This is a genomic window from Actinomadura sp. 9N407, from assembly GCF_044326315.1.
In the GTDB taxonomy this organism is placed as follows: domain Bacteria; phylum Actinomycetota; class Actinomycetes; order Streptosporangiales; family Streptosporangiaceae; genus Spirillospora.
The window spans coordinates 394,866-506,858 of sequence record NZ_JBIRAW010000002.1; the positions used below are offsets into that span (position 1 = coordinate 394,866).

At 72.6% G+C, this 111,993-nt stretch carries 110 protein-coding genes, 1 tRNA gene, 1 pseudogene and 3 riboswitches (2 of these 115 running past the window's edge); of the genes and pseudogenes, 34 read left to right on the top strand and 78 right to left on the bottom strand.

Annotation, left to right across the window (positions count from 1 at the left end; translation table 11 throughout):
* On the top strand, window positions 1-307 hold the 3' end of the coding sequence (locus ACH34Q_RS04510) for a DUF6986 family protein (RefSeq protein WP_395981437.1). It extends 920 nt beyond the left edge of the window; only the last 307 of its 1,227 coding nucleotides appear in the window; the start codon falls outside the window, past its left edge; it ends in the stop codon at window positions 305-307.
* A gap of 177 nt (window positions 308-484) precedes the next feature.
* Here ACH34Q_RS04510 and ACH34Q_RS04515 read toward each other — a convergent pair whose 3' ends face one another.
* From ACH34Q_RS04515 to ACH34Q_RS04570, 12 genes are all read right to left on the bottom strand, one after another.
* Window positions 485-655, bottom strand: a complete 171-nt coding sequence (locus ACH34Q_RS04515; RefSeq protein WP_395981438.1) for a hypothetical protein — start codon at window positions 653-655, stop codon at window positions 485-487.
* A gap of 23 nt (window positions 656-678) precedes the next feature.
* A complete protein-coding gene (locus ACH34Q_RS04520; protein WP_395981439.1) occupies window positions 679-1,281 on the bottom strand; it encodes an NTP transferase domain-containing protein in 603 nt (200 codons plus the stop codon).
* Between the two features lie 18 nt (window positions 1,282-1,299).
* The gene (locus ACH34Q_RS04525; protein ID WP_395981440.1) at window positions 1,300-2,430 is read right to left on the bottom strand and encodes an XdhC family protein; all 1,131 of its coding nucleotides are present in this window, start codon (window positions 2,428-2,430) and stop codon (window positions 1,300-1,302) included.
* On the bottom strand, window positions 2,423-3,544 hold the full coding sequence (locus tag ACH34Q_RS04530; protein WP_395981441.1) for a VWA domain-containing protein: 1,122 nt from the start codon (window positions 3,542-3,544) through the stop codon (window positions 2,423-2,425). Before ACH34Q_RS04530 ends, ACH34Q_RS04525 begins: the two co-directional genes overlap by 8 nt.
* Window positions 3,541-4,422 (bottom strand): AAA family ATPase, encoded by an 882-nt coding sequence (locus ACH34Q_RS04535; RefSeq protein ID WP_395981631.1) that lies wholly within the window; start codon window positions 4,420-4,422, stop codon window positions 3,541-3,543. Before ACH34Q_RS04535 ends, ACH34Q_RS04530 begins: the two co-directional genes overlap by 4 nt.
* A gap of 158 nt (window positions 4,423-4,580) precedes the next feature.
* Window positions 4,581-5,210: a Uma2 family endonuclease gene (locus ACH34Q_RS04540; protein WP_395981443.1), complete on the bottom strand. Its 630-nt coding sequence runs from the start codon at window positions 5,208-5,210 to the stop codon at window positions 4,581-4,583.
* Window positions 5,211-5,275: 65 nt separating this feature from the next.
* Entirely contained in the window at window positions 5,276-5,722 is a 447-nt protein-coding gene (locus tag ACH34Q_RS04545; protein ID WP_395981444.1) for a PH domain-containing protein, read from the bottom strand.
* A complete protein-coding gene (hisG, locus tag ACH34Q_RS04550; protein ID WP_395981445.1) occupies window positions 5,715-6,587 on the bottom strand; it encodes an ATP phosphoribosyltransferase in 873 nt (290 codons plus the stop codon). Before hisG ends, ACH34Q_RS04545 begins: the two co-directional genes overlap by 8 nt.
* 273 nt (window positions 6,588-6,860) lie before the next feature.
* Window positions 6,861-7,346 carry a 6,7-dimethyl-8-ribityllumazine synthase gene (ribH, locus tag ACH34Q_RS04555; RefSeq protein WP_395981446.1) on the bottom strand — a complete coding sequence of 162 codons (486 nt, stop codon included), beginning with the start codon at window positions 7,344-7,346 and terminating at the stop codon, window positions 6,861-6,863.
* Window positions 7,343-8,560 (bottom strand): bifunctional 3,4-dihydroxy-2-butanone-4-phosphate synthase/GTP cyclohydrolase II, encoded by a 1,218-nt coding sequence (locus ACH34Q_RS04560; protein WP_395981447.1) that lies wholly within the window; start codon window positions 8,558-8,560, stop codon window positions 7,343-7,345. Before ACH34Q_RS04560 ends, ribH begins: the two co-directional genes overlap by 4 nt.
* 152 nt (window positions 8,561-8,712) lie before the next feature.
* Window positions 8,713-9,360 (bottom strand): nicotinamide riboside transporter PnuC, encoded by a 648-nt coding sequence (pnuC, locus tag ACH34Q_RS04565; protein ID WP_395981448.1) that lies wholly within the window; start codon window positions 9,358-9,360, stop codon window positions 8,713-8,715.
* Window positions 9,357-10,007, bottom strand: coding sequence for a riboflavin synthase (locus ACH34Q_RS04570; RefSeq protein ID WP_395981449.1), 651 nt, complete (start codon window positions 10,005-10,007; stop codon window positions 9,357-9,359). The genes pnuC and ACH34Q_RS04570 overlap by 4 nt, the downstream gene beginning before the upstream one ends.
* Before the next feature lie 114 nt (window positions 10,008-10,121).
* Window positions 10,122-10,252, bottom strand: a riboswitch (FMN riboswitch).
* A 258-nt stretch (window positions 10,253-10,510) separates the two neighbouring features.
* Here ACH34Q_RS04570 and ACH34Q_RS04575 point away from each other — a divergent pair.
* Window positions 10,511-10,918 (top strand): DoxX family protein, encoded by a 408-nt coding sequence (locus ACH34Q_RS04575; RefSeq protein WP_395981450.1) that lies wholly within the window; start codon window positions 10,511-10,513, stop codon window positions 10,916-10,918.
* Window positions 10,919-11,241: 323 nt separating this feature from the next.
* Here ACH34Q_RS04575 and ACH34Q_RS04580 read toward each other — a convergent pair whose 3' ends face one another.
* Window positions 11,242-11,658, bottom strand: coding sequence for a DUF6069 family protein (locus ACH34Q_RS04580; protein WP_395981451.1), 417 nt, complete (start codon window positions 11,656-11,658; stop codon window positions 11,242-11,244).
* Between the two features lie 76 nt (window positions 11,659-11,734).
* On the opposite strand from ACH34Q_RS04580, the gene ACH34Q_RS04585 reads away from it, so the two are divergent.
* The 4 genes from ACH34Q_RS04585 to ACH34Q_RS04600 all read left to right on the top strand — a co-directional run bounded on the left by ACH34Q_RS04585 (window position 11,735) and on the right by ACH34Q_RS04600 (window position 13,707).
* Entirely contained in the window at window positions 11,735-12,148 is a 414-nt protein-coding gene (locus ACH34Q_RS04585) for a MarR family winged helix-turn-helix transcriptional regulator (RefSeq protein WP_395981452.1), read from the top strand.
* 174 nt (window positions 12,149-12,322) lie between these two features.
* Window positions 12,323-12,718, top strand: coding sequence for an ArsR/SmtB family transcription factor (locus ACH34Q_RS04590; protein ID WP_395981453.1), 396 nt, complete (start codon window positions 12,323-12,325; stop codon window positions 12,716-12,718).
* Window positions 12,651-13,133 (top strand): SRPBCC family protein, encoded by a 483-nt coding sequence (locus tag ACH34Q_RS04595; protein WP_395981454.1) that lies wholly within the window; start codon window positions 12,651-12,653, stop codon window positions 13,131-13,133. The genes ACH34Q_RS04590 and ACH34Q_RS04595 overlap by 68 nt, the downstream gene beginning before the upstream one ends.
* Window positions 13,120-13,707, top strand: a complete 588-nt coding sequence (locus ACH34Q_RS04600) for a TIGR03086 family metal-binding protein (RefSeq protein ID WP_395981455.1) — start codon at window positions 13,120-13,122, stop codon at window positions 13,705-13,707. Before ACH34Q_RS04595 ends, ACH34Q_RS04600 begins: the two co-directional genes overlap by 14 nt.
* Before the next feature lie 178 nt (window positions 13,708-13,885).
* On the opposite strand, the gene ACH34Q_RS04605 is transcribed toward ACH34Q_RS04600, so the two are convergent.
* From ACH34Q_RS04605 to ACH34Q_RS04640, 8 genes are all read right to left on the bottom strand, one after another.
* Window positions 13,886-14,539, bottom strand: a complete 654-nt coding sequence (locus tag ACH34Q_RS04605; protein WP_395981456.1) for an HAD-IA family hydrolase — start codon at window positions 14,537-14,539, stop codon at window positions 13,886-13,888.
* Entirely contained in the window at window positions 14,536-15,198 is a 663-nt protein-coding gene (gene rpe / locus ACH34Q_RS04610) for a ribulose-phosphate 3-epimerase (protein ID WP_395981457.1), read from the bottom strand. Before rpe ends, ACH34Q_RS04605 begins: the two co-directional genes overlap by 4 nt.
* 13 nt (window positions 15,199-15,211) lie before the next feature.
* Window positions 15,212-16,159: a phosphatase PAP2 family protein gene (locus ACH34Q_RS04615; protein WP_395981458.1), complete on the bottom strand. Its 948-nt coding sequence runs from the start codon at window positions 16,157-16,159 to the stop codon at window positions 15,212-15,214.
* Window positions 16,160-16,311: 152 nt separating this feature from the next.
* Window positions 16,312-17,739, bottom strand: coding sequence for an RsmB/NOP family class I SAM-dependent RNA methyltransferase (locus ACH34Q_RS04620; protein ID WP_395981459.1), 1,428 nt, complete (start codon window positions 17,737-17,739; stop codon window positions 16,312-16,314).
* A complete protein-coding gene (fmt, locus tag ACH34Q_RS04625; protein ID WP_395981460.1) occupies window positions 17,739-18,668 on the bottom strand; it encodes a methionyl-tRNA formyltransferase in 930 nt (309 codons plus the stop codon). Before fmt ends, ACH34Q_RS04620 begins: the two co-directional genes overlap by 1 nt.
* On the bottom strand, window positions 18,668-19,213 hold the full coding sequence (gene def, locus ACH34Q_RS04630) for a peptide deformylase (RefSeq protein WP_395981461.1): 546 nt from the start codon (window positions 19,211-19,213) through the stop codon (window positions 18,668-18,670). Before def ends, fmt begins: the two co-directional genes overlap by 1 nt.
* 155 nt (window positions 19,214-19,368) lie before the next feature.
* Window positions 19,369-21,204: a hypothetical protein gene (locus ACH34Q_RS04635; protein WP_395981462.1), complete on the bottom strand. Its 1,836-nt coding sequence runs from the start codon at window positions 21,202-21,204 to the stop codon at window positions 19,369-19,371.
* Between the two features lie 114 nt (window positions 21,205-21,318).
* Entirely contained in the window at window positions 21,319-23,421 is a 2,103-nt protein-coding gene (locus ACH34Q_RS04640) for a primosomal protein N' (protein WP_395981463.1), read from the bottom strand.
* Window positions 23,422-23,546: 125 nt separating this feature from the next.
* On the opposite strand from ACH34Q_RS04640, the gene ACH34Q_RS04645 reads away from it, so the two are divergent.
* A tRNA-Trp gene (locus ACH34Q_RS04645) sits at window positions 23,547-23,619 on the top strand.
* A 136-nt stretch (window positions 23,620-23,755) separates the two neighbouring features.
* On the opposite strand, the gene metK is transcribed toward ACH34Q_RS04645, so the two are convergent.
* The 13 genes and pseudogenes from metK to pyrR all read right to left on the bottom strand — a co-directional run bounded on the left by metK (window position 23,756) and on the right by pyrR (window position 38,336).
* Window positions 23,756-24,949: a methionine adenosyltransferase gene (gene metK, locus ACH34Q_RS04650; protein ID WP_395981464.1), complete on the bottom strand. Its 1,194-nt coding sequence runs from the start codon at window positions 24,947-24,949 to the stop codon at window positions 23,756-23,758.
* Between the two features lie 312 nt (window positions 24,950-25,261).
* Window positions 25,262-26,524, bottom strand: a complete 1,263-nt coding sequence (gene coaBC, locus ACH34Q_RS04655; protein WP_395981465.1) for a bifunctional phosphopantothenoylcysteine decarboxylase/phosphopantothenate--cysteine ligase CoaBC — start codon at window positions 26,522-26,524, stop codon at window positions 25,262-25,264.
* A gap of 58 nt (window positions 26,525-26,582) precedes the next feature.
* Entirely contained in the window at window positions 26,583-26,837 is a 255-nt protein-coding gene (gene rpoZ / locus ACH34Q_RS04660; protein ID WP_026405772.1) for a DNA-directed RNA polymerase subunit omega, read from the bottom strand.
* Between the two features lie 106 nt (window positions 26,838-26,943).
* Window positions 26,944-27,494 (bottom strand): annotated as a pseudogene (gmk, locus tag ACH34Q_RS04665) (guanylate kinase).
* A 136-nt stretch (window positions 27,495-27,630) separates the two neighbouring features.
* Window positions 27,631-27,957: an integration host factor, actinobacterial type gene (mihF, locus tag ACH34Q_RS04670; protein ID WP_197011061.1), complete on the bottom strand. Its 327-nt coding sequence runs from the start codon at window positions 27,955-27,957 to the stop codon at window positions 27,631-27,633.
* A 358-nt stretch (window positions 27,958-28,315) separates the two neighbouring features.
* Window positions 28,316-29,026, bottom strand: coding sequence for an orotidine-5'-phosphate decarboxylase (gene pyrF / locus ACH34Q_RS04675; protein ID WP_395981466.1), 711 nt, complete (start codon window positions 29,024-29,026; stop codon window positions 28,316-28,318).
* The gene (locus ACH34Q_RS04680; RefSeq protein ID WP_395981467.1) at window positions 29,023-30,045 is read right to left on the bottom strand and encodes a dihydroorotate dehydrogenase; all 1,023 of its coding nucleotides are present in this window, start codon (window positions 30,043-30,045) and stop codon (window positions 29,023-29,025) included. The genes pyrF and ACH34Q_RS04680 overlap by 4 nt, the downstream gene beginning before the upstream one ends.
* On the bottom strand, window positions 30,042-30,929 hold the full coding sequence (locus ACH34Q_RS04685; protein WP_395981468.1) for a dihydroorotate dehydrogenase electron transfer subunit: 888 nt from the start codon (window positions 30,927-30,929) through the stop codon (window positions 30,042-30,044). Before ACH34Q_RS04685 ends, ACH34Q_RS04680 begins: the two co-directional genes overlap by 4 nt.
* 25 nt (window positions 30,930-30,954) lie before the next feature.
* Entirely contained in the window at window positions 30,955-34,284 is a 3,330-nt protein-coding gene (carB, locus tag ACH34Q_RS04690) for a carbamoyl-phosphate synthase large subunit (RefSeq protein ID WP_395981469.1), read from the bottom strand.
* On the bottom strand, window positions 34,284-35,396 hold the full coding sequence (carA, locus tag ACH34Q_RS04695) for a glutamine-hydrolyzing carbamoyl-phosphate synthase small subunit (protein WP_395981632.1): 1,113 nt from the start codon (window positions 35,394-35,396) through the stop codon (window positions 34,284-34,286). The genes carB and carA overlap by 1 nt, the downstream gene beginning before the upstream one ends.
* Window positions 35,397-35,434: 38 nt before the next feature.
* A complete protein-coding gene (locus ACH34Q_RS04700; protein ID WP_395981633.1) occupies window positions 35,435-36,688 on the bottom strand; it encodes a dihydroorotase in 1,254 nt (417 codons plus the stop codon).
* Window positions 36,689-36,735: 47 nt separating this feature from the next.
* Window positions 36,736-37,677: an aspartate carbamoyltransferase catalytic subunit gene (locus tag ACH34Q_RS04705; protein WP_395981470.1), complete on the bottom strand. Its 942-nt coding sequence runs from the start codon at window positions 37,675-37,677 to the stop codon at window positions 36,736-36,738.
* Window positions 37,674-38,336, bottom strand: coding sequence for a bifunctional pyr operon transcriptional regulator/uracil phosphoribosyltransferase PyrR (pyrR, locus tag ACH34Q_RS04710; protein WP_395981634.1), 663 nt, complete (start codon window positions 38,334-38,336; stop codon window positions 37,674-37,676). The genes ACH34Q_RS04705 and pyrR overlap by 4 nt, the downstream gene beginning before the upstream one ends.
* 403 nt (window positions 38,337-38,739) lie before the next feature.
* Between pyrR and ACH34Q_RS04715 the strand changes: the two genes are divergently transcribed.
* The gene (locus ACH34Q_RS04715; protein WP_395981471.1) at window positions 38,740-39,234 is read left to right on the top strand and encodes a transcriptional regulator; all 495 of its coding nucleotides are present in this window, start codon (window positions 38,740-38,742) and stop codon (window positions 39,232-39,234) included.
* 122 nt (window positions 39,235-39,356) lie between these two features.
* Here the strand turns inward: ACH34Q_RS04715 and ACH34Q_RS04720 are convergent, their stop codons facing one another.
* From ACH34Q_RS04720 to ACH34Q_RS04755, 8 genes are all read right to left on the bottom strand, one after another.
* A complete protein-coding gene (locus ACH34Q_RS04720) occupies window positions 39,357-40,352 on the bottom strand; it encodes an SMP-30/gluconolactonase/LRE family protein (RefSeq protein ID WP_395981472.1) in 996 nt (331 codons plus the stop codon).
* A gap of 381 nt (window positions 40,353-40,733) precedes the next feature.
* Entirely contained in the window at window positions 40,734-42,833 is a 2,100-nt protein-coding gene (locus ACH34Q_RS04725; RefSeq protein WP_395981473.1) for an MMPL family transporter, read from the bottom strand.
* Window positions 42,830-43,141: a hypothetical protein gene (locus ACH34Q_RS04730; protein ID WP_395981474.1), complete on the bottom strand. Its 312-nt coding sequence runs from the start codon at window positions 43,139-43,141 to the stop codon at window positions 42,830-42,832. The genes ACH34Q_RS04725 and ACH34Q_RS04730 overlap by 4 nt, the downstream gene beginning before the upstream one ends.
* Before the next feature lie 121 nt (window positions 43,142-43,262).
* The gene (locus ACH34Q_RS04735; RefSeq protein WP_395981475.1) at window positions 43,263-43,922 is read right to left on the bottom strand and encodes a response regulator; all 660 of its coding nucleotides are present in this window, start codon (window positions 43,920-43,922) and stop codon (window positions 43,263-43,265) included.
* Window positions 43,919-44,974 (bottom strand): sensor histidine kinase, encoded by a 1,056-nt coding sequence (locus ACH34Q_RS04740; RefSeq protein WP_395981476.1) that lies wholly within the window; start codon window positions 44,972-44,974, stop codon window positions 43,919-43,921. The genes ACH34Q_RS04735 and ACH34Q_RS04740 overlap by 4 nt, the downstream gene beginning before the upstream one ends.
* Before the next feature lie 10 nt (window positions 44,975-44,984).
* Window positions 44,985-46,385 carry an MFS transporter gene (locus ACH34Q_RS04745; RefSeq protein WP_395981477.1) on the bottom strand — a complete coding sequence of 467 codons (1,401 nt, stop codon included), beginning with the start codon at window positions 46,383-46,385 and terminating at the stop codon, window positions 44,985-44,987.
* 248 nt (window positions 46,386-46,633) lie between these two features.
* A complete protein-coding gene (locus tag ACH34Q_RS04750; RefSeq protein ID WP_395981478.1) occupies window positions 46,634-47,125 on the bottom strand; it encodes an SAV_6107 family HEPN domain-containing protein in 492 nt (163 codons plus the stop codon).
* A 188-nt stretch (window positions 47,126-47,313) separates the two neighbouring features.
* Window positions 47,314-48,081 carry a peptidoglycan-binding protein gene (locus ACH34Q_RS04755; protein ID WP_395981479.1) on the bottom strand — a complete coding sequence of 256 codons (768 nt, stop codon included), beginning with the start codon at window positions 48,079-48,081 and terminating at the stop codon, window positions 47,314-47,316.
* A 158-nt stretch (window positions 48,082-48,239) separates the two neighbouring features.
* On the opposite strand from ACH34Q_RS04755, the gene ACH34Q_RS04760 reads away from it, so the two are divergent.
* Genes ACH34Q_RS04760 through ACH34Q_RS04785 form a run of 6 tightly spaced genes read left to right on the top strand, consistent with a single transcriptional unit; the run spans window position 48,240 to window position 52,080 of the window.
* Complete coding sequence (locus ACH34Q_RS04760; protein ID WP_395981635.1) at window positions 48,240-49,505, top strand: RNA-guided endonuclease InsQ/TnpB family protein; 1,266 nt, start codon at window positions 48,240-48,242, stop codon at window positions 49,503-49,505.
* Window positions 49,391-49,864, top strand: a complete 474-nt coding sequence (locus ACH34Q_RS04765; protein ID WP_395981480.1) for a YbaK/EbsC family protein — start codon at window positions 49,391-49,393, stop codon at window positions 49,862-49,864. The genes ACH34Q_RS04760 and ACH34Q_RS04765 overlap by 115 nt, the downstream gene beginning before the upstream one ends.
* A 23-nt stretch (window positions 49,865-49,887) precedes the next feature.
* On the top strand, window positions 49,888-50,271 hold the full coding sequence (locus ACH34Q_RS04770; RefSeq protein ID WP_395981481.1) for an ArsC/Spx/MgsR family protein: 384 nt from the start codon (window positions 49,888-49,890) through the stop codon (window positions 50,269-50,271).
* A gap of 23 nt (window positions 50,272-50,294) precedes the next feature.
* Window positions 50,295-51,131, top strand: a complete 837-nt coding sequence (locus ACH34Q_RS04775) for a hypothetical protein (RefSeq protein ID WP_395981482.1) — start codon at window positions 50,295-50,297, stop codon at window positions 51,129-51,131.
* Window positions 51,132-51,134: 3 nt separating this feature from the next.
* Window positions 51,135-51,467, top strand: coding sequence for a hypothetical protein (locus tag ACH34Q_RS04780; protein ID WP_395981483.1), 333 nt, complete (start codon window positions 51,135-51,137; stop codon window positions 51,465-51,467).
* Window positions 51,468-51,477: 10 nt separating this feature from the next.
* Entirely contained in the window at window positions 51,478-52,080 is a 603-nt protein-coding gene (locus ACH34Q_RS04785; protein WP_395981484.1) for a GNAT family N-acetyltransferase, read from the top strand.
* On the opposite strand, the gene metF is transcribed toward ACH34Q_RS04785, so the two are convergent.
* Window positions 52,017-52,952, bottom strand: coding sequence for a methylenetetrahydrofolate reductase [NAD(P)H] (gene metF / locus ACH34Q_RS04790; protein ID WP_395981485.1), 936 nt, complete (start codon window positions 52,950-52,952; stop codon window positions 52,017-52,019). The two genes, ACH34Q_RS04785 and metF, sit on opposite strands and share 64 nt — an antisense overlap.
* A gap of 81 nt (window positions 52,953-53,033) precedes the next feature.
* Between metF and ACH34Q_RS04795 the strand changes: the two genes are divergently transcribed.
* From ACH34Q_RS04795 to ACH34Q_RS04810, 4 genes are all read left to right on the top strand, one after another.
* Window positions 53,034-54,092: a polyprenyl synthetase family protein gene (locus tag ACH34Q_RS04795; protein WP_395981486.1), complete on the top strand. Its 1,059-nt coding sequence runs from the start codon at window positions 53,034-53,036 to the stop codon at window positions 54,090-54,092.
* 174 nt (window positions 54,093-54,266) lie between these two features.
* Window positions 54,267-54,821 (top strand): carboxymuconolactone decarboxylase family protein, encoded by a 555-nt coding sequence (locus ACH34Q_RS04800; RefSeq protein WP_395981487.1) that lies wholly within the window; start codon window positions 54,267-54,269, stop codon window positions 54,819-54,821.
* On the top strand, window positions 54,821-57,004 hold the full coding sequence (locus ACH34Q_RS04805) for a beta-glucosidase (protein ID WP_395981488.1): 2,184 nt from the start codon (window positions 54,821-54,823) through the stop codon (window positions 57,002-57,004). Before ACH34Q_RS04800 ends, ACH34Q_RS04805 begins: the two co-directional genes overlap by 1 nt.
* Window positions 57,005-57,094: 90 nt before the next feature.
* Complete coding sequence (locus ACH34Q_RS04810; protein WP_395981489.1) at window positions 57,095-58,417, top strand: serine/threonine-protein kinase; 1,323 nt, start codon at window positions 57,095-57,097, stop codon at window positions 58,415-58,417.
* Window positions 58,418-58,424: 7 nt separating this feature from the next.
* Here ACH34Q_RS04810 and ACH34Q_RS04815 read toward each other — a convergent pair whose 3' ends face one another.
* From ACH34Q_RS04815 to ACH34Q_RS04830, 4 genes are all read right to left on the bottom strand, one after another.
* Window positions 58,425-58,589 carry a hypothetical protein gene (locus ACH34Q_RS04815; protein ID WP_395981490.1) on the bottom strand — a complete coding sequence of 55 codons (165 nt, stop codon included), beginning with the start codon at window positions 58,587-58,589 and terminating at the stop codon, window positions 58,425-58,427.
* Window positions 58,590-58,648: 59 nt separating this feature from the next.
* On the bottom strand, window positions 58,649-59,323 hold the full coding sequence (gene thiE, locus ACH34Q_RS04820) for a thiamine phosphate synthase (protein ID WP_395981491.1): 675 nt from the start codon (window positions 59,321-59,323) through the stop codon (window positions 58,649-58,651).
* Between the two features lie 179 nt (window positions 59,324-59,502).
* Complete coding sequence (locus tag ACH34Q_RS04825) at window positions 59,503-59,886, bottom strand: Rv2175c family DNA-binding protein (RefSeq protein WP_395981492.1); 384 nt, start codon at window positions 59,884-59,886, stop codon at window positions 59,503-59,505.
* A gap of 38 nt (window positions 59,887-59,924) precedes the next feature.
* Entirely contained in the window at window positions 59,925-61,157 is a 1,233-nt protein-coding gene (locus ACH34Q_RS04830; RefSeq protein WP_395981493.1) for an NAD(P)/FAD-dependent oxidoreductase, read from the bottom strand.
* Between the two features lie 96 nt (window positions 61,158-61,253).
* A riboswitch (TPP riboswitch) is annotated at window positions 61,254-61,367 on the top strand.
* Between ACH34Q_RS04830 and thiO the strand changes: the two genes are divergently transcribed.
* The 6 genes from thiO (at window position 61,357) to ACH34Q_RS04860 (ending at window position 67,687) form a co-directional block, all read left to right on the top strand.
* Window positions 61,357-62,469: a glycine oxidase ThiO gene (gene thiO, locus ACH34Q_RS04835; protein WP_395981494.1), complete on the top strand. Its 1,113-nt coding sequence runs from the start codon at window positions 61,357-61,359 to the stop codon at window positions 62,467-62,469. (Overlaps the previous riboswitch by 11 nt.)
* A 35-nt stretch (window positions 62,470-62,504) precedes the next feature.
* A complete protein-coding gene (gene thiS, locus ACH34Q_RS04840; protein WP_395981495.1) occupies window positions 62,505-62,717 on the top strand; it encodes a sulfur carrier protein ThiS in 213 nt (70 codons plus the stop codon).
* Window positions 62,718-62,755: 38 nt separating this feature from the next.
* Window positions 62,756-63,562, top strand: coding sequence for a thiazole synthase (locus ACH34Q_RS04845; RefSeq protein WP_395981636.1), 807 nt, complete (start codon window positions 62,756-62,758; stop codon window positions 63,560-63,562).
* 119 nt (window positions 63,563-63,681) lie between these two features.
* A complete protein-coding gene (locus ACH34Q_RS04850) occupies window positions 63,682-64,692 on the top strand; it encodes a DMT family transporter (RefSeq protein WP_395981496.1) in 1,011 nt (336 codons plus the stop codon).
* A 105-nt stretch (window positions 64,693-64,797) separates the two neighbouring features.
* The gene (gene pknB, locus ACH34Q_RS04855; protein ID WP_395981497.1) at window positions 64,798-66,711 is read left to right on the top strand and encodes a Stk1 family PASTA domain-containing Ser/Thr kinase; all 1,914 of its coding nucleotides are present in this window, start codon (window positions 64,798-64,800) and stop codon (window positions 66,709-66,711) included.
* A gap of 124 nt (window positions 66,712-66,835) precedes the next feature.
* Complete coding sequence (locus ACH34Q_RS04860) at window positions 66,836-67,687, top strand: deoxyribonuclease IV (protein ID WP_395981498.1); 852 nt, start codon at window positions 66,836-66,838, stop codon at window positions 67,685-67,687.
* Between the two features lie 902 nt (window positions 67,688-68,589).
* Here the strand turns inward: ACH34Q_RS04860 and ACH34Q_RS04865 are convergent.
* On the bottom strand, window positions 68,590-69,393 hold the full coding sequence (locus ACH34Q_RS04865) for a LytR/AlgR family response regulator transcription factor (RefSeq protein WP_395981499.1): 804 nt from the start codon (window positions 69,391-69,393) through the stop codon (window positions 68,590-68,592).
* 82 nt (window positions 69,394-69,475) lie between these two features.
* Complete coding sequence (locus ACH34Q_RS04870; protein WP_395981500.1) at window positions 69,476-70,099, bottom strand: sulfite oxidase-like oxidoreductase; 624 nt, start codon at window positions 70,097-70,099, stop codon at window positions 69,476-69,478.
* Window positions 70,100-70,378: 279 nt separating this feature from the next.
* Here ACH34Q_RS04870 and aroF point away from each other — a divergent pair, with 279 nt between their 5' ends.
* From aroF to ACH34Q_RS04885, 3 genes are all read left to right on the top strand, one after another.
* On the top strand, window positions 70,379-71,419 hold the full coding sequence (gene aroF / locus ACH34Q_RS04875; RefSeq protein WP_395981501.1) for a 3-deoxy-7-phosphoheptulonate synthase: 1,041 nt from the start codon (window positions 70,379-70,381) through the stop codon (window positions 71,417-71,419).
* Between the two features lie 268 nt (window positions 71,420-71,687).
* A complete protein-coding gene (locus ACH34Q_RS04880; protein WP_395981502.1) occupies window positions 71,688-72,671 on the top strand; it encodes an EamA family transporter in 984 nt (327 codons plus the stop codon).
* 140 nt (window positions 72,672-72,811) lie between these two features.
* On the top strand, window positions 72,812-73,711 hold the full coding sequence (locus tag ACH34Q_RS04885; RefSeq protein WP_395981503.1) for a DUF5954 family protein: 900 nt from the start codon (window positions 72,812-72,814) through the stop codon (window positions 73,709-73,711).
* 39 nt (window positions 73,712-73,750) lie between these two features.
* Here the strand turns inward: ACH34Q_RS04885 and thiI are convergent, their stop codons facing one another.
* From thiI to ACH34Q_RS04925, 8 genes are all read right to left on the bottom strand, one after another.
* Window positions 73,751-75,007, bottom strand: a complete 1,257-nt coding sequence (gene thiI / locus ACH34Q_RS04890; protein WP_395981504.1) for a tRNA uracil 4-sulfurtransferase ThiI — start codon at window positions 75,005-75,007, stop codon at window positions 73,751-73,753.
* Between the two features lie 199 nt (window positions 75,008-75,206).
* Window positions 75,207-76,232, bottom strand: coding sequence for a 6-phosphofructokinase (locus ACH34Q_RS04895; protein WP_395981505.1), 1,026 nt, complete (start codon window positions 76,230-76,232; stop codon window positions 75,207-75,209).
* A 114-nt stretch (window positions 76,233-76,346) separates the two neighbouring features.
* Complete coding sequence (locus ACH34Q_RS04900) at window positions 76,347-76,874, bottom strand: hypothetical protein (protein WP_395981506.1); 528 nt, start codon at window positions 76,872-76,874, stop codon at window positions 76,347-76,349.
* Window positions 76,871-77,689, bottom strand: a complete 819-nt coding sequence (locus tag ACH34Q_RS04905) for a DUF692 domain-containing protein (protein WP_395981507.1) — start codon at window positions 77,687-77,689, stop codon at window positions 76,871-76,873. The genes ACH34Q_RS04900 and ACH34Q_RS04905 overlap by 4 nt, the downstream gene beginning before the upstream one ends.
* 1 nt (window position 77,690) lies before the next feature.
* On the bottom strand, window positions 77,691-78,686 hold the full coding sequence (locus ACH34Q_RS04910; protein WP_395981508.1) for a TIGR04222 domain-containing membrane protein: 996 nt from the start codon (window positions 78,684-78,686) through the stop codon (window positions 77,691-77,693).
* 118 nt (window positions 78,687-78,804) lie between these two features.
* Complete coding sequence (locus tag ACH34Q_RS04915; protein WP_395981637.1) at window positions 78,805-79,437, bottom strand: response regulator; 633 nt, start codon at window positions 79,435-79,437, stop codon at window positions 78,805-78,807.
* A 95-nt stretch (window positions 79,438-79,532) separates the two neighbouring features.
* Window positions 79,533-80,774 carry a MacS family sensor histidine kinase gene (gene macS / locus ACH34Q_RS04920; RefSeq protein ID WP_395981509.1) on the bottom strand — a complete coding sequence of 414 codons (1,242 nt, stop codon included), beginning with the start codon at window positions 80,772-80,774 and terminating at the stop codon, window positions 79,533-79,535.
* A 16-nt stretch (window positions 80,775-80,790) separates the two neighbouring features.
* Entirely contained in the window at window positions 80,791-81,507 is a 717-nt protein-coding gene (locus ACH34Q_RS04925) for a lysophospholipid acyltransferase family protein (RefSeq protein ID WP_395981510.1), read from the bottom strand.
* A gap of 379 nt (window positions 81,508-81,886) precedes the next feature.
* Here ACH34Q_RS04925 and ACH34Q_RS04930 point away from each other — a divergent pair, with 379 nt between their 5' ends.
* Window positions 81,887-82,783 carry a hypothetical protein gene (locus tag ACH34Q_RS04930; RefSeq protein WP_395981511.1) on the top strand — a complete coding sequence of 299 codons (897 nt, stop codon included), beginning with the start codon at window positions 81,887-81,889 and terminating at the stop codon, window positions 82,781-82,783.
* 174 nt (window positions 82,784-82,957) lie between these two features.
* Here the strand turns inward: ACH34Q_RS04930 and ACH34Q_RS04935 are convergent, their stop codons facing one another.
* From ACH34Q_RS04935 to ACH34Q_RS04960, 6 genes are all read right to left on the bottom strand, one after another.
* A complete protein-coding gene (locus ACH34Q_RS04935; protein WP_395981512.1) occupies window positions 82,958-83,674 on the bottom strand; it encodes an endonuclease/exonuclease/phosphatase family protein in 717 nt (238 codons plus the stop codon).
* Window positions 83,675-83,677: 3 nt separating this feature from the next.
* A complete protein-coding gene (locus tag ACH34Q_RS04940) occupies window positions 83,678-84,622 on the bottom strand; it encodes an ROK family glucokinase (protein WP_395981513.1) in 945 nt (314 codons plus the stop codon).
* A complete protein-coding gene (locus ACH34Q_RS04945) occupies window positions 84,623-85,021 on the bottom strand; it encodes a hypothetical protein (protein ID WP_395981514.1) in 399 nt (132 codons plus the stop codon).
* A gap of 81 nt (window positions 85,022-85,102) precedes the next feature.
* Window positions 85,103-85,537 (bottom strand): SRPBCC family protein, encoded by a 435-nt coding sequence (locus ACH34Q_RS04950; RefSeq protein ID WP_395981515.1) that lies wholly within the window; start codon window positions 85,535-85,537, stop codon window positions 85,103-85,105.
* Between the two features lie 52 nt (window positions 85,538-85,589).
* Window positions 85,590-86,357 carry a metallophosphoesterase gene (locus tag ACH34Q_RS04955; protein WP_395981516.1) on the bottom strand — a complete coding sequence of 256 codons (768 nt, stop codon included), beginning with the start codon at window positions 86,355-86,357 and terminating at the stop codon, window positions 85,590-85,592.
* Between the two features lie 113 nt (window positions 86,358-86,470).
* Window positions 86,471-87,220, bottom strand: coding sequence for a copper homeostasis protein CutC (locus ACH34Q_RS04960; RefSeq protein ID WP_395981517.1), 750 nt, complete (start codon window positions 87,218-87,220; stop codon window positions 86,471-86,473).
* A 230-nt stretch (window positions 87,221-87,450) separates the two neighbouring features.
* Here ACH34Q_RS04960 and ACH34Q_RS04965 point away from each other — a divergent pair, with 230 nt between their 5' ends.
* Window positions 87,451-89,238, top strand: coding sequence for an AMP-dependent synthetase/ligase (locus ACH34Q_RS04965; protein WP_395981518.1), 1,788 nt, complete (start codon window positions 87,451-87,453; stop codon window positions 89,236-89,238).
* Between the two features lie 28 nt (window positions 89,239-89,266).
* Here the strand turns inward: ACH34Q_RS04965 and ACH34Q_RS04970 are convergent, their stop codons facing one another.
* The 12 genes from ACH34Q_RS04970 to ACH34Q_RS05025 all read right to left on the bottom strand — a co-directional run bounded on the left by ACH34Q_RS04970 (window position 89,267) and on the right by ACH34Q_RS05025 (window position 103,485).
* Window positions 89,267-89,929: an SDR family oxidoreductase gene (locus tag ACH34Q_RS04970; protein ID WP_395981519.1), complete on the bottom strand. Its 663-nt coding sequence runs from the start codon at window positions 89,927-89,929 to the stop codon at window positions 89,267-89,269.
* A 100-nt stretch (window positions 89,930-90,029) separates the two neighbouring features.
* On the bottom strand, window positions 90,030-91,217 hold the full coding sequence (locus tag ACH34Q_RS04975; RefSeq protein WP_395981520.1) for a DUF1996 domain-containing protein: 1,188 nt from the start codon (window positions 91,215-91,217) through the stop codon (window positions 90,030-90,032).
* Between the two features lie 33 nt (window positions 91,218-91,250).
* Entirely contained in the window at window positions 91,251-91,904 is a 654-nt protein-coding gene (locus ACH34Q_RS04980) for a DUF4142 domain-containing protein (RefSeq protein ID WP_395981521.1), read from the bottom strand.
* Window positions 91,905-92,124: 220 nt separating this feature from the next.
* Window positions 92,125-93,675 carry a ferredoxin gene (locus tag ACH34Q_RS04985; RefSeq protein WP_395981522.1) on the bottom strand — a complete coding sequence of 517 codons (1,551 nt, stop codon included), beginning with the start codon at window positions 93,673-93,675 and terminating at the stop codon, window positions 92,125-92,127.
* Entirely contained in the window at window positions 93,672-94,601 is a 930-nt protein-coding gene (locus ACH34Q_RS04990) for a hypothetical protein (RefSeq protein WP_395981523.1), read from the bottom strand. Before ACH34Q_RS04990 ends, ACH34Q_RS04985 begins: the two co-directional genes overlap by 4 nt.
* Window positions 94,585-96,081 (bottom strand): M23 family metallopeptidase, encoded by a 1,497-nt coding sequence (locus ACH34Q_RS04995; protein ID WP_395981524.1) that lies wholly within the window; start codon window positions 96,079-96,081, stop codon window positions 94,585-94,587. Before ACH34Q_RS04995 ends, ACH34Q_RS04990 begins: the two co-directional genes overlap by 17 nt.
* 846 nt (window positions 96,082-96,927) lie before the next feature.
* The gene (locus ACH34Q_RS05000) at window positions 96,928-97,722 is read right to left on the bottom strand and encodes a hypothetical protein (protein WP_395981525.1); all 795 of its coding nucleotides are present in this window, start codon (window positions 97,720-97,722) and stop codon (window positions 96,928-96,930) included.
* Window positions 97,723-97,757: 35 nt separating this feature from the next.
* Entirely contained in the window at window positions 97,758-98,888 is a 1,131-nt protein-coding gene (locus ACH34Q_RS05005; RefSeq protein ID WP_395981526.1) for a glycosyltransferase family 4 protein, read from the bottom strand.
* A gap of 134 nt (window positions 98,889-99,022) precedes the next feature.
* Entirely contained in the window at window positions 99,023-100,681 is a 1,659-nt protein-coding gene (locus ACH34Q_RS05010) for a cytochrome bc complex cytochrome b subunit (protein WP_395981527.1), read from the bottom strand.
* The gene (locus ACH34Q_RS05015) at window positions 100,678-101,784 is read right to left on the bottom strand and encodes a Rieske 2Fe-2S domain-containing protein (RefSeq protein ID WP_395981528.1); all 1,107 of its coding nucleotides are present in this window, start codon (window positions 101,782-101,784) and stop codon (window positions 100,678-100,680) included. The genes ACH34Q_RS05010 and ACH34Q_RS05015 overlap by 4 nt, the downstream gene beginning before the upstream one ends.
* On the bottom strand, window positions 101,781-102,701 hold the full coding sequence (locus tag ACH34Q_RS05020; RefSeq protein ID WP_395981529.1) for a c-type cytochrome: 921 nt from the start codon (window positions 102,699-102,701) through the stop codon (window positions 101,781-101,783). Before ACH34Q_RS05020 ends, ACH34Q_RS05015 begins: the two co-directional genes overlap by 4 nt.
* Before the next feature lie 124 nt (window positions 102,702-102,825).
* Complete coding sequence (locus tag ACH34Q_RS05025) at window positions 102,826-103,485, bottom strand: heme-copper oxidase subunit III (protein ID WP_395981530.1); 660 nt, start codon at window positions 103,483-103,485, stop codon at window positions 102,826-102,828.
* Window positions 103,486-103,831: 346 nt separating this feature from the next.
* On the opposite strand from ACH34Q_RS05025, the gene ACH34Q_RS05030 reads away from it, so the two are divergent.
* Both ACH34Q_RS05030 and trpD read left to right on the top strand, forming a co-directional pair.
* A complete protein-coding gene (locus tag ACH34Q_RS05030; protein ID WP_395981531.1) occupies window positions 103,832-104,254 on the top strand; it encodes a hypothetical protein in 423 nt (140 codons plus the stop codon).
* Complete coding sequence (gene trpD, locus ACH34Q_RS05035) at window positions 104,254-105,318, top strand: anthranilate phosphoribosyltransferase (protein WP_395981532.1); 1,065 nt, start codon at window positions 104,254-104,256, stop codon at window positions 105,316-105,318. The genes ACH34Q_RS05030 and trpD overlap by 1 nt, the downstream gene beginning before the upstream one ends.
* Before the next feature lie 95 nt (window positions 105,319-105,413).
* Here trpD and ACH34Q_RS05040 read toward each other — a convergent pair whose 3' ends face one another.
* From ACH34Q_RS05040 to ACH34Q_RS05050, 3 genes are all read right to left on the bottom strand, one after another.
* On the bottom strand, window positions 105,414-105,701 hold the full coding sequence (locus ACH34Q_RS05040) for an Lrp/AsnC family transcriptional regulator (RefSeq protein WP_395981534.1): 288 nt from the start codon (window positions 105,699-105,701) through the stop codon (window positions 105,414-105,416).
* A gap of 68 nt (window positions 105,702-105,769) precedes the next feature.
* Window positions 105,770-106,516 carry a rhomboid family intramembrane serine protease gene (locus ACH34Q_RS05045; protein WP_395981535.1) on the bottom strand — a complete coding sequence of 249 codons (747 nt, stop codon included), beginning with the start codon at window positions 106,514-106,516 and terminating at the stop codon, window positions 105,770-105,772.
* Window positions 106,517-106,567: 51 nt separating this feature from the next.
* A complete protein-coding gene (locus ACH34Q_RS05050) occupies window positions 106,568-108,346 on the bottom strand; it encodes a DEDD exonuclease domain-containing protein (protein WP_395981536.1) in 1,779 nt (592 codons plus the stop codon).
* 288 nt (window positions 108,347-108,634) lie between these two features.
* On the opposite strand from ACH34Q_RS05050, the gene ACH34Q_RS05055 reads away from it, so the two are divergent.
* From ACH34Q_RS05055 to ACH34Q_RS05065, 3 genes are all read left to right on the top strand, one after another.
* Window positions 108,635-109,897 (top strand): NYN domain-containing protein, encoded by a 1,263-nt coding sequence (locus tag ACH34Q_RS05055; RefSeq protein ID WP_395981537.1) that lies wholly within the window; start codon window positions 108,635-108,637, stop codon window positions 109,895-109,897.
* Between the two features lie 239 nt (window positions 109,898-110,136).
* A complete protein-coding gene (locus tag ACH34Q_RS05060; protein WP_395981538.1) occupies window positions 110,137-111,177 on the top strand; it encodes an NlpC/P60 family protein in 1,041 nt (346 codons plus the stop codon).
* A gap of 474 nt (window positions 111,178-111,651) precedes the next feature.
* A riboswitch (cyclic di-AMP (ydaO/yuaA leader) is annotated at window positions 111,652-111,791 on the top strand.
* 9 nt (window positions 111,792-111,800) lie between these two features.
* Window positions 111,801-111,993, top strand: partial view of a CHAP domain-containing protein gene (locus ACH34Q_RS05065; RefSeq protein WP_395981539.1) — the 5' end (the start) only. 578 nt of this gene lie beyond the right edge of the window; only the first 193 of its 771 coding nucleotides appear in the window; its start codon is at window positions 111,801-111,803; its stop codon lies beyond the right edge, outside the window.

The window sequence follows — 111,993 nt, forward strand, 5'->3', positions numbered from 1 at the left end:
GGTCAACGAGGCCTGGTCGGTGCACGCCGCGCACGTCCGGCACTCCATGGCGCACGGGATCTACCAGGGCTGGGACCTGCACCCGGCGCACCTGCCCAGCCGGTACGCCGCCGTCTACGCCTACCACCTGTCGGGCGTCGACGAGGTGATCGGGCGGGTCCGGGCCTGGCACGAGCAGTCGGCCGGCAAGGGGAGCGGCGTGCTCGACGAGCCCGCGACCATCAAGTCGCTCACCTCCCGGCTCCAGCGCGCCGTCGACTGCGGCGCCCTCGACGCCTCCGCCCTCCCCGTACCGGTCGAGCGGTAGCGGAGGCAGGGGGTTAGGGCCAGAGGGCTAGCAGGTCAGCGGGCTAGCGCGGCTCAGAAGGCGAGCGCGTCGAGCGCGGCGACGAGTTCGGCCTCCTCGTAGAAGAAGTGCGCGTCCAGCTCGGCCGACAGCCGGCCGAGCTCGGCGCGCAGCCGCGCGGGTCGGCGGCCTGAGCCGTCAGGGCATCCTGGAACGCGGCGCGGATCCCGCCGACCGCCGCCGGGCGATCGTCAGCATCGCGCCCGCGCACGAGCCCGCCATCAAGGAGTGGCTGGCCCAGGGCGCGAGCGCGTGGCGCACGGCACTGGAGCCGCTCACCCCCGAGCAGCGCCGGATGTTCATCGACACGCTGCGGGCGTACGAGCAGGCCGTCATCCAGGAGGGCGGTCCCGGAGGCGGGTGAACGCCTCCAGGTCGGCGGGGGTGTCGATGTCGTCGGGCGATGCCACGTCGGCGCACGGGACCGGTGTCACCAGCTCAGGGTGCTCGCGCAGGAACGACCGGGCCCCGGCGTCGCCCTCGGCCGCCTCCGCCACGGCGGCGAAGTGCTCGCGCGCGAACAGCACCGGGTTGCGCGGCTTGCCCAGGTAGGTGGCGACGGCGACGCGCGCACCCAGCTCGTACGCCTCGATCAGGCGCCGTACGGCCTCGGCGGTGACGCGCGGCTGGTCGACCAGCGCCACCACCACCGCAGGGCATGCGGGCGGCAGGGCCGAGAGCCCGGCGCGCAGCGACGATCCCATCCCGGTACGCCAGTCGGCGTTGGGCACGACGACCGCCCCGATGACCTCGACCGGAGCGGCGCCCGCGACCACGATCACGGGGCCGCAGCCGCCGTCGCGCAGCGTCCGCACGCCGCGGTCGACGAGCCGTTCCCCGTCCAGTTCCACCAGGGCCTTGGGCCGGCCGAGCCGGCTGCCCTCCCCCGCGGCCAGCAGCAGGCCGGCCGGATTATCGGCACCGCGCAAGGTCATCCCGCGAGCGTAGCCCGCTCAGCCGTCCGCGCCGTGGATCCGGCCGCCGGTGTCGGTCAGCGGCCGTCCCGACCCGCCCCAGCGCAGCTGGATCAGCTCGGCGGCGATCGACACCGCGGTCTCCTCCGGCGTACGGGCGCCCAGGTCGAGGCCGATCGGGGACCGCAGCCGGGACAGCTCGGCGTCGTTCAGGCCCGCCTCGCGGAGCCGCTCCATCCGGTCGTCGTGAGTACGGCGCGAGCCCATCGCGCCGACGTATCCGGCACGGGTCCGCAGCGCGACCTCCAGCAGCGGGACGTCGAACTTCGGGTCATGGGTCAGGACGCAGATCGCCGTCCGCTCGTCGACGCCCGTACCGTCCACCAGCCCGTCCAGGAACTTGTGCGGCCACTTCACCACGACCTCGTCGGCGTCGGGGAACCGCTTGGGCGTCGCGAACACCGGGCGGGCGTCGCAGACCGTCACGTGGTAGCCGAGGAACTTGCCCACCCGGGCCACCGCCGCGGCGAAGTCGATCGCACCGAACACCAGCAGGCGCGGGGCCGGCGCGAACGAGTGCACGAAGACCGCCAGCTCGTCCAGCCGCCGCTCCCCCTCGCGGCCGTAGTGCCGCTGCCCGGTCAGGCCCTGGGCGAGCATCCCGCGCGCGTCGTCGTCGACGGCCGCGTCCAGGCGTCCCGCGTACGGGGCGCCCGGGGCCAGCGAGCCCGACGCTCGGCCGGGCCAGATGACCCTGCGGGCACCGACCGTCCCGGGGCCGGCCACGACCGAGGCCACGGCGACCGGCTCGCGCGCGGCGATCGAGGCCGCCACCTCGGCGAACTCCGGAAACGTGGCGGGCCCGACCGGCTCGACCAGCACGTCCAGGATGCCGCCGCAGGTCAGGCCCACCGAGAACGCGTCGTCGTCGCTCACCCCGTACCGCTGCACGACCGCCTCACCGGAGGCCAGCACCGACTGCGCCAGGTCGTACACCGCGCCCTCGACGCAACCGCCCGAGACGCTGCCCGTCACCTCGCCCGACGGCGCGACCGCCATCGCCGCGCCGGGCGGGCGCGGCGCGCTCCGGAACGTGTTGACCACGGTCGCCAGGCCGAACGTCTCCCCCGCTGCGTACCAGGCCGCGATGTCGTCGAGCACGTCACGCATGGGGGTCTCCGATCAGCCGGGCGAGGTCCTCGAGGGCACCGAGACTGTGCCCCGAGGTGAAGTCGTCGATGTACGGGAGGGCCGCGGCCATCCCGGCGGTGAGCGGCTCGTACCCGGGCCGCGCCTTGTGCGGGTTGGCCCACACGACCCGGTACGCGAGCCGGTGCAGCCGGGCCATCTGCGCGCCGAGCAGCCCGGCGTCGCCGCGCTCCCAGCCGTCGGAGGCGATGACCACGATCGCGCCGCGCGCCAGCCCGCGCTGCCCGAAGCGGTCCAGGAACTCCTTGAGCTCCTCGCCCAGCCGGGTCCCGCCGCTCCAGTCGGGGATCGCGGCGGACGCGGCCGTCATCGCGGCGTCGGGATCGCGATGCCGCAGCTCGCGCGTGATCCGGGTCAGCCTCGTACCGGCGCTGAAGACCTCGACGGCACGTCCCCCCGACCGGGCGGCCGCGTGGGCGAACCGCAGCAGCGCGTCCGCGTACGGCCCCATCGAGCCGCTGACGTCGACGAGCAGCACCACGCGCCGCGGCCGCGAGCGGTGGGTGCGGTGGCGCAGCAGCGACATCTCGCCACCCCGCCTGAGGGTCTCCCGTACGGTACGTCCCGGATCCAGGCGTCCTCGGGGCGCGGGCTTGAACCGGCGCGAACGGCGCCGTTCGGCGGTGGCGTCCAGGACGGCGATGAGCCGGTTGACCTCGGCCCGTTCCTCCGCGCCGAGCCGTGCCACGTCCCGATTGCGCAGCACCTCGACACCGCTGGCGGTGACGGCCTGGACCTCCTGCGGCTCGTCGCCGTCCGCGTTCCGCGACGGGTCGGCCACCACGACGGGCGTCTGCCGTACGACCACGACGGGCGGGCGCCGCCCGGGCCGCGCGGTCAGGCCGGAGAAGTACGCGGCGAAGCACCGGTCGTAGCGGGGCAGGTCATCGGGGGCGGCGCACAGCGTGAGCCGTCCGGCCCAGTAGACGTCGGCGCCATCCAGTACGTCCAGGTGGTCGAGCGCGCGCAGCATGGCCTGCACCCTTTCGGGATCGGCGGCACCGCCCGCCGCGCGCAGCGTCCGGGCGAAGCCCACGATGGTCTCCGTGACATCCCGGCCCGCGGACACGGTCATCCCCCGTTGAGCAGGGCGCCGAGCCCGTCGGCGAGCACCCGCTGCTGGTCCTCGCGGTACTTCAGGACCGTCCCCAGCGTCACCGCCGCGACCTCGGGATCCAGGTCGCGGACGCCCAGGGCGACCAGCGCCTCCGTCCAGTCGAGGCTCTCTGCGACACCGGGCGGCTTGAGCAGGTCCACCGCGCGCAGCCGCTGCGCGGCCTGGGCCACCTGCCCGGCCAGCCGCTCGGCGGCCCCGGGCAGCCGGCGCCGGATGATCGCCACCTCGCGGTCGAACGTCGGATGCTCCAGCCAGTGGTACAGGCAGCGCCGCTTGAGCGCGTCATGGACCTCGCGGGTGCGGTTGGAGGTCACCACGACCACCGGCGGGCGCTCCGCGCGGATCGTCCCCAGCTCCGGCACCGAGATCGTGAAGTCGCTCAGCACCTCCAGCAGGAACGCCTCGAACTCGTCGTCCGCCCGGTCGATCTCGTCCACGAGCAGCACGCTGGGCGTGGTCTCCAGCGCCTGCAGCAACGGCCGCGCCATCAGGAAGCGCCGGTCGTACAACTCCCCCTCAAGCCGCGCCACATCGGTGATGCCCGCCGCCTCCGCCGCTCTCAGATGCAGCAGCTGGCGGGGAAAGTCCCAGTCGTAGAGGGCCTGCGAGGCATCGAGCCCCTCGTAGCACTGCAACCGGATCAGCGGCGCGCCCAGCACGACCGCGAGGGTCTTGGCCAGCTCGGTCTTCCCGACCCCGGCCTCGCCCTCGAGGAACAGCGGCCGTCCCATCCGCAACGCCAGGAACCCGGCCGTGGCCAGCCCGTCGTCGCACAGGTAGGAGTTCCGTTCGAGCAATGCCGCCAGCTCCGCCGGCGACGCGATCCCTGGAGACACGGCCACGCCCTCAGGCTACTCAGCCGAGCACCGATCCAGACACCCTGTCCACACACCCTGATTCCGGCACCGCGTGATTCCAGCACGGCCTGACCGGTATCAACGCCGGTCTGTCCCCGGCCGGCTCTGGGCCGTCCCGGTCCCGGCTCAGTGCCAGCTCAGTGCCGTCGCTGCCCGACCGCGGTGAGATCGATATCGATGTCGAACGGCACCGTCAGCTTGAGCCTGGCGTGATGGATTCCCGTGAGCGCGTACTCCCGCGTCGCCGGATCACGTTCGTAGACGTAGACGACGATTCTTCCGTCATCTTTCTCAACTCGCCAGAAATGCCGGATTCCGGCGGCCGCGTACTTCGGCGGCTTCGTCTCCCGGTCCCGCTCCTCGGAACTGGGCGACATGGCTTCGACCGCCAGGATGACGTCTTCCGGGAGGTAGTACGTCCTGGAGTCGTCTTCCTCGGCGGCCGCCGAGGTCACGACCAGGACATCGGGTTCCGGAGCCTGCCGCTTCCCGAGTTTGACCACCATCTCCTGGTCGGCGCGCATATCGTCGGGCGCCTGCCGGTCGAGCTCGTCGGTCAGGAACCGGAGGACGCGTGAATGCCACAACTGCTGCGGACTCACGAAGATGAGACTCCCGTCGATCAGTTCCGTGTGCCGAGGGAGGTCGCGCATCTTCAGGAAAACGTCAGCGGTGTATCCGTCCGGCGGGGGGAAGACCCAGTCTGGCAGCGAACCCGCACCCATGTGACTACTTTCCGCAGACGCCTCGACACTCTGAGCGCTCATGAGCCCACTGTCGCACATGTACGCACTCACGGTCCGTGGAACAAGCTTATGACAGCAGGCCCCGGTCAGGAGGGGTCGGGAGCCTCGCCGTGGGTGGCCAGGAGGGCCTTCAGCTCTTCGAGCTGGCGGGCGGAGAGGGCGCGTTCGGCGCCGTTGATGCCCATGGCGCCCAGCGAGGTGCCGTCGGCCAGGTCGAGGGTGGGCCAGGGCTCGCCGACGCTCATGTTCACGTCGACGATCTCGGCCCATTCCAGCCGGCGGGTCCGGAAGGCGTTGACGACCGTGACGCCGGCGGAGTCGGCGGCGACGCGGCAGCGGGCCAGCATGTGCAGGATCCAGGCCAGGAAGAGGCCGAAACCGACCATCATCACCCGGTCGGACGGCTTGAACTGGGGTGCCACCGCGACGGCGAGCGCGAGCAGACCGAAGACGATCACGCCCGCCGTCGTGTAGGCGACCACGCGGGTGGTGCGGGGGCGCCACACCACCGGCAGCGCGGGTACGTCAGTCAACGATCTTGGAGATCGGGATCTCGAGGATGTCGTGCGCGCCGGCCGACTTCAGGGCCGGGATCAGGGTGTTGACGCCGCGCTTGGCCACGACGCTCTCCACCGCGTGGTCGCCGCCCGCCAGCGAGGTGACGGTGGGCGAGGACATCGACGGCATGATGTCCAGCACGCCCTTCAGGTCGCCGGCGGCGACGTTCAGCTTGAGCAGCACGTTGCCGCGGGCCCGGATGGCGCCCTGCAGGAGGAGCGCGATGTCCTCCATGGCCGCGCGCTTGTCGGGGTTCTCGTACGCCGCGCGGTTGGCGACCAGCTCGGTGTAGCTGGTCAGCAGGGTGTCCAGGATGCGCAGGCCGTTCTTGCGCAGCGAGGAGCCGGTCTCGGTCAGGTCGACGATCACGTCCACGATGTCGGGGACCTTGGCCTCGGTGGCACCGTACGAGGGGACGACGTTCGCCTTGACGCCGTGCTCCTCCAGGAAGCGCTTGGTCATGGCCGGGAACTCGGTGGAGATCCGGACGCCCTCGGGCAGGTCCGAGACCCGCTGCCAGGGCGCGTCCTCGGGCACCGCCATGATCACGCGGACCGGGTTGCTGGTGGCCTTGGAGTACTTCAGCTCGCCGAGCGAGACCACGTCGGCGCCGGTCTCGGAGATCCAGTCGCGGCCGGTGATGCCCAGGTCGAACAGGCCCTGCTCGAGGTAGGTCGGGATCTCCTGCGGGCGCAGCACCCGGACCCGGTCGACGCGCGGGTCGTCGATCTGGGCGCGGTAGTCGCGGTCCGACGTCCGCTGGACGGTGAGGTCGGCGGCGTCGAACAGCTGGATGGTCGCCTTTTCGAGCGAACCCTTGGGCAGGACGAGAGACAGCACGGTGAAGCCTTTCAGGTGGGATGCGTACGGGATACCGGGGGCGTGCTCAGGAGCTCGGATGCTCCGCGCCATGCCCGGCGTGACCGTGATGCCGCGGACCTCGCAGGGTCAGTGCCCTGCTCACTGCCAGGTCGAGTGCGGCCACCATCGCCTCCCATCCCGTCGATGCTCTCGCCGCGCCTGTCGGCGCGGGTTCCGCCCGGTTCCTACTTCCGCACAGGTCTCGGTCCTGTACAGATCTTGGGTCCGCACAGATCTTACCCGGTCCCCTGTCTAGGCCCCCGCATGGGCTCGCAGGCGGCGCAGGGTCAGGGCGGTGTCGAGGGCGGCGACCACCGACTCCCAGCCCTTGTCCTCCTTGCTGTCGGGGAACCCGCTCCGCGCCAGCGCCTGCTCCTGTGTCTCGCAGGTGAGCACCCCATTGCCCACGGGCGTCCGCTCGTCCAGCGCGACCCGGGTCATGCCGGCGGTGACCGAGTCGCACACGTACTCGAAGTGAGCGGTCTCACCCCGGATCACGGCGCCCAGGCACACCACGGCGTCCAGCTCGCGGGCCAGCTGCTGGGCGATCACCGGCAGCTCCAGCGCGCCGGCCACCCGGATCACGGCCGGCTCCTGGACGCCGCAGGCCTTGGCCGCGGCCACCGCGCGCTCCAGCAGGCGGTCGGTGATCTGGCCGTGCCAGCGGGTGCAGACGATGCCGAGCGTGAGCCCGCCGGCCTCGACGGTGGTGTCCTCGGGACGCCCCGCGCCGCTCATGAGAGGTCTCCGATCTGGTGTCCGAGACGGTCGCGCTTGACCGTCAGGTAACGGCGGTTGTGCTCGGTGACGATGACGGGCATGCCCTCGCGGCCTTGCACGTCCAGCCCGAAGCCCTCCAGGCCGGTCAGCTTGGCGGGGTTGTTGGTCAGCACCCGGATCGAGCGTACGCCCAGGTCACGCAGCATGTGGGCGGCGTTGGAGTACTCGCGCGCGTCGGCCGGAAGGCCCAGCTCCAGGTTGGCGTCCACGGTGTCGGAGCCGTTGTCCTGCAGCGCGTACGCCCGCAGCTTGGCCAGCAGGCCGATGCCGCGGCCCTCGTGCCCGCGCAGGTACAGGACGACCCCGCGGCCCTCCTCGGCGATCCGTTCCATGGCCGAGTCCAGCTGGGTACCGCAGTCGCAGCGCTCGGAGTGCAGCACGTCGCCGGTCAGGCACTCCGAATGCGCCCGTACGAGCACGTCCGCACCGTCGCCGATGTCGCCGAGCACGAGCGCGAGGTGCTCGCCGCCGTCGATCGCGCTGGCGAAGCCGATCGCGCGCCATGTCCCGTACCGGTTCGGCAGCCGGGTCTCCACGACCCGCTCGACCAGCGCCTCGTTGCGCCGGCGGTACTCCACCAGCTGCTCGATCGAGATCAGCTTGAGCCCGTGCTCCTTGGCGAACACCTGCAGCTCGGGCAGCCGCGCCATGGTGCCGTCCTCGTTGACCACCTCGGCCAGCACGCCGGCGGGCGCCAGCCCGGCCAGCCGGGCCAGGTCGACGGCGGCCTCGGTGTGGCCGCGGCGGCGCAGCACGCCGCCCGGGTGGTAGCGCAGCGGGAAGATGTGGCCCGGCCTGACCAGCTCGTACGGTTCCGTCGCCGAGTCGCACAGCGTACGGATCGTCCGGGCCCGGTCGGCGGCCGAGATGCCGGTGCTGACACCGTCGCGGGCGTCCACGCTGATCGTGTACGCGGTCCGCATCCGCTCGGTGTTCTGCGCCGTCATCAGCGGGATCTGCAGCCGGTCGAGGTCGGCGCCCTCCATCGGGACGCAGATCACCCCGCTGGTGTAGCGGATCGTGAACGTCAGCAGCTCCGGCGTCGCCTTGGCGGCGGCGAAGATGATGTCGCCCTCGTTCTCCCTGTCCTCGTCGTCGACCACCACGACCGGCCGCCCGGCCGCGATGTCCGCGACCGCCGCCTCGATCGAGTCGAAGATCCCCTCACTCACGCCGGGCTCACTCATGCGCCGCTCACTCATCCCGTTCTGCCCGCTCATGCCGCGCTCCCCACTCACCTCCGGGGCGCCGTGATGGCGACGCCTTCCCTCCCCGCTCGTTCCTCGCTCGTCAGTCCAGGCGCCGCCGCGCCCCTCAGGCTCGCTCATACCGTGACCACCTCGGGTCGGGGGTCGCTCGCAATCCGTGCCCGGGACTCCCGGTGCCAGTTGCGGAACCCGATCATCACCATCAGGAAGAAGACGCCGTACACCGCGGCCGAGACGTACAGTCCCGACTTCAGCGCCAGCGGGACACCGACCAGGTCGACCAGCACCCAGACGATCCAGAAGTCGACCAGCGCGCGGCTCTGGGCGAACGTCGCCACCGCGCTGCCGACGAAGATGTAGGCGTTCGCCCACGGCGACCAGGCGATCTCCAGCCAGTCGAGGCGGGTGAACAGCTGCGCGACCAGCGCGGTGCCGAGCACCAGCACCGCCAGCAGGATCACCCGCTCGCGGGCGGTCGCGGACCGTACGACCAGCCCCTCGCCGGAACGCCGGCCGCGCGTCCAGCTCCACCAGCCGAGCCCGGCCAGGCCGATGAACAGCACCTGCTTGAGGGCGTTGCCGGGGACGGCGGCGTGCATCGAGGCCGCCAGCAGCAGCAGCGCGCCGACGAGCTGGACCGGCCAGGTCCAGATGGTCTTGCGCATGGCCAGCCACACGACGGCCAGGGAGAGCACGTTGCCGATGAGATCGGTCCACAGGATGTGCTCGCCGAAAAGGGAGAAGCTCGCGTTCAGCCAGTTCACGCCGGGTCTCCCGCGCGGGCGTCTCCGGCACGGGCGTCTCCGGCACGAGCGTCTCCGGCACGGGCGCCCAGCATGCGCTCGACGTACTTGGCGACCACGTCCGCCTCAAGGTTGACCGGGTCACCGGCGCGCTTGTGGCCGAGGGTCGTCAGGGCGAGCGTGGTGGGGATCAGCGCGATGCTGAAGCGGTCGGTGCCCGCCTCGACCACGGTGAGGCTGATGCCGTCCACGGTGATCGAGCCCTTGTCGACCAGGTAGCGGCTCATGTCCTCGGGCAGGGAGATCGTGACGACCTCCCAGCGCTCCCCGGGCTCGCGGGACAGGATCCGGCCGACGCCGTCGACATGGCCCTGGACCAGATGGCCGCCGAGCCGGTCCTGGAGCCGTACGGGACGTTCCAGATTGACCCTGGAGCCGGCGTCGAGCGCGCCCAGGCTGGACTTGTCGAGGGTCTCCTTGATCACGTCCGCGGTGAACGTGTCGTCCTTGACGTCGACCACGGTGAGACAGACGCCGTTGACGGCGATCGACGCGCCGTGGACGGCATCCTGGGTGACGATCGGGCCGCGGATCGTGACCGCGGCGGAGTCGCCAGCGGACTCGATCGCCACGATCTCGCCGAGCTCTTCGACGATGCCGGTGAACATCTCTCCCGGGCCTCCATGAATCCGTTGGTGCGGAGGCTCCGGGGGGGTATGACGGGTCGAACAACCCGAGTCGAGCAACCCGAGTCGAACAACACCCCTGGTCAAAGGGGTGTACAGCGCGCTGCCTCCCATCCGGACTTTCACCGTCGGTCCCGGAATTCCACCGGATCAACCGGCCGATGGCTTCGGCCGGGTCGCGGACTGTCACCGCCGGTTCGGAATTACACCGACCCCGGAGCACGCGTTTCACTGCTGCCAACCAGTGTGCCATGCCGGGCATTCCCGTTCCGTGTGAGGAAGGCCACGGTCGGCAGCACACAGCCGGACAGCAAACAACCAAGCATTTGTTAGGTTACCTGGTCCGCCTCAGTGGCACGGCCATCCCACCAGCACGATCCGTCTCATTGGTACGGTCCATTTCATTTAATGTTCAACCTCCTCGCCCGCCGGGTAAAGATCGGGACATCGGGGTGACGCGTCGCGGAAACTCCTGGAGGTGGGTCATGGACGTCATCGCACTGATCGCACGCATCGTGTTCTCAGCGATCTTCATCGGGGCCGGCATCGGGCATCTGACCGCCACCCAGGCGATGAGCGGATACGCGGCGAGCAAGAAGCTGCCCCAGCCCACGCTGATGGTGCAGATCTCCGGCGTCTACGTTCTGGTGGCCTCGGCGCTGCTCATCCTGGGCATCTGGCCCGACCTCGCCGCGCTGGCCCTGGTGCCGTTCCTGCTGGTCACAGCGTTCGTGTTCCACGACTTCTGGAAGCAGAGCGACCCGATGGCGAAGCAGAACGAGCAGCAGCAGTTCTCCAAGGACCTCTCACTGGCGGGCGGCGCGCTGGCCCTGTTCGTCCTGTACGCGGCGGACCCGCACCCGGGGCTCAACCTGGTGGGGCCGCTCTTCTGACCGGTGCTCTTCTGACCGGTGCTCTTCTGACCCGTCCCAGGCCTCGGGTGACCGGTAGTGATTCCGGTGGCCTGCCGCCGGTACGGAACGGAGCGCGTCCAGGTGCTCGGTCTCCGGCGGCAGGCCCACTCCATCCAGCACGCCCAGCAGGCCCAGGGCCTCGTCCGGTACGAGATCGCCGTAGAAGTCGTGGTAAGCGGTGAGCAAAGCCCGAAAAACCGCGTCCCACAGAGCGGGATTCGCTGCCGCCGATCGCAGCGCCGTGCCCGTTCCCGCTCGTCGGGGTCAGCCCGGCAAGTGTGGCGCCCAGCCCGATCTACGATCTAGCGCGTACGCCAGAAACCGAATATCAGCGGCACGCCCACCACCAGGTGGAGCAGTGCCAGCGTCGCCTTCGTCGAACCCGCGGCCTCGATCTGGAGGAGCGGGGAGAACGAGAGCACCAGCACGATGGCGGCGATGACCGTCCACACGATCCGAGCCCGCGCGCGGGTGACCAACTCCAGCAGTGCCAGCAGGCCCCAGCCCGCCAGCGACGATCCGGCCGCGAAGACCACCACGGGCCCGAACCCGACCGTCATCGGCTCCCGCTCCGGATAGGTGACGGCCAGTTCCTGGCCGATGACCGGCACCGCGATCAGCCACAGCACCACCGCGGCCAGCACGGCAACCCCGACCGCGATCGCCCGCCCACGCAGCCGCACTCCCGCGCCCGAATTTTCCTGAACCCCGACTACCATCGACTACCTCCATTGTTGAGAACCTCAAGTAATTACCCTAGACCGAATACTTGAGGAACTCAACTAAGCTCGGGGCATGAGCGATGTCCCCACCGACGAGCTGATGGAGCTCACCTTCCGCGTGGCCGGGCGCATCCGTACCGGCCTCGACCGCGCCGCGGCCGAGCTGGACCTGCCCCCCGTCCAGGCCCAGGCCCTCATGCAGCTACGCTCCCCCGCCCCCATGCGGGAGCTGGCGCAGGTCATGGCCTGCGACGCCTCCAACGTGACCGGCATCGTGGACGGCCTGGAACGGCGCGGGCTCGTCACGCGGCAGCCCGATCCCCAGGACCGCCGCGTCAAGCATCTGGTCCTGACCAAGGAGGGCGAGCGCAAGCGCGCCGCCCTGCGAGCCGGTACCGACAAGGTCGCCGCCGAGGTCTTCGACCTCCCCGATGCCGACCGGCGTACGCTCCGCGACCTCTTCCGCCGCCTGGTCGACCACCCCTGACCGCGACGCGCCCGGTCGCACTGTCACCGAGCAGTTCGGCTGACGTACCGCATGCGGCACCTTCAACCACCCATCATGCAGCGCTTTCAACCACAGGGTTGACGCGCGGGCAGCGTGCGGCCTAAGGTTTTTTTAAACCATCTAGTTGAAACTGGGGCCTTGGAACTGGGGAACATGACCACGGACACGCTGTCCCGAGTCTTCGCCGCTCTCGCGGACCCGACCCGGCGCGACATGGTCGCCCGGCTCTCGGAGGGCGACGCGACCGTGAGCCGGCTGGCGGAGCCGTACAGGATCACGCTGCAGGCCGTCTACAAGCACCTGCGGGTACTCGAGGACGCCGGGCTCGTCAGCCGGCCGCAAGGGCCGCAACCCCGGCCGGTGCGCCTGGAGGCCCAGGCCTTCGACCTGATGGACACCTGGATCGAGCACTACCGGGGCCGCGTCGAGCAGCGCTACCGCCGCCTTGACGCCGTCCTGGCGGAGATGGAGGGAGACGAGCATGCACAAGATCACGGAGACGGCCATCGAAGCCGACCCGAGACTGCCGGTCATCCGGATGACTCGTGACTTCACGGCCACGCCCGAGCAACTGCTGCGCGCCCACACCGATCCCGATCTGTACGCCCAGTGGGTGGGCCCCGACGGCATGACCACCCGGATCGAGCACTGGGACGCGCGCAACGGCGGCAGCTGGCGGTACGTCGCGGAGCGCGAGGGCACCGAGTACGCGTTCCACGGCTGCTTCCACGAGGTACGGCCGGACCGCATCGTCCAGACCTTCACGTTCGAGGGCGATCCCGACGGAGTCGCCCTGGAGACGTTGTGGTTCGAGGACCTCGGCGACGGCCGCACGCGGCTGCGGGCGCAGTCGCTGGTCGACAGCTTCGAGGGCCGCGACGCGATGCTGCAGAGCGGCATGGAGGTCGGCGTCAACGAGGGCTACGCGAAGCTGGAAAGGATGCTCGCCGATGGCACCGTCTGACCTGGCACTGTCCGACCGTCCGGCCGAGCGCCACCGTCAGGTCGCCGGGCTGTTCACCGAACGGGTCCGCGGCACCCCGTCCTGGGACGCGCCGTCCCCGGTCCCCGGCTGGACCGCCCGCGACGTCGTACGACACCTGACCGGCTGGTTCCCCGGGTTCCTCGCCGCCGGCGCCGGCATCGACCTGCCCCGCGGGCCGTCGGTGGACGAGGACCCGGTCGCCGCATGGCAGGTTCATAGCGACGGCGTTCAGGCGGTGCTGGACGATCCGGAGACCGCGCACCGGAAACTCACCAACCCGCACATCGGCAGCGTGCCGCTGGACACCGCGATCGACCAGTTCTACACCGCTGACGTGTTCATGCACACGTGGGATCTGTCCAGGGCCACCGGCCAGGACGATCGGCTGGACCCCGACTTCTGTGCCCGGCTCCTCAGCGGGATGGAGTCGATGGAAGAGGTTCTCCGCTCCTCCGGCCAGTACGGCCCCCGGGTCGAGGTACCCGCCGATGCGGATACCCAGGCCAGACTTCTCGGTTTCATCGGTCGGAACCCGTTCTGGTCAGGGCGGTGAGCCACCCGGCGGGATCCAGAACGAGCCCGCCGAGCAGCGCTCGTACTGAACGGTCGGAACCTCATCCGGAAGCAGCGGCCACCGCGTGACGCGACCCCGCGCCTCGTCGATGAGCAAGACGGACTCCGTGTCCCGGGTCGGCAACCAGGAGGTCGAGATCCGCGCTTGCCGGGACGGGTCAGCGGTTGCGGATGATGAGGTGGAGGCCTTCGGGGATGGCGGTCATCGGGGTGAGGTCGGGAACGATCAGGTCGGCCTCGGTCAGCTCGGACGCGTCGTGGCTGGTGGTGACCGCGACGACGGTGGCACCGGCGGCGCGGCCGGCGGCGACTCCGGCGGGGGCGTCCTCGATGACGACGCAGGCGCGGGGGTCGGCGTTCAGGCGGCGGGCGGCCAGCAGGTAGCCGGACGGGTCGGGCTTGCCGACGTTGACGTCGAAGGCCGTGACGACGACCTCGGGGAGCGGGATCCCGGCCGCGGCGGTACGGGCCTTGAGCTGGGTGGGGTCCATGGAGGTGACCATGGCCCAGGGCAGTCCGTTCATGGCCGACAGCAGTTCGCGGGCGCCCGGCAGCGCGGTGATGCCGTCGGTGTCGGCGGCCTCCAGGGCGTCCAGGTGGTCGGTGGCCGCGCGGACGCGTTCGGGTGGGAGGAAGTCGGCGATGCGGTCGCTGGTCCGGCGGCCGTGGGCGCCCGCGAGGAACTCGTCGGGGTCGATGTCGTACTCGGCCGCCCACTGCCGTGCCGCCCGTTCCACCAGGGGCGTCGAGTCGACCAGCGTCCCGTCCACGTCGAACAGGACCGCCGGGCACGGCAGCGTCAGCGTGGTCACCTGGCGGCGACCTCCTCGGCCTGGCCGCGCAGCTTGCGGACCGCTTCGGCGGGGTCGTCGGCACCGTAGACGGCGCTGCCGGCCACGAAGACGTCCGCGCCGGCCTCGGCGCAGCGTTCGATGGTCTCGGCGCTGACGCCGCCGTCGACCTGCAGCCAGACGGGCCTGTCGCCGATCAGCGCGCGGGCGCGGCGGACCTTGGGGAGCACGACGTCCAGGAACTTCTGGCCGCCGAAGCCCGGCTCCACGGTCATCAGCAGGAGCATGTCGATCTCGCCCAGGAGGTCCTCGTACGGCTCGATCGGGGTGGCCGGGTTGATGCCGAGCCCGGCCCGTGCGCCGGCCGCGCGGATGGTGCGCAGGGTACGGATCGGGGCCTTGGCCGCCTCGGCGTGGATGGTCACGCTGCCCGCGCCCGCCTCGGCGTACTGCGGGGCCCAGCGGTCGGGGTCCTCGATCATCAGATGGCAGTCGATGGGGAGCGCGCTGGTCTTGATCAGCGCCTCCACGATCGGGAGCCCGAGGGTCAGGTTCGGGACGAAATGGTTGTCCATCACGTCGACGTGGACCCAGTCGGCCGCGTCGGCGATGCGCGCGACGTCGTCGGCGAGCCGGGCGAAGTCGGCGGACAGGATGCTGGGTGAGATCTGCGGAGCCATGATGCCCAGAAGTCTATTGCCGTACCCGCGCGGGCTCCTCACCCACCCGGGTGACGCCGCGGGGGGTACGCGTCGCGAGTCCGAGCCGGATGAACGTCTCGGGCGCACCGGCGGCGGCCCACAACCCGAGCAGGGCCTGCGCGATGAACGCCTGGACGGGCTGCGTACCCAGGAACAGGCTCAGCGTGTAGAGGACGACGGCGCCCGCGGCACCGACCGGGATGCGGGCCAGCCGACGCCAGAGGTCGCCGGTGGCGTCGAAGCGGATCCGGTCCGCGGCGTACGAGAGGCCCGCGAGGAGGCCGAAGAGCCCGCCGGCGGCCGCGGCGCCCTCGCCGAGCGAGACCGGATCGACGCTGCCGCCCGCCTCGATGATCGCGTTCGCCCAGCTCGCCGGCCAGCGCCAGCCGTCCATGGCTTCCAGGGCCGCCCACATGCCGGCGAGGAACGCGAGGGCCACGGCAAGGCTCAGCAGGAGCTGGACCGGCAGTCGGCAGCGGCACCACCAGGGCAGGACCCGAGGCTCCAGCCACAGGACGGCGGCGAGCACGGCGGCGCCGATCGTCCAGCCGGCCAGGACCTGGCCGGCCGAGTGCACGCCGAGGGCGACCCGGGAGACACCGATCCCGATGATGAGCAGCAGCGCGCCGGCCCACAGCAGGCGGCGGCGCGTGAGGCTCGCGAAGAAGCCCCAGACGACCACGGCGTTCTGGGCGTGGCCCGAGGGCATGCCGAACGAGTCGCGTGCCTCGTGCCCGGTGATCGACGGGTCGGTCCAGAACGGCCGGGGATCGTGGAAGACCAGCTTCAGCCCGGTGTTGATCACCGAGCCCAGCGACAGCACCACCGCCGCGCGGGCGCCCAGCCGGGCGTCCACGCACCAGTAGACGATGACCAGCAGCGGCAGGTAGAAGGCCGCGCTGCCGATGAACGACAGCACGTGCATGGCGCCGGTGAGCACGAGTCTCCCCCGGGAAGGTTCTGCGGGCAGGAACCCACGAGATTACTGACGGACACCAGGTGTACGACTGCGCAACACGTAAAGGTTCCAGCGACACAACTCCCGGCGGCATGGTTCCCCGTGACGCAGCTCCCGTTGACGCAGCTCCCGTGTCAGTTTCGGCGGAGGAGTGCGAGGAACATCGCGTCCGTGCCGTGCCGGTGCGGCCAGAACTGCGCGTACGGGCCGTCCCCGAGCCCCGTCAGGCCGGACGCGATGCCGGTGAGGGCGGCCGGCGAGTCGAGACGTTCGATGTCGTCGCGCTTGCGCAGCACGTCGTCGACCACCACGCGCGTCTCGGCCAGGTGCGGCGAGCACGTGATGTAGGCCACCACTCCCCCGGGCCGTACGGCGTCGAGGGCCCCGCGCAGCAGGTCGCGCTGGAGCGGGCCCAGCTCGGCCACGGCCTCCGGGCCGCGGCGCCAGCGTGCCTCCGGGCGGCGGCGCAGCGCGCCCAGGCCCGTGCACGGTACGTCCAGCAGGACCCGGTCGAACGTGCCGGGCCGCCAGGCGGGAACGGTGCCGTCGGCGGCGATGACCCCGGCGCGGTGGTCGACCGACCGGCCGACCAGGGCGGCGCGGTGCGGCTGGAGGTCGGCGGCCAGCAGCCGGGCGCCCCGCTCGGTGGCCAGTGCCGACAGCAGTCCGGCCTTGCCGCCGGGACCGGCGCACAGGTCGGCCCACAACTCGTCGCGTCCCTCGACCGGGGTCTCGGCGAGGGCCAGCGCGACCATCTGGCTGGCCTCGTCCTGGACGGCGGCGCGGCCCTCGCGTACGGCGAGGATCGCGGCCGGGTCGCCCTCGGGCAGGACGGCGGCGTACGGCGAGTACGGCGCGGGCTCGGCGCCCGCCTCCGTCAGCTCGTCGATCGCCGCCCGGCCCGGCCTGGCGACCAGGGTCACGCGGGGACGCTCGTTGTCGGCGTCCAGCAGGGCCCCGATCTCGGCGCGGTCGGGGCCGAGGGCGTCGCGCAGCGCGCTGACGATCCACACCGGGTGGCTGTGCGCGACCGAGAGCCGGGCCGCCTCGCCGCCGTCCCGGGGGACGACGATGTCGAGCCAGCCCTGCAGGTCGCGGGAGGCGACCTTGCGCAGGACCGCGTTGGCGAACTTGGCCTGGCCGGGCCCGCTGACCGTACGGGCCAGGTCGACGGTCGTGCCGACGGCCGCGTGCGGCGGGATCCGGGTGGCCAGGATCTGGTGCGCGCCCAGGCGCAGCACGTCCAGCAGCGGCGGGTCGATGCGGCGCAGCTCGCGGTCGCTGCACAGGGCGAGGACCGCGTCGTAGGTGCCGCGGCCGCGCAGCGTGCCGTAGGTCAGCTCGGTCGCCAGCGCCGCGTCGCGGCCGGTGAGCTCGCGGTCGCGCAGCCGGGCCGGCAGCAGCAGGTTGGCGTACGCGTCGCGGGTCTCCACGGCCCGGATCACGTCGAACGCGGTGCGCCTGACCAGGTCCTCGGGGGCTCCGGTACGGCGCGGGCCGCCGGGCCTGCGGTTGCGGGACGGGTGGCCGTGGCCTTGGCGGCGGCGAGGTGCGGGGGGCATCAGGCGAGCACTTCCGTACCGGTGAGGGCCGCGCCGCGCGCCCAGTCGAGCGCGGACATCCGGCGCTTGCCGGGAGGCTGCACCTCATCCAGCGCGACCGGGTGGCTGGCGGTGCCGACGAGCACTTCCTTCTTGGAGACGCGCAGCTCGCCGGGGGCGAGCGGGCCCGCGCCGGCGGCCGGGCGGACCGGGCCGATCTTGACCCGCTCGTCGCGGAACGTCGTCCAGGCGCCCGGCGCGGGCGTGCAGGCCCGGATCAGCCGGTCCACGCGCAGGGCCGGACTCGTCCAGTCGATCCGGGCGGTCTCGGAGGTGATCTTGGGAGCGTGCGAGACGCCCTCCTCGGCCTGCGGCCGCGGCTCCAGCACTCCGGCGTCGATCCCGTCCATCGTGTCGGCCAGCAGCCGGGCGCCCGCGATCGCGAGCCGGCCGAGCAGGTCGCCGGAGGTGTCGGTGGGCCGGATCGGCTCGGTCAGGACCCCGTACACCGGCCCGGTGTCCAGGCCCTCCTCGATCTCGAACGTGGCCGCCCCGGTCACGTCGTCGCCGTGCAGGACGGCGTGCTGGACGGGCGCCGCGCCGCGCCAGGCGGGCAGCAGCGAGAAGTGCAGGTTGACCCAGCCGTGCCGGGGGATGTCCAGGGCCTCGCGCGGCAGCAGCGCCCCGTACGCGACCACCGGGCAGCAGTCGGGCGCGATCGCGCGCAGCCGGTCGAGGAACTCGGGATCGCGGGCCTTGGCGGGCTTGAGGACCTCGATCCCCGCCTCGCGGGCGCGCTGCGCGACCGGGCTCTCGACCATCTGGCGGCCCCGCCCGGACCGGGCGTCCGGACGGGTCACCACGGCGGCCACCTCGTGCCGGGACGACTCCAGCAGCGCCTCCAGCGGCGGCAGCGCGGGCTCGGGCGTACCGGCGAAGACGAGCTTCATCAGAGCGCCTTCCCGAACGTGCGGTGCGGGGACTCGCGGACCACCGGGACGGGATCGCCGAACCACTCCGCCTCGCGGATGGCCTTCATCGCCGCCTTGCGCTGCTCGGCGTCCATCCGGTCGATGAAGATGATCCCGTCGAGGTGGTCGGTCTCATGCTGGACGCAGCGCGCCAGCAGGTCGGTGCCCTCCAGCGTGATCGGCTCCCCGTGCATGTTGAAGCCCTTGGCCACCGCCCGTACGGCGCGCGGCGTGGGGAACGACAGCCCGGGCAGCGACAGGCAGCCCTCGTCGCCGGTCTCCCGCTCGTCCGACAGGTCCAGCGTCGGGTTCACCACATGCCCGAGCCGGTCGTCCACGTAGTAGGTGAACACCCGCAGGCCCACGCCCAGCTGCGGCGCCGCCAGGCCCGCGCCCGGCGCGTCGATCATCGTGTCGGTGAGGTCCTTGACCAGCTGGCGCAGTTCCTTGTCGAAGTCCTTGACGGGATCGGCCGCGGTGCGCAGCACCGGGTCGCCGAAGAGGCGGATGGGCTTGACGGCCAACGAGGACTCCGTTTCCTGATGATCACTGCGACCTGACGATTCCTGCGACAGGCGATCACTGCGACAGGTGTCCAGTGTACGAAGCTCCCGGCCATCGGCTCACACCGAACGCGCCCAGGTTCGGTCGGCACCCGGGTTCACGCAGCGCCCGGGGGTCAGGCGGAACGGGCCTTGTAGGCGGCGGTGCGCGCCGCCTTGGCGATCGCCTTGTCCGGATGGTGGTCGCCGAGGGCCTCCAGCACCGCGTGGGCGGCGGGATGGTCGACCCGCCACATCTGCTCGATCATCCCGGCGAGGTCGGAGCCGGTGGGCGCGTCGGTCACGGCGGCGGCGACCGCCTCGTCCGGATCGACGGTCTCCAGCATCCCCGCGACGGTGTCGACGAACAGCCACAGGTACTCGTCGCGGTCCAGGCTCGCCGCCACGGCGTCCTCGTCCTCGAGGCGGTCCAGCCACAGCACCGCGTAGGGCCGTACCGGACGGTCCCCGCTCGCCTCCCGTACGGCGGGCTCGGCCTCCGGGCCGACGCGCTGCAGGACGGCGGCGGCGAGGTTGCGCGCGCCGGGACCGCCCGTACGCATGACCTCCAGCAGCTCGCGAGCGGCCGGGAGGGCGTCGCGGCGGGCCAGCCAGCCGTCGATCTCCTCGTCGGCGGTCTCCTGCCGGTGCCAGGTCAGCCCGGCGACCAGTGCGGCGGCGGGCGCGTCCGCGAGATCGCCCACGACGGGCGCGACGAAGCCGTCGGCCAGCAGCAGCTCCCGTACGCCCCAGGTGCCGAGGGGGGTGAGGACGTGACCGCCGCCGTCGCCGCCCGGTACGACGACGCCCCAGCGGACCAGGTCCTCGATCTCCAGGGCCAGCGCCTCGCGGATCGCGTCGGCGAGCCCGTGCCGTTCGGTGACCTCGTACGCCTCGGTCACGTGCTCGATGAGCGCACCGGACAGCTCGTCCAGCGAGGTGGGGGCGTCCTGCTCGTACAGCTGGATGAGCACGCCGGTGAGCTCGTTCTGGATGAGCTGGAGGGGGTCGAGCCCGTCGGCGGGGTCGTGCTCGGGGACCGCCACGCCGTCGAACAGCCGCAGCCACGCGTCCAGCGCCGCCTCGTCCAGTGCAGCATCGTCGCCCGCGTCCCCACCCGCGCCGTCGAGCAGGTCCGCCGCCGGGCCGGGGCTCACGGTGCCGTCGGCAATGGCGAACATCTCGGCGTCGAGCGCGGCCCACCACAGCCGGTCCAGCTCGGGCAGGTCCTCCTGCGACTCCACGGTCGCGGTACGGCGCGGGGACGGCAGGTCCAGGGCCTCCACGGCGGCCAGTGCGTCCGCCACGGGCAGATCCTCGTGCTCGGTCACGGCGCGGCCCTCGCCGACCCACGCGGTCAGCGCGCGGACCTGCGCGGTCAGCCCCGACCCGCGCGCGGCGGCGGCGAGCTCCGCGTCGGCGGCCAGCCGTACGGGCGGTACGGCGCGGTCCTCGCTCTCGCGCAGGTACTCGTCGGTACGGGCATAGCGCTCGTCGTCGGGCAGCGCCTCGAAGTCGCCGATCCAGCGCGCGACCGCGTCCTCGTCGTCCAGCGGGACGCCCTCGGCGAGCATCATCCCGGTCAGGATCTCCGCGGCGGCCAGCCGGTCCTCCTCGTCCACCGTGGCGATGACCTTGGTGAACTGCGGGACGAGCCGGTCCAGCGCCGCCTCGAGGCGGGTGGCGGCACCGGGCTTGACCGCGCCGGTGTCGCGCAGGAAGGCCAGCAGGTGGCGGGCCGCGTCCAGAAGCGCCGGCGCCTCGTCGGGACCCGCGACGACGGCCTCCGGCACGACGTCCAGCATCAGCTCGCGCAGCAGGTCCGGCGTCAGCGCGCCGGGACCCGCGAGCTTCAGGTCGTCGCGGGCCAGATCGAGCAGCAGCCCGATGTCCCGCACGTCCACATCGGCGTCGTGCTCGTCCGCCCAGCTCCGCAACTCGCCGGAGATGGTGTCCACCCAGTTGTCGGCCACCTGGGAAACCCTAATGCCCGGATCAGCTCAGGGGGTCGGATCAGCTCAGGGCGCAGATCGGCCCGGGGTCGGATCGGCTCGGGGTCAGATCGGCCCGGGTCGGATCAACGCGGGTCAGATCAGCTCGAGGGGGTCGATCTGCACGCGTACGGTCTCGGGGGCCTTGCGGGCGCTCCGGACGCCCTGAGCCTCCCGCAGAGCCTTCGCCAGGGCCTGCCCTGAGGCGCGGGGTACCCGTACGAGCGCGCGCTCCTTCTCGGCCGCCTCACCGTCGGTGCCGCCCTTGGGTGGGCCGGGGGGTGCGGCCACCGGGACCGGACCGAGCACCTCGGCCCCTTCAGGCAGCCGCGCACCGGACAGGAACTCCCGGATGGCCGCGGGCGTACCGGTCAGCGAGGCCATCCGGGCTGCCGGGGGGAAGCCCACTTCCCGGCGCTCGCTCAGCTCCCGTTCGGCGTAGGTGAGGGGATCCCAGCGGACGAGGGACTGCACAGGCGAGAGCCCTCCGTCGGCCGACACGACCACGGGCGCGCAGGGGCGCAGCAGGGCGGCGGCGTTCATCCAGCGGCGCAGCGTCTCCTCCCCCGCCCTCAGGTCCGCGCGGCCCAGCAGGACCCATCCGTCCAGCAACAGCGCGGCCGCATAGCCACCCTGCTCGGCGACCGGCTCCGCTCCTGGGGTGGCCACCACCAGAGCACGCTCGTCGTCGATCCGGTCCAGCACGGCCTCTCGCCCAGAGGTCCGTACGGGAACGCCGGGGAAGGCCCGGCCGAGCTCTTCGGCCGTACGGCGCGCGCCCACCACGACGGCGCGCACGTGGCGATTCCCACACTCAGGACAGCCCCAGTCACCGGCGATACGGCCGCACCAGCGGCAGTAGGGGGCGGCGTGCGCGGACGTCATCGACAGGGGCCCCTGGCACTCGCCGCATCGGGCGGGCGTACGGCAGCGTCCACAAGCCAGCCCCGGCAGGTATCCGCGACGCGGCACCTGCACCAGCACGGGCCCCTTCGCCAGGGCCTCCCGTGCCGTCTGGAAGGCCAGGTGCGTGAGCCGGGCCGTACGCGCGGCGCCGTCGCGGGCCAGTTCGGCGTCCTCGCCCGCCGGCCGTACGCGCGGCATGACCTCCCGGATGCGCAGCCGGTCGGCGGCCAGCGCGTGGGCCCATCCGGTCTCCACCAGCTGCGTGGCGTCGGTCGTACGGGTGAAGCCCCCGATCAGGGCCCCCGCATTGGCCCTGTGCGCGCGCAGCGCCAGCACCTCGCGGGGGTGCGGGTACGGGGCGTGCGGCTCGGCGTGCACGTCGTCACCGTCGTCCCACAGCACGACCAGGCCGAGGTCCTGGACAGGGGCGAACATCGCGGCCCTCGTACCGACGACCACCCGCACCGTCCCCCGGCGGATCGCGAGCCAGCGCCGGTACCGCTCGGTGGGGCCCAGCCCGGCGGTGAGGGCGACATGCCTGCCCTCGCCCAGCTCGGCCGTCAGCGCCTCGTCCACGCGTGCGACGTCCCGGCCGTCCGCCATGACCACCAGCGCGCCTCGCCCGCCCTTGAGCGTGGCGCCCACGGCCCTCGCGATCGCGTCCCGCCACGCGGGCCCGGGCAGGGCGGTCCACACCGCACGCGGCGCGCGTCCTTCCTCAAGGGCCTTCACGAACGACGGGCCCGCCGGATACTCCGCCCAGGGTCCCGGCCCGTCCTGAAAGCCGCCCTCGACGCTCTCAGGCGGCGCCTCGGCCTCCACACGGGCGTGCCGCGGGGGGATGGCCAGGCGGAGCACGTCGGCGAACGTCCCGGCGTAACGGTCGGCCACCTCGCGGGCCAGAGCGGCGATCTCCGGGCTGAGGACCGGCTCGGGGGACGTCACGCGTTCGAGGTACGACAGGCGGCCCTCATGGTCGCTCTCGGGCACCCGTTCCAGCACCAGGCCGTCCACGAGCTGCCCGGCGAACCGGACCCGCACTCGGCACCCCGGAACGGTCTTCGCGTCCAGCTCGACCGGCACCAGGTAGTCGAAGGGGCGGTCGAGGTGCGGCAGTGACATGTCGACGGCGACGCGGGCCACGGGCAGGTCCTCGGCGGGCTGCCTGGCGCCCTTCTTCGCGCCGCCCTTCGCCGCGGGCTTTGCGGCGGGCTTGGCCTGGGACTTGGCGGGCACCCGGGGGACGTCTCCCAGCCCCGGGATCAGTCCCGCGTCCTCGCCGTCCTTGGTCACGCCCTTGTCCTACCAGATCAGGCCGACACCGGTTCCCGCCCGCCGTCCCGGCGGAGCCGGCTAACGCGAGCGGAGGGGCGGAGGCAGTGAAGGCGGGCGGAGGCGGGCGGTAGGGTGCCGCCCGGCGGGCCGTAGCGCAGAGGTCGTCGCGCCCGGCTCCAGACCGGGAGGACGCCGGTTCGATTCCGGCCGGTCCGCCGCTCCGTGCGAGGACGAAACCCGCCCGCGCGGGGACGTGAACGAACGCGACGTCAAATCACGCGAAAGGCCCCGGGGAGTCGCTCCCCGGGGCCTTCTCACGCTGTACGCGGACGCGCTCAGAGGCCAGGCACGCTCAGAGGCCGGCGGCCTTGGCCAGGTCGGGGGCGCGGTCGATGGACTCCCAGGAGAAGTCCGGCCCGGAACGGCCGAAGTGGCCGTACGCGGCGGTCTGGGAGTAGATCGGGCGCAGCAGGTCCAGGTCGCGGACGATCGCGGCCGGGCGCAGGTCGAAGACCTCGTCCACGGCCTCCTCGATCTTGGCGACCGGGACCTTCTCGGTGCCGAAGGTCTCGATGAACACCCCGACCGGGTGCGCCTTGCCGATCGCGTACGCGACCTGCACCTCGGCGCGGTCGGCGAGGCCCGCGGCGACGATGTTCTTGGCCACCCAGCGCATCGCGTACGCGGCGGACCGGTCGACCTTGGACGGGTCCTTGCCGGAGAACGCGCCGCCGCCGTGCCGGGCCATCCCGCCGTAGGTGTCGACGATGATCTTGCGGCCGGTGAGGCCGGCGTCGCCCATCGGGCCGCCGATCTCGAACCGGCCGGTCGGGTTGACCAGCAGCCGGTAGCCGGAGGTGTCGATCTCGAGCTCGGCCAGCACCGGGTCGACCACGTGCTCCTTGATGTCGGGGGTCAGCAGCTCCTTGAGGTCGATGTCGGGAGCGTGCTGGGTCGACACCACGACGGTGTCGAGGCGGACCGCGCGGTCGCCGTCGTACTCGATGGTGACCTGGGTCTTGCCGTCGGGGCGCAGGTAGGGCACCACGCCCGTCTTGCGGACCTCGGAAAGCTTGTGCGCGAGCTTGTGCGCCAGCGTGATCGGCAGCGGCATCAGCTCGGGGGTCTCGTTCGAGGCGTACCCGAACATCAGGCCCTGGTCGCCGGCGCCCTGCCGGTCGAGGTCGTCCAGCCCCTCGCCCTCGCGGGTCTCGTAGGCGTCGTCGACGCCCTGCGCGATGTCGGGCGACTGCGCGCCGATCGACACCGAGACGCCGCAGGAGTGGCCGTCGAAGCCCTTCTTGGACGAGTCGTAGCCGATCTCGAGGATCTTCTCGCGAATGACCCCGGGGATGTCCACGTAGGTCTCGGTGGTCACCTCACCGGCCACATGCACCTGGCCGGTGGTGATCATGGTCTCGACGGCGACCCGGCTCTTGGGGTCGTCCTTGAGCATCGCATCGAGGATCGCGTCGCTGATCTGGTCCGCAATCTTGTCCGGATGTCCTTCGGTGACGGACTCGGAGGTGAACAGGCGGCGAGACACGTACGTGAACTCCTTGCAGCGGCTGCTGACTGACGTCGCAGAAACGGACTTGTGGATGTCGGCCTCCGGCGGGAACGCGCGCCCCGCGCGGGCTTCAACGCTTTATTCGCTTGGCGCGGCGGACCCGCCCGGCTCACCCGGCGGATGTCCCCGCGAGTCTATCGGGAATGGCCCGGAGGACAGGTATACCGAACCTTTGCGGCCCGCGCAGCCCCGGGGCGTCCCCTTCGCGCCGGTCCGGCCCTACTCCCTGGTACGGCTGCAGGTGCCTCATCCGGCTCCAGGCCCCCGTACGGTTCCGGGCCGATCCGGTCAGCCCGGCGGCCGGGGCGCCAGCCGCGCCACGACCAGGTCCCAGACCACGTCGGCCAGCGCCTCCTTGGCGCCGCGGGGGATGTCGGTGGAGCTGCCGTCGGCCCCCAGCACGACGGCGGCGTTGTCGGGGCGGCCGAACGCGAGGTCCTCGCCGACCTGGTTGACCACGAGCAGGTCGCAGCCCTTGCGGGCGAGCTTGTCGCGGCCGTTGGCCAGCACGTCGTCGGTCTCGGCGGCGAACCCGACGATCACCTGGCCGGGGTGCCGGTGAGCGCCCAGCTCGGCCAGGATGTCGGGGTTCTTGACCAGCCGGATCGGCTCCGGCTCCGCACCCGGGGTCTTCTTGATCTTGGAGCCCTGGTAGCCCGCCGGGCGGAAGTCGGCCACCGCGGCGGCCATCACCACCGCGTCGGCGGCTCCGCCGGACTCCTGGACCGCCTCCAGGACGGCCTTGCGCATCTCCTCGGTGGACCCGACCCGTACGACGTCGGCGCCCGCCGGATCCGGCAGCGCGACGTTGGCCGAGACGAGCGTCACCCTGGCCCCGCGGGCCACCGCCGTACGGGCCAGGGCGTAGCCCTGCATCCCGGACGAGCGGTTGCCGATGAAGCGCACCGGGTCGAGGGGCTCGCGGGTGCCGCCGGCCGAGATCACCAGATGCCGCCCGGCCAGATCGCGCTCGACCGGCTCGCGCCCGTCCCGATCGGGCCCGGCCGTGCCGCGGGCCAGGACGTGCCGGGCGACCTCGAACAGCTCGGCCGGGTCGGGCAGCCGGCCGGGGCCGGTGTCCTTGCCGGTGAGCCGCCCGGAGGCCGGGTCGATGACGACGGCCCCGCGCGAGCGCAGGGTCGCCACGTTCGCCCGGGTGGCCGGGTGCTCCCACATCTCGGTGTGCATCGCGGGGGCGAACACCACCGGGCAGCGGGCGGTCAGCAGCGTGTTGGTCAGCAGGTCGTCGGCCAGCCCGTGCGCCGCCCTGGCCAGCAGGTCGGCGGTCGCGGGCGCGACGAACACCAGATCGGCGCCCTGGCCGAGCCGGACGTGCGGGACCTCGGCGACGCGGGTCCACACCTCCGGCGAGACGGGGTGGCCCGACAGGGCCGCCCAGGTGGGCTCGCCGACGAAACGCAGCGCGTCCGCGGTGGGCACGACGCGGACGTCATGGCCGGACTCGGTGAACCGCCGCAGGAGCTCGCACACCTTGTACGCGGCGATGCCTGCGCCGACGCCGAGCACGACGCGCGGCTGGGAGGGGGTCATCTGGTTACGGTCGCCTCTCGGGGGTCCGGGGAACGAACGGCCCCGCCCCGGTCACTCCTCAGCCTTCGATGGGCTCGGCGTTGAGGAGGCCCTCGCGCGTCTCACGCAGCGCGATCGACAGCGGCTTCTCCTGGACCTGCGTCTCGACGAGCGGGCCGACGTACTCCAGCAGGCCCTCGCCCAGCTGGGCGTAGTAGGCGTTGATCTGGCGCGCGCGCTTGGCCGCGATGCTCACGAGGCCGTACTTGGTGTCGACGACTTCGAGAAGCTCATCGATCGACGGGTTGGTGATGCCTTCGCTGCTGGCTGCCACTCGGTGGCCTTCCACTCGTTTTGCCGATGGTGCGGTCTGCCGGTGATGCGGTCCGCCTATGGTGCGCCGGCCGATGATACCGGTCGCGCTCCACTGCTCGCCGTGTTCAACGGACAACCATCAAGGCTAGCAGCTCATGGCATACGTCCTGGACGGCCGTGTTGACGAGCGTGACGTCGAACTCCTTCTCGGCGGCCAGCTCGACCCGCGCCGCGTCCAGCCGGCGCTCGATCACCTCGGGGGGCTCGGTGCCGCGGCCGACCAGCCGCCGGACCAGCTCCTCCCACGAGGGCGGGGCCAGGAACACCAGCAGTGCGGTCGGCATCGACGCGCGCACCTGGCGGGCGCCCTGCAGGTCGATCTCCAGGAGGACCCGCTCGCCCCCGGCGAGCCCCGGTCCTCCACCGGGCGGCGCGGGGTGCCGTAGCGGTTCCCCGCGAACTCCGCCCATTCCAGGAGCTCATCCTCGGCGACGAGCCGGTCGAAACCGGCATCGTCGACGAAGAAGTACTGCAGCCCGTCGGACTCGCCCGGTCGGGGGGCCCGGGTGGTCACCGAGACCGACAGCCACACCTGAGGGTGGGCTCGCCGGATCTCGGCGACGACCGTGCTCTTGCCGACGCCCGACGGTCCGGACAGGACCGTCAGCCGCCGCATGAGCGAGTCCTTCGGGGGGGAGCGGTCCGGCACAGGAATGGGTGCGCCGGAGAGGGACGGGATGGAGCCGGCCGGTGTGGGTACGCCAGAGCCGGCCGCGGCGGAAGCACCGCCGCGCCCGCCCGTGAATCGCGGATCAGCGGTTTCCACCGCCGCCGAACTCACGCTCCAGGGAGGCGCGCTGGTTGGCACCGAGGCCCCGCACACGGCGGGACTCGGCGATGCCCAGACGCTCCATGATCTGCTTGGCACGGACCTTGCCCACACTGGGCAGTGATTCCAGGAGGGCCGACACCTTCATCTTCCCGATGACGTCGTCGGTCTGCCCCTCCTTGAGGACTTCGGCAAGCGAGAGTCCCCCGTGCTTGAGCCGGTTCTTAACCTCGGCACGCTCCTTGCGGGCCTTGGCAGCCTTCTCAAGGGCTGCGGCGCGCTGTTCGGGGGTTAGGGGCGGAAGAGCCACGCCGGGTCACCTCAGGTTTCCACTCGACGGAGTCGGACGAGGGTGGAAACTAGCGAGTTCACGCCCCATAAGGCAACGTGAAGTGCCGTTTAGCCCACCACAAAATCACGAAATTCACTCCACGAAGTGTCCTGAATACGGAGTGTACCCAACTCGGGCCCTCGCGGCGAGCATCCCCGCGACATCCAGCACACTTGCATGATCGTGAAAAATCGCCTTTCAGGGCCGCATTCGCGTCACCCGCCACCCATCGCGCCGGGCCGCCGGAACGCACCGTGCGACGTGACCCTTGTCACGCCCGGCCCGTATCCCCGGCGGGGACACCGCGCAGCCGCGATCCTTGATCGAACGGGGCCGGTCACGGCGCGCCCGCCGAGGTGCGGCGGAGCGCGGTGGCGATGGCGGCCGCCGCGGCGCCCGGGTCCGGGGCGCCGGTGATGGGCCGCCCGATCACCAGCAGGTCGGCCCCCGCCGCCAGCGCCTGCTCCGGGGTGGCCACCCGCGCCTGGTCCTGCGCGTCGGCGCCCGCGGGGCGCACGCCCGGGGTGATGAGCGCGATGCCCGGGCCGACCTCCGCGCGGACCGCCGCGGCCTCCTGCGGGGAGCACACGAGCGCCTGCGCGCCCGCCTCCACCCCGATCACCGCCAGCCGCCGTACGGCGTCCGAGGTGGGTCCCTCGACGCCCAGCACGGCCAGATCGGCGTCGTCCAGCGACGTGAGCACCGTCACCGCCGCCACCCGGGTGGCCGGCGCGGCCTCCACGGCGGCGCGGATCATCGCGGGGCCGCCGGCCGCGTGCACGGTCAGGTATTCAGGCTTGAGCCGCGCCACGGCCCGCGCGGCGCCCGCCACGGTCGCCGGGATGTCGTGCAGCTTGAGGTCGAGGAACACCTGGACCCGGCTGGCGCCCCGCACGCTGGCGACCACGTCCGGCCCGTACCGCAGGTACAGCTCCAGGCCGACCTTGACGGTGCTGACGTGCGGCGTGACCAGGGTGGCCCAGCGCGCGGCCGTCTCCAGGTCGGGGGCGTCGAGCGCGACGGCGATGGGGGCGGGGACGACGTTCACGAGAGTTTCTCCTTCAATTCCCCCGGTTCGGGCGCGGGGGCGGGCGGCTCGGGACGCACCTGCTGCGGTACGTACCCGGCGGAGGCTGGGGCCGGCGTCCGGTGGGCCAGGCCCACGGCGTCGGAGACCCGGCCGATCCGGCGGGCCGCGAGGGCCTCGTCCAGCTCGCGCAGGATCCGGGGCACGGCGGTCGGGTCGTGGAACAGGGTGGTGCCCACCGCGATGGCGGAGGCACCCGCCAGGAGGAACTCCAGCGCGTCCAGGCCGGAGGCCACGCCGCCGACCCCGACGATCGGGACGTCGGGCAGCGCGGCGTGCACCTGGTAGACGCAGCGGACGGCGATCGGACGGACGGCGGGGCCCGACAGGCCGCCCGACACGCCCGTGAGGGCGGGCCGCAGCGTCCCGGTGTCGATCGCCATCCCCTCCATCGTGTTGATCAGTGTGAGGCCGTCGGCGCCGGCGTCCACGCAGGCCAGCGCTATGGTGACGATGTCGGTGACATCGGGGGCGAGCTTGGCCAGGATGGGGATCCCCGGGCGCGCGTGCGCCCGTACGGCGCGGACGACGGAGGCGGCGGCGCCGGGGTGCCAGCCGAACATCCGGCCGCGGTCCTCGACGTTGGGGCACGCCACGTTCACCTCGATCGCGGCGATCCCGGACGCGCCGCGCAGCCGGCGGGCCAGCTCGCCGAACTCCTCCACGCTGCTGCCCGCGACCGACACGACGGTACGGACGCCCTGCTCGGCCAGCCAGGGCAGGTCGCGTTCCAGGAAGCCCTCGATGCCCGGGCCCGGCAGGCCCATCGCGGTGAGCAGGCCGCTGGGTGCCTCGGCCATCCGCGGCGTGGGCCGGCCGGCGCGCGACTGCGCCATCACCGACGTGGTGACGAACGCCCCCAGCCGGTCGAGATCGAAGAACTGCGCCAGCTCCCGCCCCGTCCCGCCGCACCCGGAGGCCGTCAGAACGGGATTGGGCAGCTCCAGCGCCCCCAGACGGGTCTCCAGTCTGGGGGTCATCTCTCGCCGCCTTCCGTGAGGGTCATGGAACGGGGGGCGCCCAGGGCGTCGAACGGGATCGTGCCGAGGTCGCCCCAGCGGACGCGGTCGCCGCGCAGGACCGGCCCGTCGGCGCAGGCCCGCACCATGCGGGTGGCGCCGTCGTCGCCGTGCATGGGGAGCATGCAGGTCATGCACAGCCCGATGCCGCACGCCCCGGTCTCCTGGAGGAACTCCTCCACCGAGACCTGGGAGGGCAGCCCGTACTCGCCGGCGACCTGGGTGACCGTGCGGAGCAGCGGGATGGGGCCGCAGCCGTACAGGACGTCGGCGCCGGTCTCCTGGATCACGCGGGGCAGCACCTCGCGGACGGTGCCCTCCTCGCCCAGCGTGCCGTCCTCGGTGGTGACGGTGGCCGAGTCGCCGATGCGCTGGGCCATCCGGGAGCCGAAGACCTGGCGCCCGGACGGGCCGCCCAGCACGAAGTGCACCTGGCAGCCGCGGCGGTGCAGCGTGTCGGCCAGCGCGAACAGGGCCGCTCCCCCGGGCCCGCCGCCGACCAGCAGGCAGCTGACGGGGTCCCTGGGGAGGCGGAACGGGCGGCCGAGCGGGCCGACGAGGTCGAGCTGGTCGCGGGACCGGCGGCCGGCCAGCCACGCGGTGCCCGGCTCGCGGTCGGCGAACACCAGCTCGACCGTCCCGCCGTAGTCGGACTTGACCTCGTACACCCCGAAGCACCGGCGCAGCAGCCGGCCGGTGTGCTCGCCGCCCACCGCCAGCGCCACGAACTGCCCCGGCCGGAACCGCTCGGCGATCGCCGGGGCCACCAGCGTCAGCGCGTGGTAGTCCTGCACCTGGCGGACCGTCAGTACGGTTGCCGACGTCTGCACCGGTGTGTCGGACACCCGTCTCCCTCTCCTCGTGCCTCTGCTACCCCCGGCCGTGCGCGCCGCGCAGGCGCTCGGCGTGCTCCTGCAGCGAGCGGACGCCGACCTGGCCGCCCGCGATGGCCTCGATGCCCTGGACGGCGGCGGCGAGGCCCTGGACGGTCGTGACGCACGGGATGCCGCGCAGCACGGCCGCCGTGCGGATCTCGTAGCCGTCCAGCCGCGGACCCGCCTGACCGGGGCCGCCGAACGGAGTATTGACGATGAGGTCCACCTCGCCGTCCAGGACGCGCCGCACGATGGTGGGTTCGCCGTCAGGGCCCGGTCCCGCGCTGTGCTTGCGCACGATCTTGGCACGCACCCCGTTGCGGTGCAGGACCTCGGCGGTCCCTTCCGTGGCAAGAATCTCAAAGCCCAGGTCAGCGAGGCGCTTGACGGGGAAGATCATGTGCCGCTTGTCCCGGTTCGCGACCGACACGAACGCCCGGCCCTTGGTCGGCAGCGAGCCGTAGGCGGCCTGCTGCGACTTGGCGTAGGCGGTACCGAAGACCTCGTCGATGCCCATCACCTCGCCGGTCGAGCGCATCTCCGGGCCGAGCACGGTGTCGACGCCCTGGCCCTGGGCGTTGCGGAACCGGTCGAACGGCAGCACCGCCTCCTTGACCGCGATCGGGGCGTCCAGCGGCAGCGAGCCGCCGTCCCCGGTCTCGGGCAGCAGGCCCTCGGCGCGCAGCTGCGCGATGGTGGCGCCCATCATCACCCGGGCCGCCGCCTTGGCCAGCGGCACCGCCGTCGCCTTGGACACGAACGGCACCGTACGGGACGCGCGCGGGTTGGCCTCCAGGACGTACAGCACCCCGGCCGACAGGGCGTACTGGACGTTCATGAGGCCGAGCACGCCCACGCCGCGGGCCAGCGCCTCGGTGGACTCGCGGATCCGCCGGATGTCGTCGTGCCCGAGGGTGATCGGCGGCAGCGCGCAGGCCGAGTCGCCGGAGTGGATCCCGGCCTCCTCGATGTGCTCCATCACGCCGCCGAGGTAGAGCTCCTCGCCGTCGTAGAGCGCGTCCACGTCGATCTCGATGGCCTCGTCCAGGAACCGGTCGACCAGCACCGGGTGGTCCATGCTCACCGCGGTGGCCTTGGTCATGTACGACTCCAGCGTGGCGTCGTCGTACACGATCTCCATGCCGCGCCCGCCGAGCACGTACGAGGGCCGGACCAGGACCGGGTAGCCGATCTCGGCGGCGATCTCGCGGGCCTCCTCGTACGAGGAGGCGGTCCCGTGCTTGGGCGCCAGCAGCCCGGCGCGGTGCAGGACCCGCCCGAACGCGCCGCGCTCCTCGGCCAGGTGGATGCTCTCCGGCGAGGTGCCGACGATCGGGACGCCGGCGTCCTTGAGCTTCTGCGCCAGCCCGAGCGGGGTCTGGCCGCCCAGCTGGACGATGACGCCCGCGACGGTGCCGGTGCTCTGCTCGGCGTGCACGACCTCCAGGACGTCCTCCAGCGTGAGCGGCTCGAAGTAGAGCCGGTCGGAGGTGTCGTAGTCGGTGGAGACCGTCTCGGGGTTGCAGTTGACCATCACGGTCTCGTAGCCGGCCTCGGCCAGCGTGAACGAGGCGTGCACGCAGGAGTAGTCGAACTCCACGCCCTGCCCGATCCGGTTCGGCCCGCTACCCAGGATGATCACCTTGGGCTTGGTGCCGGGCGGGACCTCGGTCTCCTCGTCGTAGGCCGAGTACAGGTAGGGCGTCTGGGCCGCGAACTCGGCCGCGCAGGTGTCGACGGTGAGGTACACGGGCCGCAGCCCGAGCGCGTGCCGTACCTCGCGGACGACCTCCTCCGACAGGTTGCGCAGCTCGCCGATCTGGGCGTCGGAGAAGCCGTGCCGCTTGGCCAGCTGCAGCTTGTCGCGGGTCAGGGCGTCCTCGGCGGTACGGATCTTCTCGGCGATCTCGTTGATCGCGACGATCTGGTCCAGGAACCAGGGGTCGATGCCGGTCGCGTCGTACACCTGCTGGACGGTCGCGCCGGCCCACAGGGCGCGCTGGACGTCGCGGATCCGGCCGTCGTGCGGGCGGCTCGCCTTGTCCAGCCAGTCCGCGACGTCGCCGGGCTCGCCGGCCCACGAGAACGAGGAGCCTTTCTGCTCCAGCGACCGCAGCGCCTTCTGCAGCGCCTCGGTGAAGCAGCGGCCGATCGCCATCGCCTCGCCGACCGACTTCATGTGGGTGGTCAGCGTGGGGTCGGCGCCGGGGAACTTCTCGAACGCGAACCGCGGCACCTTGACGACCACGTAGTCGAGCGTGGGCTCGAACGAGGCGGGCGTCTCGGCGGTGATGTCGTTGGGGATCTCGTCCAGCGTGTAGCCGATCGCCAGCCGGGCCGCGATCTTGGCGATCGGGAAGCCGGTGGCCTTGGAGGCCAGCGCCGAGGACCGCGACACCCGCGGGTTCATCTCGATGACGATCATCCGGCCGGTGCCGGGATGCACCGCGAACTGGATGTTGCAGCCGCCGGTGTCGACGCCGACCTCGCGGATGACCGCGATCGCCACGTCCCGCATGTTCTGGTACTCGCGGTCGGTAAGGGTCAGCGCGGGCGCCACGGTGATCGAGTCACCGGTGTGCACGCCCATCGGGTCCAGGTTCTCGATGGAGCACACGATGACCACGTTGTCGTTGCGGTCGCGCATGACCTCCAGCTCGTACTCCTTCCAGCCGAGGATGGACTCCTCCAGGAGCACCTCGCTGGTCGGGGACGCGTCGAGCCCGGTGCCGGCGATGCGGCGCAGGTCGTCCTCGTTGTGCGCGAAGCCGGACCCGGCGCCGCCCATGGTGAACGAGGGCCGCACGACGACGGGGTAGCCGAGCTCGTCGGCCGCGGCCACCACCTCGTCCATCGTGTGGCAGATCTTGGAGAGCGCGGACTCGGCGTTCAGGCCCTGCTCGCGGGCCACCTTGGCGACGACGCCTTTGAACAGCTCGCGGTTCTCGCCGGACTGGATCGCCTCGACGTCGGCGCCGATCAGCTCGACGCCGTACTTGTCCAGGACGCCGCTCTCGTAGAGCGCGATCGCGGTGTTGAGCGCGGTCTGGCCGCCCAGCGTGGGCAGCAGCGCGTCCGGGCGCTCCTTGGCGATGATCTTCTCGACCACCTCGGGGGTGATCGGCTCGACATAGGTGGCGTCGGCGAACTCCGGGTCGGTCATGATCGTCGCCGGGTTGCTGTTGACCAGCACGACCCGCAGGCCCTCGTCCTTGAGCACCCGGCACGCCTGCGTGCCGGAGTAGTCGAACTCGCAGGCCTGGCCGATCACGATCGGCCCGGAGCCGATCACCAGTACGGATTGGACATCTTGGCGGCGCGGCATTACTCCGACCCCTCCATCAGCTCGCAGAAGCGGTCGAACAGGCCCGAGGCGTCGTGCGGCCCGGCCGCGGCCTCGGGGTGGTACTGGACGCTGAACGCGGGCCGGTCGATGAGCCGCAGGCCCTCGACGCAGCCGTCGTTCAGGTTGACGTGGGTGACCTCGCCGGGGCCGTAGGGGGTCTCGAACGGCCCGTCCACCGGCGCCTGCACGGCGAACCCGTGGTTGTGCGCCGAGACGTCCACCTTGCCCGTACCGCGGTCCTGGACCGGCTGGTTGATCCCCCGGTGCCCGAACCTCAGCTTGTACGTGCCGAGGCCGAGCGCGCGGCCGAAGATCTGGTTGCCGAAGCAGATGCCGAAGAACGGCTTGCCGGCGTCCAGAACCCCGCGCAGCGCGTCCACGGCGTAGTCGGCGGCGGCCGGGTCGCCGGGCCCGTTGGAGAAGAACACCCCGTCGGGATCCAGCGCGAGGATGTCCTCGGCCGTGCTGGACGCGGGTAGAACGTGCACCTCGCAGCCGCGCTCGGCCATCCGGTACGGCGTCATCGACTTGATGCCCAGGTCGACGGCGGCGACGGTGAACCTCTTGTCGCCGTGCGCCTGGACGACGTACGGCTCCCGGGTGGACACGTCGCGGGCCAGCTCGGCGCCGTCCATCGCGGGGCCGGCCTTCACCCGTTCGATCAGCTCGTGCTCGGGCGCCCGCGCGCTGTCACCGGAGAAGATCCCGGCGCGCATCGCGCCGCGGTCGCGCAGGTGCCGGGTCAGCGCCCGGGTGCCCGGCATCGCGATGCCCACGACGCCCTGCTCGCGCAGCGCCGACCCCAGCGAGCCGGTGGCCCGCCAGTTGGACGCCACCCGCGCCGGCTCGCGCACCACGTACCCGGCGACCTGGATGCGGCCCGACTCGGGGTCCTCGTCGTTCACGCCGGTGTTGCCGATGTGCGGCGACGTCATCGCCACGATCTGGCGCGCGTACGACGGGTCGGTGAGGGTCTCCTGGTAGCCGGTCATCCCGGTGTTGAAGACCATCTCCCCGAACGTCTCCCCCTCGGCCCCGTACCCGGCACCGTGGAACACCCGCCCGTCCTCGAGAACGAGCACCGCGTTCATGGGCTCACTCCGTTCGCGGGTGCCCGCTTCCTGGCTACTCACTGAAGCTTTCCTTCCAGAACGGTGGGCTTGCCGCGCAGGAACGTGGCGACGACGCGGCCGGGCAGCTCCAGCCCCAGGTACGGGGTGTTGCGGCTCTTGGACGTCATCCCCAGCGGGTTCACCGCGCGGCGCGGCGCCGGGTCGTACAGCGTGATGTTGGCGGGCGAGCCGGCCTCCAGCGGGCGGCCCTGGCCGGACAGCCGGCCGATCCGGGCCGGGCGGAACGCCATCCGGTCGGCGACGCCGGCCCAGTCGAGCAGGCCGGTCTCGACCATCGCCTCCTGCACCACGGGCAGCGCCGTCTCCAGGCCGATCATTCCCATCGCGGCCACGGCCCACTCGGTCTCCTTGTCCTCGACCGGGTGGGGGGCGTGGTCGGTGGCGACGCAGTCGATCGTGCCGTCGGCCAGCGCGTGCCGCAGCGCGGTCACGTCGTCGGCGGTCCGCAGCGGCGGGTTGACCTTGTAGATCGGGTCGTAGGTCTCGGCGCAGGCGTCGGTCAGCAGCAGGTGGTGCGGGGTGACCTCGGCGGTGACCTGGCAGCCCTTGCTCTTGGCCCAGCGGATCAGCTCCACCGAGCCGGCCGTGGAGACATGGCAGACGTGCAGCCGGGAGCCGACGTGCTGGGCCAGCAGCACGTCCCTGGCGATGATCGCCTCCTCGGCGACCGCGGGCCAGCCCGTGAGCCCGAGCCTGGCCGACATCTCGCCCTCGTTCAGCTGGGCGCCCTCGGTGAGCCGCGGCTCCTGCGCGTGCTGGGCGACCACGCCGTCGAACGCCTTCACGTACTCCAGCGCGCGCCGCATGATCACCGCGTCGGAGACGCAGTGGCCGTCGTCGGAGAACACCCGGACCCCGGCGGCCGAGTCGGCCATCGCGCCCAGCTCGGCCAGCTGCTCGCCGCGGATGCCGCGGGTGACGGCGCCGACCGGCTGAACGTCGCAGTAGCCGGCCTCGCGGCCCAGCCGCCAGACCTGCTCGACCACGCCCGCCGTGTCGGCGACCGGGTCGGTGTTGGCCATCGCGTGCACGGCGGTGAACCCGCCCATCGCGGCGGCCCTGGTCCCGGACTCGACGGTCTCGGCGTCCTCCCGGCCGGGCTCGCGCAGGTGGGTGTGCAGGTCGACCAGGCCCGGCAGCGCGACCAGGCCCTCGGCCTGGACGGTCTCCGCCCCCGCCTCGTCCAGGCCCGCGCCGATCCGCGCGATCTTCCCGTCCCGGACGAGGATGTCGGCGGGCTCGCCGCCCATGATCCGGGCGCCCTTGATGATGTAGGTGTTGCTGACCGGGGTGTTGCTCACTCGGAGATCTCCTTGCCGAACGCGGGCTCGGAACCACCGAGCAGCAGGTACAGGACGGCCATCCGGGCGCTGACGCCGTTGGCGACCTGCTCGACGATGGTGGAACGGGGCGAGTCCGCGACTCCGGCGGCGATCTCGACGCCGCGGTTCATCGGGCCGGGATGCATGACGATGGCGTGCTCGGGGAGCTGGGCCATGCGATCGCCGTCCAGCCCGTACCGGCGGCTGTACTCGCGGACCGTCGGGAAGTACGCGGCGCTCATCCGCTCGGCCTGGACCCGCAGCATCATGACCACGTCGCTCTTGGGCAGCACCGCGTCCAGGTCGTACGACACCTGGCACGGCCATGAGTCGACCGCTACGGGCAGCAGGGTCGGCGGGGCGACCAGGGTCACGTCGGCGCCGAGCGTGTGCAGCAGGAGGACGTTGGAGCGCGCCACGCGGCTGTGCAGGACGTCGCCGACGATGGTGACCTTGCGCCCCTCCAGGTCGCCGAGCCTGCGGCGCATGGTGAACGCGTCCAGCAGGGCCTGGGTCGGGTGCTCGTGGGTGCCGTCGCCGGCGTTGACGACGCTGCCCTTGACCCAGCCGGCCAGCCGGTACGGGGCGCCGGAGGCGCCGTGCCGGATCACCACGCCGTCGGCGCCCATCGCCTCCAGCGTGAGCGCGGTGTCCTTGAGGCTCTCGCCCTTGGAGACGCTGGAGCCCTTGACGGAGAAGTTGATCACGTCGGCGGACAGCCGCTTGGCGGCGGCCTCGAACGAGATGCGGGTGCGGGTGGAGTCCTCGAAGAACAGGTTGACCACGGTCATCCCGCGCAGCGTCGGCAGCTTCTTGATCGAGCGCCCGGAGATCTGCGCGAGTTCCTCGGCGGTGTCCAGGATCAGCAGGGCGTCGTCCCTGGTCAGATCGGCGGCCGAGATCAGATGGCGCTTCATTTGCGGTCCCCCTCCTCCCGCGGCCCGGCGGGGCCGAGCAGGACGGCGTCGCGGTCGTCGTTCTCCGCCAGCAGGACCCGGACGGTCTCGCGCATCGAGGTGGGCAGGTTCTTGCCCACGTAGTCGGCGCGGATCGGGACCTCGCGGTGGCCCCGGTCGACCAGGACCGCCAGCTGGACGGCGCGCGGCCGGCCCAGATCGTTGAGGGCGTCCAGCGCGGCCCGTACGGTACGGCCGGAGAACAGCACGTCGTCGACCAGGACCACGATCCGGTCGTCCACGCCGTCGGGCGGCAGCTCGGTGCGGCCGAGCGCGCGGGCGGGCTTCATCCGGAGGTCGTCGCGGTACATCGTGACGTCGAGCGAGCCCCACGGAACGGGACGGCCCTCGACCTCCTCCAGCTTGGCCGCCAGCCGGCGGGCCAGCGTCACGCCGCGGGTCTGGATGCCGAGCAGCACCACGGCCTCGCCGCCCTTGGTGCGTTCGAGGATCTCGTGCGCGATGCGAGTGAGCGCGCGACGGATGTCGGGGGCCTCCAGGACGGCCTTGTGCCTGGGGTCACTGTGCCGGGGGTCGCCGGGTTTGGGGTCGCCGGGCCGGGGGTCACCGTCCGCCACGCGCGCCGTGCCCGGCTCTTCCGGCCGGAAGGCAGCATTCACCACCGAAACCTCCTTTCCCGCCTCTCTGGACGGGCCTTAAAGGACGTCTTGTCCGTCTCACCGTAGCAGCAAGGCCCTGCTGCCCCGTCCCGGACCGGGGGGTATCGTGCCTGGTGAGAGCGGTCACACTGGGGCGCGTCCGGACCGGAGCGGCGGGAGCGGAACGTCTCGGCGAGACCGGGCGAATCACCCGATACCGGATGCGGGCGGACCAGATCGAGACCTGCGGATTCGACCGCTTTTTTCCAATCGGCTTGACCTGGAGCCCTACCCGTTTTACCGTCACTGTCCGTAACCATCCCTGGAGACAGACTCCCACGGCGTCACCGCCCGAAGAATCTGACTCCCCCCGGGGCAGTCCCGGGGCCCGACGACAAACGACGAAAGAGCCTGGGGGCCGCAAATGCCGTCTGAATACGCTAAGGCTCTGGGTGGGCGTCTTCGCGCCATCCGCACGCAGCAGGGCCTGTCCCTGCACGGCGTGGAAGAGAAGTCCCGTGGCCGCTGGAAGGCCGTCGTCGTGGGTTCGTACGAGCGGGGCGACCGCGCCGTCACCGTTCAGAAGCTGGCCGAGCTCGCCGATTTCTACGGCGTGCCGGTATCCGAGTTGCTGCCCGGCGGAGCCGCGCCGAGCCCGCTCGGGCCTACACCCAAGCTCGTGATCGACCTCGAGCGGCTGCAGCAGCTTCCGAAGGACAAGGCCGGACCCCTCGCCCGCTACGCCGCGACGATCCAGAGCCAGCGGGGCGACTACAACGGAAAGGTCCTGTCCATCCGCCAGGAGGACCTGCGTTCACTCGCGGTCATCTACGACAAGTCCCCGACCGAGCTGACCGAGGAGCTGATCGGCTGGGGCGTTCTGGACCCCGAGGCGCGCCGCGCCGTCGAATCCTTCTGACCCGGCCGAACCATCTGCTCCGTACGAGGCCGTAGACGACCCGTACGGCCTCGCGAGAACCGGTGCGAGGCCGTACGGGCCGGGTCGGCCGGGCCGGGAACGCGCCCGGGGCCCGTTCCCCGTCAGCCTCCGCTGACGGGCTCGGCGGCGCCGATGTCCAGGCTGGAGACCGTGAACGGCAGCGTCTCGGGCGGGAGGCCGGCCACCCACCGGTCGTACTGGCTGTTGACCACCATGACGCGGGTCCCGGTCAGTGCGATGGAGCTCGGGTGGCGGAACCCGCCGGGCGGCACGTACCGCGCCGTGTAGCCGCCGCGCGCCAGGTCGGACGACATCTCGACCACGGCGACCTGGGGGACCAGGCCGGGGACCTGGTTGATGTTGCCCTGGACGACATGGAGCCGCCCGTCGCGCCAGGCGAGCCCGTCCCCGTTGGGCAGGCCGTGCCCGTCCAGGTCGACCTGGACGGCCGCACCGCTGTGCCGGTCGATCCGCCACAGGTCGCCCGTACTGCTGTTGACGGTCAGCAGGTGGCGCCCCACGGCGAGGATCCCGTTGAGGTTGTGCCGCCCCTCGACCCAGTCGATCGGCGTCGCGGCGACGTCCAGCCAGTTCTCGATCCGCCAGCGGCCGCCGTCGCCGGTGATCCGGTAGAGGACCGGCCTGAACGAGTCGGTGGCGTAGACGGTGCCGTCGCCGGCGACGGTGATCTCGTTGAGGAACCCGCCCTCCAGGCCCCTGAGCGTGGCCAGCAGCCGCCGGGAGCGGGTGTCGTACACCCGCATCGTGCCGGTGTCGGCACCGCCCACGTAGAGCCTTCCGGCGGCGTCCAGGGCCATCCCCGAGGTGACGCTGCGCCCGTCCTCACCATCGGGAGACCAGACCTCCAGCCGGGGTCGCGACACGTGCCCGCGGAAGAGCGTGCCGTCATCGGCACTGCCGACGTAGAAGTAGCCGGTGGCGCGGTCGAACGCCATACCGGTCGGGAAGGCGCGGTCACCCGGGAGCGTGTACGCGCTGGGCGGCCGGGGGCCGGCGTTCGCGCTCCCCGCGGCGGCGGGGGCGGACACCAGACCCAGCAGCGTGATGACCACGACGGGCCAGGTGAGCTTCCGCATCCGCCCTCTTCCACGTTCGCTTCGCAAATCTTCCCCATTGATCGATGGAAAGCGCACACCTCGTACGCCTTTGTTCACTGCTCGCTCCATAGCGACGAGCGTCATCTCGCGCCATGGTCTGGAAATGCCACCGGCACGTTCCTTCATCTATCGGAACGCCGTTGCGGCGGGTTCGGTCACCACGGTTCCGCCGCGAGAACGGCGACCGAGGCCGCCTGAACGGCCCCGGTCAGGGCGGCGGCCGTGGCGATGAGCGCGATTCCGGCACGAATGGCACCACGCATATACGTCCTCCGCGATCGGCTGCGTCAACGGCCCCAGTTGATCAACTCGTACCGAAAGCGGAGATAAAAGCGTCCCGTACCGGAATCACCGGGCGGGTCACCCGGCGCGTTCCAGGGACACTTCGGGAAGGCGCCGGGCCAGCGGGCCGGGCAGCCACCAGGCGTGCCGGCCGAGCAGCTGCATGGCCGCCGGAACGATCAGGCACCGGATCACCACGGCGTCCAGCAGGATCGCCACCGCCAGGCCGAGCCCGAACTGCTGCAGCATCCGGCTCGGGCTCAGCACGAACGCGGCGAACACCACGATCATGATGGCCCCGGCGGCCGTGATCACCTGTCCGGTCGCCGCCAGCCCCTCGCGTACGGCCGCGGCCGGATCCCGGGTCCGGATCCACTCCTCGTGGATCCGCGACAGCAGGAACACCTCGTAGTCCATCGAGAGCCCGAACACGATCGCGAAGATCATCACCGGGATGAACGCCTCGACCGGGCCCGCCGGGACGCCGAACCACCCGTACTGGAACACCAGCGTGATCGTTCCCAGCGCCGCGCCGATCCCCAGCAGGTTGAGCAGCGCCGCCTTGACCGGGATGAGCACCGAGCGGAACACCACCAGGAGCAGCAGCGAGGACAGGCCGACGACGACCGCCGCGAACAGCGGCAGCCGCTCGGACACCTTGTCGGCGAAGTCGAGTGCCGCGGCCGTCGAGCCGCCCACCACGAGCCCGTCGGGCAGGACGTCCTCGCGCAGGGTGTGGACCAGGTCCCCCGTCGCCTCGTCCTGCGGGGCCGTCTCGGGGGTGACGATGACGGTGTAGATCCGCCCGTCCTGGGACGGGATGGGCGGGGTGGCCGAGGCGACGCCCTCCGTACCGGCAAGCAGGCTCCGCACGCCGCGTCCCGCCGCCGCGTCGCCCTCGCCGACAACGATCAGCGGGCCGTTCACGCCGGGCCCGAAGCCCTCGGCCAGCAGGTCGTAGGCCTGGCGGCTGGTCTGCCCCGCCGGATCGTTGCCGGCGTCGGCGAAGCCCAGCCGCATGTCCAGCGCGGGGGCGGACAGGGCCAGCAGCGCGAGGACGGCGACCGCCAGCGCCGGCACGGGGTACCGCTGGACGGCCGTGGCCAGCCGCCGCCATCCGGCCCCCGGCTCCTTACCGCGCCCGGCGGCCTTGGCGGCGCGCTTGCGCACGTGCCGTTCGATCCGGGCGCCGGTGATGCCGAGCAGCGCGGGCAGCAGGGTCAGCGAGGCGAGCATCGTGACCAGCACGGTCAGCGCGACCGCCAGCGCCACGCCCTGCAGCGCGCCGAGCCCGAGCACGACCAGCCCCAGCAGCGCGATGATCACCGTGCAGCCGGCGACGAACACGGTACGGCCGGCGGCGTCCAGGGCGCGCACGGTCGCCTCCCGCGGCCGCTCCCCGTCCAGCAGCTCATGCCGGTACCGGTAGAAGATCAGCAGCGCGTAGTCGACACCGACGCCCAGCCCGACCAGCATCATGATCGGCGGGGTGAAGTCGGCGACCGTGGCCACCCGCGAGCCCAGCACGATCAGCCCCATCGCGCCGCCCACCGCGAACAGCGCGGTGACCAGCGGCAGCGCGGCGGCCAGCAGCGATCCGAACAGCAGCACCAGGATCACCAGCGCGGCCAGCATCCCCGCGCCCTCGGCGGCGCCGCCCTCGCTCTCCTCGGCCCCGCGCGCCGCCTCGCCGCCCGCCTCGACCTGGACGCCCGGTCCGGCGGCGGTACGGGCGGTGTCCATGACGGCCCGGACGTCGTCCTTGGGGACGATCTCGGCCTTCCCGGTCAGGATCACGGTGCCGTACCCGATCCGGCCGTCCTCGGAGATCGCGGCGGGATCGTCGTACGGGACCTGGACCGCCGCCACGCCCGGCATGCCCTTCACCTTGCCGAGCGCCGCCCGCACGTCCCGTTCGACGGCGGGCGAGCGCAGGCCGGCCTCGGCCTTGACCACGATCCGCACGGTGTCGCCCGCCTGCGGCGAGCCGTGCTCGGCCAGCAGATCGGACGCCCGCTGCGACTGCGTCCCTGGCAGCGAGAAGTCGTTGCGGTAGTCGGAGCCGGCCGCCTGCGAGCCGGCCGTGATGGCGATCAGCACCAGCGCCCACAGGCCCAGGGCGTACCAGCGGTGCCGGAACGACCAGGACGCCAGCCGCGCGAACCGTCCCATGCTCATCGCCCCCTGCGCGAAGCGAGGCGGTAGCAGATCAGAGCGCCCGCCAGGGCGGCCAGCAGCGGGACGCCGACGTGGACGGCCACCAGCGCGGGCGTGTCCTCAGCGCTGAGCGTCACGTCCAGAACGAAATGGCTGAACGCGGCGAACGCCTCGGTCAGCATGAAACCGGCGATGCCGCCTGCGAAGAACCCCGCGACCGCCGCACCGGCCCTGTTGGGAGCTTCCTGGTTTTGAATGGATCTGTCTGGGGTGCCCGTGTCTGGACTGCGCGTGTCCGGAGCGCCCTTGTCGGGAGTGGAATCGTTCATGCCATCACCGTGCGGGCACGGCCTACCCCGTCACATCGGCCCAGGGACCCGACCGGTATACCCCCGTTGTTGCGTCCGCGGCCTTACCGCCTGCACCCAGTGTTGCGAATCAGGTCGCGGATCAGCCGGCCCAGCCGGGGCTGACCATGCCGCTCTCGTACGCGAGCACCACCAGCTGCGCCCGGTCCCGGACGTCCAGCTTGGTCATGATCCGGCTGACCCCGCTCCGGGCGGTGGCCGGGCTCAGGGCCAGCCGGGCGGCGATCTCGTCGTTGGACAGGCCCTCGGCCACCAGCCCCATGACCTCGCGCTCCCGCCGGGTGAGCGCGTCCAGCCGGGGATCGGGCCCGGGGCGGGCCATCCGCGCGGCGTACTCGGCGATCAGGCGCCGGGTCACCGACGGGCTGATCAGCGCGTCGCCGCGCGCCGCGACCCGCACGGCCCGCAGCAACTCCCCCGGCTCGGTGTCCTTGACCAGGAAGCCCGCGACGCCCGCGCGCAGCGCCGCGTACACGAACTCGTCCAGGTCGAACGTCGTCAGGATCACGATCCGCACGGCCGCGTCCTCGGCCACGATCCGCCGGGTCGCCTCCAGCCCGTCCATCCCGGGCATCCGCACGTCCATCAGGATCACGTCCGGCCGGGTCTCGCGCGCCAGCTCGACCGCCCGCGCCCCGTCCTCGGCCTCCGCGACCACGGCGATGTCGTCCTCGTCGTCCAGCAGCGAGCCGAACCCGGCCCGCACCAGCGCCTGGTCGTCGGCGAGCAGGACCCGGATCATGCGTCCGCACCATAGGGCAGCCGCGCCCGGACCCGGAAACCGCCGCCGGGCACCGGGCCCGCGGCCAGCTCGCCGCCCAGCGCGCGTGCCCGCTCCCGCATGCCGCGGATGCCCTCGCCACCACCGCCGCTGCCCGTACCCCGGCCGTCGTCGCGTACCTCCAGCCGCAGCTCGGCCGTGCCGTAGCCGATCGTCAGCTCGACCCGGTCCGCCGCCGCGTGCCGGGTGACATTGGTGATCGACTCCTGCAGGATCCGGAACGCGGCCAGATCGACGCCCGCCGGCAGCGGGCGCGGCGTGCCCTCGGTCCGCCGGGACACCTCCAGCGACGCCAGCTCCGCGTACCGGACGAGCTCGTCCAGCCGGTCCAGTCCCGCCGCCGGCGGATCGACCTGCCGCAGCACCCCGATCGCCGACCGCAGCTCGCGCAGCGTGTCCCGGCTGGCCTCCTTGATCACGGTGAGCGCCGGCGCGGGATCGCGCGGCAGCCGGTACAGCGCCGTTCCGGCCTGCACATTGATCATCGACAGATGGTGCCCGACCACGTCGTGCAGCTCGCGCGCGATCCGCAGCCGCTCCTCCGCCGCCCGCAGCCGCGCCGCCTCCTCCGCCCGCCGTACGGCCTCGCGCAGCGCCTCCCGCCGCCCGTGCCGTACGGTGCCCAGCGCCAGCAGCGCCACCACCCAGCCGGCCAGCATGAACAGCGTGATGCCGTTGGTCTCGTCGTGGCCGGACAGGGTGCCGAGCGTCGCGGTGGCCACCGTCGCGGCGCCCAGCGCCACCGCAGCCGGGAGCCGCCCCTCGGCCGCGACGACGTACAGGCACAGCAGGACCACCACGACCAGCGGCCCGTCGACCGCGCTGTACACGTAGAAGAACGCGGTCGCCGCCAGCGCGTACAGGCACGCGATCACGGCGTGCCGGCGGAAGAACAGCGCGCCGCACACGCTGAGGATCAGCACCCAGTCCAGCAGCGGCCGCCCGGGCGTCCCGAGCCACGCCGGGACGGTGCCGGCGACCACGAGCGCCGTCACGGCCGCGGGGAAGAGCATCGCTCCAGCATCACACGGCCGACGCGCAGCGCTCCACCGCCGGTTCGCGCACCCGCGGCGGCCGTCCCGGCACGATCAGGGCCAGCACCATCACCGCGCCCATGACGCCCGCGCTCACCGCGAACCCCAGCGTGTAGCCGGCCTCGTCCGTCGCCGCCACGGCGATCAGGACCGCGCTCGCCTGCGCCCCGAGCGACGTCCCCACGTTCCGTACGAGAGTGTTGACCCCTGTGGCCACGCCCGTCTCGTTCAGCGCGACCGCGTGGACGACCAGATTGGCGACCGCCGCGTAGGCCAGGCCCAGGCCGATGCCCCGCGCGATGCCCCCGACGTACAGCTGCCACATCTCGTCATGCTGGAACGCCACGAACCCGTAGCCGACCGCCGTCAGGAACGCTCCAGCGAGCAGCACCGCACGCGACCCCACCCGCCGGTCGAGCAGCCCGGCCATCATCCCCGCCGCCGTCATCCCGATGCTCGCGGGAAGCTGCAGCATCGCGGCCTGCGTCGCCGTACCGCCGAACCCGAACCCGTCCCGTTCCGGCAGCTGCACCAGCAGCGGGAACAGCAGCCCGCCGGCCATCAGCGCGTACCCGGACAGCAGCGACGCCGCGTTCGCCGTCCAGACACCCCTCCTGCGCATCAGCCGCAGATCGACCAGCGGCTCGGCCACCCGCCGCTCGACCAGGAGCCATGCAACGAGCAGGACGGCGGCGATCGCCAGCAGCCCGATCACCCCGGGGGACGTCCACCCCCAGTCCAGCCCCTGGGTCAGCGCCGTCAGCGCCGCGACCAGCCACCCGGCGAAGAGCACGGCCCCCCACCAGTCGATCCGCGCCGTCAGCGCCCCCTTCGTCGCTGGAACGATCCACCACGCCAGTACCAGGCCCGGCACCAGCCCCATCACCGGCACCCACAGCAGCCACCGCCAGCCCGCATGGTCGATGATCGGCCCCGCCAGGCACCACGACAGCGCCCCGCCGAGCCCCAGCATCGACGACATCAACCCGACCGCCGACGCCGTCCGCTCGGGCGGGTACACCTCCCGGATGATCGTGTACGCCAGCGGGAAGACGCCCCCGCCGATCCCGCTCAGCGCCCGTCCGGCCAGCATCACCCCGAGCGACCCGGCCGACGCCGCGACGACCATCCCCACGATCGCGATCACCAGCACGGCCAGCAGCACCCGGCGCGGCCCGTACAGGTCCCCTAACCGCCCGATCACCGGCGTCGAGACGGCCGCCGACAGCGTCATCGCCGTCAGCGTCCAGGCGGCCCCGGCGGCCGTCGTGCGCATGCCCTCCTGCAGCAGCGGCAGCGCCGGCGTCATCACACCCATGGCCAGCGAATAGGCCATCACCCCGAGAAACGCCAGCAGCGGCACCAGCCCTCTTCCCCCGCGCGCCGCCAACACCCCTCCTCGCCAAGACCCCAAACATTCTCATATCGCCCGAACGGGCATGGGAGCAGGGCGCGGCGGAGGCCGCTGAGGATGCGGGACTCCGCCGCGCCCTGGTCAGGGGTGGGCGTTCTGCCGGGCCGGGGCGTCGGTCGCCATGGGGAACGGGCTTGCGACGCCCCGGCTCCGGCGCGGCCGCCCGAAGGGGAGGGAAGACGGCCGCGTGCCGGCCGGCCTGGGCCGGCCGGCCTCGGGGATGATCAGCTGGCCTCGGGGATGGGCAGGGTGGGCTGGCCGGGGACGCCCAGGGTGTCCTCGACCAGGGAGACGAAGACGCCGGCGTCGTGCATCAGCTCGTCGGCCTCGTGCGGGGTGACGGCGCGGGGCAGGCCGGCCTCGGCGGCGGCGCGCTTGTCGGCGCCGGCGGCGAAGAAGGCGGCCCACTCGCGCAGGGCGGGCTCGGCCTCGGGCAGCAGCACCCAGACGCTGCGGGGACGGCCCCGGTAGTGGGTGTCGCGGGGCTCCTTGGCGGCCAGGACCGCGGCGGCGGCGCGCAGGGCGGACAGGTGTGCGCAGACGTAGCGCATGGCGGGCGTGGTGGCCTCGGCGGCCTCCGCCAGGCCCATCCGCGCGGCGTGCAGCTGGCCGACCGCGGTCTGGGCGGGACGGGGCGCCGGCAGCGCTCGGGGCCGCGGGCTCGGCAGGCGCTGGGCAGAAGAGTGGAGACCGTGTGCGGTCATCGTTCCGGACATGACTGCCTCCTTCCGGCTCGGGCCGGCCGGGCGGAGAGCTTCCCCTCTCTCCGCCCGGCCGCCGTCCCGTCCTCGGCGGGGACGTCGCCCTGGCACGGTCCGCGAGTCCCGTGCCACCTCGAACGTCAGTTCGAGGCATTCCCAGTAAACCGTCCTGACGTCGATTCGTCAATGTGTTCGAACGAGTGTCACTTCGGGCGTCGAACGTGCACGGGCATACCGGTCGTGACCAGGTCCGGGAAGTTCTCGGCGATGTGCATCGGGAGCCGGACGCAGCCGTGCGAGGCCGGGTGGCGGGGGACGTCGGGGGCGCCGTGGAACGCGATGCCGCCGTTGAAGTAGATGGGGTTGTAGAGCCGGCCGAGGGGTGAGGTCTCCCAGCCGGAGGCGCGGCGGCCGGTACGGAAGTCGCCGGTGCCGGTGGTGGCGTAGCGGCAGCGGGCGACCGTGGCGCCGCGGTCCTTGGCGCAGTAGTACTCGCCCGAGCCGGACGAGATGTGCGAGATGAGCTTGGGCTTGCCGTCCCGGTAGACGACGAGGAACTGGCGGCGCAGGTCGACGTCGACGCGATCGGCCTCGCGGCGCTTGGCCATGGGACGGGGCTGCGCGGGGGCGTCCAGGGCGGCCCACGTCTTCTGGCCCACGGTGCTGTTCACCTTGAGGCCGTTGACCTTCTTGAACGCCCACACGGCCATCTGGCTGGACAGGCCGTACTTGCCGTCGGCACGGCCCGGGTCGTACCCGAGCTGCTTGAGTCGCTTCTGCAGGGTCTTGACGTCGTCGCCCTTGGTACCGGACTTGAGGGTACGGCGCGTGGGCGTAGGGGTCGGGGTGGCGGTGGCCGGGGAAGCGGCGGGCGTGTTGGCCTGCTTGCCGGCGGGCTTGTCGGCGCCCGTACAGCCGGTCAGCAGCAGGGCACCGCCCACGAGCACGACCGCGCCCGTTCTCATGCTCATCGAGGTTCCTCCGTGGATACCCCTGCCTTCAGGCAGGAAAGGAAAAGGACTCCTGTACAGCAGGCAGACATCGTCGACTCTGTCCCGGGGACGGGGAGAGAACGTCCATCGCAGTATGTTGCCGGAATGTCGCAAGCTGTTTCGGTATCTTGCGGGCCATGGCCACTGGCGTGAAGCGGGCGTTCAAGTACCGCTTCCACCCCACCGCTGCACAGGCGGCCGAGCTGTCGCGGACGTTCGGGTGCGTGCGCAAGGTGTACAACCTGGCCTTGGCGGCCCGTACCGATGCGTGGACGCTTCGGCAGGAGAGGGTCAGCTACAACCAGACCTCGGCGATGCTGACGGGGTGGAAGAAGACCGCGGAGCTGGCCTATCTGGGTGAGGTGTCCTCGGTCCCGCTGCAGCAGGCACTGCGGCACCTGCAAACGGCCTTCACCGGCTTCTTCACCAAACGCGCCCGGTACCCCCGCTTCAAGTCCAAGCACCGGTCGCGTGCCTCTGCGGAGTACACCAGTTCGGCGTTCCGGTACCGCGAGGGGGCGCTGACCCTGGCCAAGATGGCCGAGCCGCTGGACATCGTCTGGTCCCGGCCGTTGCCTGAGGGCAGCAGCGCGCCGACGACGGTGACGGTGTCGAGGGACGCGGCTGGGCGCTGGTTCGTGTCCCTGCTGTACCAGGACGCCGACGTGAAGCCGCTGCCGGCCACGGATGCGGCGGTGGGGATCGACGTCGGCTTGAATCATCTGCTGACCCTGTCGACCGGGGAGAAGGTGACCAACCCCCGACATGAGCGCCGCGACCGGGACCGCCTGGCAAGGGCGCAGCGGGAACTGGCCCGCAAGGCCAAGGGCTCGGCCAACCACGCCAAGGCACGGCTGCGGGTTGCCCGTGTCCACGCCCGCATCGCCGATCGCAGGCGCGACCACCTGCACAAGCTCACCACTCGACTCGTGCGCGAAAACCAAACGCTCGTGATCGAGGACCTGGCCGTGTGCAACATGGTCAAGAACCGGAGTCTGGCCCGCGCGATCTCGGATGCGGCGTGGTCGGAGTTTCGGAGCATGCTGGGGTACAAGGCGGCCTGGTACGGGCGGGAACTGGTCGTGGTCGACCGGTGGTTCCCCTCCTCCAAGCTGTGCTCTCACTGCGGCGCCCTCGCCGAGAGAATGCCGTTGAACGTCCGAGCCTGGACGTGCGGCTGCGGGACGCGCGCGCGTGCTGATGCGGAGGACTCAGGCTCGGAGGACCACATGCAGGTTTCCGACAAGGGATTCCAACACGGGGATTCCGGCACTTTAAAGTGGGCGCCATGCATCCCAACGTCGAACGTGTCGCCCGCGTGCTGCGGGAACGGGGAGCGGCCGGGGAGATCGTCGAGCTTCCCGAGCCGGTGCCCACCGCGAAGGCCGCCGCCGACCAGGTGAACTGCGAGGTCGGCGCGATCGCCAACAGCCTGATCTTCGACGCGGACGGAGCGCCGCTGCTGGTGCTGACCAGCGGCGCGCACCGGGTCGACACGGCCAAGGTCGCCGCGCTGGTCGGAGCCGAGAAGGTGAAGCGGGCCAAGCCGGAGTTCGTCCGGGAGGCGACCGGGCAGGCGATCGGGGGCGTGGCGCCGGTCGGGCACCGGGCGCCGGTACGGACGCTGGTGGACGTGTGGCTGGCCAAGTACGACCAGGTGTGGGCGGCGGGCGGGATCCCGCACACGGTGTTCCCGACCTCGTACGATGAGCTCCTGCGGATCACCGACGGGGAATCCGCCGATGTGGGGGCCGACGAGTGACGGTGGACAGTGAGGGTGCACGAGTGAACGAGGAAGCGGGCGCGAAGGCGACCACCGAGCTGTGGCACAACCCGCGCTGCTCCAAGAGCCGCGCCGCCAAGGCCGCGCTGGACGAGGCGGGCGTGCCGTACATCGAGCGCCGCTACCTGGACGAGCCGCCGACGGCCGAGGAGTTCGACGCGGTGCTGACGAAGATCGGCGCGGAGCCGTGGGAGGTGGCGCGGCTGAACGAGCCGGTCGCCAAGGAGCTCGGCCTCAAGGACATGGCACGGGACCGCGCGCTGTGGATCGAGACGATGGTGGCGAACCCCTCGCTCATCCAGCGGCCGATCGTGCTGACCGGAGGCGGGGACGTGGTGGTGGCCCGCGACCCGCAGTCGGTGCGCAAGGCCCTCGACAGCGCGTGACGCGGGTGTGATCCTGGGACACTATGACCGCGCAGATGCGCACCGGCCCGGCCGCGCGCGACGCCGACTTCCGGGGCATCGACCCGCCGGCGCTCAACCATCTGATCAAGCAGGTCCAGGACGCCGAGACCGCGATCAAGAGCTGGCTGAACGGTCACCGTCCCCCGCCCGGGGTTCCGGCCACGGGCTACCGGCAGGCCGAGCAGGCGGCGCGGTGGGCGGCCGACCAGCTCGGCATGCTGACCCGGCGCTACAACTACGCGATGACCCATCCCGATCGCGGCGGCGGGGTCGAGGCGCCGGCCGTCCCGGTCCTGCCGAGGACGCCGGGCGGCGGTACGCCCGGTCCCGGCAGGAAGCCCGAACCGGTGGAGAGCCCGCCCCGGCTGCAGCCGGTAGCGCCTGTCACCCCGGCCCCGCCGAACGGCGCGGGCGGGGATCTGGGCAACTTCCCCACCCGGCAGGAGGCGGCGAAGGCGGCCCGGACGGACGCGCTGGCGGTCGCGGCCGCCGTCCAGGACCGCAAGCCGGTGCCCGAGCCGGTGTGGCGGAACCTGGCGGCCAACGCCGGCGACCCCGACTACACCGAGAAGCTCTACGAGCGGCTCGGCCCGGCTGCGGCGGCCGACCTGCTCAAGGCGGCCGGTGGTGACGAGGCGCGGCTGGCGGCCGTACGGGAGTCGCTGGGCACCGCGAGCCACCAGCTGACGATGGACGTGCGGTGGCTGCGCGCGTTCCTGGCCCAGGCCGATCACGCGGAGATCCGCCCGGTGGCGGTCCAGGTGCTGACCGGGGCGCGGCTGAGCGACCGTACCCGGGAGGCCATGGGCCGGCTGGGCCTCGAACCGAAGGCCGGTTGACCGATGGCCCCTCCGCCGCCCCCCGGGAGCCTGCCCCCGCCGCTCGATCCGGCCGCGGCGGGCAAGCTGCCGCCGACCGAGCAGCCCAACCCCGCGTACCGCGAGCTCTACCAGGCGTACGCCGACGCGTACGGCAGCATCGGGCGGCTGCGCCAGGCCCTCGATCCGGCGGTCAAGACGCTGAACGGGACGGACGCGTGGCTGGGCCCGGAGGCCCGGCAGTGGGGCCGCCAGCTCGAGAACAACCAGCGCTCGCTGCAGAAGGCCGCCGACAGGATCCTGTGGGACATCTACGACCGGCTGTCGGCGACCCGGCGGACCGTCGCCCGGGTCTAGTGTCTAGCGCGTGAAGGAAGCGAAGCTGCGCGACATCGACCACCGCGCGTTCCAGCGGCGGCTGGGCCCGATCCTGGCGGTGTACGCGGCGGCGATGCGGCCGCCCGCCGAGCAGCTCCCGGGGCGCCACACGATCATGGACCGGCATGCCTCGTACCCCCGGTTCCGCGCGGTGGTGGCCGAGCGGCGCGGCGCCCTGATCCCGCTCGGCGGAACGCTCCAGGGGTTCGGGTACGGGTTCGCCGGCGAGCGCGGCCAGTGGTGGCACGACGTGGTGCACGGGGCGCTGGCCGAGATCGGCGGGCCCGAGCACGCGGCGCACTGGCTGGACGACTCGTTCGAGGTGGCCGAGTTGCATGTGCATCCCGAGCACCAGGGCCAGGGGCTCGGGCGGCGGCTGCTCGGCACGCTGTGCGAGGGGCGGCCCGAGCGCACCGTGGTGCTGTCCACGCTGGACACCTCGCCGGAGACGCCCGCCCGGCGGCTCTACCGGTCGGTGGGCATGATCGACCTGCTGACCGGGTTCGGGTTCCCCGGGGGCGGGCCGCCCTACGCGGTGATGGGGGCGGCGCTGCCGCTGGCGGCGTACGAGGCGGCGTCCAGCAGCCCGTAGACCTCGCGGGTCGCGGTGGACTGGTTGAAGGTGATGAAGTGGATGCCGGGGGCGTCCTGCTCCAGCAGCTCGCGGCACAGCTCGGCGGCGTGCTCGATGCCCAGCCGCCGGACCGCCTCCGGGTCGTCGGAGACGGCCTCGAAGCGCTCCCTGACCTCGGGCGGGAACGGCGCGCCCGACAGCTGCTCGGAACGCTCGATCGTGCTCATCTTGGTGACCGGCATGATCCCCGGGATGATCGGGGTGTCGCAGCCGGCCGCCGCCACCCGGTCGCGCAGCCGGAAGTAGTCCTCGGCGCGGAAGAACATCTGGGTGATCGCGTAGTCGGCGCCCGCCCGGCACTTGGCCACGAAGTGGGCGGTGTCGGTCTCGATGTCGGCCGAGCGGGGGTGCTTGTACGGGAAGGCGGCGACACCGACGCAGAAGTCGCCGTACGAGCGGATCATCCGGACCAGGTCGGAGGCGTAGGCCACGCCGTCCGGGTGCTTGATCCACTCCCCCATCGGGTCGCCGGGCGGGTCGCCGCGCAGCGCGAGGATGTTGCGGACCCCGACGTTGGCGAACCGGCCGATGAGGTTGCGCAGCTCGGCCTGCGAGTGGTTCACGGCGGTGAAGTGCGCGACGGGGGTGAGCGTGGTGTCGGTGGCGATCCGCTCGACGATGTCGACCGTGGTGTCGCGGGTGCCGCCGCCCGCCCCGTAGGTCACCGAGACGAACGTCGGGTGCAGGGTCTCCAGCTCGCGGATGGTCCGCCAGAGGGTGCGCACGCCCTTGTCGGTCTTGGGCGGGAAGAACTCGAAGGAGAAGGACCTGCCACCGGCGGCGAGCAGCTCACGGATGGTGGGGGCGCGGTCGGGGCGTTCGCGTCGCATCCTCCAAGGGTAGGCCGTGCGCGCGGCGCCCGGAGCGGCGGGCGGGTGTCCCGTCCCCGGCGGTCTGGATACGATCACTGCATGTCCACCAGCCGCATCCGCAAGGAGGTCGACGCCGCGCTGCTCGCGTTCGTCGACCGGCAGCGTCCCGGCCTGCTCTCCATCAGCCCCGATCTGGCGCCCCTGCTGGCCGCCCTGGACGCCCTGCTGGCCGGTGGCAAGCGGCTGCGTCCCGCGTTCTGCTACTGGGGGTGGCGGGCGGCCGGCGGCCTCGAGCCCCGGGAGAGCGTGATCGCCGCCGCGGCCTCGCTGGAACTGCTCCAGGCCAGCGCGCTGATCCACGACGACGTCATGGACTCCAGCGACACCCGCCGGGGCCAGCCCTCGGCGCACCGGCGCTTCCAGGCCCTGGCCCGCGACGAGGGTTGGACGGGCGGTCCCGCCGATCCGTTCGGCGAGGGCACCGCGATCCTGCTCGGCGACCTGTGCCTGTCGTGGTCCGGCGAGATGTTCGAGTGGAGCGGCGTGGACGAGCCGGGCCGGCTGCGCGGCCGCGAGGTCTACGACCTGATGCGCACCGAGGTCATGTGCGGGCAGTACCTGGACCTGCTGGAGGGCGTGCGCGGCGGCGGCACCGTGGAGGCCGCGCTGCGGGTGGTGGAGTTCAAGAGCGCCAAGTACACGATCGAGCGGCCGCTGCACCTGGGCGCCGCGCTGGCCGGGGGCTCCCCCGAGGTGGTCGAGGCCCTGCGCGCGTACGGCCGGCCGCTGGGCATCGCGTTCCAGCTCCGCGACGACGTGCTGGGCGTCTTCGGCGACCCGGCCGAGACCGGCAAGCCCGCCGGGGACGACCTGCGCGAGGGCAAGCGCACGGTGCTGATCGCGCAGACGCTGGAACGTGCCGAGCCCGAGGGCGCCGCGACGGTCGAGCGGCTGCTGGGCGATCCGGACCTCGACGCCGCCGGGGTGGACGCGCTGCGTTCGATCATCGTGGACACCGGCGGGCTGGCGGCCTGCGAGGCCATGATCGGCACGTATGCGGACCGGGCGTCCACGGCGCTGGCCGAGGCCCCGATCACCGGTGAGGCCCGGATCGCGCTGGAGGAGCTGGCGGTGGCGGCCACGGCGCGGCAGGCCTGAAGGCTCCCCTGCTTCTGGGACCGCCCGTGCTTCCGGGACCGCCTGTGCTTCCGGGACCGCCTGTGCTTCTGGGACGGCCCGTGCTTCGGGGACTGGTGGCGCGGATTGGCGTGATGTGGCCAAAACCGCACGGCGGGTAGCACTCTCCCACTGAATGGTGGCAGAAATGGCGGCATGCCCGTTGACACCCCCTCCAATACACCGCGGATCCCGCCGCTGCCCGAGGCGGAGTGGAACCCGACGCTGAGGGCGGTCGCCGCCGCCACCGGCCCGCTCAACATCTTCACCACGCTGGGGCGCCACCCCGAGCTGTTCGACGCGTGGATCGGATTCGGGTCGATGCTGCTGCTCAAGGGGACGCTCAGCGGGCGCGTCCGGGAGCTCGCGATCCTGCGTACCGCGCACCTGCGGTCCTGCGAGTACGAGTGGGGCCACCACGAGGAGCTCGCGCTGGCCGCCGGGATCAGCGAGGCCGAGATCGGCGCGCTGCGGCTGGATCCGGGCGAGCACGCCTGGGACGACGCGGACCGCGCCGTCCTGACCGCCGCCGACCAGCTGCACGCACGCGGCACCCTGGACGACGGCGCCTGGAACGATCTCGCGGAGCACTTCGGGGAACGCGAGCTGATCGAGCTGGTGATCCTCATCGGGCACTACCACATGGTGGCCTTCGCGCTGAACGCGATGCGCGTACAGCCTGAGCACGCCCGGCACGAGGACGAGAGCTGATGGCCGGGCCGCGGTCGCACACGAGCAAGCGCTGGATGTCGGCCGCAGGGGCGCTGGCATCCGTCCTCGCCCTCATGGTCGTACCGGCCGGGGCTCAGGCGGCCGGGGCCCAGTCGCGGGCCGCGACCCGCTGCGGCGATCCCGTACAGCGGCCCTGGTGCGCCACCGGGCTCTCCGCCGACGAGCGGGCCCGCCTGGTCCTCAAGGCGATGACGGTGGACGAGCGGATCGCGCTGCTGGCGTCCGACGACCCGCTGGGCGGGCCGCTCGGCGGCTTCTTCGAGACCGCGCACGCCGACACCAACCACGGCATCCCGCGCCTGGGGATCCCGCCGCTCTACATGGCCGACGGTCCCGCCGGCGTACGGCAGGGCAAGGCGACCGCGCTTCCCGCCCCCATCGCCCTTGCCGCCGGGTTCGATCCCGCGGCCGCGCGCAAGTACGGCGCGGTGGTCGGCTGGGAGGCCAAGCACCGGGGCAACGACGTCGTCTTCGGCCCGACCGTGGACGTGCTGCGCACCCCGCGCAACGGCCGGACGTTCGAGGGCTTCGGCGAGGACCCGTACCTGTCGGCCGGGCTGGGGACCTCCTGGATCCAGGGCGCCCAGGACCAGGGCGTGATGGCCTCGGTGAAGCACCTGGCCGTCTACACGCAGGAGACCGACCGGCTCGCGCTGGACATGAGGATCGCCGAGCGCACGCTCCGCGAGATCTACCTCCTCCCGTTCGAGGCGGCCGTCAAGGACGGCGAGCCCGGGGCCGTGATGTGCGGGTTCGGCAAGCTCAACGGGCGATGGGCGTGCCAGGACGGCGCCATCCTCAACACGGTGCTCCGGGGCGAGTGGGGCTTCAAGGGCTTCGTCCCGTCCGACCACACCGCCACCCAGGACACCGTGGCCGCCGCCAACGGCGGGCTCGACATGGAACTGCCGATCGGCCTGAAGTACAACGCCTTCATGCTCAAGCGGGCGGTGGGCAAGAAGCAGGTCACCCAGGCCACGATCGACGGCCACACCCTCAACGTGCTGCGCACGATGTTCGCGCACGGGGTGTTCGACCGTCCCGAGTACCCCAACGACCTGTCCCGCATCGACCGTACGGCGAGCGAGACCGCCGCCCAGGTACTGGCCGAGAGCGGGATGACGCTCCTGAAGAACGACACCGGCACGCTTCCCTTGGCCGCGCCCAAGTCGATCGCGCTCATCGGCAAGGGCGCCGACGCCGTTCCCGCCGGTTTCGGCTCCGCGAAGGTCGAACCGTTCACGCACGTGTCCCCCCGTACGGGCATCGCCCAGCGGGCGGGGAACGGCACCACGGTCACCTACAACGACGGCGGGAACCGGGGCGCCGCAACCAGAGCCGCCAAGGCCGCGGAGGTGGCGATCGTCTTCGCCACCGACGCCCAGGGTGAGTTCTTCGACAAGTCCTGCCTCACCCTCCAGTGCGGCGACCCCCTGCGCGGCGACCAGGACGCGCTCATCTCCGAGGTCGCCAAGGCCAACCCCAACACGGTCGTCGTCCTGGAGACGGGCGGACCCGTCCTCACCCCCTGGGTGAACGAGGTCAAGGCCGTCATCGCGGCCTGGTACCCGGGACAGCAGGCGGGCAAGGCGCTCGCCCGCGTCCTGTACGGGGACGTCGACCCGGGAGGCCGGCTGCCCGTCACGTTCCCCGCCGCAGAGGCCGACATCCCCACGGCGGGCAACCCGGCCCAGTATCCGGGCGTGGACAAGACGGTGACGTTCTCCGAAGGCGTCTTCGTGGGTTACCGGCACTACGACGTCAAGGGCCTCGCACCCCGCTTCCCGTTCGGGCACGGGCTGTCGTACACCTCGTTCCGCTACAGCGACCTGGCGGTGGGCTCCGGCTCGGTGCAGGTGACCGTCACCAACACCGGCACACGGCCCGGCGTCGCGGTGCCCCAGCTGTACCTGGGGCTGCCCGCCCCCAGCGCGAACGTGCCGCAGCCGCCCCGGCAGCTCAAGGGCTACCAGAAGCTGAACCTCGCCCCGGGCGCGAGCACGCGCGTCACGTTCCCGCTCTCCGCCCGTTCCCTGGCGTACTGGAACGAGGAGGGCGACGCGTGGAATGTCGCACCCGGGTGCTACAAAGTCATGGTCGGCGGCTCCTCCCGGGACGCGGCGCTCAAGGGCGCCTTCTCCCGGGGTGGTGTCCGCTGCTGAGGTAAAGATCACTGTTTTCCTGCCGCGACCTGTATGACGCGATAGAAATAGAGGCCTTCTTCGTCCGCCCCCGCCGAGTCGGAGTCCCCAGTGCCGCACGATCCCTCCCGCGGGAGGACGACCTCCCGTTCCGCACGCCCCGTCCCGGTCGGTTCCGGCGGCACGGAGTCCGCACGGCCCGAGTCCGCACGGCCAGAGCCCGCGCACATCGACACGGCCCGGTCCGGCCGCGGCCGGACGCGCACCGACCGGCACGCCGGCGACCGCTCCCCCGGCTGCGACCTGCCCGCGCCCGACCTGCGCGCGCCCGACCTCCTCGCACCTGATTCCCTCGCACCTGATCTGTACGGGCCCGATGCGGCCGCCGTGCCGGAGCGGGGCGCTTCCGACCGCGCGGAGTCCCTCCGTTCCATGGCGGATGGCGGGCCCGACCGCATCCTCACCGACGGCTCGCCGCTGGGACCGGCCGCCCGTTCCGCCAGGGAGGGTGCGGCGGGCCGCGGCCGGCTGACCGCCGACGACCCGCGCCGGATGGGTCCCTACCGGCTGGTCGAGCGGCTGGGCCAGGACGGCCTCGGCATCCTCTACCTCGGCCGCGACGAGGAGGACGGCGAGCCGGTCACCGTGCGCGTGCTGCGCGGCGGCAAGGCGGCGCCCCGGCGCGCCCGCGACCGCCTCGCGCAGGAGGCCGAGGCCGCGATGCAGGTCACCGGGCGGCACACCGCGCGGGTGCTGGACGCCGATCTCGCCGCCGAACGGCCCTACATCGTCAGCGAGTACGCCGAGGGCCCCTCACTGCGCGAGAGCGTCGAGGAGGACGGCCCGCTGGCCGCCGCGCGACTCCGCAAGGTCGCGCTGCGCACCGCCGCCTCGCTGGCGGCGATGCACAAGGCCGGCGTCGTGCACCGCGGCTTCACACCGTGCCGCGTGCTGCTGGGCCCGGACGGCGCCAAGGTCACCGGCTTCGCCCGCAGCCTCGACACCGCGTCGGCGGCCGCCGCTACCGCCGGCACCACCGCCTACCTGGCGCCCGAGCAGATCGAGGACGAGCCCGTCGGGCCGCCCGCCGACGTCTTCGCCTGGGGCGCCACCATGGTGTACGCGGCGACCGGGCGTCCGCCCTTCGGCACCGGCACCGGTACCGGCACCGACGCGACCGTACTGCGCGCGATCACCTCGCGCCGGCCCGACCTGGGCGACCTCGACGGGACGCTGCGCGAGCTGGCCGCCCGCTGCCTGGACAAGAACCCGGCCGCCCGGCCCACCGCGCGCCAGCTCGTCCGGGCGCTGCGCGACGACCAGGCCCCGGCGCCCAAGACGCGGCCCAAGCGGATCCCGCGCTACCGGTGGCGCATGATGATCGCCCTCGGCGCCGTCATGCTGGCCGGATTCGCGCTGGGCGTGGTCTTCTAGTCCTAGCTCACCAGTGCGGGGGGACGTCCTCGATCAATCGGGCGTCGTCGTCACCGTCACCGCGCCAATCGCCCCAGCCCGCGTCGGTGTCGGCGGGGGTACGGTCCGGCAGGATCTGCAGATCGTCGTCCGACAGGTCCACCGGGCGCTCGTCATCGGGTCCCTGGGTCATGGCTCCATTGTCGGCCATCGCCCGTGGTGATCGACACCGTGGTGATCGACACCCTCGGGTCAGGAGGCCTCGCGGAGGCGGCGGGCCAGGTCGGCGGCCGCGGCCCTCGGGTCCTCGGCCTCGGTGATCGCCCGTACGACCACGATCCGGCGCGCGCCCGCCGCCAGCACCTCGTCGAGGTTGGCGGCGTCGACGCCGCCGATCGCGAACCAGGGCCGTCCCTCGGGCCGCGCCGCCACGTACCGCAGCAGCTTCACCCCGGGGGCCGCGCGCCCCGGCTTGGTCGGCGTCGGCCAGACCGGGCCTGCGCAGAAGTAGTCGACGCCGGGCTCGGCGGCGGCTGCCGAGGCCTCCTCTCCGGCGTGCGTGGAGCGGCCGATCAGGATGTCCTCGCCGACGATCGCCCGGGCGGCCGCGACCGGCAGGTCGTCCTGGCCGAGGTGCAGGACGTCGGCCTGTACGGCATGGGCGATGTCGGCCCGGTCGTTGACCGCCAGCAGGGCCCCGTGCCGCTCGCACGCGGCCCGGAACACCCGGAGGTACTCCAGCTCCTGCCGGGCCTCCAGCCCCTTCTGGCGGAGCTGGACGATGTCGACGCCGCCCGCGAGCGCGGCGTCGAGGAAGGCGGGCAGGTCGCCCTGCCGTTCCCGGGCGTCGGTGCAGAGGTAGAGGCGGGCCCGGCTGAGCCGGGCGCGCAGGGCGACGGCCCGGTCGGAGAGCAGGTGCCTGGACACGGTGGGGGCGGTTCCTTCCTGGCATGCCGCTCATGGGAAGAGTGCGGGGCATGGAAGTGCGGGGCATGGAGAGTGCTGGGCATACGGATGCGGGGCCGCGCGCGGTGGATCGCCGCGCGTGACCCCGCAATCCTGTCACGTGGTCGTGCTCGTCCTGGTCGGGGGCCGTCCGGCTCGGGTCAGAACGCCAGCGCCTGGGCGCGCCGGCGAACCTCCGTCCCCCGGTTCTCGGCCAGCGCCTGGACGGGGGTCCCGGGCAGCGTGTCGTCCGCGGTGAACAGCCACCGCAGGGTCTGGACATCGTTGTAGCCCGCGTCCGACAGCAGGTTGAGCGTGCCGGAGAGCCCCTTGATGACCTGGCCGTCCTGGATGAAGGCGGCGGGCACCATCGGCTGGTTGTCGCGGCGGATCGACAGCAGCTTGCGCTCGCTGATCAGCTGCTTGATCCGGTTGGCCCGGATACCGAGCCGCCGGGTCGCCTCCGCGAGGGTGAGCCACTCTCCGGCGAGGGCGTCGGTCTGGGGGTCGAGAGCGCTTTCTACGGTTGCGTGCAGTTGCGTCACGCCCCCTTGCTACCACGCCCCCACGATGCTCAAACCCGTCAGGAGCGCGCCGCCTGCCGGACCGGGACCTCCGGATCGGCGATGACGGCGGGGTCGACGGGCGTGCCGGCGGTGATGAGCCGCCTGGCCTGCATGAGGTCGCGCGGGCTGTTCACGGTGAGGATCGCCTCCAGCCGTTCGCCGGTCAGCCAGCACACGGCCCATTTGCCGCTCGCCGGGTCGCCCCGGAGTACGTGGCGTTCGGCGACCGGGTGATGCCCTGCGTACTGGACCATCCGGCCGAACTGCTCCGACCAGAAGTACGGGGCGGCGTCGTACGCGGCCTCCTGTCCGAGCAGCGTCGCGGCGGCCACCTCGGGGGCGTTGAGGGCGGTGTCCCAGTGCTCGACGAGCAGCCGGCGCCCGTAGCGGGCGGACCACCAGGAGGCGCAGTCGCCCACCGCGACGACGTCCGGCCGGTACGCGCCGGGCTCGCCGGGCTCGCCGGGTGTGTCGCTTTCCACACCGGTTCGGAACGAGGCGTCGGTCACAATGCCACGTTCGAGCAGCAATCCGGAGCCGTCCAGCCAGCCGAGTTCGGGCCGGACGCCGACGCCCACCACGACCTCGTCGGCTTCGATCCGGCCCCCGTCGGCCAGGGCGAGCCCGCCGTGCTCGATCGCGGCGACCTTGACGCCGGTCCGCAGTTCCACCCCGGCCTCGGCGTACCAGGGGGCGGTGAGGGCCCCGATCCCGGAGCCGATGGCGTTGGCGAGCGGGGCGTCCGCGGCCTCCACCACGGTCACGGCGCAGCCCTTCTTCGCGGCGGCGGTGGCGACCTCGGCGCCGATCCAGCCGGCGCCGACGATGACCACGCGGGCGCCCCCGGTGAGCCGGGCGCGCAGGGCGCGGGCGTCCTCGATCGTCCGCAGGACGTGCTGGGGCCCGTCTCCCGGCAGCGTGATCGGGCGCGCCCCGGTGGCGATGACCAGCCCGTCGAAGGCCAGGTCACCGGCCGTCGTGGCGACCGTTCCGCCGCCTCCGGGCGCGAGCCGCAGCGCGGTGGCGCGCTCGCCGAGCAGCAGCCGGGCGCGCAGCCGGTCCCAGTCGGCGTCGACCGTGGTGTCGTCGCGGTCGCCCGCCAGCACGGCCTTCGACAGCGGCGGCCGGTCGTACGGCCGGTGCCGCTCGGCCGAGACGAGCGTCAGCTCGCCCTCGTACCCCTTGCTCCGCAGGGCCTCGACGGCGCGCACGCCGCCCAGCCCGCCTCCCACCACGATGACGCTGTCCATGGGCGCCCACCCTAGCCGGGGTGCGATTCCGGGTCATAGACAGGTGTCCAGACGGGTGGCCAATGTCATCCGGTCGCGGGCGGACGTAGGGTGGGGGCGAACGAGCGCGGGAGCCCGGTCCGACCGGGCTGAGAGGGCGGCTGACCGGGCCGCCGACCGCTGGAACCTGATCCGGATCATGCCGGCGAAGGGAGCGGAGATGGACATCGTGATCGTCGGGGCGGGCGTCATCGGGCTCGCCACCGCCTGGCGTACCGCCGCCCGCGGCGCCACCGTCACCCTGGTCGACCCGGCCCCCGCGAGCGGGGCGTCGGCCGTCGCGGCGGGCATGCTGACCCCCGTCAGCGAGCTGACCTACGGCGAGGAGCCGCTGCTGCGGCTGGGGCTGGCCTCCCGCGACCGGTACGGCGCGTTCGTCGCCGAACTGGAGGAGCTGACCGGGCTCGGCACCGGCTACCGCACCGACGGCATCATCGAGGTCGCGTTCGGCTCCGACGACCTGAAGTACCTGGACGAGCTGCGGCGCTTCCAGGAGTCGCTGGGCATCCCCACCGAAGCGCTCACCGGCCGCGAGTGCCGCCGGCTGGAGCCGATGCTCGCGCCGGGTGTGCGCGGAGGCCTGCTCGCTCCCGAGGACGGCTCGATCGACCCGCGCCGGCTCGCTCCCGCGCTGCTGGCCGCCGCCGAGCGGCACGGGGTACGGCTCGTCCGGCGGCGCGCCGCCGGGCTGATCGTCGAGAACGACACCGCGGCCGGGGTCCGGCTGGACGACGGGACCGAGATCCGCGCCGGCACGGTGCTGCTGGCCGCGGGCCCCTGGTCGGGCGGCATCGAGGGCCTGCCCCCTGGGATCGTTCCACCGGTACGTCCCGTCAAGGGCCAGGTCCTCCGGCTCCGTACGGCCGCGCCGTTCATCCAGCGCTGCACCCGGGGGCTGGTGAAGGGCTCGTCGATCTACCTCGTCCCGCGCGCCGACGGCGAGATCGTGGTCGGCGCCACCCAGGAGGAGATGGGCTTCGACACCCGCGTCACCGCCGGCGGGCTCTGGGAGCTGCTGCGCGACGCCCGCGAGCTGCTGCCCGGCATCACCGAGCTGGAGTTCGCCGAGGTGTCGGCGGGGCTGCGGCCCGGCTCGCCCGACAACGCCCCGATGATGGGCCCCACCGCGCTGCCCGGCCTGTTCCTCGGGACGGGCCACTTCCGCAACGGCGTCCTGCTCACCCCCGTGAGCGCCGACATCCTGGCCGAGGTGCTGCTGGACGGCACCGTCCCGGAGGTCGGCCGCCACTTCACCCCGGATCGCTTCCTGTAAAGGCAAATGGGAGAGGCAAGGCAATGGGAGAGGCAATGAAGGTCATCATCAACGGCGAGCCGTGCGAGCTGCCCGACGGCACCAGCGTGGCCGACGCGGTCACCGGCGCCACCGGGCGTTCCGGCGCGGCCGAGGCGGGCCTGGCGGCCGCGCTCAACGACGAGGTCGTCCGGCGTTCGGCCTGGAGCGCGACGACGCTGAAGGAGGCGGATCGGCTCGAGGTGCTGACCGCCGTGCAGGGAGGATGAACGTGGAGGGCAGCGAGAACGTGGATGGCACCGAGAGCGTGAATGGCGACCAGAACGCTGACGGCACCGGGAGCGCGGACGGCCCGCTGGTCATCGCGGGCGAGCAGGTCGATTCCCGGCTGATCATGGGGACCGGCGGGGCGCCCAGCATGAGCGTGCTGCGCGAGGCCCTGACGGCGTCCGGGACCACGCTCACCACGGTCGCGATGCGGCGGGTCGACCCGTCGGCGCGCGGCTCGGTCCTGGACGTATTGCGCGAGTGCGGCATCCGGGTGCTGCCCAACACCGCCGGCTGCTACACCGCGGGCGAGGCGGTGCTGACCGCCAAGCTGGCCCGCGAGGCGCTCGGCACCAGCTGGGTGAAGCTGGAGGTCATCGCCGACGAGCACACCCTGCTGCCGGACCCGATCGAGCTGGTCGAGGCGGCCGAGCAGCTGGTCGACGACGGCTTCGTCGTGCTCCCGTACACCAACGACGATCCGGTGCTGGCCCGCCGCCTGGAGCAGATCGGCTGCGCGGCCGTGATGCCGCTGGGCTCCCCCATCGGCTCCGGCCTCGGGATCCGCAATCCGCACAACATCGAGCTGATCGTGGAGCGGGCGGGCGTCCCGGTCATCCTGGACGCGGGTCTCGGTACGGCGAGCGACGCCGCCCTGGCGATGGAGCTGGGATGCGACGCGGTGCTGCTGGCGACCGCCGTCACCCGCGCGCAGTCGCCGGCCCGGATGGCCGCCGCCATGCGGCACGGGGTGGAGGCCGGGCGGCTGGCCCGCCTTGCCGGGCGGATCCCGCAGCGCCGGTACGCGCAGGCCTCGTCGCCCTGGGAGGGCCTGAGCGGCGCCTGAGCCGACCTGAGAGTTAAGGCTTGCTAAACCGACCGCTGAAGCAAATTTCGCTGGACCTGAACGCAACCGCAGGCGATCGTTCGGTGTCCGTAGAAACGTCACCGACCTAGGGTCAGCGCATGCAGCAGCAGGAAGAAGCGGCGCCCGGGCCTCGTGCCCGGCGCCTGGCCATCGCCGCGGCGACCGTCACGGTGGTGCTGTGGGCGTCGGCCTTCGTGTCCATCCGCAGCGCCGGCGAGGACTACGGGCCCGGTGCGCTGGCACTCGGACGGCTCCTGTCCGGCACCGTGGCGCTCGCCGCCATCTGCCTGATCCGCCGGGAGGGCTGGCCGCCGCGCGCCGCCTGGCCCGGGATCGCCGCCTCGGGCGTGCTGTGGTTCGGCCTCTACATGATCGCGCTCAACTGGGGCGAGCAGCAGGTCGACGCCGGCACCGCCGCGCTGGTGGTCAACGTGGGCCCGCTGCTGATGGCGCTGCTGGGCGGCTGGCTGCTCAAGGAGGGCTTCCCGCCCCGGCTGATGGCCGGGATGGCGATCTCGTTCGCCGGCACGGTCGTGGTGGGGCTCTCGATGTCGGGCGAGGGCCGCTCCAGCCTCCTCGGCGTCCTGCTGTGCCTGTTCGCGGCCATGATGTACGCGGCGGGCGTGGTCAGCCAGAAGCCCGCGCTTCGGCACGCCACGGCCCTGCAGGCCACCACGTTCGGCTGCGCGATCGGGGCGGTGGCCTGCCTGCCGTTCGCCGGGCAGCTGGTCTCCCAGGCCGCCGACGCCTCGCTCGGCTCCACGCTGAACATGGTCTACCTGGGCGTCTTCCCGACCGCGCTGGCCTTCACCACCTGGGCGTACGCGCTGGCCCGTACCTCCGCGGGCAAGATGGGCGCCACGACCTACGCCGTACCGGCGCTGGTGGTGCTGATGTCGTGGGTGGCGCTCCGGGAGGTCCCCGCCGTGGTGACCCTCGCGGGCGGCCTGGTCTGCCTGGCCGGCGTGGCGGTCTCGCGCCGGGGCCCGCGCCGACGTACCGAGCCCTCGGACGGGGTTCAGACGGACGGGGTTCAGACGGACGGAGCGCAGGCGGGCGGGCCTTCTGCGGCAGAACCCGTACGGGCGGGGAAAGAACCCGTACCATAGGGCGTGGCGGCCTGAGAAGGCCCGGCCCCGCCGCCGAAGATCAGCCGACGACGTCATACTCCCGGCTGATGGGATCCGCCCGGGAAGGCCTTTACACTCGCTCTGATGGACACTACGGTCGCTGATCCACTCGTCGGGCAGGTGCTCGACGGGCGCTATCGCATCGAGTCCCGGATCGCCCGCGGCGGGATGGCCACGGTCTACGTGGCCCGCGACATCCGGCTCGACCGCACCGTGGCGATCAAGGTGATGCACGCGGGTCTCGCCTCCGACGAGGAGTTCGTCCGCCGGTTCATCGGCGAGGCGAAGGCCGCGGCGGCGCTGTCCAACCCCAACGTGGTCGCGGTCTACGACCAGCGCACCGACGGCGAGCACGTCTTCCTGGTGATGGAGTACGTGCGCGGCCGTACGCTGCGCGACCTGCTGACCGAGCGCGGCCGGCTGGGCCCGCGCGCGGCGCTGGAGATCATGCAGCCGGTGCTGGCCGCCCTCGGCGCCGCCCACCGGGCCGGCCTGGTGCACCGCGACGTCAAGCCGGAGAACGTCCTGATCAACGAGGACGGCCAGATCAAGGTGGCCGACTTCGGCCTGGCCCGGGCCGAGACCGCCAGCGGGATGACCAAGACCGGCATGATCATCGGCACCGTCGGCTACCTCGCGCCCGAGCAGGTGCTCAAGGGCAGCGCCGACGTGCGGTCCGACGTCTACGCCGCCGGCACCCTGCTGTTCGAGCTGCTCACCGGCGAGCTGCCGCACCAGGGCGACACGGCCCTGGCGGTGGCCTACAAGCACGTCAACGACGAGGTGCCGCCGCCGTCCACGCTCGTGCCGGGCCTTCCGTACGAGATCGACCAGCTGATCCGGCGATCGACCGCCAAGGACCCCGCGCACCGCCCGCAGGACGCCAACGCCTTCCTCGGCGAGGTCGCCGAGGTGCACGCCGGGCTGCCGCGCGACATCGACGAGCGCCTGCTGTCGGCCGCGCCCGGCCGGACGTCGGTGATGGAGGCGGCGCCGCCCGGCGGCACGCGGATGTTCGACGCCCGCACGCTGCCCCCGGAGATGGGGCCGCCGCCCCCGCGCTCGGCGGGCGACCGGGCCATCGGCGCGCTCACCGGCCGCTACACGCTGATCGCGATCGGCGCGATCGCGGCGGTGATCCTCGGCTGGGCGGTCTGGTACCAGACCTCCGGCCAGTACGACCACATCCCCGAGCAGATCGTCGGCATGCGGGTCGCCGACGCCCGCGACCAGCTGGAGCGCGGCGGCCTGGACGTCCAGGTGGCCGAGCCGGTCTTCGACGACCGGGTCAAGAAGGGCCAGGTCGCCGCGTCCGATCCCGGCCCCGGCGCGCGGATCGTCGAGGGCGGGACGGTCACGCTCACCCCGTCCAAGGGCCGTACGCCCAAGGAAGTCCCGGACGTGACCGGCAAGTCCCTCGACGAGGCCAAGCGGATCCTGCAGGAGAAGGGGCTCACTCCCGGGCAGGTCAGCACCGACACGTCCCAGACGGTCGACAAGGACCTGGTCATGCGGACCGACCCGCCGGCCGGCGGCAAGCGGTCCCCGGACGACCCCGTCAAGATCGTCGTCAGCAGCGGCATGTCGATGCCCTCGCTGCTCGGCCGCAACGGCGACGAGGCCCAGACCCAGCTGCGCTCGATGGGCCTGGAGGTCAAGGTCGAGAAGCGCCGCGAGGAGGGCAAGCAGCCCGGCTCGGTGCTCGGCCAGGACCCCGAGCCCGGCACCGGCGTGTCCCGCGGCGACGAGGTCAAGCTCGTGATCAACGAGCGCGACTGCCTGTTCGGCAACTTCTTCTGCGACGAGGGCGACCGCGGCGACGGCGAGCAGATCCCGGTGCCCCGGGTCATCGGCCAGTCCTTCGACGACGCCCGCAGGGCGCTGCGCTCGTCCGGCTTCAAGATGAAGATCGGCAGCAGGGTCGGCGGCACGGTGCTCGGCCAGAACCCGGTCGCGGGCAACGCGGCGCGCGGCTCGGAGATCACCGTCTGGGGCTGATCCCCTGGGCGCCCCTGTCCAGTCCCCCGGGCGCCTCGGTCCAGCCCCTCGGGTGCCGCGACCGGTCCCCGTAAGTCTCGGTCCAGCCGGAACAGTCGGTCCCAGGAACTAGGCTGTACCGGCTATGACCTCTCTCAAGAGCCCCGTCGGGGGCCATGTTCCGGTGGCCGGCGGGCTCGCCACCGGCGGCCTGAAGTACGCCGCCGAGATCGGCGCCGAGACCGTCCAGGTCTTCGTGTCCAACCCGCGCGGCTGGGCGCTGCCGGAAGGCAAGCCGGCCGAGGACGCCAGGCTGCGCGAGCAGGACGCCGTCTCGGTGTACGTGCACGCGCCGTACCTGGTCAACTTCGGCTCCCCCAGCGCCGAGACGCTGGAGAAGTCGATCACCACGGTGCGCCATTCCTTGGTCCGCGGCCGTGCCATCGGCGCGCGCGGCGTCGTCGTGCACACCGGCTCGGCGGTCAGCCAGTCCTACGACGAGGCGCTCGCCCAGGTGCACGAGCACGTGCTGCCGCTGCTGGAGGAGATCCCCGAGGACGGGCCCGACCTGCTGCTGGAGCCGATGGCGGGCCAGGGCAAGATGCTGTGCGCCAAGGTGGAGCAGCTGGGGCCGTTCTTCGAGCGGCTGGAGCACCACCCCAAGCTCGGGGTCTGCTTCGACACCTGCCACGCGTTCGCGGCCGGCCACGACCTGGCCGCTCCCGGCGGCGCCGCCGAGACCATGGACGCGCTGGTGGCGACGGTCGGGGCGGGACGGCTCAAGCTCGTCCACGCCAACGACTCCAAGGACGCCTGCGGCTCGTTCAAGGACCGGCACGAGAACATCGGGGCCGGCCAGATCGGTGAGAAGCCGTTCGCCGAGCTCTTCCGCCATCCCGCGGTGGCGGGCGTCCCGTTCGTCATCGAGACGCCGGGCCGCAGCGCCGAGCCGCACGGCAAGGACATCGAGACCCTCAAGCGCCTGCGCGACGGCTGAGCGCCCCGGGCGGACGCTGGAGCGCCCCGGCATGGACGGCGGAGCGTCCTGGCGAGACGGCGCATGAAGAGGCCGCATGGAAGAGGGCGCATGAAAGAGTTCGGGCGTCGCTGGACAACCCCCCGACTGCCCAGCGACGCCCGAACCAACGCCGCCTGATCCCACCCCCCCGGTACGGGATCTGGCGGCTCATGATCCGGCGTAGGACTCAATGTCCCGCCAGATCTCCAGTTGTGTCTTCGGCGGAGGTTCTCGCCACGGCCCTCGCCGGTCACGCGTTCCGCGTGAACTCGCCTCGCGCCGTCGCCCGCGTCCCCCGGATGCGGTGCTGCCCTGTTCTGGTGCTGCGGTGTTGCCTTGTCGTGATGTTGCACCGTGCCGCTGCACTTTCCGCGGGGTGGTGCCACTGAGAACACTAGGCGCCGGCGATACCGATCGGGACCTGGGACCCGCCGCGCTCGATAAACGGTCAGTAGTGATCGATGTACGTAGCGTAGCGATCCGGCGAGCGGTCGATCGGGCACGACGAGCGGTCTCGGGAACGGTCCACCCACGCGGACGAGCGGTGTAGGAAAATCACCGACTCCCCGTCAACGCCCCTTCGCCCGTCCGGTGACCCCGTTCGGCGGCCGGAGACGCCCCTGCGGAACGCTCCAGCGCCTCGTACGGCCTCGAACGGGCACAGAAGAGATACTCGCCGGGCCCCGATCGCGGCAACAAGATGTGCGGCGTTCAGGGGCGCCGGCTTGAGAAGCGACGGCGGCACGTCTCCCGCCCCGGCGCTCTCCCGACCGGCCGCCAGGGGCGCGCACCACCCGAAACCACACTGATTACGCTCAGTGATCGACAGTCGCCGCATCGGGGACGCGGCACGGACGAAATCCGCGCCGGCTCGTGTGGCGTCAGTCGCCGGGCAGGCCGGGAACGGGGGTGCTGCCGCGGGCCGGATCGTCGTGGCGGAACCGGCGGACGAGGAGGTCGCGGACCTCGCGGGTGTGGCGGCGGCTCACCGGGAGCAGCTCGCCGCCGACCTGGACGGCCGCGCGGCCTCCGTCGAAGCGCAGCTCGCTGATGTGAGCCGAGGCGACCAGGGTGCTGCGATGGATCCGGATGAAGCCGGCCGGCTGCCAGCGGCGGGCGAGCGAGGCGAGCGGCATCCGGACCAGGAAGCTGCCCTCGTGCGTGTGGAGGCGGACGTAGTCGCCGTGGGCCTCGACATGCGTCACCGCCCGGCGGGAGACCAGGCGGGTACGGCCGGCCAGCTCCACGGGGACCATCTCGTCGTCGTCGGGACGGGGCGGTGCGTCCTCCGCGACGGCGGCGTTGCGGCGTACGACCTCGTCCAGCCGCCCCACCGCCTTGGCCAGGCGCTCGGGCCGGACGGGCTTCAGCAGGTAGTCCAGGGCGCCCAGATCGAACGCCGTGACGGCGCAGTCGTCGTGCGCGGTCACGAACACCACCTGCGGGGGCGCGGCGAAGCCGGTGAGCAGCCGGGTGAAGTCCAGGCCGTCCAGGCCCGGCATCCGGATGTCCAGGAACACCGCGTCCAGCCGTTCGCCCGCCACCAGGATCCGGCTGAGGTCGCGCAGCGCCCCGGCCGCCTCTCCCGCGCAGATCACCTGCCCGATCCGGGGATCCGCCCGCAGCAGGAAGGCCAGTTCCTCCAGCGCGGGCACTTCGTCATCGATCGCCAGTACGCGCAGCATGACATGACCTTGCCGCGATTACTATCCGTCCGCAATCGGTTTCGCTAGGTGAGTCAGCTGATTCTCACAGCGCCCGTGGTTCTCAGAGTGGCGGAGCGTCCTCGGCGTCCTCCTGGTAGGAGTAGCGCTGCTCACGCCAGGGGTCGGCGACGTTGTGGTAGCCGCGCTCCTCCCAGAAGCCGCGCCGGTCCTTCACCATGTACTCGATGCCGCGGACCCACTTGACGCTCTTCCACGCGTACAGGTGCGGGACGACGAGGCGGATCGGGAAGCCGTGGTCGGGAGGGAGCCGCTCGCCGTTGCGGTGGGTGGCGAACATGGTGCCCTCGGCCAGGAAGTCGCTCATCCTGATGTTGGCGCTGTAGCCGTACTCCGCCCAGACCATCACATGCGTGACATCGGGCTCGGGCGGCGCCACCTCGACGAGGGAGGCGGCGGAGACGCCCTCCCACTCGTTGTCGGGGATGGTGAACTTCGTGACGCAGTGGAAGTCCGCGATGGCCTTGGTCCGGGGCAGGGCGTCGAAGTCGTCCCAGGACCAGGCGTACTGGCCTCCCGTCGACGTCGCGCCGAACACCCGGAAGTCCCAGTCCTTGGGACGGAACTTGGGTACGGGGCCATAGTGGAGGACCGGCCAGCCGCGGGGCACGTACTGCCCTGGCGGAAGCGCCCGCTCGTCTTCTGAGGGCTGTTCGGGTGGGGACATGACGCGGGCAATACTGCCATCCGTAGTGAGCTGAGCCATATTCGACCCCCCACCCACCCATCGCGGACCGGCCGTGCGCCGCATGGGCTACTGTGTGGGGCATGCGCAACGTGGTGTATTTCTTTTGGTTCGACCAGCCTGGGAGGCTGGTCTGCCAGACGTTGCGCTGACAGACCTGAGATGACGAGCCCCGGGCCAACGGCCCGGGGCTTTCGTCGTTCCAGGGGTGTTTTCGCGGATCTCGGGAGGAGATCCGCAGGACGAGGAGAGGCAGCAACCATGGTCGTCGTCATGTCTTCGGAGGCCACCGAAGCCGATATCAAGTCCGTCGTCTCACTGGTCGAGACGGCGGGTGGCGACGCCTTCGTCAGCCGCGGGGTGGAGCGCACCATCATCGGCCTGGTCGGGGACGTCCAGCAGTTCGGCTCGCTCAACCTGCGCGGGATGGGCGGGGTCACCGACGTGATCCGCATCTCGGCGCCGTACAAGCTGGTCAGCCGGGAGAACCATGGCGAGCGCTCGGTGGTACGGGTCGGCGGCGTGCCGATCGGTCCCGGCACCATGACGCTGATCGCGGGGCCCTGCGCGGTGGAGACGCCGGAGCAGACCCTGCAGGCGGCGCAGATGGCGCAGGCGGCGGGCGGCACCCTGCTGCGCGGCGGCGCGTTCAAGCCGCGCAGCTCGCCGTACGCGTTCCAGGGGCTCGGCGAGGCCGGGCTGAAGATCCTGGCGGACGTGCGCGAGGAGACCGGGATGCCGATCGTCACCGAGGTGATCGACGCCCGGGACGTGGACCTGGTCGCCTCGTACGCCGACATGCTGCAGATCGGTACCCGCAACGCGCAGAACTTCGCGCTGCTGCAGGCGGCCGGTGAGGCCGGCAAGCCGGTGCTGCTCAAGCGGGGCATGAGCGGCACCATCGAGGAGTGGCTGATGTCGGCCGAGTACATCGCCCAGCGCGGCAACCTCGACATCGTGCTGTGCGAGCGGGGCATCCGCACGTTCGAGACGGCCACCCGCAACACCCTGGACATCTCCGCGGTGCCGGTGGCGCAGCGGCTCTCGCACCTGCCGGTGATCGTGGACCCGTCGCACTCGGGCGGCAGCCGCGACCTGGTGCTGCCGCTGTCGCGGGCGGCGATCGCGGTCGGCGCGGACGGCGTGATCATCGACGTGCACCCGCACCCGGAGACCGCGCTGTGCGACGGGCCGCAGGCCCTGGTGGACGGCGACCTGCGCGAGCTGGCCCGGCTCGTCCGCGACATGCCCCCGCTGGTCGGCCGGAAGCTCGCCGTAGCCGGCGACGGCGTCCCCGCCTGACCGTCCCAGGCGTTGACTCGTGGCGTGTTAGCCCCATTTACCGCGGGGGAAGGCGAACACGCCACGAGTCAACAGGGTGCGGGGCGGCTGGTAGCCTCGCGGCCATGGACTACTGGACGCCGAACTGCGGCCCGCCGCGCGCCTGAGGGGCGCGGCGAGCCTTCTCTGAGTTCTCGCGGTCCCGGCGCGCGTACGCGCCCGGACCCTCCCTGCCTGCGCCCCGAATCCGGATCTCCCTTCCCGATTCGAGTCCAGGAGCGTTCTTCACGTGTCCGTCTCTCCTTCATCCCCTTCATCATCGTCATCGCCTTCCGCCGGGCCCGGTTCCAGCGGGCATGACCGCGCCGCCACGGCCGGTCCCTCCACTTCCCGGTCGGCCGCCGGTGCCGGCAGCGCGTACGTCCTGGTGGCCGCGTCCCTCTGGGGGACGACCGGTACGGTCCGGACGTTCGTTCCCGAGGCGTCCAGCGTCTCGATCGCCGCGATCCGCATCGTCATGGGCGGCGTGCTGCTGGTGGCGCTGGCCGCGTGGACGGCGCGCGGCGCGGGGCTGCGGCGGCTGCTGGGCGCGCGCCGCAACCGGCTGCCGCTGTGCCTGGGCGCGGTCGCGATCATCGCGTACCAGACCCTGTTCTTCGTCGCCGCGGCCCGGACCGGGGTGGCGATCGGCACGGTGGTCACCATCGGCAGCGCGCCCGCGTTCGCGGGGCTGCTGGGGCTGGTCCTGCGCCAGTCGGCGCTCAGCGGGCGCTGGGCGCTGGCCACGGCGGGGGCCGTGGCCGGCTGCGCCGCGCTGGTGGGCGGCGGCGCGAACGCCGGCGCCGACCCGCTCGGCATCGTGCTGGCCCTGCTGTCCGGGTTCTCGTACGCGGTGTACGCGACCGTCGCCGCGACGCTGATCGGGCGCGGCGAGGACGACCGGGCCGTCGTCGCGTCCCTGTTCGGGATCGGCGCGGTGCTGATGCTGCCGGTCCTGCTCGCCACCGGCCCCGGCTGGACGCTGCACGGCTCGGGCGCGCTGATCGCCCTCTACCTGGGCGTGGTGGCGACGGCGGGCGCCTACATGCTGTTCGCGCGCGGGCTGAAGACGACGCCCGCCACCACGGCGACGACGCTGACGCTGGCCGAGCCGGCCGTGGCGGCGGTGCTCGGGGTGGCGGTGCTGAACGAGCGGCTCGGCGGCGTCGCGCTCGGCGGGCTCGCGCTGCTGGCGCTGAGCCTGCTGGTACTGATCGTTCCGGCGCGCAGGTGAGCCCGCGCCCGGCGGCCCGGTCAGGGCCGCCGGGCCCGGTGCGCACCGGACGGATAGGTGCTCACCGGACGCATAACGGGATGTGAAAAATTGGTCTGAACCACTGGGCAGCACGGACCTCGGCGAGGATGATGTCCGGCATGACGACGGGTGACGGGGACGCCGGCGGACGGCTGTTCCCCGAGGACCTGGACGGCGTCGATCCGGTCGCCGCCGTGATGCTCGCCGACGCCTGCCGGTCCATCGCGGCGTACCCCGACCTGGTGGCGGTCGGCGCGCTGTTCACCGCGGTGGAGCGGGTCCCGGACGGATGGCAGGTGCTGTGCCCCTGCGATCCGCTGCCGCAGGGCGCCAGGGAGCTGCTGGCCGACCACCTGGAGGACGGCTGCGCGCCCGGCGACACGGCGGCCGAGCCGCTGCGGCGGGCCGCGTGGCGGCTCCGGACGGAGCCGCACGACGAACTCGCCGCCGCGGGACGGCGGTTCCGCGTCATCCGGATCGAGCAGCTGGTCAGGACCGGTCCCGACGGGCCCGAGCCGCCCCGTCCCACCGACTTCGATCCGCGTCCCGGCGAAGGGCGGCCGCCCGGCCCCCGGCCGTACGACCGGTTCGGCGGTGGCCAGGCCACGCCCGACCTGGCCACCGCCGAGCTGCTGTGCCAGCTGCTGGACGCCGCCGCCCGGGCCGGCACGGAGCCGTCGGAGTCGTTCCTGACGCCGGTGCAGCTGGCCCCCGCGTTCACGGTCGCGGAACGTTCCGGCGGCCAGTGGCGGCCGGTCGGCCGGCTGCACGACACGCCGCAGCAGGCCCGCGACTCGCTGGCCACCTACTTCCGGCATGTCGTCCCGGCGATCGAGCGGCCGGGCGAGGCGGAGCTGGCCGACTACGCCGAGGCCGCCACGCTGATGTCGGGCGCGTCCCGCCGCAACGGGATCGCGGTGGTGGGACGGCGGTTCCGGATCGTCCGGCTCGAACGGCTCACGCTGATGGGCCCGGACGGCCCCGAGCCGCCCCGGGCGAGCGACGCCGACCCGTACTGAAGGCGCCCGTACCGAAGGCGCCCGTACTGAAAGACCGGGTCAGGCGGGGGCGTCGGCGTAGACCGGGCGGTGCTCCTGAACGGAGTCGGCCAGCTGCTCGGCCAGCTCGTCGACGTCCAGCCGCTTCTCGATCCTCCGCAGATCGTCGATCTTGGCTCGGGTCTCGGCCCGGCGCGGGGCCAGCATCGTGCAGCAGTCCTCGTCCGGCAGCTCGGAGATTCCGAGCGTCCGGATCCGGCGCGCCTGGTCCATGATCTCGGTCTTGTCCATCCCGATCAGCGGGCGCAGGATCGGCAGCTCGACCGCGTCGTCCAGGGCGGTGATGTTGGTCAGCGTCTGGCTGCTGACCTGGCCCAGCGCGTCGCCGGTGATCAGCGTGTGGCCGCGCAGCCTGCGGGCCACCAGCTCGCCGGTCCGCAGCATCAGCCGGCGCTGCGCGATGACCGCCAGCCGGTCGGCGCCGGAGGACTTGATCTGCTGCTGGGCCTTGCCGAACGGCACCACCAGCAGCCGGGAGCCGCCCTGGAACTTGTCCAGCTCGCGGACCAGCGCGTACGCCTTGTAGATCGACTCGGGGCCGGTGAACGGCATCCCGGAGAAGTGCAGGTAGTCGACCCGCAGGCCGCGCCGCATCATCCGGTACGCGGCGACCGGCGAGTCGATGCCGCCCGACATCAGCACCAGGCCGCGGCCGCTCATCCCGACCGGGAGCCCGCCCTGCCCGGAGATGCCGCCGGAGTAGACGAACGCCTCGTCGCGGTCGATCTCGATCGACAGCGTGTGGTCGGGGCGCTTGAGCCGCACCGGCAGCCCGTACTTGTCGGCGATCGCGCCGCCGACCCTGCGGTCGAGCTCGGTGGAGGTGAGCGGGAAGCGCTTGTCGCGGCGCCGGGACCGTACCGCGAACGTGCCCTCGCGCCCGGCCATCAGCTCCAGCGCGGCGCGCTCGACGCTCTCCACGTCCTTGCCGACCCGCCAGGCGCGGTGCGCCCAGACGATGCCCATCACGTCGCCGATCCGCTCGGCCAGGGCGTCCCTGGTGGCGACGGTGGCGTCCTTGGTACGGACGATCATCACGCCGTGCCGGCGGATCACGTCCACCCGGGCGATCGGGCGGACCGCGAGCCGGACGTTGTCGGCCAGCCGCCGCTCGAACTGCTCGCGGTTCTTGCCCTTGAGCACGACCTCGCCCAGCTTGAGCAGCACGCACGGCTCGCCGTCGACGGTCGGCGCGACCGGCGTCTGCGCACCGGCGGACGCGGGTGCGGAGGCGGGCGCGGTGTCGAGCGTGGGCATGCGGGATCCTCCTGGGGGAACACGAACGGGGTCACGAGCAGGTGAGCTTCACGAGCAGGTGGGTCACGGACAGATGGGTCTCCAGTGTGACCCACAGACCGCAACGCCGCGACCCGGAAACCTGTTCCCCAGGAGCGAGGGCGAGGCGATCGGCCGACCGGGCCGGCCGAAGCCGGGCCGGTCGGCCGAGCCGGGCCCGTCAGCCGAAGAAGACCTCGGCCTCGGCGTAGCGCTCGATCGGGACGGTCTTGAGCTCCTTGGTGGCCTCGTCCAGGCCGACCCGGACGATGTCGGTGCCGCGCAGCGCGACCATCTTGCCGTAGTCGCCGTCGCGGACCGCGTCGATCGCCTGCAGGCCGAACCGGGTGGCCAGCACCCGGTCGAACGCGGTCGGGGTGCCGCCGCGCTGGATGTGGCCGAGGACCGTGGCCCTGGCCTCCTTGCCGGTGCGCCGCTCGATCTCGTCGGCCAGCTGCTGGCCGATGCCGCCCAGCCGGACGTGGCCGAACGCGTCCTTCTCGCCGGTCTGCAGCTCCATCTGGCCGTCGATCGGGTGGGCGCCCTCGGACACCACGATGATCGGCGCGTACCGGGTCTTGAACCGGCTCTCGACGTAGGCCACGACCTTGTCGATGTCGAACGGCTGCTCGGGGATGAGGATCACGTTGGCGCCCGCGGCCATCCCGGCGTGCAGCGCGATCCAGCCCGCGTGCCGGCCCATGACCTCGCAGATCAGCGCGCGGTGGTGGCTCTCGGCGGTGGTGTGCAGCCGGTCGATGGCCTCCATCGCGACACCGACGGCGGTGTCGAAGCCGAACGTGTAGTCGGTGGCGTTGAGGTCGTTGTCGATGGTCTTGGGGACCCCGACCACGCTGACCCCGTTGGTGTACAGCTCGCGGGCGACGCCGAGGGTGTCCTCGCCGCCGATCGCGATCAGCGCGTCCACACCGAGCCCGGCCAGGTTGTCCTTGATCCGCTCGATCCCGCCCTCGACCTTGATCGGGTTGGTCCGGGAGGAGCCGAGGATGGTGCCGCCGCGCGGCAGGATGCCGCGCACCGTGTCCACGTCGAGGGCCATCGTGTCGCCCTCCAGCGGGCCCCGCCAGCCCGCCCGGAAACCGACGAACTCGTAGCCGAAGACCTGCACGCCCTTGCGCACCACGGCGCGGATGACGGCGTTCAGGCCGGGGCAGTCGCCTCCCCCGGTCAGCACTCCGACGCGCATGCCCTCTCCCTCACCAGACACCGGGCTTCCCTCCTCGATTCACGCGGCCAAGACTACTGGTACGCGCACGGCTACACAGGGCATTCGCCCACCGCCACGGCGCGCCCTATTGGTCTAGACCATAGCCCGTCGGGAGCGTCCCGTGGGAATTTCCCGCACCCGGCCCATGACCAGCACGGCCAGTCCGCCGGGAACGCGCCGTACCGCCGCCCTGCGGGGACGCGGCTCGCCCTCACCGTCATAGGACCAGCGCACCCCGGCGAGGGCCAGTTCCCGCGCCGCCTCGGCCGGGAGTCCGGCTTCGCGCGCCCGGGCGAAGTCCCAGCCGTCGCGGTGCGATCCCCGGGTGGGCCGCGCGGCCGCCCAGTCCGCGAACGCCTCCGTCCAGGACGGGCCGTACGACGCGGCCAGCGCGGGCCAGGCGCGGCCCACCTCGCCGGCCCGCTTGAGCAGGATGCCGCGCGCCGCGGCCCGTACCGCCTCGGCGTCGAAACCTTCCGGCATCGGCCCGCCCGACGTCATGGCCAGGACGAGCGCCTCCTGTGCGGCCGCCAGCGCCGGATCGTACAACTCGGACGGCTCGGACGGCTCGGACGGCTCGGACGGCTCGGACGGCTCGGACGGCTCGTTCAGCGTGCTCATGTGACGGGCCGCAGGCCTGAGGCGGCGGCGATGGCGTCCAGCTCGGCCTGGAGGTCGGCGACGGGCGGGTAGCGGCCGTCGCGTTCCAGCAGGAATCCGGGCGGGCGGTGCCGCGCGCACAGCTCCGTGATCAGCTCCAGGACCTCGGGCGGGACCGGGGCGGCGTGGGTGTCGTGGTACCGGCCGCCCTCCTGCGAGCCGCCCGCCACATGGCAGTACGCGACGCGTTCGAGCGGCAGGCGGTCGAGCAGGTCCAGGGGGTCCTCACCGCGGTTGCGGGCGTTGGCGTGGACGTTGGCGACGTCGAGCAGGAGGAGGGCGCCGGTCCGTTCCAGCAACTCGGTCAGGAAGTCGCCCTCGGTGTACTCGGCGCCGGGCCAGTCGAAGAGCGTGGCGATGGGCTCGACGGCCAGCGGTACGGGCAGTTCCGCCTGGGTGCGGCGGACGTTGGCGGTGAGCGCGTCCAGCGCGGCGCGGGTACGCGGTACGGGCAGCAGGTGCCCGGCCTCGATGCCGCCCGCACGGACGAACGCGACATGCTCGCTGACCAGCGGTGCGCCGAGCGCCTGAGCGCAGGCCGCCAAGTGCGCGACCCGTTCGGCGGCCACCGGCTCGGCACCGCCCAGGGACAGCTTCACGCCGTGCGGGACGATCGCCGCGCCGCGGTCGCGCAGTTCCAGCAGGTCGGGCGCGGGGTGGGCGGGATGGACGGACTCGGCGACCACCTCGGTGAAGCGGAGCCCGGGCAGCGCCGCGACGAACCCGGTGATCTCCGGACGCCAGCCGATGCCCACGCCGAGTTCGGGAACGGGCATGTCAGCCGCCACCCCCGCCGCAGCCTCCCCCACCACCGCCGCCTCCACCGCAGCCGCCGCCTCCGCCGCCCGAACCCGAGCCGCCGCCGCCCCCGCACGCACCCCCGCCGCCGCAGGAGCCGGACGAGCACACCGACGTGCCGGTCGAGCAGGCCGGGCCCGCATATCCGCCCGACGTCCCCGAGACGCCGGTGAGCTGCAGGTAGCGGCCCAGGCCGACGGTCTGGGCGAACACGGGGTCGAGGGCCATCAGCGCCGCCGTACCGAACAGCGCGACGCCCAGCAGCACCTCGGGAGCGCCGAGCTGGGCGTAGGGAGGCGCGTAGACGGGGTCGAGGCGGGTGTTGCCCTCACGGACCCGGTCGAGGGCGCGCTCGCCCTCCCGCGTCCGCTCCTTGCCCGCGCCCAGCGCGGCGGAAGCGACGAGGAGAGCGCCCGTCGTCATGAACGTGGCCAGGCCGGCCATCGAGTCCTCGAAGCCCCCGGTCACGAACGAGACCACGGCGCCGAGCACGGCCCAGCCGCGGACCACCCAGGCCGTCGCCGTGAACCGGCGCCGTGCGCCCGGGCCGATCAGGAGGCCCTGGTCCGCCAGCCCGGCGCGCAGCTTCTCGATCATGGCCCGTATGCCCGGCTCGGCGGTGAGCCGGGCCAGCGTCGCGGCGCGGCCGCCGACGATGGCTCCGTAGATCGCGCCGTCGAGCGGCATCCGCGCGGCGCGCGGGCCGTTCGCGGTGGGGCCGGTCGCCCGGAAGCGGCCGTGAGCGTACGCGTCGATCGCGCCGTCCAGCCGCAGCGCCGTCAGCGAGGCCGCGATCGCGTGCCGTCCCCCGCCGTGCAGGTAGGCGACCTCGTACGGATGCAGGTCGCGCGTCGCCGGCGTCCCCTCCCGCACCCGCTTCCGTACGGACCACAGCAGCGCCAGCAGGACCAGCCCGATCAGGATGAAGCCCGCGAAGGCTCCCCACGCGGAAAGTTCCCATGCCCCGATTTGCATGCGTTCCCCCGTCCCGGCGTCCTGTGACGCGCATCTCAGGTCAGACGCGACGGGACGGCGGACGGTTCAGGGCCCCGTCGCCGCTCCGGCGGCGGTCCGGGCCCTGACCGGAACCGGCCTACTCCTGATCGAGGCCCTTCTTGATCGCGTAGCGGACCAGCTCGACGCGGTTGTGCAGCTGGAGCTTGCCGAGGGTGTTCTGGACGTGGTTCTGGACGGTGCGGTGCGAGAGGACGAGGCGCTCGGCGATCTGCTTGTACGTCAGGCCCTTGGCGACCAGCCGCAGTACCTCGGTCTCGCGCTCGGTGAGCCGCGGGGCGTCGTCATCGGGACGGGGCGCGGCGGCGAGCCGCCGGTACTCCCCCAGCACCAGCCCGGCCAGCCCGGGGGTGAAGACCGCGTCGCCGTCGGCGGTACGGCGCACCGCGTCCAGGAACTCCTCGCGCCCGGCCGACTTGAGCAGGTAGCCGGTCGCGCCCGCCTTGACCGCGTCCAGGACGTCCTGCTGCTCGCCGCTGGCCGACAGGACCAGTACCCGTACGGGCGGATCGGCGGCGACCAGGTGGCGGGTCACCTCGACACCGCTGATGTCGGGCAGTTGCAGGTCGACGACCGCCACCTGCGGCCGGACGGCCGCGGCGATCCGTACCGCGGCCCGTCCCTCCCCGGCCGTCGCGACGACCTCGTGGCCCGCCTCGGCCAGGTCGCGGGCCACGGAATCGCGCCACATCGGATGGTCGTCCACCACCATGACCTTCAGCGGCGTACCGGAGGATTCGTTCACGCCCACAGGGTAGGCCGCCGCCGCCCGGCGCAGTAGCTCGGAAGGTCAGCGAGCACGGAAGGTCAGCGAGCACGGCGGGCGGGCACGGTCATCTCGATCTCGGTGCCCTGGCCGGGGGCGGAGACGATCGAGACCGTTCCGCCGAGGTCGCGGATCCGGCCCTGGATGGACTGGGCGACTCCGAGCCGCCCGCTCGCCACCGCCTCCGCCAGCCGTCCCCTCGCCATGCCGGGGCCGTCGTCGCGGACGCTGACGGTGATCTCCCCGGCGCCGTCGTCCTCCACCAGCACCCAGGTCCGGGTGCCGTCGCCGCAGTGCGCGCGGACGTTGCCGAGCGCGGCCGCGACCGCGGCCTCGACCTCGCCCGCCGCATGGCCCGGCAGCCGTACGGGCGTCGCCGGGGTCGAGACCGTGACCAGCGGGGACGCGTGGCCGTCGAGCAGCGGCCGCAGATCGACCTCGGCGTGCGGGGCCGCCCGATCGTCCCGCCGGTTCGGCGCGGAGGCGGCGCTGCCAGGAGCGGCGCCCGTGCCGTCGCCGATCCCCGCGCTACCACCGGTCCCCGTGCTGCTGCTGATCCCCGTGCTGCTGATCAGGGTGCGCAGCGCGGCCTCCTGCTCGCCGGCCATCCGGCCCAGCTCGGCCGCCTCGCCGCCGATCTCGCCGCCGCGCCGGTGCACCATCGCCAGCACCTGCAGCGTCGAGTCGTGGATCCGGCGGGCCAGCCGCTCGCGCTCGCGGGTGGCGGCCTCCAGCTCCACCGCCCGCGCCAGCCGCGCCTCGGCCTGCATGGCCAGCTTCACCACGTGCCCGCCCGCCAGCCCGGCCAGGCCGAGCAGCACGATGCCGTTGAACGTGCTGTAGCCGGGGGTCTGGAGCTGTTCGAGCGTCCCGGCCACCACGTGCACCAGGATGTTGCCGGCGCCCAGGACCACCGCGGCCGTGATGCCGTACCGCTTGCCGCCCGCCACCGCCCAGGACAGCACCGCGGCGGCCACCCACGAGGCCGTCAGCGTCGCGCGGCCGGCGCCGATGTTGGCCGCGGACTCCACCCACGGGGTGGCCATCATGCAGCCGAGGCACACGGCCAGGTCGGCGATCAGCAGCGGCCACCCCCGCCACCGCGGGTCGGCGAACAGGTAGGTGGCCACGAAGGTCCAGACGACCATCACGGCCAGGACGGCCCAGCCGCCCAGCGGGTGCTCGTAGCCGCCGGAGTTGCGGACGATCAGTACGGCCGCGTACGCCAGCGACGCGAAGCGGTAGACCGCGACGGCCCGCCACAGCGCGGCTTCGAGTCCCACGTCCGGCCCGTTCCGCTCAGTCGTCGTCGTCGACCGGGCGGGGCTCCTTGCCGGCGAGCTCGGCCCTGACCTCGGCCGCGTACCGGTCGACGTACTCCTGCCCGGAGAGCTCCCGGATCGCCTGCATGATCTCGTCGGTGATCTTGCGCAGCACCTCGCGGTCGTTCTCCTGGCCGTAGTGGCGGGAGAAGTCCAGCGGCCGGCCGAACCGTACCCCGGGCCGCACGCCCAGCTTCGGGTACGGCTGCCCGGACGGCATCAGCTCGAACGTGTTGATCATGGCCACCGGGATCACCGGCACCCGCGACTTCAGCGCCAGCCTCGCCACCCCGGTCTTGCCCCGGAAGAGCCGGTTGTCGGGCACCCGGGTGCCCTCGGGGTAGATGCCGAGCAGCTTGCCCTCGCGCAGGATCCGCAGCCCGGTCTCCAGCGCGGCCTCGGCCGCCGTACCGCCGGTGCGGTCCACCGGCACGACGCCCACGCCGATCATGAACGCCTTGGTGAGCAGGCCTTTGACGCCTTTGCCGCTGAAGTACTCGTCCTTGCCGATGAAGAAGATCGGCCGCATCAGCGGCAGCGGCCCGAAGAAGTGGTCGGCGAACGACAGGTGGTTGCTGACCAGCAGCGCCGGGCCGCGCTTGGGGACGTTGCGCATGCCGGAATTCTGGGGACGCCACAAGAGGTACATGATGGGCGAGAGGATGATCCTCAGGAGGATCCAGAACCAGAGCATGCCGACACCTTCCTCCGGCCGCGCCCACCTGCGGCCGCGCCTTCCGAATACTCCGACGAACGGGGGATGATGCGACATCTTCCCATCCCCCGGCCCGGCTGCCCACACCACGGCCCGGCCGGGCCGCCTTGTCCCGCGCGGACGGGGGCGGTATGAACGTAGGCTCAGCCTTGGGAATCGCAATCAGGTGTGCCGGAGGGGCTTGTTCCGGGCGGCGCAGCGAATACCGTGGGACACACGTTCCGTGGCGTCCTGGAGCGGCGCCGCCCCCCGCGGGCGGTCCGTGCCGGGCGCGCGCGGTCGCACACGTCTATGGGGGAGCGGAGGCCGTCATGCCGGTGCAGTCGGTCACGCCGGAGTCGACGAAGGAGCCGGCGCCGTGAATCGCCGTGGCAATGGACTGTCGGCCGATACCTACGCTCCGCTGGTCGACCTCGCCCCTCACCTGGCCGATGTCATGCTCACGGCGCTGGGCGAGGCGGGCGTGGCCGCGTACGCCGCCACTCCCGGCGAGCTGGCCGAACTCGCCGATCTGGCCGGGGACGCCGCCGCGAAGGACGTCCTGGAGCGGCTGTACGTCGACGTCGAGATGAAGCCGACCGCCGAGAGCATCCTGCGGATCCATCTGACCCGGCTGCGCGATCCCGAGCGCCGCGACCTCGACCTGCGCGACACCGACCGGCTCGACACCGACCGGCTCGACGCGGGCCTGCGGGAGCCCGCCGACGGCCAGGCCCGCGACGCCGCCTCCCCTTCCGACCCCTCCGACTCCACCGCCGGTACGGACGGCGACGGGACCGGCCGCGACGGGGATCAGCTCGACGAGGACGCCATCTGGGCCGAGATCGTCGCCGGGTACGACGCGGTCCCCGAGGGCGACCGGGTGCCCTGGCCCGACCAGGAGAACCTCGACGAGCCCGCGCCGCGGCGGCCGCCGGCCGAGGGCGACGACCGTTCCGGCGCGCTCCCCCGGGCCCGCGTGATCAAGTTCGGCGATCTGGACGACTCCCCGGAGGAGCCCCCGGCCGCGGACGACGACGGGCACTACATACCCCCGCCCCCGCCGCCGCTGCCCACCGCCGACCCGCTCACCAAGGGCGCCTGGATGGCGCTGGTCGGCGGACCGCTCTACCTGCTGTTCACGGTCATCCTCGACTGGGAGGTGCCCGGCTGGGCCGCCTTCCTCGCCGTCGCCGCGTTCATCGGCGGCTTCGTGACCCTGGTCCTGCGCATGGGCGACGAGCCGCGCGATCCCGATGACGGCGCGGTCGTCTGACCGTCCGCCGGAGCGCAGCGGAGGCGGTCGGTCAGACGACCGCCCGGGGGGCTTGGGGGGTCGTCCCCCCAAGAATCACACGGCGCGGTGGTCTGACCGTCCCGTCGTGCCTGGGGTGTTGACTCGTGGCGTGTTCGCCTGGAACGGCGTGGCCGGAGGCGAACACGCCACGAGTCAACGTGGGCGGCGGCGCGGATTGAGTTGCGCCAGTAGGGGGCGGTGGTCGGTGGCCTGGGGGTAGTCGGCCGCCAGATCGGGGTCCGCCGGGACGCCGCAGGCGATCACTTCGATCTCCGGATCGGTGAACACGCCGTCGATGCGGCGGCGCGGGTTCCGTGCGGAGAACGTGGCGGCCTCGCCGGACGGCGCCGCGGCGTGGGCGTCGCGGAAGCGTCCGGTCAGCAGCGACCAGGACGCCCCGCCGGGCTCCTCGTTGATGTCGCCGGCCAGGACGACCGGGGCCGGGTACGCCGCGCGGACCCGGTCGAGCAGGCCGATCACCTCGGCGGTGTGGGCCCGGCGCGGATCGTCCCGCAGGTCGAGGTGGGTGCTGGCCGCGATCAGCGGGCCCTCCGTACCGAGGTCCAGGACCGCGACCGCCAGCCCTCGGCGGTGCAGGCCGGGGATGCGCGACAGCAGGTGGAACTCGCTGTGCACGACGCGGGCGCGCGGGCCGGCCAGGACGGCCAGCCCGGCCGCGCGCCGGCCCGCGGCCACCGACAGGTCGCAGGACCGGGCCAGCCGGCGGCGCTTGCGGCGCCAGCCGGGCAGGCGCGGGACCTCCTGCAGGCAGACCACATCAGGGCGCAGCCCGCGGATCACCCGGGTCACGGCGGCCGGGTCGTCCCGCAGTGACCGGATGTTGTAGGAGAGCACCCGGACGGCGGTCACGGCTCAGATGCGGGCCAGGTCGGCGGCGCCGACGATGCCGGCGGCCGAGCCGAGCTCGGCGATCCGGATCTCCGGCATCGGGCGGTGCCCCCGGCCGGTGAGCGCGATCTCGAACGCGGCGCGGGCGGGCTCCAGGAGGAGGTCGCCGGCGTCGGAGAGGCCGCCGCCGATGATGAACGCCCCGGGGTCCAGGATCGCGGCCAGATCGGCCATCCCCTGCCCGGCCCACTGCGCCACCGAGCGGAAGCACTCCAGCGCCGCCGGGTCGCCCTCGCGGGCGGCCTGGGTGACCTCGGGGCCGCTGATGCCCTCGGGACGGCCGTCGCCCAGCTCCAGCAGCCGGCCGGCCATCGCGGGGGCCACCCGGGCCAGGTCGCGGGCCTCGTGCACCAGCGCGTTGCCGCTGGCGTACTGCTCCCAGCAGCCGCGGTTGCCGCAGCCGCAGCGCCGGCCGTCGGGGACCACCCGGAAGTGGCCGACCTCGGCGCCGATGCCGAACCGGCCGCGGTACAGCTCGCCGTCGATGATGATCCCGCCGCCGATGCCGGTGCCGAGCGTGATCAGCACGATGAAGTCGTGCCCGCGGCCGGCGCCGAACCTGGCCTCGCCCCAGGCGGTGGCGTTGCCGTCGTTCTCCACCACGACCGGGAGCCCGACCAGGCTCTCGACCTTCTTCTTCAGCGGCTCGTCCCGCCAGGCGAGGTTGGGGGCGAACAGCACCGTGGAGCGGGTCTGGTCGACGAAGCCGGCGCTGCCGAGCCCGACCGCCACCACGTCCTCGAACTTGCCCTTGAGCAGGTCGACGACCTCGGCGATGACCGCGGCGGTCTCCGTGGGGTTGGTCGAGGGGGTGGGCCGCCGGACCTTCTCCAGGATCCGCCCCCGGTCGTCGACCACACCCGCGGCGACCTTGGTGCCCCCTACGTCAACGCCGATGGTCAGGGTCATCTACGCTTCCTCCTCCTCGTGGTGCCCCGCTGCACCGGAACGGGGCGGCCGGGGGCCGCGGGAGCGCTCGAAGGCGGCGGCCACGTCGAACGCGGCCGCCAGCAGCGACCGCCCGGCCTCCCGCACATGCGTGCGGACGTCCGGCCCGGACTCGCGGGCCAGGGCGATGGCACGGCAGACCGGGCAGTCGAGGCATTCGGGGGCGCCGGTGGCGATCCGGGGCGGGTCCGCGGGCTCGTCGGCCACGGCCCGGCTCCACACGTCGCCATCGGCTCCGGTACGGGCCCGGCCGGAGTCCCGGCCCGCACCGCCTTCCGTTCCCGTCTCGCCCATCCGCCTGCGCAACGTCTCGAAGAGCTTGACCGCCTCGTCGAGGAGATCGCCCGACCGCTCGTTCATGTAGCCATTGTCCATCCGTCAGCGGCGCGAAACCGCATCGCCACCCCGCGTGCCCGGGGCAGGATAGCGCCCCGGCGCCGACTACCCCTCGACGTGCCGCTTGAGCCCCTTGAGCGCCGAGTCGGTGATCCGCTTCTCGGCCTTGCGCTTGACCATCCCGATCATGGGGACCCGGACGTCCACGGCCAGCTCGTAGGTGACCTCGGTACCGTCCCTGACCTCCTCGAGGGAGTACGACCCGTGCAGGCCGGTGACCACGTTGCCCTTGTCGACCAGCTCCCAGCTGACCCGGTCGTCGCCGGTCCAGTCGTACAGCAGCCCGACGGTGTCGCTGAACGGGCCGCCGTCGAAGGTCAGGGTGGCCCGCCGGGCCCGCCCGTCCGCGCCGGTCTCCTGCACGGTGAACTCGCGGATGCCGCTGGCCCACTTCGGGTACGCCTCGAGATCGGCGATCACCGTCATGATCTCGGTCCTGCCGGACCGGATCGTGATGGAAGAACTCGTCCGGTCCGCCATCGATGCTCTGCCCTTCTGCGCGAGGGATCTGCCGTCCTCAGGAAAGTATCCGTCACACCGACAGCACGTAGGGAACTCCGCTCCCCCGGAAGTGGCCCACGTTCACGCATTCGGTACGACCGATTCGCATCCGCCGGGCCAGCGGCTGGTGGACGTGCCCGAACAGCACGTACCGGGGCTGGGTCTCGTGGACGGCCGCCAGCACGGCCTCGCTGCCCCGCTCGAACCTGCGCGCCACGGTGTCGTACAGCAGCTCGGGCACCGCGGGCGGGATGTGGCAGCACAGCACGTCGACGGCGCCGACCGCCGCGACCTTGGCCGCGTAGTCCTCGTCGCTGAGCTCGTACGGGGTCCGGTATTCGGTCTTCAGCCCGCCGCCGACGAAGCCGAACCGCAGGCCGCCGATCTCGACGACCTCGCCGTCCAGGACCCGGTGCCCTTCGCGCAGGTGCTCGGCCCACATGTGCGGGACGTCGACGTTGCCGTACGTGAGGTACGCGGGCGTCGGCATGGCGGCGAACAGCTCGGTGTACTGGCGGCGTACGGCCTGCTCGATGTGCGGCCAGGCGCCGCCCTCCAGGGAGCCCCACAGCCGCTTGGAGAACTCGCGGGCCTCGTCGAAGCGCTTGAGCGTCCGCAGCTCGATGAACCGGTCGGCGTTCTCCTGCCCGAACAGCTCGGCGAAGATGCCCTGGCCGTGGTCGGAGTAGTCGATGAACAGGATCAGGTCGCCCAGGCAGATCAGCGCGTCCGCACCGTCGCCGGCACGCTTGAGCGCCTCCGCGTTGCCATGGACGTCGCTCACCACGTGGATCCGCATGAACCGACTCTAATAGGTCCAATCGGCGTAATAGGACCGGCCAATAGGACGGCTCGTAAGGCGGCCAGCAGGACGGCTGGCTGGACGGCGCGGACGGCCGCGCCGCAGGCGCGCTAGGACCCGGCCGCGGCCGAGACGAGCGAGCGCCATTCGCAGACCAGGCCGGCGTCCACCGGCGCGTCCCAGGAGCCGTCGGGGCGGACGGCGGTGCCCACGTGGAAGGCCGTCACCCCGGCGGCGGCGAGCAGCGCGACATGCTTGCGGCGCAGGCCGCCTCCGGCCATGATCAGCCCGGCCGACGCCGGGCCCTCGGCGGTCCGCCGGACGAGTACGTCCACTCCGGCGTCCACACCCCGGGGCGAGCCGGCGGTCAGCACGGTGTCCAGTCCCGGCCCGCCGACCTCGGAGCCGGCCTCGGCGGCCAGGTCCCGTACGGCGCGCCACGCGGCCACCGGGTCGGCGGCGTGGTCGATCGCCCGGTGGAACGTCCAGGGCAGCGGGGCCAGCGCCGCCGCGATCTTGCCCGCGGCGCCGGTGTCGATCCCGCCGGCGGAGTCCAGGAAGCCCAGCACGAACCCGTCCGCGCCGGCCTCCCGGTGCAGCTCGGCGACCCGGCGCAGCCGGTCCAGCTCCGGGGCGGTGGTCCGGAAACCCGCGTTGGCGCGCAGCATCACCCGCAGCGGCAGGGACGTGGCGGCGCGCATCTCGGCGACCAGGTCGGGATCGGGCGTGAGCCCGTCGGCGGCCATGTCGGCGACCACCTCGAGCCGGTCGGCGCCGCCCTCCTGGGCGGCCCGCGCGTCGGCCACGGTCAGCGCGATCACTTCGAGCAACGACACGACGGCCCCCGTGATCTGTGTCATGTGTGGTCCTCCTCGCAGAGCGTAGGCGAACGGGGCGGCTCCGGGAGAGGGCGACGGGCGACTTTGCGTCACCGTTAACAGCGCACCGCAAGGCCGGGCGGGCGAAGTCCGGCGGAATCGGCACGCGGATCGTCACCTAGGGACGAATTGCCTACTCACGGGTATCATTCGACCGTGGGAACGCTGTACCGTCGTCCCACCCATCTGCCGTGTCAACCGAGGAGTGGGCCGTGCGCGAATTCAGCGTCCCCGCGATGGTGGAAGTCCCCGAGTCCGCCAATCTGACCGACGCGCCGTTCGACCGGGCGGCCGCGACGCCCGGATCGATCGTGCTGCGCCGCCGTACCGGCGACTCCTGGCGGTCGGTCACCGCCGGCGAGTTCGCGGCGGAGGTGAGCGGGATCGCCAAGGGCCTGGTCGCCGCGGGCGTCGAGCCCGGCGACCGGGTGGCGCTGATGTCGCGGACCCGGTACGAGTGGACCGTTCTGGACTACGCGATCTGGGCGGCCGGCGGGGTCGCCGTCCCGATCTACGAGACCTCCTCGGCCCAGCAGGTCGAATGGATCGTCGGCGACTCCGGCGCCAAGGCGGTCTTCGCCGAGACCGCCGAGCACCAGGCCGCGATCGCCGGGCTGCGCGAGAGCCTGCCCGGCCTCGCGCACGTGTGGGGCATCGACGCGGGCGACCTCGACGACGTGGTCGCGTCGGGCGCCGAGGTGACCGACGCGACGCTCGAGGAGCGCCGCCGGTCCCGTACCGGCGCCGACCTGGCCACGATCATCTACACCTCGGGGACCACCGGCCGCCCCAAGGGCTGCGAGCTGACCCACGGCAACTTCGTCGCCACGGCCCGCAACGCCGTCCAGGGCGCGATCTCCGAGGTGGCCGTGGAGGGCAGCTCCACGCTGCTGTTCCTGCCGCTGGCGCACGTGTTCGCGCGGCTGATCCAGGTGGCGTGCGTCGAGGCCGGGATCGTCCTCGGGCACAGCGACATCCCGAGCCTGCTGCCGGACCTGGGCTCGTACCGGCCGACGTTCCTGCTGGCCGTGCCGCGCGTGTTCGAGAAGGTCTACAACGGCGCCGAGCAGAAGGCCGCCGCCGAGGGCAAGGGCAAGATCTTCCACGCGGCGGCCGACACCGCGATCGCCTACAGCCGGGCGATGCAGGACGGCAGGCCCGGTCTCGGGCTGCGGGCCAAGCACAAGGTCTTCGACAAGCTGGTGTACGGCAAGCTGCGCGCCGCCGTCGGCGGCCGGGTGGAGTACGCCGTCTCCGGCGGCGCCGCCCTGGGCGAGCGGCTCGGCCACTTCTTCCGGGGCGTGGGCATCACGATCCTGGAGGGGTACGGGCTGACCGAGACCACCGCCCCGGCCACCGTCAACCGGCCCACCGCGATCAAAATCGGCACGGTCGGCAAGCCGATCCCCGGCGTGACCGTGCGGATCGCCGAGGACGGCGAGATCCTGGTCCAGGGCCTGAACATCCTCAGCGGCTACTGGAACAACGCCGACGCCACCAAGGAGGCGCTGGAGGACGGCTGGTTCCACACCGGCGACCTCGGCTCGCTGGACTCCGAGGGCTACCTCAGCATCACCGGCCGCAAGAAGGAGATCCTGGTCACCGCGGCCGGCAAGAACGTGGCGCCCGCCCCGCTGGAGGACCGGCTGCGCGCCCATCCGCTGATCAGCCAGTGCCTGGTGGTCGGCGACGGCCGCAAGTTCATCAGCGCGCTGATCACGCTGGACGAGGAGGCGCTCGTCCCGTGGAAGGAGCGCAACGGCAAGCCCGCCGCGATGACGGTCGCCGAGCTGCGCGTGGACGCCGACGTGGTCGCGCAGATCGACGCGGCGGTGGCCGAGGCCAACCGCAGCGTCAGCCATGCCGAGGCGATCAAGAAGTACGAGATCCTCGGGGTGGACTTCAGCGAGGAGGCCGGGCACATGACGCCGAGCCTCAAGGTCCGCCGGCACGCCGTGCTGAAGGACTTCGCCGGCGAGATCGACGCGATGTACTCCTGATCCGTTCTCCGCGCGCCCCTGGCCGCGCCTAGGGGCGCGCCAGGGTCTCGACGGCCTCGTCGACCGGAGTGTTGCCGCCGATGAGTTCCAGTACGCGGCGGCGCACGCCCGGGGCGTCCAGCAGAGCGACGAGGACGGCGGCGACGTCGTCACGGGTCACGGCCTCGTGGCCCACGTACGGCTCGGCCAGCGTCACCGTTCCGGTGCCGGGATCGTCGGTGAGCCGGCCCGGCCGCAGGATCAGCCAGTCCAGGTCGCGGCGCCGCAGGTCCTCCTCGGCCTCCTTCTTGGCCCGGACGTAGGCGGCCCAGACCTCGCCCCGGTCGGCCGGGGGCGCGCTGTCCACCCCCATGGCCGAGATCTGCAGGAACGGGCGGACGCCCGCGCGCTCGGCCGCGTCGGCCATCAGGATCGAGGCGTCCCGGTCGACGGTCTCCTTGCGTTCGGTCCCGCTGCCCGGGCCGGCCCCGGCGGCGAAGACGACCGCGTCGGCGCCGGCGATCTTCTCGGCGACCTCGGCGACGTCCGCCCGCTCCAGGTCGCACTGCAGCGGACCGGCGCCGGCCGCCCGGATGTCGTCGGCGTGGTCCGGATTGCGGATCAGGCTCAGCACGGTGTCGCCTCGCGCCGCCAGCAGCCGGGCCAGCCGCAGCGCGATCTTTCCGTGCCCTCCCGCGATGGCTACGTTCATATCCGCGATCTTACGAACCGGTGCGGGGGCGCGGGACGGCCGGTGCGGGGTACCGGTCCCGCGGTCCCCGCACCGGCCGCCGCGCGGTGCGTCGCCCCGCTCAGCAGCGGCGGCCCTTGTTGATGCACCGCACGGCGCGCTGCATCAGTTCCTCGGGCATCACGTTGATGACGTCGGCGTGGTCGGTCACCGGGTCGTGCCCCTGCTCAGGGAACGAGTCCAGCGCGAACGCCTGCGCCTGGTTGGGCAGGTCGTAGGACAGCGTGTACCGCAGTTGCGGGATGGCCTGCGTGCCCTGCGGGCAGGCGCCGTTGCGCTGCGGGAACGCCACGTGGTCGCGGTGGTTGGCGCTGTCGGTGTTCTGGCCGTCCCAGCAGCTCGCGAAGTCCAGCACCCGCATGACCTGGCTGTCGCCGGGGCACAGCGGGTACTTGTCGGTGAACCCGCGGTTGGTGAACCCGCTGCAGGTCCAGAAGGCGCGCGCGTTGGCGAGCCCGTTGGTCGCGGACTTGGCGTCGCCCACGGCCATCCGCAGGAACCGCGGCATCGCGACCACCTTGCTCCGCGGGTTGCCGCGGAAGCTGATGTCGGCCCGGGTCGGCAGCACGATCTCGCCGACGTTGCCGTCGGCCGTGCTCTGCTGGGCCCGGTCGGAGTCGTCCTGCCCGGCCCGGTTCCGGATCACCGGCCAGTAGTAGGTGGACAGGTCGCCGTTGTCGCAGGTGGTCCCGCCGGCGGCCAGGCTCTCGTCGGTGGAGAACGCGTCGGTCGTCAGGTTGCCCACGTAGTCGTGGATGTGGTGCGCGCCGTTCTGCACGCCGGGCGCCGCGACGACGTTGTCCGGATTGTGGTGCTCGTTCTCGTTCGTTCCGCAGCGCGTGCGGAACGTGCCGCGCGAGCCGCCTCGGGCGGTGCGGACGTTGCGGACCCTCGGGGCCTGCCGGATGGGGACGAAGTCGTCGGCGTTCGGGCCCTCGGCGATCTGCGAGGGGGGCGGCTGCTCGCCGGCGTCCCCGTCGCCCTCGTCGGGCGGGGCCGCCGACGGGTCCGCGGACGGGTCGGCCGGAGGCGCGGACGGATCGGCCGACGGGTCGGCCGGGGGCGCGGACGGGTCCGCGCTCGGGTCACCGGGCTGGTCACCGCCCCCCGCATCGGGCGGCGGGGTGGATTCCGCCGCCGCGGGAGGAGCGGGCCATTTCTGCGCCGCCGCCCCGGCCGGCGCCTCCAGCGCCGCCGCGAACAGCAGCAGCGCCGGGAGTGCGACGGCGATACCTTTCCTGCTTCTCATCTGGAACTCCATGTGAGCGGGGATGACAGGCCCTCAGAAAAGGGCCGACCTGGGAACGAGACCGGTGCCCTCCAGCAACGTCATATGCGTGTTGACGTACCGCATCGCGCGCTCGGCGAACGCGCGGATCTCGCTGTTCTCGGTTTTCGAACGGATCTGCGCGATCAGCGCGAAGACCTGGCCGTGCGCCTCGCGCAGCCGCCGGACGAAGGTGCGGTCGTACGCGGCGCCGAACTGCTCCGACATCTCCGCCAGCCAGGCCTTCTGGCTGCCGTTCGGCTCGTTCGGCAGGATCACGTCGAGCCGTTCCGCCACCGCGCGGGTGTCCTCGTCCAGGCGCAGGTGCTGCTCGGCGATCATCGCCGCGATCTCCTTCACCCGGGGGGACGCCGCGCGCTGCTGGGCCTGCTGGCCCGCCGGCATCTCCCAGAGCCCGGCCTCGCGGACCTTGGTCAGCAGGGCCCGGTCGGACGGGCTCAGCCGGCCCCAGCGGGTGTCCACGTAACCGCCCGCGAGCTGGCCGCGCGCGGTGTCGCCGTCGGCCGGCGCGCCCGGGACGCCCGGGGCTCCGATCACGACGACGAACGCGGCGGCCACCGCCAGGATCGCCGCCGCGGTCAGCAGCGCCCGGCCGCCTCCCGGCCGCGGCAGCCTGCGCGCCTCCGCCATTCCGTACGACTTGCGCAACGGGTTCCCCTCCTTTCGGGCCGCTTCCAGTCGCCCCGGGCGACGGGGTTTCCAGGAAATACGCAGCCGATTCGGTCCTGGTTCACCGGATCCCATCTTTTCTGGAATTCTTTTGGCCGGGCCCGGTAATGAGCGGATACACAATGAGCATAGGCAAGGAGAATGGACGGGCCAGCCATTTCATGGCCCGTTAAGGCGCGTTTATGGACGCCGTCTCCGGTCAGGGCCGCCGGGCGGCGTTCTTGGCGTTCCTCGCGCTCTTGCCGTTCTTTCCGTCCCGGGGCACGCCGGTGGTGATCCGCAGGGCCAGCGCGGGGCACATGGCCACCGCCCGCTGCACGTCCCGTTCCATCCAGGGCGGGATGTCGGTGCCCAGCACCACCGGGAAGCCGTACCGGTCCAGCTGGATCAGCTCCGGGACGAGGTAGGCGCACAGGCCGTGCCCGTCGCAGCGGCTCCAGTCGATCGCGACCCGGCCCTCGTCGCCGGTCGGCACCGGCAGGGGAAGCACGCCGAAGACCGGCTGCCCGCAACTGCCGCCGACCCGGTGCACCTCGATGTCGGCGGCGAACGCGTCCAGCGCCGACAGCACGAACTTGGCGGTGCCGTCCGGGTGCGAGCAGGCGCCCCGGCCGCGGCCGATGCCGGCGGCGCGGCGGACGTCCTCGACACTGCCCGAACCGTCGGTCAGCGCGTTCAGGGAACGCACCACGTCGGGCAGGCCGAGCCGGCACGGTCCGCACTGCCCGGCGGACTGTGCGGCCAGGTACGAGGCGATCCGGGTGGTCTCGCCGAGCGGGCAGCTGCCCTGCGGCAGCGGCAGGATGATGCCGGCGCCGACGGTGCCGTTCACCGCCCGCATCCCCGACCGCGACAGCACCGCGCGGAACACCGAGGCGGGGTCCAGCCACATGCCGTGGTAGCCGCCGACGAGCACCCCCTGCCCGGCGTCGACCTCGCAGTGCCCGAGGACGGCCGACAGCGGCGTCCCGTACGGTGCCTCGACGACCCGCGTCCCGCCCACGGTGAGCAGCGTGGTCCCGGGCTCCTCCTCGGTCCCGGCCGAGGCGTACAGGTCGGGCCCGAGCGAGGTCAGCACCGCCAGCTGGGCGAACGTCTCGGTGTTGGACAGCAGCGTCGGGCCGCCGCCCACGCCCGACTCGCTGGCCCGGACCTTCTGGCCGGGCGGGATCGGCACCTCGCCGTTGATCGCCCGTACGACCGCGCCCGCCTGGCCGGAGATGAACCGCTCGGCGAGCCGGACCACCCGGCCCGGCATCCGGCGCTCGACGATGGCGGCCCGGATCGAGCGGGCCGCCTCCTCGTCCTCGACCGCCACCACGATGCGCTGGGTGCCCAGCGCGGCGGCGGCGATGGAGGCGCCGTCCAGGACCAGGTGCGGGGCCCGGGTGAGCAGCACCTTGTCCTTGCAGCTGCCCGGCTCGCCCTCCGCCCCGTTCACCACGATCACCGCGTCCTCGGCGGGGCGGCGGCGGCCGGCCCGCTCGCCCGGCAGCAGCAGGGTCTGGTCGACCGTGGGATGGGTGATCTGGGCCGCCACGGCCGTGAGCTTGCGCGCGAACGGGAAGCCCGCGCCGCCGCGGCCGCGCATGTCGACCTGCTCGGCCATCGCGACCAGGTCCTCCAGCACCGGCGTGTTCAGCTTGCCGTGCACGGCCTTGTGCCGTTCCAGGTCCAGCCGGTCAAACCGGTCGAAACCCAGGGTGAGCCGCGGACCGCCGATGTTGGAGACGGTGATCGTGCCGCTCATCGCGACAGCTCGCTGTTGCGGGGATCATCGTCGCGGAGATCCCTGTCCCCGAAATCCCGGTCCCCGAAATCCCTGTCCCTGGAATCCCGGCCCCCCACCTCCTTGCCCCCGAAATCCTTGCCCCAGAAATCCCTGTCGCGGAGATCTCCGTCGCGGGGGCCGGGACCGCCGGCGCGCCCGGGTCCGGTACGCGCGCCCACCCGCTCCTCGGCGGGCCGCCGGCCGGCGGCCGAACGGGCCTCGCGGCCGCGCGGCGCGGCCGGGGCCGCGAGGTCGTCGCCGATGCGCCGGACATCGCGCGGCCGGACCACGACGAACATCCGGGCCACCACCGCGAGCGCCACGAACCCGGCGCACAGGATGTAGCTCAGCGTCACCCAGGTCGCCGCGGAGCGTCCGGCGGTCAGCCCGTGCGCGATCGCCATCGGCCACGACAGGTAGGCCAGCGAGTGCAGCGACCGCCACACCCAGGGCCGGGCGCCGCGCGCGAACCACACCCGCAGCAGCCCGGTCACCATGACCACCAGCAGCAGCTCGAACGCGATCGTCCCGTACCCGATCGGGCCCGCGCTGGGCACCACGATCTGCGCCGGGAGCGCCAGCCCGCCGAGCACCTTGACCGAGATGTGCGCGATCACGAACGTCATCGCCAGCACCGAGGCCGCCCGGTGCACGGCCTGCGCCAGCACCCGGTGCCGGATCGCCAGGATCAGCCGCTCGGTGGCCAGCAGCCCGCTGACCACGGACGTCGTCAGCGCCAGCAGGGTGAAGACCCCGGCGTAGAACGAGAGGAGGCGCTGCACGTCGCCGGCCACGGCGGCACCCTGCGGGGTCGCCGCGCCGATGAGGACCAGGACCGCGCCGGCGAGCACGGCGCGCAGCGCCCAGGTCGGCACGGCGGGATCATCGCTACTTCGCGTCTGCACTGGTGGAACTCCTCTTCTTGGTCGCGGGAGGCGTGGGAACGGCTCCGGGCCGCTCCCCGTCCCTGCTCGGTGCGGCCGCCGGCGGGTCCGCCGCCGGCACCGCCCCGAGATTGGCCAGGACGCCGCCGGGGAGCACCTTCAGGACCCCGCGCTCGGCGAAGCCGAGCGCGGGCTTGGCCCGCTGCTTGAAGGTCCAGCCGCCGATCCGGGTCCCCTCCAGGGGGACCTGCCCGGCGCCGCGGCGGAGGGAGAACTGAACGAGCGAGCGGGGCGCCGCGGCCCCGCCGCAGGAACGGTCGGTACCGATCCGGCCGAGCGACTCGCCGCGCTTGACCGTGCTGCCGCCGCGGATCGCCGTCACGCCGCGCATCCGGTAGTACGTGCTGGCGAGGCCGCTCGGATGCACCACCATGACCATCCCGCGGCCCGCGGCGGCGGAGCAGAAGCGGTAGACCCGGCCCGCGGCGGCCGCCTGCACCTGGCCGTCGCGGCTCCAGAAGGCCAGCGCGCTCAGCGGCCGGGCCGCCTTCCGCCGGTCCGCACTGCCGATCGACCACGTCTCGCCGACGCTCCACGGCAGCATCAGGCCCTCGCCCGAGCCGGTGCCGGCGGCCGCCGCCTCGGCCTGCCCGGCGGTGAGCGAGCTGTAGCGGCGCAGTGCCTGGGCCTCGCTCGCCGACATGATGGCGGCCGGCATCCGGCCGAGCACCGCGTTGAACGAGCTCGTCCCCGACAGCGCCACCTGCCACTGCCCCTCCGCCCACCGGCCGGCGAAGAACGCGCCCTCGGGGGTGGCCGAGCTGCCGGCCGGAACGGGAATGGCCGTGGTGCCGAAGGCCCAGCGCTTGTCCTGGCTGACCCGGTCCATGCCCACGATGGGCGGCTTGGTGGGAGCGGCGCCGTAGACACTCCGCGCCGCCTGGCCGTGCTGTTCGAGCGTGAGCTTGCGGATCCGCTCGGTCAGCGTCCGCGTGTCGGGTGCGGCCGCGACCGGCCCGCCGGACTGCTCCGGCCCGGGTGGCGCCTGCTCGCGCGGGGGGATCTTGGCCGGCGACACCGGCGACCGCAGCACGAGGTCGGACCCGGCCGGTCCCGAGTCCCGGAACGTGGTCCCCTCGATGACGCTGCGTTCCACGATGGCCAGCAGCGACAGCCCGACCACGATGGAGAAGACCAGCGTGCCGGTCCGCATCCGGTCGGCCGGGCCGCGCACGCCGCGCGAGCGCTGCTGTGGCACCGCCCGCGGCCCGGCATGCTGCGAGGACTTCTTGGGCCGCCGCTGCCTGCCCCGCCGCCGGTCTCGTACCGGCTCGCCCCGTACCGCTCCTCCCCGTGCCGGCCCTCCCCGCGAGGGGCGTTCCCGTACGGGCGGCCTCGACGGCCTGCCCCCCGCGTACTCGCGCATCGCGGCGGGCCTGCCCACGTCGCGCATGTCGGGCAGGCCGGCGTTGCGCGCGTCCTGGCCCGGCAGTCCGGGCACGCCGGCATCGCGGCCCGTACGAGGCGTGCGCCCCGTACGGGGCGGTGCCGCGGCCGGGCGCGGCCGATCCTGCTGTGGCTGTCGCCGCGGCTGGGCCCGCTGCTTCGACCGGGTGCTTTGCTTGGACCGGGGACGTGCCGGGTCCGCCCAGAAGGCTTCATACGTGCTTTGGGACGCATGCCTACTGTCGCGTCGCGCCATGTCCTCTCCTGTGGAGGAGGGGAGGCTCGGCGAAACGGCGTCGTCGGTTCCTGCCGCTCCGGGCCCGCCGGGACCGAAGCGCGTTCCTGATCGAACGTCACGGACGCGGCCGGAGCCCGCTCCGCTCCCGCCTCGTCCTGGAGCGGCTCGGGGCCGCTCCGACAATCCGGGAGCATACGCCTCGGCGCGCCGTCGATGGAGATGGGTGACAGAAAAACCGTCCGGAATCCGTCCGGCGGCTTAGGCCCGGCTCAGGCTTGCCTTAAGCCCGACATAACGGGCGTGCCGCACCCCCGGACGGCACCTAGCGTCAGTCCTGCCATCGGTCGTCGACGCACGGAGGAGGTACCCCGGTGAACGACCTCCACGGGGTGGCCCACCCCTTCTCCACCAGGCGCGCGGCCGCATGCCGGGATCGTTCCCGGCACTCCCGTCCACGCCGTACCGATCCCCTGGAACCGGCCGTCCCGCACGACGCGCCCGCCTCCAGGTTCTCCCCCCACCACGGGCGCCGGGCCGGAGCGCCGGGGATCGGAGACCCTCCTCGACAGGGAGCGGCGTGGAACCGGTCTCCGGGAGTGCCGGGACGGTCTCGCCCCTGACCGGGCGCCCCGCCCGCGGCGCGAGGGGCGGGGCGACCCGACGTCAGCCCGTCCAGGGAAGCCGCAGGGCTTCCAGCTCCGGATCGGCCAGGATCGACTCGATGAGCGAGGGCGGGCCCACCACCTTGGTGCCCCACAGGTCCCAGTCGCAGTAGACGACCCACGAGCGGTCCTCGGCCCACAGGTCGGACGGGCAGCTCTGCATCGCCGGATGATCGTAGAGATCGGCGGCGTCGCCCAGCCGGCCCGCCAGGACCGTGTCGCGGTCCCAGTCGCCGGTCACCAGCGAGCAGTAGTACGCCAGGCAGCGCCGGCCCTCTCCGTCCACGTCGTGCCGGACGAGCAGGGACATCAGCCGCCGCCAGCTCTCCCGGTCGAGGCAACCCTCGGCCGGCGGCTCGACGGCGGCCGACCAGCTCCCGGTCGGATGGGCCTGCCGCAGGCACCGGCTGCCCGGCCGCTCCCCCTGGGGGACGACGGGTTCGCCGAAGCCCCGCGCCAGCTCGGCCCAGCGCAGCCGCCGCCAGCCCTGCCCCGGATGGCCGCCGCGGCCCAGCCGGGTACCGGTGACGACGGCCCCCTCCATCAGATCGCCCAGATCGACGTCGCCGGCCGCGTCCGGCTCGGCCAGCCCGGACGCCCGGGCCGACTGATGCACGTCGTCATGGGTGGTGGTGACCAGACCGTCCTTCCACACGTACATCGAATGCAGGAGCCACGCCGCGTCAGGGCGGCGCGGTGGTTCGTAGCCGGAGTGGCAGTGCTCGGGGTCGAGGTCCTTCAACCAGCCGGTGGCCTCGCCGGAAACCGGTGACCACGCGTCTTCGACGTCCGCCATGACACGCATCCTGCCACTGTTCCCGCCGGAGGGGTCTAGGAGGGCGTCAGTAGCGCGTCGAGCCGCGACGCCTGGAGTTCCCAGCGCCACTCGCGCTCCACCCAGGCGCGGCCCTGCTCGCCCATCTTGCGGGCCCGGGCGGGGTCGTTCAGCAGGTCCGCCAGAGCGCGCGCGATGGAGGCGACCGAACGTCCCGGGACGACCACTCCGGTCTCGCCGTCCAGCACGGCGTCGGGCGCGCCCCCGGAGTCGCCCGCCAGGACGGGCAGACCGGTCGCCGAGGCTTCGAGGTAGACGATGCCCAGGCCCTCGACGTCGAGCCCGCGCCGGCGCGTCCTGCAAGGCATCGCGAACACATCGCCCGCGTCGTAATGAGCGGGCAACTCCTCCCAAGGGACGCTCCCGGTGAAGACGACCGAGTCGCTCACGCCTTGGGACGAGGCCAGCTTCTCCAGGTCCGAGCGGTACGGGCCGCCCCCGACAAGGAGAAGGGCGGCATCCGGAACCGACTTCAACACCCGCGGCCAGGCATGGATGAGGGCGTCCTGTCCCTTGCGCGGTACGAGGCGCGACACGCAAACGGCCACCGGGCGGTCCGTCAGCCCGTACCGGCGCCTGACCTCGGCCCCACCCGCTCCCGCGAAGAAGACTTGCTCATCGACACCGGGGGCCAGCCAGGCCATCCGGGACGCGGCCTGTGGTGAGAGAGCCCCGGCCATCCGGGAACGGGTGTACTCCCCCAAGTAGGTCAGCGCATCCGTACCATCGCCGATCCTCCGCAGCAGGGCGCGCGCGCCCGGCAACGCGGCCCAGCCGGCCTCGTGCCCATGGGTGAGGCCCACAAGGCGCTCGGCCCCGCGCCGCCGCAGGGCGGGCCCCAGGAGGCCGAGCGGGGCGGCGGCACCGAAGAGGACCGAGTCGCACCCCTCGGAACGCAGGATCTCCCCCGCCCGCCGCAGGACCGTGGGCTCGGGCACCATGAGCGAGGTCGGATGCCGGACGACCGGGAACGGCTGCGCGGCGTCGAACTCCGCCGCTCCCTTCCAGGCCGGGGCGTACACCACGACCGACCCGGGCGGGCGCCGTACCGCGAGGTTGTGCACGAACGCCTGGATACCGCCCGGGCGGGGCGGGAAGTCGTTGGTGACGACGAGGGTCTTGGTCATGTGCTCCCACCCTACGAGCCCTGGTACGAGCCCGGTACGAGCCCGATACGAGCCGAGGCCCGCCACCGTGCTCCGGTGGCGGGCCTCGGACCCGTGCCTATCAGTGCTTGCCTGTCGGTGCCGGTCAGTGCCGGTCAGTGCCGGTCGGTGAGCTCCTTGCGCTCGCCGCCCTCGACCTCGGACTCGTCCCCGTGCTCGCCGTGCCCGTGCTCGTGCTCCTCGACGACGATGTCGTCGGAGGTCCAGGCGCGCTGCAGCCGCGAGCGCAGGTGCCCGGCCGGGCCCTTGCTGCTCGGCGCGGGAACGCCGTTGGCGTCCACCGCCGGCGCCTCGGGACGGGCGTTCTCCTTGCTCAGGATCACCGCCCGCTCCTCCTCGCGCGCCGGCTCGTGCCGCTCGGTGAACTTGCCGTCGGGCGACATCAGGATGATGCCGCTCTCCACGCCGTGCCCGATCGTGTCGGCGTCCTTGCGCTGCAGGCCCAGGCAGATCCGCTTGGTGATGATGTACGCCAGCAGCGGGCCGAGGAACACCGTGACCCGGAAGAACCAGGTCGTGGCGAACAGCGAGACATGGAACCGCTCGGCGAGCACGTCGTTGGCGCCGGCCAGCCACAGGATCCCGTAGAAGGCGACCATGGCCATGCCGGCCGCGGTCCGTACGGGCGCGTTGCGCGGGCGGTCGTTGACGTGGTGCTGCCGCTTGTCGCCCGTCACCCACTGCTCCAGGAACGGCCAGACCGCCGCGCCGGTGAAGACGATCCCCAGCGGGCCGAGTGCCGGGATCAGCACGCTCAGGCTGACCGTGTGGCCCCAGGCGGTGATCTCCCAGGCCGGCATGATCCGCAGGGAACCCTCCAGGATTCCCATGTAGAAGTCCGGCTGGGAGGCCGAGGAGATGGCGCCCGGATCGTACGGTCCGAACAGCCAGATCGGGTTGATCTGGGCGAACGCCCCCAGCAGCGCCAGCACGCCGAAGGTGAACATGAAGTAGGCGCCGGTCTTGGCCATGAAGACCGGGTAGAACGGGTAGCCGTAGACCTGCGCCTCGGTCTGCTGCTTGGTCGGCATCGCGGTGTGCTTCTGATGCCACATGATCATCATGTGCGCGGTGACCAGCGCCAGGATGATGGCCGGGATCAGCAGCACGTGCAGGGTGAACAGGCGCGGGATGATCTCCCCGTGGTTGCCCTCGGGGAACTCACCGCCGAACAGGAACATGTAGCCGTAGGTGCCGACCACCGGGAGCGACTCGAGCACGCCCTGGGTGATCCGCAGGCCGGTGCCCGACAGCAGGTCGTCGGGCAGCGAGTAGCCGAACAGGCCCTCGAGCATGCCCAGCGTGAACATGCCGATGCCGATCAGCCAGTTGAGCTCGCGCGGCTTGCGGTACGCGCCGGTGAAGAACACCCGCAGCATGTGCGCCATGATCGACGCCATGAACAGGATCGCGGCCCAGTGGTGGATCTGCCGCATCAGCAGCCCGCCGCGGACGTCGAAGCTGATGTGCAGCGTGGAGGCGTAGGCCTCCGACATCTTCACGCCCTGCAGCTTGGCGTACGACCCGTCGTACACCACCTCGTGCATGCTCGGCTGGAACCAGAGCGTCAGGAACGTCCCGGTCAGCAGCAGGATGATGAACGAGTACAGGGCGATCTCGCCCAGCATGAACGACCAGTGGTCCGGAAAGACCTTCTTCATGTTCCGCTTGAGGAACGTGGTGGAACCCAGGCGGTCGTCGAGGAAGTTCAGCGTTCCGTCGACCGCCTTCGGGGCGGTTGCTGCCTCGCTCATCCGCGCTCCCAGAAGCTCGGTCCGATCGGCTCGGGGAAGTCGTCGGTGGCCACCAGGTAGCCGTTCTCCACACCGAGCGGCAGCTGCGGCAGAGCCCGCGCCGCCGGGCCGAACACGACCTTGGCCGCGTCGGTGGCGTCGAACGTCGACTGGTGGCACGGGCACAGGATGTGGTGCGTGGTCTGCTCGTACAGGGCCGCCGGGCAGCCCACGTGCGTGCAGATCTTGGAGTACGCCACGATCCCGCCGACGTGCCAGTTCTCGCGTCCCTTGGCGGGCTTGAACTGATCCGCCGGGACGCTGATCAGAATCGTGACCGCCTTGGCGATCTCGTTCAGCGGGTGGTGCGCGTGCTCCTCGATGCCCTCCGGCAGCACGGTGATCATGCTGCCGGGCGAGCTGAAGTCGCTGACCTTGAGGGGCTTGTTCGTCCCGTCCACGACGAGCCGGACGCCCTTCTTGCCCTCCGCCTTGGCCTTCTCGACCGCGTCGGCCCAGTAGGTCGTGCGCAGCCGCTTCTCCGGCAGCGGGCCGAGGTCGCGCAGCAGCACCAGCGGCGCCAGGCCGAGCGGCGCGGCGGCCAGCAGCAGCGTGCGGCGCAGCAGCGGGCGCTTGGTGATGGCGCTGTCCTCGGCGCCCTCCATGAACGCCTGGTTGAACGCCTGTCGCGTCTCGGGATCGGCGGCGGGCTCGTGCCGCTCCTGGACGATCGGCTTGCTGGTCATCAGCCGGCGCACCCAGATGGTGATGCCGACGGCCATCGCCAGGAACGCCAGCGCCATCGTGCCGCCGAGCCAGAGGTTGGACTCCTGGGCCCGGTAGATGCCGTGCATGCCGCCGTCGCGGCCGCTCCAGCCGATGTAGTAGGCGATGAACGCCACGCTGCCGGCGAACGCGGCGAGGAAGAACAGCGCCACGATCCGCTCGGCCCGCTGGGCCGACTTCTCGTCGATCTCCTCGCCCTTACCCGCGGGCGCGGAGATGTCCTCGCTGGCCAGCAGCTGCTTGCCGGCCGCCGGCGAGGGCGTGCCGATCACCCGCTCGCGGCCGCCGCCCTCGCCCGGCTCCGTGCCGGAGCCGGTGGTTTCCTTGTCGTCGCTCATGACTTCTTCAGCTTCTTCGGCTTCTTCGGCTTCTTAGCGGTGATCCACATCGCCGACAGGACGAGCAGGCCGATGCCCACCAGCCAGCCGACCAGGCCCTCGGAGACCGGGCCGATCCGGCCGAGGCCGGCGCCGCCCGGGTTGGGCTCCTCGCGCGTCTGGACGATGTAGGCGATGATCGCCCGCTTGTCCTCTGGGGTGAGCGTGCCGTCGTTGAACACCGGCATCGCCTGCGGGCCGGTCAGCATGGCCTCGTAGATCTGCACCGGGGTGACGTCGGCGGAGTCCAGCGGCGGGGCGTACTTGCCGCCGGTCAGCGCGCCGCCCGAGCCCACGAAGCTGTGGCACTGGGCGCAGTTCGTCCGGAACAGCTTGCCGCCGAGCGCGACGTCGCCGTCCTTCGGGTCGACCATCTCGGCGGTCGGCACCTCGGGGCCGCCGCCCAGCGACTGGATGTAGGCCCGCAGGTCGGCCAGGTTCTTCTCGGCCTGGGCCTTCTGCTTCTCGGCCGCCTTGCGCTGCGCCGGGTCCTCGTAGTCGGTCCGGATGTTGACGTCGAAGGCGGGGATCGGCTCCTTGCGGGGCATCTGCGCGCCCGGGTTCATCGCGGGCATCCGGCCCGTGCTGACCTGGAAGTCGACCGAGGCCGCACCGACCCCGATCAGGCTCGGGCCCATCGGCTGGCCCTTGGCGTCCTTGAGGCCCTCGCCGTTCTGGCCGTGGCAGCTGGCGCAGTTCTTGTTGAACAGCTCCTTGCCGTTCTGCAGATCGTCTGCGGCCTGCGCCGTGCTCGCCGCCTCGGCGCGTTCGGGCTGCGGCTGGAAACCGGCGTAGATCACGCCGATCGCCGCCAGGGCCGCCAGCACGACGGCGTAGCCCGCCCAGGGGCGCCGTCGCCATGCGGTGAACCTTTTCACGGAAATCCCCGTTCGGGTCTTGTCGTCGGTAGAAGTTCGAGCACGTCGGGTCAGCTGGTCAGCACGTCAGAGTCTCCTCTGGGGGCGGACCCCCAGACCCCCCGGGCTTTCGCCCGAAGGACGGTCATAGGTCGAGCAGGTAGATCGTCGCGAACAGGCCGATCCAGACCACGTCCACGAAGTGCCAGTAGTAGGACACGACGATCGCGCTCGTCGCCTGCTCGTGCGTCCATCGCTTGGCGGCGTAGGTCCGTCCGAGGACGAACAGGAAGGCCACCAGTCCGCCGGTCACGTGCAATCCGTGGAAGCCGGTGGTCAGGTAGAAGACCGAGCCGTACGCCGATGACGACAGCGTCAGGCCCTCATGGGTGACCAGGCTGTAGTACTCGTAGGCCTGACCGAGCACGAAGTAGGTGCCCATCAGGAGCGAGAGCACGTACCACTCGCGCAGTCCCCAGCGCCTGAAGTTGAGCAGGCCGCCGTCGCGGCCGACCTTGCCGGCCTCGGCCTTGAACACGCCCATCTGGCAGGTCACCGAGGACAGGACCAGGATCAGGGTGTTGAAGCCCGCCAGGGGGAGGTCGAGATGCGCGCCCGGCCATGCGTCATCGCCGGACTGGCCGATCGTCACGGAGCGGATCGTGAAGAACATCGCGAACAGCGCCGCGAAGAACATCAGCTCGGACGACAGCCAAACGATGGTCCCCACGCTGACCAGGTTGGGACGATTCGCCCGAGCGTGAGGTGCTGTTTGTATCGCGGATGCTGTTGCCACGGGCGCCATTATTACGTCACTGGTCGGGCGACCGACGCATGACCCCCCTTCAGCGCCCTCCGAGCGTGTCCCGCACGCACCGTTCCGGTCGCCCGCGTAACACCCGCATCACCCGTACGGCAAGGGCCTGGAAGCGTCCCGACCGGCGGCGATCCGCTCCTGGACGGCTCCCGGACGGCCCCGGCGCGGCTCCGGCGCGCCGGGTGGCGCCCGCGCGGCCACGTTCCGGAAACGGAACGGGCACGGCCGCGGTTCCCGCCGCCGGCTCTTTTCCGGCCGCGCCTTCCGGCCGCGCCTCCCGGTCCTTCGGGGCGGCCGTGGCCGAACCCGTACCGGGCCGGTAACCTCTGCAGGCATGAGCACCGCCCCGGAGAGCCCGATGAAGGTTCTCGTCTACAGCGACGACGCGAACACCCGTGCCCAGATCCGGCTCGCCATCGGGCGCCGGCCCGCCGCCGACCTTCCGCTGGTGGAGTACGTCGAGGTCGCCACCCAGCCGGCCGTGGTCGAACGGCTCGACGCGGGCGACATCGACGTCGCGGTGGTCGACGCCGAGGCCCAGCCCGCGGGCGGGCTGGGCGTCTGCCGGCAGGCCAAGGACGAGGTGTACGACTGCCCGCCGTTCCTGGCGATCATCGCCCGGCGCGACGACGGCTGGCTGGCGACCTGGTCGCGCGCCGACAAGGTGATCGGCCTGCCGCTGGACCCGATGGCGCTGGCGAACGGGGTGGCCGGGCTGATGCGCGAGCGCGCCGCCGGCCGCCTGCCGGTCCTGTAATGGAGCCGCGGACGACGGACCCGCGGACCAGCTGGCCGGCGCTGCTCAACGCGCTGCTCGACGGCGAGTCGCTGACGAGCCGGGAGACCTCCTGGGCGATGCAGCAGATCATGACCGGCGAGGCGACCGACGTCCAGATCGCCGGGTTCGCGGTCGCGATGCGGGCCAAGGGCGAGACGGTCGCCGAGGTGACCGGGCTGGCCGACGGGATGCTGGCCAACGCCACCCCGATCCACGTCCCGGGCCCGATCGGCGACCTGGTCGGCACCGGGGGTGACCGGGCGCACACCGTCAACATCTCCACGATGGCCGCCGTGGTCGCGGCGGCCTCGGGCGTCAAGGTCGTCAAGCACGGCAACCGCGCCGCCTCGTCCTCGTGCGGGGCCGCCGACCTGCTGGAGGCCCTCGGCGTCGCGATCGACCTGCCGCCGGACCGGACGGCCCAGGTGGCCGAAGAGGTCGGGATCACGTTCTGCTTCGCGCCGCTCTACCACCCGGCGTTCAAGTACACGGCGGTGCCGCGCCGCGAGCTGGGCACCCCGACGGTCTTCAACTTCCTCGGCCCGCTGACCAACCCGGCCAGGACCACCTCGCAGGCGGTGGGCGTCTTCCATCCCCGGATGGCGGGCATCGTCGCGGGCGTGTTCGCCGAGCGCGGCTGCTCGTCGCTGGTCTTCCGGGGCGACGACGGCCTCGACGAGCTCACCACCACCGGTACCTCGGCGGTCTGGGTGGTCCGGGACGGCACCTCCACCGAGACCACGTTCGACCCGGCCGAGCTGGACATCCCGCCCGCGCGGCCGGACGATCTGCGCGGCGCGGACGCCCCGTTCAACGCCCGGGTGGCCCGCGAGGTCTTCGCCGGGGAGCCGGGCCCGGTCCGCGACATGGTGTGCCTGAACGCGGCCGCGCTGATGGTCGCCTACGCCGGCGCGCCGGCGCCGGACGGGCTGACCGGGGCGCTGCGCACGGCCTACGCCCGCGCCGGGGAGATCCTGGACGAGGGCCGCGCGGCGGTCACGCTCGACCAGTGGGTCAAGCTCACCCAGTCGCTCAGGCCCTGACGGCGGCTCTCCCGGGGGCGCCGCCCTCGGGAGAGGCCCGCCGAAGGGTTCGGCGGGGGCAGCGGCTCAGCGGAGGCCTGGGGGCTTGGCGGGGATCAGTCGGCGTCCGGGAGGCCCAGCGAGAAGGCGGCCTCCAGGTCGTGCTGGGAGTACGTGCGGAACGCGATGTGGGTCTCGGTGTCGAGGATTCCGGGCACCTTGTTCAGCCGGCCGGGGATCACGTCGTTCAGCTCGTCGTGCCGGCGGACCCGGACCATCGCGAGCAGGTCGAACGCACCGGTGATGGAGAAGACCTCGCTGACGCCGTCCAGGGCGGCGATGCTCTCGGCCACCTCGTGGATGCGCGCGACGTCGGCCTTGACGAACACGATCGCGGTGACCACTGCACCCTCCCCCACCGTCGGTTCTGAGTCTGTTCCCAAGCGGGATCGACTCTATCGGCAGCGGCCGGCTACCCGCGGCTCAGGGCCGCCAGGCGGCGCGACGGCCCGGCCCTGCGGGCCAGGACGGCGAAGCCCATGCCGGCCAGGAAGCCCGCGATGTGCGCCACGTACGCGACGTTGCTCTCGGAGTCGCCGAGCGACAGCCACTGCAGGACGAACCAGTAGCCGAGGACCACCCAGACGGGCAGCCGGATCACCACCGGCGGGACCAGGCTCACGATGCGGCCGCGCGGATTGAGGATCAGGTAGGCGCCCAGCACGCCGGCGATGGCCCCGGAGGCGCCGATCAGCGGCGTCGTGGAGTCGGGCGACACCCAGGCGAACCCGTACACGGCGACCAGGCCGAAGAGCAGGTATGACATCAGGTAGCGCCATCGGCCGAGCCGGTCCTCCACGCCCATCCCGACCACGAACAGCGCCACCAGGTTGCCCAGCAGGTGCAGCACGCCCGAGTGCAGGAACATCGAGGAGAACGCCGAGAACCAGGGCGCCTTGTCGAACTCGGAGGGCCCGCACTGCTGGACGATCTCGGCTGGCATCGGCTGCTGCTCGCCGGTGGTCAGCTCCTTGGGCACCGCGCCGTACTCGAAGGTGAAGCGGGCCGCGTTGCACTCCCGGACCGTGCCCTCGCCGTACCACTGGGAGAAGTTGGCCATCGGGGTGATCAGGAAGATCACCACGTTCGCGGCCACCAGCAGGTAGGTCACCCACGGGACCCGGCGCGCGGGCTGGCTGTCGTAGAGGGGCATGGCCATGTGCGGGAGTCCTCGCAGATTCGCCGGGATCGTAGGCCGGATTCCTTCCCGTCACCTTAGTGGTCGGCCGGGCCTGGGTTCCCCGAGGCCGCGGGCGGCGTAGGCGTTGTCGATCCAGCCGCGCAGCCGCTCGGCGCCGTGCACGGGGCACGTCCACGTCCCGTCGACCTCGACCGGCCGGACGCCGGGCGACTCCATCCAGCGCAGGACGCACTCCATCTCCTCGGCCGTGGCCGCGCCGCCGGGGGCGCCGCTGGTGACCGACCAGGGGAAGACCGTCTCGGCGGTGGCGATCAGGGCGTCGACGTAGGCCCGGGGGTGCGCGCGGGGCGGGATGGTGCCGGTCGCGGCGAGCCGGCCGTACCGGACGACCGCCAGCTCCCAGCCGCCGTCGAAGGCCGGCCGGGCCGCCACCACCTGCGGGCAGCCGGCCAGTGCCGCCAGCCGCTGGCCGCGCGCGGCCGCCCGGACGAACGCGGCCATCCGGTCGCGCTGCGCCGCGGCCTCCTCGTAGCGCTGCTCGGCCGAGAGCCGGTCGATGCGCACCTGGGCCGCCGCGACCACCGGCCGGACGTCACCGGCCAGCACGGAGCGCGCCGAGGTCACGTGGACGTCGTACGCCGTCACCGTCTCGCGGCCCTCGCAGGGCGCCCCGCAGCGGCCGAGCTCGGCCAGCACGCAGGTGCGGGCCTTGCCGTCCTCGATCAGCCGGGGCGTGAGCCGCTGGGTGCACTGGCGCAGCGGGACGGCCTCGTGCACCGCCGCCCGCGCCTCCTCGGCCTGCCGCCGCGACGAGATCGGGCCGAGGTAGGCGGCGCCGTCGTCGCGGCACTCGCGGACGATCGACAGCCGCGGGAACGGCTCGACGGTGAGCTTGAGCCACAGCACCCGCTCGGGGAACTTCGAGCGCCGGTTGTAGCGCGGCTTGTGCTCGGCGATCAGCCGCAGCTCGCGGACCTCGGCCTCCAGCCCGGTCGCGCACACGATCGGGCGGACCCGCTCGGCCAGGCCGACCATCTCGCGGACCCGCCCGCGGGTCTCCGAGCCGGTGAAGTAGCTGCGCACCCGGCTCCTGAGGTCGCCGCTCTTGCCGATGTAGAGCGCCTCGCCGCTCGCGTCCTCGAACACGTAGACGCCGGGGGCGCTGGGGACGTCGTCGGACAGGTGCCGCTTGCGCCGCTGCTCGGGGGTGGGCGCCTTGGCGAAGCCGCGCAGCTCCTCCAGCGACGTGACGCCGAACGAGCCGAGCCGTTCGATGAGGCCGTGCAGGACCCCGACGGTGGCGCGGGCGTCGGCCAGCGCCCGGTGGCACGGCTGGGTGCCGGTACGGAAGAAGCGGGCGAGCGTGCCCAGCTTGGCGTTGGGCACCTCGTCGCGGGTCAGCACGCGGCGCGCCAGGTCGACGGTGTCGACGACCGCGAACGCGGGCCAGGCGTAGCCCTGCGCGGCGCAGGCGGCCTTGAGGAAGCCGATGTCGAACGGGGCGTTGTGCGCGACCAGCACGCAGCCCCGGGCGAACTCCAGGAACGCGGGCAGCACCGACTCGATCCGCGGCGCGGCGGTGACCATCGCCTGGGTGATGCCGGTCAGCACGGTGATGAACGGCGGGATCTCGCTCCCCGGATCGACCAGCGTGCCGAACTCGCCGAGCTCGGCGCCGCCGCGGACCTTGACCGCGCCGATCTCGGTGATGGCCGACTCGGCCGGCGACCCGCCGGTGGTCTCCAGGTCCACCACCACGAAGGTGACCTCCGCCAGCGGGGTGCCGAGGTCGTCGAAGGTGCCCTGGACGCCGTGCGCCGGCGCGGGCTCGGGGCGTGCGGCGGTCATGGCGGTGACCGTAGAGCACCCCACCGACAGAAGGGCGGGCCGCTAGGGTTGGGGGACACGCCGGGCGGTGCCCTGGTTCTCGCTGGTTAAGGTGCACCTTCTCGCTGGTCAGGGTCCGCTGGCCAGAGTTCGTCGGCTGGGGTTCGCCGGTTAGGGTGCACCGCACCGGGGAGGCTCAGGCGCACCGGCGGCACCACAAGGCCTGGGAGGAGCGGGATCATCGACAGCGGCCCGGCGGCGGAGGAACGCCTTACCCGCCCCCTTCCCGAGGCGGTGCGGGTGGGAGTCGTGGAGACGGCCGCGGATCTGCTCGGAACGCTGCCGCCCGACGAGATCCCGGTCCCGCTGCGCCGGTTCGCCCGGTTCGAGCGCCGCAAGCGGGCCAAGCTCGCCGGGCAGCACATCGCCGCGCAGCTGGAGAAGGACCCCGAGTTCCGTACCCGCGTGGCGGTGCCCGTGCGCGCGGCGCAGCCGACGCTGGCCGAGGCGGTGGAGGAGGGCCGGCTGCCGCCCGCCGCCGATCCGGTCAAGGTCGCGGTGATCGCCTACCTGCTGCGTCCCGCCGGCTGGACCCGGCTGGTGGAGGCCGCCCGCGCCGAGCTGGAACGATCCGCGAGCGTCTCCGAGGGCGAGGCGGCCGAACGGCGGATCGCCGAGCTGCGCGCGGAGGTCGCCGCCGCCCGCACCGCGCGGTCGGCCGAGGTCGACCGGCTGCGCGCCGAGCTGCGCGAGGGCAAGGCCGAGATCGCCGAGCTGCGCCACAAGCTGCACGACGCGCGGCTCCGGGCCAAGTCCGCCCAGGAGCGCGCCGACGCGCTGGCCACCGAGACCGAGCGGGAGCTGACCGCCGCCCGCGAGGGCACCGCCGCCGCCGACAAGGAGCTGCGCAAGCTGCGCGCCCGGCTGTCACGGGCGGAGACCTCGGCCGAGGCCGCCAGGCGCGCGTCCCGCGAGGGCCGCAACGTCGACGACGTGCGGCTGCGGATGCTGCTCGACACGCTCGTGGACGCCGCCCAGGGCGTGCGCAGGGAGCTGGCGCTGCCCTCGACGATCGCGCGGCCCGCGGACGCGGTGGCGGGGATCGAGCCCGACCGGACGGCGCACCGGTCGCTGCCGGGCCGCGCGCTGTCCGACGACGACCCGCAGCTGCTGGACCGGCTGCTGACGCTGCCCCAGGTGCACCTGGTCGTGGACGGCTACAACGTCACCAAGACCGGTTACGGCGAGCTGCCACTGGCCGACCAGCGCGGCCGGCTGCTGTCGGGTCTGGGCGGGCTGGCCGCGCAGACCCGGGCCGAGGTCACCTGCGTCTTCGACGGCGCCGAGCTGGACGCGCCGGTGGCGATCGCGGCGCCGCGCGGCGTGCGGGTGCTGTTCAGCCGGCCGGGCAGCACCGCCGACGAGCTCATCGGCGAGCTGGTCCGGGCCGAGCCGCCCGGGCGCGCGGTCGTGGTCGTCTCGACCGACCGCGAGGTCGCCGACGCGGCCCGGCGCGCCAACGCCAGGCCCGCGCCCGCCACGCTGCTGCTGCGCCGCCTCGGCCGTTCCTGACCGCCACTCCCGCCCCGGCGGTCACTCCTGGTGACGGCCGGGCGTTCCCCGCTGGGCGACGATGTGTCGCGCAGCGTGTCCGCGGACGCCCCAAACGAACGCGCTTCGTGATCTTTGTCTCACAGAGCGCCGACAAAGCCCGTATTAGGCGGCCGAAGACCAACGAATCGGTTGTGACGGGTGGTGCCCCTCGCTAGTGTCGACCGCTGACAACGTGGACGAGAGGGGCACTACCGATCGTGGCCAGTGATCTCACCGGAGCGAGCTCAGCGCCGGAGCGCTCCCGCCAGGGCTTCATCCAGGGACGCGGCGCCTCCCGCCGGCTCACGGCGACCTTCTGCCTCGCCTTGACCGCCTCGCTTGCGTTCCCCACCTCGGTGGCGCACGCCGCGCCGAACCCGGCCGCGGAACGCAAGAAGCTCACCAAGCTCAACGAGCAGGTCGAGCAGCGAGTGGAGAAGTACAACCAGGCCCGCGAGAAGTACAAGGTCGCCAAGAAGAAGTGGAAGGCGACCCAGCTGTCGGGCAAGGAGGAGCAGGCGACCTACGACCAGCTCCGCGAGAAGATCGCGGGGATGGCCGCCGCCGCGTACAAGCAGGGCGACACCGGCGACGTCGCGGGCTTCGTGGGCGCGGACGACCCGCAGGCCGTGCTCGACCAGGCCGCCGTCTTCTCGCACCTGTCCCGCAATCAGAGCTCCGACCTCACCCAGTTCCTGGCGTCCGCGCAGCGGGTGCGCCGGGAGCAGGCGCAGGCCAAGGCCGCCTACGACGACGCGCTCGCCAAGGCCAAGGAGACCAAGGCCGAGAAGGTCGAGGTCGAGAAGCAGACCAAGAAGCAGAAGGCGCTGCTGGCCCGGCTGGGCGAGCCGGTGTCCTCGGGCGGCGGCGGCGCCACCGGCGGCTCCTACAACGGACCCGCCAGCGGCTCGGCGCGCACCGCGCTGAACTTCGCCTACGCCCAGCTCGGCAAGCCGTACTCCTACGGCGCCTCGGGCCCGAGCTCGTACGACTGCTCGGGCCTGACGATGAAGGCCTGGGGTGCGGCGGGCGTCGGCATCACCCGTACGACCAACTCCCAGTACGCGGCCACCAAGCGGGTCGCCAAGGGCTCCCTGCAGCCCGGTGACCTGGTGTTCTTCAACAGCCTCGGCCATGTCGGGCTGTACGTGGGCGGCGGCAAGATGATCCACGCGCCGCGTACCGGCAAGAACGTCGAGGTCGTCAGCATCACCTCGGGCTACTACCTCTCCAACTACTACGGAGCGGGCCGGCCCTGACCGTCCTTCCAGAAGCCGGCTGAGCGCCGGTACGAGGGCCCGCGGGGCCCTTCCAGCACTGCCGCCGGCGGACCGGGTTATTCCTGGTCCGCCGGTTTTTTGGTGTCCTATTTGCCTATTCGTGGACCTTTGGTACCTTGTGTCCACTTACGGCGCCCCCCAGGCGTCGTCCGGGCCCGTGGTGCACTCCAGCACCACCGCCCCGCGGCACCGTCCAGGTGCCGCCCCGCTCGGTACCTTCCAGGTGCCGGGTCTCTCCCCAATCGGCCGGCCCGGCCGTCCGTGAACGACCCGCAGCGCGCATGGGTGCTGCGAACGCGTCACGGCGGCCCTCCCATCGGGCCCTAGCCGTGGGCGAGTCCCCTTCCCGGGGCCGCCCGTCCCCTCTCCCGGTCCATCCGCGCTCGTCCCTGAGCCCGCGGCCGGGACCCGGGAGATCTGACCACCGACCCGATAGCCGGGCGCCCGCCGTACGGGCGCCCACCGCCGAATCCGCGAACGCGGAACCGGGGACCCACATGTCCCATGGGGTGCATCGGCCTTCCACAGGCCGTAGGGCAGCTTCCACGCCCGAACCCGTCAGCTAACCCGGTAGGCGGCATGGAAGCTGAGGAGCCCCCACCGTGGCAGGCAAGCATCGCAAGCAGCACCCCCTGGTCGTCGGCCTCCGCACCACCGGCGGCATCGTCGCCGGAGCCGCCGTCATCGGCGTGGCCGCCGCCGGCACGCAGGCGTTCGCCGGAGAAGGCGGCACGTCCCCCGACCGGACCGGCTCCTCCTGGGCGGCCGGAGCCGCGAGCGCGGCGCACGAGCGGA

Coding starts and splice junctions, on each gene's coding strand:
- ACH34Q_RS04520 (WP_395981439.1), bottom strand. CDS start 1,281: ATGACCTTGCGCGGTGCCGATAATCCGGCCGGCCTGCTGCTGGCCGCG.
- ACH34Q_RS04525 (WP_395981440.1), bottom strand. CDS start 2,430: ATGCGTGACGTGCTCGACGACATCGCGGCCTGGTACGCAGCGGGGGAG.
- ACH34Q_RS04530 (WP_395981441.1), bottom strand. CDS start 3,544: ATGACCGTGTCCGCGGGCCGGGATGTCACGGAGACCATCGTGGGCTTC.
- ACH34Q_RS04540 (WP_395981443.1), bottom strand. CDS start 5,210: ATGAGCGCTCAGAGTGTCGAGGCGTCTGCGGAAAGTAGTCACATGGGT.
- ribH (WP_395981446.1), bottom strand. CDS start 7,346: ATGAGCGGCGCGGGGCGTCCCGAGGACACCACCGTCGAGGCCGGCGGG.
- ACH34Q_RS04570 (WP_395981449.1), bottom strand. CDS start 10,007: ATGTTCACCGGCATCGTCGAAGAGCTCGGCGAGATCGTGGCGATCGAG.
- ACH34Q_RS04575 (WP_395981450.1), top strand. CDS start 10,511: ATGGACGTCATCGCACTGATCGCACGCATCGTGTTCTCAGCGATCTTC.
- ACH34Q_RS04580 (WP_395981451.1), bottom strand. CDS start 11,658: ATGGTAGTCGGGGTTCAGGAAAATTCGGGCGCGGGAGTGCGGCTGCGT.
- ACH34Q_RS04585 (WP_395981452.1), top strand. CDS start 11,735: ATGAGCGATGTCCCCACCGACGAGCTGATGGAGCTCACCTTCCGCGTG.
- ACH34Q_RS04590 (WP_395981453.1), top strand. CDS start 12,323: ATGACCACGGACACGCTGTCCCGAGTCTTCGCCGCTCTCGCGGACCCG.
- ACH34Q_RS04595 (WP_395981454.1), top strand. CDS start 12,651: ATGCACAAGATCACGGAGACGGCCATCGAAGCCGACCCGAGACTGCCG.
- ACH34Q_RS04600 (WP_395981455.1), top strand. CDS start 13,120: ATGGCACCGTCTGACCTGGCACTGTCCGACCGTCCGGCCGAGCGCCAC.
- rpe (WP_395981457.1), bottom strand. CDS start 15,198: ATGGCTCCGCAGATCTCACCCAGCATCCTGTCCGCCGACTTCGCCCGG.
- ACH34Q_RS04620 (WP_395981459.1), bottom strand. CDS start 17,739: ATGCCCCCCGCACCTCGCCGCCGCCAAGGCCACGGCCACCCGTCCCGC.
- fmt (WP_395981460.1), bottom strand. CDS start 18,668: ATGAAGCTCGTCTTCGCCGGTACGCCCGAGCCCGCGCTGCCGCCGCTG.
- coaBC (WP_395981465.1), bottom strand. CDS start 26,524: ATGACCCCCTCCCAGCCGCGCGTCGTGCTCGGCGTCGGCGCAGGCATC.
- ACH34Q_RS04680 (WP_395981467.1), bottom strand. CDS start 30,045: ATGACCCCCAGACTGGAGACCCGTCTGGGGGCGCTGGAGCTGCCCAAT.
- carB (WP_395981469.1), bottom strand. CDS start 34,284: ATGCCGCGCCGCCAAGATGTCCAATCCGTACTGGTGATCGGCTCCGGG.
- carA (WP_395981632.1), bottom strand. CDS start 35,396: ATGAACGCGGTGCTCGTTCTCGAGGACGGGCGGGTGTTCCACGGTGCC.
- ACH34Q_RS04700 (WP_395981633.1), bottom strand. CDS start 36,688: ATGGGCGGCGAGCCCGCCGACATCCTCGTCCGGGACGGGAAGATCGCG.
- ACH34Q_RS04705 (WP_395981470.1), bottom strand. CDS start 37,677: ATGAAGCGCCATCTGATCTCGGCCGCCGATCTGACCAGGGACGACGCC.
- ACH34Q_RS04715 (WP_395981471.1), top strand. CDS start 38,740: ATGCCGTCTGAATACGCTAAGGCTCTGGGTGGGCGTCTTCGCGCCATC.
- ACH34Q_RS04720 (WP_395981472.1), bottom strand. CDS start 40,352: ATGCGGAAGCTCACCTGGCCCGTCGTGGTCATCACGCTGCTGGGTCTG.
- ACH34Q_RS04725 (WP_395981473.1), bottom strand. CDS start 42,833: ATGAGCATGGGACGGTTCGCGCGGCTGGCGTCCTGGTCGTTCCGGCAC.
- ACH34Q_RS04730 (WP_395981474.1), bottom strand. CDS start 43,141: ATGAACGATTCCACTCCCGACAAGGGCGCTCCGGACACGCGCAGTCCA.
- ACH34Q_RS04735 (WP_395981475.1), bottom strand. CDS start 43,922: ATGATCCGGGTCCTGCTCGCCGACGACCAGGCGCTGGTGCGGGCCGGG.
- ACH34Q_RS04740 (WP_395981476.1), bottom strand. CDS start 44,974: ATGCTCTTCCCCGCGGCCGTGACGGCGCTCGTGGTCGCCGGCACCGTC.
- ACH34Q_RS04750 (WP_395981478.1), bottom strand. CDS start 47,125: ATGTCCGGAACGATGACCGCACACGGTCTCCACTCTTCTGCCCAGCGC.
- ACH34Q_RS04755 (WP_395981479.1), bottom strand. CDS start 48,081: ATGAGCATGAGAACGGGCGCGGTCGTGCTCGTGGGCGGTGCCCTGCTG.
- ACH34Q_RS04760 (WP_395981635.1), top strand. CDS start 48,240: ATGGCCACTGGCGTGAAGCGGGCGTTCAAGTACCGCTTCCACCCCACC.
- ACH34Q_RS04765 (WP_395981480.1), top strand. CDS start 49,391: ATGCATCCCAACGTCGAACGTGTCGCCCGCGTGCTGCGGGAACGGGGA.
- ACH34Q_RS04775 (WP_395981482.1), top strand. CDS start 50,295: ATGACCGCGCAGATGCGCACCGGCCCGGCCGCGCGCGACGCCGACTTC.
- ACH34Q_RS04780 (WP_395981483.1), top strand. CDS start 51,135: ATGGCCCCTCCGCCGCCCCCCGGGAGCCTGCCCCCGCCGCTCGATCCG.
- metF (WP_395981485.1), bottom strand. CDS start 52,952: ATGCGACGCGAACGCCCCGACCGCGCCCCCACCATCCGTGAGCTGCTC.
- ACH34Q_RS04795 (WP_395981486.1), top strand. CDS start 53,034: ATGTCCACCAGCCGCATCCGCAAGGAGGTCGACGCCGCGCTGCTCGCG.
- ACH34Q_RS04800 (WP_395981487.1), top strand. CDS start 54,267: ATGCCCGTTGACACCCCCTCCAATACACCGCGGATCCCGCCGCTGCCC.
- ACH34Q_RS04805 (WP_395981488.1), top strand. CDS start 54,821: ATGGCCGGGCCGCGGTCGCACACGAGCAAGCGCTGGATGTCGGCCGCA.
- ACH34Q_RS04815 (WP_395981490.1), bottom strand. CDS start 58,589: ATGACCCAGGGACCCGATGACGAGCGCCCGGTGGACCTGTCGGACGAC.
- ACH34Q_RS04830 (WP_395981493.1), bottom strand. CDS start 61,157: ATGGACAGCGTCATCGTGGTGGGAGGCGGGCTGGGCGGCGTGCGCGCC.
- thiO (WP_395981494.1), top strand. CDS start 61,357: ATGGACATCGTGATCGTCGGGGCGGGCGTCATCGGGCTCGCCACCGCC.
- thiS (WP_395981495.1), top strand. CDS start 62,505: ATGAAGGTCATCATCAACGGCGAGCCGTGCGAGCTGCCCGACGGCACC.
- ACH34Q_RS04850 (WP_395981496.1), top strand. CDS start 63,682: ATGCAGCAGCAGGAAGAAGCGGCGCCCGGGCCTCGTGCCCGGCGCCTG.
- pknB (WP_395981497.1), top strand. CDS start 64,798: ATGGACACTACGGTCGCTGATCCACTCGTCGGGCAGGTGCTCGACGGG.
- ACH34Q_RS04860 (WP_395981498.1), top strand. CDS start 66,836: ATGACCTCTCTCAAGAGCCCCGTCGGGGGCCATGTTCCGGTGGCCGGC.
- ACH34Q_RS04865 (WP_395981499.1), bottom strand. CDS start 69,393: ATGCTGCGCGTACTGGCGATCGATGACGAAGTGCCCGCGCTGGAGGAA.
- ACH34Q_RS04870 (WP_395981500.1), bottom strand. CDS start 70,099: ATGTCCCCACCCGAACAGCCCTCAGAAGACGAGCGGGCGCTTCCGCCA.
- aroF (WP_395981501.1), top strand. CDS start 70,379: ATGGTCGTCGTCATGTCTTCGGAGGCCACCGAAGCCGATATCAAGTCC.
- ACH34Q_RS04885 (WP_395981503.1), top strand. CDS start 72,812: ATGACGACGGGTGACGGGGACGCCGGCGGACGGCTGTTCCCCGAGGAC.
- thiI (WP_395981504.1), bottom strand. CDS start 75,007: ATGCCCACGCTCGACACCGCGCCCGCCTCCGCACCCGCGTCCGCCGGT.
- ACH34Q_RS04895 (WP_395981505.1), bottom strand. CDS start 76,232: ATGCGCGTCGGAGTGCTGACCGGGGGAGGCGACTGCCCCGGCCTGAAC.
- ACH34Q_RS04900 (WP_395981506.1), bottom strand. CDS start 76,874: ATGAGCACGCTGAACGAGCCGTCCGAGCCGTCCGAGCCGTCCGAGCCG.
- ACH34Q_RS04905 (WP_395981507.1), bottom strand. CDS start 77,689: ATGCCCGTTCCCGAACTCGGCGTGGGCATCGGCTGGCGTCCGGAGATC.
- ACH34Q_RS04910 (WP_395981508.1), bottom strand. CDS start 78,686: ATGCAAATCGGGGCATGGGAACTTTCCGCGTGGGGAGCCTTCGCGGGC.
- ACH34Q_RS04915 (WP_395981637.1), bottom strand. CDS start 79,437: ATGGTGGTGGACGACCATCCGATGTGGCGCGATTCCGTGGCCCGCGAC.
- ACH34Q_RS04925 (WP_395981510.1), bottom strand. CDS start 81,507: ATGCTCTGGTTCTGGATCCTCCTGAGGATCATCCTCTCGCCCATCATG.
- ACH34Q_RS04940 (WP_395981513.1), bottom strand. CDS start 84,622: ATGACCCTGACCATCGGCGTTGACGTAGGGGGCACCAAGGTCGCCGCG.
- ACH34Q_RS04945 (WP_395981514.1), bottom strand. CDS start 85,021: ATGAACGAGCGGTCGGGCGATCTCCTCGACGAGGCGGTCAAGCTCTTC.
- ACH34Q_RS04950 (WP_395981515.1), bottom strand. CDS start 85,537: ATGGCGGACCGGACGAGTTCTTCCATCACGATCCGGTCCGGCAGGACC.
- ACH34Q_RS04955 (WP_395981516.1), bottom strand. CDS start 86,357: ATGCGGATCCACGTGGTGAGCGACGTCCATGGCAACGCGGAGGCGCTC.
- ACH34Q_RS04960 (WP_395981517.1), bottom strand. CDS start 87,220: ATGACACAGATCACGGGGGCCGTCGTGTCGTTGCTCGAAGTGATCGCG.
- ACH34Q_RS04970 (WP_395981519.1), bottom strand. CDS start 89,929: ATGAACGTAGCCATCGCGGGAGGGCACGGAAAGATCGCGCTGCGGCTG.
- ACH34Q_RS04975 (WP_395981520.1), bottom strand. CDS start 91,217: ATGAGAAGCAGGAAAGGTATCGCCGTCGCACTCCCGGCGCTGCTGCTG.
- ACH34Q_RS04985 (WP_395981522.1), bottom strand. CDS start 93,675: ATGAGCGGCACGATCACCGTCTCCAACATCGGCGGTCCGCGGCTCACC.
- ACH34Q_RS05000 (WP_395981525.1), bottom strand. CDS start 97,722: ATGGCGGACGTCGAAGACGCGTGGTCACCGGTTTCCGGCGAGGCCACC.
- ACH34Q_RS05005 (WP_395981526.1), bottom strand. CDS start 98,888: ATGACCAAGACCCTCGTCGTCACCAACGACTTCCCGCCCCGCCCGGGC.
- ACH34Q_RS05010 (WP_395981527.1), bottom strand. CDS start 100,681: ATGAGCGAGGCAGCAACCGCCCCGAAGGCGGTCGACGGAACGCTGAAC.
- ACH34Q_RS05015 (WP_395981528.1), bottom strand. CDS start 101,784: ATGAGCGACGACAAGGAAACCACCGGCTCCGGCACGGAGCCGGGCGAG.
- ACH34Q_RS05025 (WP_395981530.1), bottom strand. CDS start 103,485: ATGGCGCCCGTGGCAACAGCATCCGCGATACAAACAGCACCTCACGCT.
- ACH34Q_RS05030 (WP_395981531.1), top strand. CDS start 103,832: ATGAGCACCGCCCCGGAGAGCCCGATGAAGGTTCTCGTCTACAGCGAC.
- trpD (WP_395981532.1), top strand. CDS start 104,254: ATGGAGCCGCGGACGACGGACCCGCGGACCAGCTGGCCGGCGCTGCTC.
- ACH34Q_RS05045 (WP_395981535.1), bottom strand. CDS start 106,516: ATGGCCATGCCCCTCTACGACAGCCAGCCCGCGCGCCGGGTCCCGTGG.
- ACH34Q_RS05050 (WP_395981536.1), bottom strand. CDS start 108,346: ATGACCGCCGCACGCCCCGAGCCCGCGCCGGCGCACGGCGTCCAGGGC.